We start from the raw sequence: 115,343 nt of genomic DNA, 5'->3' as shown, positions 1-115,343 counted from the left end.
GCGTTCGGCGACCGCGACGAGCGGATCGTCCGGTCGGCGCCGCTGGCCGCCGACGACGCCCGGGCGCTGGCGCGGGCCGCCTACCTGGCGCGGGCCCGGCGGTTCGTGTGCGGGACGGGCACCACGGCGGGCAACCCCGCCCTGCGGGTCGGCGCGCGGGTGAGCCTTACCGGCCTCGGCGCCGCCTTCGACGGCGACTACGCGGTCTGCCGGGTCCGCCACAGCTACGACCTCGCGCTCGGCCACCGCACCGAGTTCGACGTCGAGCGCCCCGGACTGGGGGCCGCGCGATGACGCCGGACGGCGCGGCCTACTTCGGCGTGTATCCGGCCGTGGTCAGCGACAACCAGGACCCCGACGGGCAGGGCCGGGTCAAGGTGCGGCTGCCCTGGTCGCCGGATTCCGGGAGCGAGGAGTACGCGGTGTGGGCCCGGGTCGCCACGACCATGGCGGGGGGCGGCAGGGGCACCTGGTTCGTCCCGGAGGCCGGCGACGAGGTGCTGGTCGGCTTCGGCGGCGGCGACCCTGACTGGCCCTACGTGGTCGGTGCGCTGTGGAACGGCCAGGACGCCCCGCCCGAGTCGATGGACTCCGGCAACAACGTCAAGTCGATCGTGTCCCGGACCGGCATCCGGATCACGCTCGACGACACCGACGGTGCCGTGACGCTGTCGCTGACGACCCCGGGCGGCCAGACGGTGAGCCTGCAGGACGGCGGCAGCACGATCCGGCTCGCCGACGCCGGCGGCAACACCCTGGAGATGGCACCGGCCGGCATCACGCTCACCGCCGCCGGCAAGCTGTCCATCAGCGCCACCACCCTGGAGATCGACGCGGGCTCGGCGACGGTCAGTTCGGCGATGTGGGCCGACTCCGGGGCGATCCAGTGCGACACGATCATCGCCAACTCGGTGGTGTCCGCCATGTACACCTCCGGCACCGGGAACACCACGTGAGCGCCGCCGCGCGCGAGACGCCGCGCTGGCTCGCACCGGCCCCGCTGTGGACGGCCCGGACCGTCGCCGCCGCGAGCGAGGAGTTCCTGCGCCCGTGGATCGCCGAGCTGCGGACCGACTCCTTCCTCGCCGACTTCCTGTCCATCGTGGGCGGCACCGACGGACGATCCCCGGCCGACCTTCCCGCCACGCTGCCGGAGCGGTCCGACGAGGACGGCTCGTACCGGCTGTTCCCCTCGCACAGCCGCAGGTACTACCTCGTGCTGGCCTCGCTGGTCTGCCACCGCCCGGGAATCCCCGACCACACCGTCCAACCCGCCCTGGGCGAACGGGCGTTGTTCGTCCTGCGCCGGATCCGGCAGGGCGCGGAGAAGGGCTTCGTGCCCAGCGCCACCGACACCGGGACCTGGCAGCCCGCCACGGCCCACGCGCTGGTGCCCGGCGAGCGGGAACTGCCCCTGCACCGCGCGCCGGTGGCGGCGTTCGCGGCGCCGGGCACCGCGGCGGCCACCCTCGGCATGGCCGCGGGACAGCCGTCCGCCCGCACGGTCCGCTACGGCTACATCCCGGTGTCGGGCGGCGACACCGTCGCCGACGACGTCACCACGACCTACGTCATCCGCGCCGTCCTCGTACGCGACCCCTGCGCACCGGTGATCAGCGCGCCGACGCAGCCGTTCGAGCTCGCGGGCCCGCTCGACCCGGACGCCCCGCGGCGGCCGTCGGCGGCCACCACGAAAGGACCGACCTCGTGACCACACCGGCGGCGCTCTACGGACAGGGCGTCTCGTTCCCGCCCCGGGTCGGCCCGGACGGCGGCATGGTCTGGTCCGCGGGCGAGGCCAACGTACGGGAGTGCGTCGTCACGATCCTGCGCACCCGCCCCGGCGAACGGGTCGAGCGGCCCGGCTACGGGTGCGGGCTCGACCGGTACCTGTTCGAGCCCAACACGGTCGCGACGCTGCAGCTGATCGTCGACGACGTACGGCGCTCACTGACCCGCTGGGAGCCGCGCATCCGCCTCGACGACGTCGACGCCCAGGCCAACGCCGCCGACCCGCGCGACGTCGACCTCACCATCACCTACACCCTGATCGCGACCAGCGCCCGCGAGCGGCTCCAGATGACACTCAGCGCGGAAGGCCAGGACCAGCCGTGACGATTCAGATCCCGGTTCTCGACGACCGTTCCTTCGACCAGCTCGTCCGGGAGGCACTGGCCCGGGTCCCGGTGCACACACCGGAGTGGACCAACCTCAACGAGAGCGACCCCGGCGTCACCATCCTCGAACTGTTCGCCTTCCTCACCGAGAACCTGCTCTACCGCGGCAACCGGATCCCCGAGGCGAACCGGCTCAAGTTCCTCACCATGCTGGGGATCGCCCTCCAGCCGCCGAGCCCCGGGGTCGGCCTCGTCACGATCGGCAACGACAAGGGCCCGCTCACCCCGCCGCTGGCGGTGCCGACCGGCACCGAACTCAAGGCCGGGCAGGTCCCGTTCAGCACCGCCACCCCGATGGCCGTGCTGCCCGTCACGTCGGCGGTGTACTACAAGCAGCCGCAGCCCGCCCTCGACCAGGCCACGCGGGACCGCTACCAGCTCATCTACCAGACCTTCCTGGAAGCCGACACCGACGTCCTCACCTTCTACAAGCCCGTCTCGCTCGACCCGCCGGCCACCGGCAAACCGGACCCGGTCGTCGATCTGGCCGACCAGACGGGCGGCACCGTCGACCGCTCCCTGTGGGTGGCACTGCTGGGCCCCAAGGGCGCCGATCCGGACGCCGTCCGCCGGGCCGTCGCCGGCCAGAGCCTGTCCATCGGCGTCTACCCGGCGACGGCGACCCCCGGCCAGGTCCTGCCTCCCCAGCGGACCGGCACCCCGGCCGCCGACCCCGGCCTCGTCTTCGAGATCGCGGCGCCAGAACCCGACCCGTCCGGTCTGTCCGGCCCAGGCTTCGGCGTCGGCCCGGCCCGCTACACCCGGCTGCCCGTCACCTACGCCGAAGCGGTCCTCGACCGGCCCGGCCTGGTCCAGGTGACGCTGCCGCCGTACGAGCAGCTGCTGCTCTGGGCGTTCGACCCCGAGGCGGAGGGCACCGGCGACTTCCCGCCCCGCGTGGACGACGCCGCCGTGTCGGCCCGCCTCGTCAGCTGGATCCGGGTGCGCCTGCAATCCTCGGCCTCCGGCACCGGCACGGCCACCGGCACCGGCACCGGATGCGGCTGCCGGGGCGGGACCGGGACTCGGGACGGCATCGGCGACCCCACGACCCTGGCGTCGCTGTCGGCCGTGGACCACGGGCCCACCAGCCGGATCACCTGGCTGGGCGTCAACGCGACCCGGGCCGTGCAGTCCGAGGCCGTCCAGGCCGAAAGCGTCGGCATCGGCACGGGCACGCCGTTCCAGACCTTCACCCTGGCCAGGACCCCCGTCCTCGGCGACACCGCGCCCGGCGGCCGCACCGTGGAGGTCCAGGACGCCGACGGCACCTGGCACGCCTGGTCCGAGACCGACGACATCTATGCCGCGGGCCCCGACGACACCGCCTTCACCCTGGACCGCGCCACCGGCCTGCTCACCTTCGGCAACGGCCTGTCCGGGCTGCGCCCGCCGCGCGGAGCCGCGATCCGGGCCTCGTACTCCTCCGGCGGCGGACTCCAGGGGCGGGTGGCGATCGGGGGGATCACCAAGAGCGCCGTGCTGCCCGGCGGATTCAGCGTGACCAACCCCGTGCCGACCTGGGGCGCGGGCGACGGGGAGTCGGCCGCCGACGGCGAGAGCGCCGTCACCCGCTGGCTGCGCCACCGCGACCGGCTGGTCACCGCCGACGACTTCCGGGACCTCACCCGGCGGACCCCGGGGGTGGACCTCGGCAGGGTCGAGGTGCTGCCGCTGTTCAACCCCGACCGCGACGACCTGCCGCAGAACTGGCCGGGCATGGTGACCGTCCTCGTCATACCCCGCTCGGACCCGCTGCGGCCGCAGAGCCCCTCGCCCGACCGGCAGTTCCTCGACACGGTGTGCGGCTGGCTCGACCCCCGGCGGCTCGTCACCACCGAACTGCACGTCCGCGGACCGCGGTACCAGCCGATCTGGGTCTCCGTCGGCATCGCCACCCTCCCCGGCCAGGTGCCCTCGGCCGTCGAACAGGCGGTCACCAAGGCCGTTTCGGTGTTCCTGTCCCCGCTGACCGGCGGGCTGCCCGCGATCGGGGCCGATGACGGCCTCGTCGCACCGGACGCCGCCGGCACCGGCTGGCCGCTGGGCGTCGACGTCCGCCCGCAGGACATCGAGGCGATCGCCACCCGCGTCCCGGGCGTGCGATACGTCGACTCCGTGCTGATCGCCATGACGGACGCCGACGGCTCCGTGGTCTCACCGGTCGACTCGGTGCCGATCAGCGGGCTGCGGCTGCCCGCCGCGACCGTCACCGTGACCTCCGGCACCGCGCCGGACCCGGCCGGCCTGACCGGCGGCAGCCGGCCGGCGCCGCCGACCCAGGTGCCGGTGCCGGTCGTGCCCGACACCTGCTGACCGCCCGTCGGTACCGCCCGTACGCCCGAAACCGTGAACAGGACAGGAGTGCCATGGACGTCCAGGGTTCCCAGTACCACGTCGTCAACGGGATCGACGACTGGGGCCGCTGCATCGACACGGCCTCGGGACGCACCCTCACCGAGGCGTGGGCGGACACCGCGCCGACGGCGGTGAGCACCGCCTGGGAGTACGACCCCGGCCTCGGGGTGCTGCGGCTGCGCCGGGACACCCCGCTGTTCCGGCGTGCGGGCCGCACCCCACCGATCGATCCCGCCGCCCGGCGCGGCGCGGGCCGGGACGGCTACGGCAACTGGTACTGGATCGACACCGACCGACGCACCATCCGCGGACGGGCCGCGTCCGCGCACGCCGCCTCCATCTGGTGGACCGTCGACGACCTGGCGGCGAGCTGCGCCTGCCGGACCGGTGACCCCGCGGCGTTCGGCCACGCCGGCCCCTGCCCGCCGGTGGACATCCTGCTGCAAGGGCTCACGGTCACCACCCGCCACTACCTGCTCGTCGGCTACCGCACCCAGGGCACCCCCTGCGAAGCCGGGCTGCTCGCCTTCGACCTCCGCGGCGGCGGAGCGCCCCTGCGGCTGCTGTGGCCCGACCCCGCCTCGTTCACCCCGTGGGACCTCGCCGACACCGCCGACGGCGGCGCCCTCGTACTCGACGCCGAACACGCCTGCTACTGGCGGCTCGACGAGCACCTGCGGCTGTGCGGCCCGAAGCCCGCCGCGCTGCTCGACGCCGACTCGGCACCCCTGCACGCCGTTGCCATCGAACCCGGCCCCGACGACAGCGTGCTGGTCCTGGACGCCGACCCCGGCCGCGGCTACTCCACGCTGTACCGCTTCGACGGCGAGCAGTTGCGCTGGACGACGCCCATGCGCGATGCCGTCGAGGTGATCGACCCGCGGGACCCGACGAACACCCCGACGCTGTACTCGCTGCTCGGCCACGACTTCTGCTACCTGGCGGGCCCTCCCGCCACCGGCCCGCTGCCGCCGCCCGTGCTCTACGTGGGCGACGCCGAGGGCGAGCAGGTGATCGCGTTCACCCTCGACCCCGACACCGGCGAACTGCGGGCCCGCGACGAATTCCTGCCGATGCGCCGGTGGGCCGGACGGGCGCTGGTCCGCTCCGGACCGGGCGCCTGGTACGACTTCGGGGAACGCTGGATCTCCCTGGAGGTCTTCACCGAGTGCCGCTTCGCCTCGACCGCCACGCTGGTGACACCGGCCCCCGTCGCCGACGCGATCCCCGGCGAGACGTTCGACAGCCGGCTGCCCGGCTGCGTCTGGCACCGGCTCCTGCTGGACGCCCAGCTCCCCACCGGCACCGGCGTGAGCCTGCGCGCCCGCGGCGGCGACGACCCGGCCCTGCTGACCCAGCAGCCGTGGCTCGCCCAACCGGTGCCCTACCAGCGCTCCGACGGCCCGGAACTGCCCTGGCTCGACGTCTGGGCCGACCGGCGGCAGGCCGACGGCACGCTGCCCGACGGCACCGGCACCTGGGAACTGCTCTTCCAGGGGGTGACCGGACGCTACCTCCAGCTGGAGGTCACCCTCACCGGCACCGGCCGCTCCTCGCCGCTGATCCGTTCGCTGCGCGCCTGGTACCCCCGGTTCTCCTACCCCGAGCACTATCTGCCGGCGGTCTACACCGACAGCGCGGACCCCGGCCGGTTCCTGGAGCGGTTCCTCGCCAACCCCGAGGGCCTGTACACCGCGCTGGAGGAGCGCATCGAGCACTCCCACCTGCTCCTGGACGCCCGCACCGCGCCCACCGCCGACCTGCCGTGGCTCGCCGCCTGGTTCGGGCTCGCCCTCGACCCGCTGTGGGACACCGCGCGGCGCCGCTTCCTGATCCGGCACGTCGACGCCTTCTACCGCCGCCGCGGCACCGTCCCGGGGCTGCTGGCCACCCTGCGGGTGTACCTCGACCCGGTCGTGGACGAGCGCGTCTTCGACCCGGTCGGCGCGGCGAGCGGATCCGGCGTCGGAGTGGTCGAACGGTTCCTGACCCGCGACGCCGCCCCGCCGCCCGGCCAGGCGGCCCCCGATCCGCTGACCCGGGTCCGCGGCGCCGCCCACCGGTTCGACGTGCTCGTGCCCGCCGGGCTGTCGGCCGACGCCGAGGCCATGGTGAACCGTATCGTGGCGGCCGCCAAGCCCGCCCACACCGGATTCGGACTGCGCCGCCTCGACGAGCTGTTCGCCGTCGGACGAGCCCGCCTCGGCCTCGACACCACGATCGGCCGCAGCCCCTTGTTCACGCCGGTGGTGACCGGCGGCGGCACGCTCGCCGGGGGTTACCTCGGCTACGCCTACCCCTTCGACATCACCGACCGGCTCGTGAGCGATCGCGACCGCGTCGGCGCCCTTCCCGCTCTGTAGCCCAGGAGAAGCCTGCGATGACCGTCACCGAACCCTGCGTCTCCCTGTCCACCGGAACGCTGAGCCCCGACAAGCGGGTCAACTACTCCTACGGGATGGTGCTCGGCCTCGACGAGTTCCTCCAGGAGCAGCTGTACCGGCAGGAGAAGGACTACCGGCACCGCCGCCTGCTGCACGGCTCCGGCATCAGTTACGGGCTGAACGTGACCGCCGCACCGACCGCCGACGGCAACGACCAGATCGTCACCGTCAGCCCTGGCGCGGGCATCGACCAGTGGGGACGGGAGTTCGTCGTCCCGGACGCCCAGTGCGTCCGGATCGGCAGCTGGCTGGTGGCCCAGGAACAGGCGAGCCCCGGCATCGTCGCGGAGCACACCGACGGCTCCGGTGGTGTGCACATGTACGTCGCCGCGAGCTACGCGAGCTGCCTGGACGATCTGGTCCCCGTGCCCGGTCAGCCGTGCGGCACCAGTGGGCAGGCGCAGGTGGCCTCCCGTATCCGCGACTCCTGGGACATTCAACTGCGCTGGGACCGCCCGGCGATGCCGCGCTGGGACTCCGACCGCCGGCTCGGGCGGCTCCTCGCGTCGGTCGAGGTCGTCGCCAACCAGCCCGACGGCCATCTGCCGGGCTACAGCGAGCTGTTCGACGCGGTGCGGGCCCTGGCCGACCAGGCGCCGAACGGCCCGGGCGACCTCGACTCGTCGTTCAGCGGGATGCCGGTGGCCTATCAGATCCCCGCGTACAACGCTTTCGAGGTATGGGAGCAGGTCTTCGACATCTGGGTCACCGAGGTCCGGCCGAGGCTCACGCCGGATCTGATCGCGCCCCCGGAGTCGTCGGACCCGGCGATCGCGCTCGGGGACCTGCTGATGGATCTGGGCAACGGGCCGTTCGACCCCGCCAACCCCACGGTCGGCGGCACCTGGGTCACTCTCACCGGCCGCCCGCACGTGCTGAACACCCAGCTGATCCAGCAGCTGAGCGTGCCGAAGAAGAAGGTCACCGATCCGGTCGAACTGGTGACGCTGGTTCCCTCCCTGTCCACGGCGGGGGTCCTGACCGTCGTCGCGCAGTTCTCCCAGCAGGTCAGGCTGACCACTCCGATCCAGGTCACCACGTCATCCGGTGCCGAGGCGCCGTTCGCCGTGTCCGCGAAGGACAGTTTCGGCAATCCCACGTTCTTGGCCTCCGTATGGACGCTGACCCCTCCGCCGAGCTCGAAGTTCACCAGCGGCCAGAAACTGACGGCGACGTTCGACTCCGACTCGGTCCTCATCAACGGCAACATCACCCTGAACCAGGCCCGTGAGGACGAGGGCGTCCTCTTCCTCAACCCGGGGCCGTACAACGGATCGGTCCTCGCCTCCGCGACGATCCCCGCACCGGGGACCACCGCGACGCCGGCCGCCTCCGCCCTGGCCGAAAGCCCGCCATCCGGCACACCGGCGACCAATGCCGAATTCGTCACGATCACCGACACCGGTGCGACGGACCAGCAGTTGAGCTTCGAGCTGTGGTTCCACCCCGAACCCCGGGGCGCCCGGAACGACATGATCGCGCAGACCCCGCAGGTGCGGGCGTACGACGAGCTGACCGGCAACCCGCTGGCGGTCACCGGCCTCACCCAGGACCCGCTCTACGGCAACGCCTGGACGGTGACGACGGACGTGCCGCACAACAACCGCCCGTTCCCGGCGTACGTACGGTTCGTCTTCCCGGCGGAGGGCTTCGGCCTCGCCGGCCCGACCTCGGGCAGCACCGAGCTGGCCGCCTGGATCGCCGCCGAGGGCGTGGAGTTCACCGGCTGGGACCCGGGCGAGTCGAGCATCGTGGCGTTCCACCGGGCCGCGGCGCCGGACGCGGCGGCCCCGGCGGTCGCGGCGTCCGCCGCCGCGGCGAAGCGGGCCACCCCGGCCAAGGCGGCGGCACCGCGGACGACCGGCGGGCGGAGCCAGAAGCGATGAGCAGCCAGACGATCGGATCGGACTTCACCGGCGGCGACCTGCTGCCGAACTACGTCAACGGGCGGCTCCTGGCCGCCGAGGACCTGGCGACCGGCCAGGCGAGTCTGCTCGCCCGGGACAACCGGATCGGACAGGCGGCCGGTGCCGGGATCGTGCGGGGGCTCTGGGTGACCTCCGGCGCCACCACCCTCACGGTGGCCGCGGGGACGGGGATCAGCCGCTCCGGGCAGCCGGTGGCCGCGCCGCGGACGATCACGCTGCCGCTGACCCTGACGGCCGCCGCGACCACCGTCAACACGGCGCTGTTCTCCCGCTGTTCGGGCCTGGGCACCGGCACGAGCAGCGGGGTCGCCCAGGGCACGTACCTGCTCACGGCCCGGCCGGCCCAGCAGCCGCAGGGGCGGACGCCGCTGGCCGCGGCCCCCGACAGCGGCATGTCGCCCGGCTGCGCGGCCCGTTGGACGGCGGAGGGGGTGGAGATCCGGGCGGTCACCCTGCCCGCCCTCACCACCGTCGCCGGGTTCGCCACCACGCCGGACAACCTGCGCAATCTGACGGCCCATTGGTGTTTCGGCAGCGAACAACTGGCGGCCCTGCCCCAGAACCCGTTCTCCTTCGACCCGGCGTACTCCGGGTTCGACCGCCTCGACCCGGCGGACCTCACCGACCTCGACCTGCCGCTGGCGGTCTTCCGCTGGGACGGCCGGCAGGTCGTCGACCTCGACAACTGGTCGGCCCGGCGCAGGATCACGACCCCCGATCCGGTCCCCTCGTCGTGGTCGGGGGTCACGGCCGACCGGCGCGACGCCGACGGACAGGCCCGGTTCCTGCAGTTCCAGGACCAGATCGACCAGATCGCGGCCGGCGGCACGGCCCGTTCCCTGGACGCCGCGACGGTCTTCGCCCTGCTGCCGCCGGTGGGGTTCCTGCCCGCCGTCGACGACAACAGCGAGTTCGCGCCGCCCGCCCTCGTGGCCAAGCAGACGGCGGCCGCGTTCGCCGGCTCGCTCTTCGACCCCTGGAGCTTCTTCGGTCAACTGGCGTCGTTCGGCGGTGTCATCACCTGGGCGGTCGCCGACTGCGCACTGCGCCAGTCCTGGCAACTGCCCGCTGTGCGCACCGACTACGGCAACGAGGGACCGCGTCCGCTGACGTTCTTCTACGTCCAGGAGAACCTCGACGCCTCCGACCAGCCGGCCTACGTGGTGTTCATGGCCGGCCCGCCCTGGCAGGCAGGCAACGGCGGGACAATCGCCAAGGCTGCGGATCCGTCGAAGAGCACCGCCGCATGAGCGACACCGTGCGCATCGCGCGCATGCGCCTGCACCGGGCTCGCGACCGATCGCCCGACGGGCACGCCGCCGTCCGAGCGCTCGACCTCGCGCCCTCGGCGCCGGACCGGTCCGTGCTGGTGATCCGGCGGCTGAGCGTGCTCGCCGCCGACGCTCGTACGGCCCGCGAGCGCGTCACGGCACTGCGCAGGGGAGCGGCCCGGCCCGCGCTCGGCCCGGTGCCGCCGGACTGCCCGGCGGTGGTCTTCAACGACGAGGCCGAGGCGCTGTCCTGTCTGACGGCCGACCTGGTCGCGGACCGTGCCGCCGACCGGTGGTACTGGCCAGCGGACATCCGGACCGGAGCGGCCGCGGCCGGCATCGGCACGACCCTGGCCCGGCTCTGGCTGGCCCGGCCGGGTTTTCTCCCCGCGACGCTGGCCCTGACGGCCCGGCGTTCGCCGTCGGACGCCGTACGGGCCGTCGGCCTGCTGTCCGACGCCGAGGCCCGCGCGGTGGCCGCCGCGATGCTGGCCGCCTTCCGCGCGACGGCTGTGCCGCCCGGGTCCGGGCCGACGGCAGTGCCGGACCGTCTGCTCCCCCCGGTGCCCGGCCGACCGGGGAGCGGCGCCACGCTCCGCCCGGCCGGGCAGGCGCTGCTGGCTCTCGGGCTGACCCTCGCGGCCACGCCGTCGGCCGCACGGGATGTCCGCCTCCTGCGCGAGATCGACGGTCTCCTGCGGTCCGCGGACGCCTCCAGCCCGGAACCCGCCGGGCGGGACACCTCACCGGAAAGCGCCGCGGCACGGTCGGCGGCCGACGGCGCCGGGCAGACGCCGGACGCGCCCGCCGGCCTCGGCAGCACCGCGGCCGATGGGACCGCGGCCGCGCCCGCGGCCGATCCCGCCCGGCGGCCGGCGCACCCACCCGCCGGCGAGCGGCCCCCGGTGAGGCCCGGAACCCGGTCGCCTAGGGGCGCGGGCCGTGCGCCGGACGACGCCGCGGACGGCACGCCCGCCCCGGAGCGGGCGGGAATCCGAAGCCCTCTCTCCGCGGACGAGGCCGCGCGACGGCCGACCACCACCTCGGAACAGGCCCCGGTCGGCCCCGTCCGCCGGTCCGCCACCGTTCCGGGCGGCGCACGCCCGCCTGCGGGGCAGGCCGCCCGAGGCACGGTGGACGCGGCCCCCCGCCCCGAAGGCCCGTGGCGGCATGGCCGGTGGCCGGGAGGGGATCCGGGCCGGGGCGAGGCCGTCGAGAGCCGGTTCGCCACGCTGTTCTACGCGGTCAACCTGATGACCTGGCTGGATCTGCCGAGCCTGGACGCCCCGGAGTCCGAGCCCGACTCCGGCTGGGGGACCCTCGAAGCGCTCGGCAGGTCACTGCTGGGCGTGCCGCCCGCAGGGCCCGGCACCGCGTCGCAGGACCCGGTCTGGCGGGTCCTCGCCGAACTCGACGGCCGCGACCCGTCCACACCCACGCCCGTCCGGCCCGAGGTGTTCACCGACCGGCTGCACGACCTGCTCGACCGCCGCGGTCTCGCACCGGAGGCCTTCGCCCAGCCCGGCACCCTCGTGATCGGCCGCACCCACGTCGACGTGCTCCTCGGGCTGGAGCAGATCGACCTCACCGCCCGGTCCAGCGGGCTGGACCAGGATCCGGGCTGGGTGCCCGCGCTCGGCCGGATCATCGCCTTCCACTTCGACGGGGGCAGTTGAGATGCTCACGACCCACCCGGCCCGTCCGACCGCCGATCCGGTGGAACGTCCACCAACGAACGCCGACGATGCCGTCCCCCTGAGCCGCGACCTGCTCGACCGGATACTGCGGCGGCTCGCCGAATCCCCGCACACCGCGTCGGACCCCGCGGCGAACCCGCCCTGGCTCGACGACTACCGCGGGCACCGCACGGTTCCGGCCGACCACAAGCCTGCACAAATCCCCTTCGGTACACACCGGTTGGCGCTCGACCCCGCCGACGCGCTCCTCCTCACGGCGGCCGGGCTGATCGAGGAGGACGTCCGCTTCGGCGCGCTCTTCGCCCACCTCCAGGATCCCCTGCCGTCGCGCCGGCCCTGTGTCGGCCTGCTCGGCTGGCTGCTCGCCGACGACTCCCGGACTGCGGCCGAACTCACCGACCGCGTACAGGACGTGGCCGCCCGCGGCCTGCTGCACGTGGACAACCCCGGCGACCCGCGCTCGGAGTGGGTCGTGCGCGTTCCGGTGCCGGTGTGGGACCTGCTGCGCACCGGCCGGATCCGGCCCGGCTCGCTCCCGGCGGGGCTGACCCACCGGCCGCGGACCGGATTCCCCGCGCTGGACGCGGTGGTGCTCGCCCCCGAGGCCGCGGCCGTCGTCCCGAGGCTGCCCGCGCTGATGCGGGACGGCTCCCTGGCCGCGGTGGTCGTCCGCGGGATGGCGGGGTCCGGGCGGACCACGCTGCTCGGCTCGCTGGCCGCCACGCTCGACCGCGACCTGCTCGTCTACGACGGACAACCCGGCGACGACGCCTGGCGGTTGTTCGGCGCCCTCGCCTCCATCGGCAACGTGCTCCCGGTCGTCCGCTGCGCGCCCGCGCCCGGTGAGACCGTCACCCTGCCCCCGCTGCCCGGCGTCGAGCAGCCCGTCGGCGTCGTACTCGGCCGTACCGGCGGAGTGACCGGCGACGTCCTCGAACCGGCGCTGACCGTGGCCCTCGGCGCCTGCGGCGCGGCGGACCGCCGCGGCCTGTGGCAGAGCCTCGCAGCGGTCGGTGACGCGGCGGCCCAGGACGCCATCGTGGACCGCTTCCTGCTCACGCCCGGCGACATCCACCGCGCCGCTCCCGTCGCGCTCGCCGCGGCACGCGCCGCCGGCCGGACCGCGCTCACCCCCGCGGACGTCGCCGCCGCGACCCGCACCCTCAACCGGCAGAGCCTGGAACTGCTGTCCCGTCCCCTGGACCCGTTGCCGACCACCGACCCGCCGGTCCTGAGCGGGGCGGCGGAGGCCGAACTGCACACCCTCGTCCTGCGCTGCCGCCACCGCGAACGCCTCACGACGCTCGCCCGCGGCGGCCTCAACCGGGGCGTACGCGCCCTGTTCAGCGGGCCCAGCGGCACCGGCAAGACCCTGGCGGCGCGCCACCTTGCCGCCACGCTCGGACTGGACGTCTTCCGGGTGGACCTCGCGGCGGTCGTCAACAAGTACATCGGCGAGACCGAACGCAACCTCGACCGACTGCTCGGCCGGGCCGAGGAACTGGACGTCCTGCTGCTCCTGGACGAGGGCGACGCGCTGATGGCCCGCCGCACGGACGTCGGCAGCGCCAACGACCGGTACGCGAACCTGGAGACCAACTTCCTGCTGCAACGGCTGGAGACCTTCGAGGGCGTCGTCGTGGTCACCACGAACGCCGGCAACCGCATCGACCCGGCGTTCCTGCGCCGCATGGACGTCACCGTCGACTTCGTACCGCCCGACGCCGGGCTGCGCCACAAGCTGTGGTCGGCCCACCTGCCCGTCGACCACCGGGTCGGTCCGGCGGTGCTGGCCGACACGGCCCGCCGGTGCGACCTGACCGGCGGCCAGATCCGCAACGCCGCCCTGCACGCGATCCTCCGGTCCCTCGGCAACGGCACGCCCGTCGGCGACGAGGACCTCACCGAGGCGGTACGGCGCGAGTACCGGCGCACCGGCGCCACCTGCCCGCTGCCGGACCGCACCCGGGCCGGCGCGTGATAGCGCCGCCACTCGTGAGCTGCATCATGCCGACCCGCGACAGGCGCCGGTTCGTCCCCCGGGCCATCGCCTACTTCCTCCGCCAGGACCACCCCCGCAAGGAACTGGTGATCGTCGACAACGGAACGGACCCCGTCGACGACCTGCTGTCGACGCTGCCGACCGTCCGATACCACCGGGTCACCCCGGGCATCACCGTGGGCGCGGCCCGCAACCTGGCGTGCGAGCTCGCCTCGGGCAGCGTCATCGCGCACTGGGACGACGACGACTGGCAGGCCCCCGACCGGCTGACCCGCCAGGTGGGCCAACTGGAGGCGGCGCGGGCCGACCTGTGCGGCACGACGAGCGTGCTCTACTACGACCCCGCCGCCGAGCGGGCCTGGCGCTTCACGTGGCCGTCCGGGCTGCCACGCTGGCTCGCGGGACAGAGCCTCTGCTACCGCCGCGACCTCTGGCTCCGCTCACCCTTCCCCGACCGGTCCGCCGCCGAGGACTCGGTGTTCGTGCGGCGCCTGGCCGACCGCTCGCACATCCTGACCACTCCCGGCGACCCGCTGGTCGCCCTGGTCCACCCCCGTAACACCGTCCCGAAGACGAGCCGCAACGTGTACTGCTCACCCGCGCCCATGGCCGAGGTCCGGGCGCTGCTCGGCCCGGACCTCGGCTTCTACCTGACCGGCACCCCGCAAGGGTGCGGCCGACAGGGGCCGCGGTGACGCGGACGTGACGCTGAGGTCATGGGGCGAGTGGCACGGTCAGGGGCGACCCGTGGAGACCGTTGGGAGGAAACAGGCATGCGGAGCTTCGAACGGCGGCCGGACGCGTCCCACAAGCCGGTGGTGGAGCCCGGCCCCGTGGGGCCGCACCACCTCCTGCCGCAAACGACGGGCAGCCGGCCGGCCGACCGGACGATGCGGTTCCTGCGCGAGCCCGAGGACGTGGACTCATCCGCCGAGCTCGAACGGCAGGCCGACCAGGAGGCCGACCGGGTCCTGGCGGACGGGCCCGCCGACACCCCCGGGGCGTCCTGGCGCGATTTCTTCGAGCCGCGGTTCGGCGCCGACTTCAGCCGGGTACGCCTCCACAGCGACGCCGAGGCCGCCTCCTCCGCGCGCGCCGAGCAGGCGCGGGCCTACACCCTGGGCGAGGACGTGGTGTTCGGCGCCGGACAGTACGCACCCGAGACGACGGCGGGCCGGCGATTGCTGGCGCATGAGCTGGCCCATGTGCTCCAGCAGCGCCAGGACCCGGCCCTGGGCATCCAGCGTGCCCCCGACGACGCCGCGCACGCCGCCATTCCCACACCGGACGAGTTCGTGGCGGGCTACGTGAGCCGGTACTTCCTGAACCAGGGCCTGATGGTCAAGGAGCTGTCGAAGCGCCTGTTCTGGGTGATGTGGCAGGGCGAGGACCACTACCCCTTCGTGGCCCAGGTGCTGGAGAGGCTGCGCGACTTCGACCTCGACGACGACGTCGCCCGGGCGATGGTGCTGGGCGGCAAGGACAAGGATCTGGACGACCTGTCCGCCACCGCGGCCGGCCGGAGCCTGCTGGACAGCATGTACGAGCACATCATCACGGGCAGCCTGGGCGCCGAGGACGAACAGGCCGCCCGGCTCATCCTGCAGTCCAAGGTGCGGCAGATTCCGCTGGAGACCTTCATCGAAGGCGCCGAGCGCGCGCAGATCTTCCCCGTGCTGCAGATGGGCGTCACCCGCCTCGTCGACTCTCCCGTCGAAGCGGAACTGCTGCCCAACGGCAACATCAGGGTCAGGCTCATGAGCCGGGTGCAGCACGAGGAGAAGTTCGCCGAGGAGGTCAGGACGCTGCCCGGGGACGTGTTCCTGCGCGACGGCGAGGAACTGCGCCCCGACCAGATCGTCGGCGTACGCGACTACGACCTGGGCGGCGAAGTCGAGTTCTTCCCGGCCGTCGCCCTGCTGATGCTGTCGAACAAGACCGAGACGAGCACCTTGGCCACGATCCGCAGCGTGTCCTTCACGGCGGCGACCTTCGGGCTGTTCGGCGGCGCCGCGGCCGCGGAGAACGGGTTGGAGCAGGCGCTTCGCTGGGTCGATCTCGTGGCGCAGGGCATCAGCGCCGTCGCCACCGTCTTCCACGAACATCGCGAGTGGGCGACGCGGACCTTCGGCGCGGGGTTCGTACGGGCGGTGGACGTCGCCAACAGCGTCGTGGCCGTCTACGGCGTGGCACGCCTCGCCCAGGCCGCCGTCCTGAGCGGAGTCGACATCACCGCGGGTATCCGCGCCCGCTGGCGGGCCATCAAGGCCGACAAGAACTTCGCCCGGCTCGAAGCACAGGCCGCGAACAAGCAGTTGATCGGCGAACTGGACCGTGCCATCGAGAGCCTGCCCGTGCCGCCGGAGACCCTGCGCCGACGCGTGACCAGGGCCATGGACGAGTGGGCCGAGCAGCCCGCCGGGGGTCTGGGCTCGTTCGGCGCGAAGGAGATGGACGAACTCCTGAAGGCCGCGTGGCGCAAGGCGCGCAACATCAAGCCCAAGTCGGCGGCGAAATCCGGGTCCCGCGCGGCCGGCGCGTCCTCGTCGGCCGCGAAGACGCCCGCACGGACGTCTCCGAGTACGCCCGCGAAGGCGCCCGCCTCCGCCAAGCCCAGCGCTCCGAAGAGACTGAAGGGCCGCGAGGAGGCGGCGCGGGTCGTGACGGGCCGTGGTGCCGACGTCGAGCCGCGAGCGCTGGCCGACCGCGGCATGCACGTGGAGGACGTCCCGAGAAGGACCCCCGGCCGTCGGCCGGCCCCGACGGCGCCGGGAACCGTGCCGATCGCGGACCGGGTCCTCATAGGCGACCTGGAGAACGGCCTGCCGACCGGCGTCGTGGGTGAGCTCATCCCGACCGACCTCGGCACAGGCACGGACTCGGCGCACGACGTCAGCCCCGGCGGCCGGCAGTTCGACGGTGCCGCCGACGTCGGCGCCCGCAAAGGGCATCTCCTCGCCAACGTGCTGGGCGGCTCCGGACGCGACCTCGGCAACCTCGCCTGGATGCACCAGTGGATCAACAACTCGACATTCAAGTTGGAGTTCGAGAACGAGGTCATCCGCGCGCTCAAGTCGGGGGAGAGCGTCAGGTTCAGCGTGCGTCCGAAGTTCCGTCCGGGCGAGTCGGCCCCGTACGAGATCGAGGTCTGGGCCGCGACGGCCAGATCAGACATCGTCCCACGCCACGACATCCGCACCCCCGGCATGGGCGATCTCACGCCTGCCGCAGCCGAGTGACCGCGGGGCCCATGCGGGCCTGGGCCGATCCCCGATGCTCCGACACATCTGCCGGCGATCACGGACCGGATCGGCGCCGGCTGCGGTGAAGTGAGGCGCAAGTTCATCAACTCCGCCGAGACCGTCCTCGAAGGCGACGGCTGATGGCCGGGCCCACCGGCCGCGGCAACTCCCTGGGCGCCGCCGCGAACGACCTCCTGCGCTCCCAGGTCCCCACGCACCGCGGCTACCAGGCACGGCACCGTGAGGACCGGCGACGACGAACGCGACCGCGGCACACGCGACGCCGCGCCGCTGCGGATCGACGGCCGCCACGGCCGCCGGGAGGACATCGAACGGCTGCGGCCGGCCGTCGAACTCACCCACGACGAGTTCGAGGACCACTTCCTCGACGACGTCATCGTCGAGGACAACGGCGAAGGCACCGACGCGGGGGTTCTTCAGCCCTACAGCCTGGTAACAGCTGTTACCATCAGGGTATGGCGAAGACACAGCTGGGTGCGCGCGTCGACAGTGAGATCAAGGAACTGGCGGAAGCCCGCGCCAGAGACCGGGGCCTGAGCCTCGGCGACTACATCGCCGTCCTCGTGCACGAAGACACCGAAGGACTGCGACAGCGGGGTCTGGACGCCGCAGAGCGGTTCCTCGCCGAGCACCAGGACGTCTTCGACGAAGCCGAAGACGCCGACTGCCACACCCCCGGAGCACACGCCGCGTAATGGACCTGCACATCGACGTTCCCTGGATCCTGCGGGTCGCGGAGATCGCGGGGGCAGGTGATCCCGCCCCCGAGGACTACGGAGTGCCGGTGGCCGCGGTCGCCGCTCACCGGGCCGAGCTGCTGGACCAGCGCGTCTACAACGGCCCCTACGCCCGCGCCGCCGCCCTGGTGCACATCCTCGGCCGCTGCCGATGGCTGGAGCGCTCCAACATGGCCGTGGCCGCCGCGACGGGCGTGATGTATCTCGAGGCCTCCGGGATCCCGGTCAAGCCCGCCAGAGAGGATGCCATCGCTCTGCGCGATCTGCTGCGGGATCCCGCCTGCACCGCTGCGAGGATCGCCGCCCTGCTGCGCGACTGGCCCAGGGCCACCTGAATACCCCGTCGGCCACGAAAGGTGGGGGCTTACAGGAACTCGGCGGAGTTCCGAGCTGACGCGGTGGCGTTGGCTCGTTCGTAGGGTCGGCCCGCTCGTGCGTCGCCGCCGCGGTGGCTGGGAATCACGAGACGCTGCGGCAGTGGATCAAAGGGGCGACGGAGAAGGACGCGGAGATCGAAGGGACGCGGAGATCGAAGCCCGGCGCAAGCGGGGCTTCAGGCCGAGTCGTTCTTCGCCTCGCTGGAGCGCGAAAATCCTGCCCGGCCGGCGTGGTCGGCCGACCCAACGAGCCGCACAGCACGTGGTGTTTCGGTGGCTCGGCTTCTGCAACCATCGGCGCAGGCACTCCGCGCTCGGCCACCTCGTGCCGGTCGTCTTCGAACAGGGATCAACCACGCTGGCCACCGCTGGTGGAAGCCCCAGCGGCGTCAAGGTCCTGCTCCCCGCACCCGCGGGGAGCAGGACCTGTCGGGGTCGATCGCGTGGACCCGGCCGGGATCAGGCGTTCAGTCGCGTGTCGGGGGTGTGAAGAAGTCGCCGACCGAGGTCCAGACGCCGTTCTTCACCTCTACCTTCTGCACGCTGCGTGTGCCCAGGTGGTTGGCGGCGCTGAAGTTCATGACCGGCGACACGCCCGGGTCCACCTTGGTGGCCTTCTGGTACGCGGCGGTGAGGGACTGGGCCGTGACGGGGCCCTTGACCGTCTTTGCGATCTCGGCGAAGACCTTGGCGTTGCTCCAGCCCCACAGGGCGAGGAATCCCGCGGTCTGGCCGGGTTCGTACGTGGCCATCGCGGTCCGGAACTCCTTCACCGCGGGGTCGTCGTCCGAGGGCGCCTTGACCAGCTGGACGGCCTTGAGACCCTCGGCGGCGTCCTTGGCCAGGGCGATCGTCGACTCCGCGGCCACCGGGGCGTAGGCGTAGGTGGGCAGGGAGAGGCCCTGCAGCTTGGCCTCCTTGAGGAAGGCGGCTGCTTCGGGTGAGGTGAGGATCAGGATGACCGCCTGCGGCTTCGCCGACTTCACCTTGCTGATCACCGGGGTGTAGTCGGTGGTCTGGTACTTGACCGGCAGCCGGTCGACCTCGACCGAGGGGTCCAGCTTCTTCGCGACCGGTTCCACCTGCTGGGCCACGTTCACGAACGCGGCCGGGTCGCTGTGTACGACGAGGATCCTCTTCGCGCGGTCCTGTACCGCCCACGCGGCGACCGCCGCGGCCTGGTCCTCGTAGAGGGTCTGGGTGCCGAACAGGCCGGCGCGCGGCGGCTTGTACCAGTTCTCGGCGCCGCCCACCTCGTTGAGGATCGGCACCTTGGACTGGTTGAGGACGAACGGGAAGGCGGCCTCCGCCTGAGAGGTGCCGTTCGCGTTGACGATGGCCACGATCTTGTCCTGGCCGACGAGTTGACGTGCGATCTGCACGGTCTGCTGTGGATCGGCCGCGTTGTCCTTGACGGTCCACTCGACCTTGCGGCCGTTGATGCCCCCTCGGGCATTGATCATCTTGAAGTACGCGTCCGCGCCCGCCTTCTCGGCCACGCCGTACGTGGCGGTGGAGCCCGTGAGGGGCAGCCACGCGCCGATGTGGATCTCGGAGGAGTTGCTACCCGCCGACGCCGAGTCCTGACCGGCGCACGCGCTTGCGGTCAGTGTCATCGCGGCGAGAACGGCCGTCGTTGCCGCCACGCGGCGGGATCTGCTGATTGTCCGGAACACGGTCCACCTCGTTCACAATGTTCACAACGGGATTCACTTCACTTGCGATGTCGGGGCGGTGGCCGTCGCGGTCGTGGCGGCCACCGGGCCGCCGCTGAAGTACGCCGATTCCGCCAGGGTCGCGAACTCCGGGTCGCCCGGCCGTCCTTGAGCGGCGACGATGCCTTCGTGCAGGACGGCGACCTCGTGGCAGACAGCCATGGCCCGGCTGAGGGACTGCTCCAGCAGCACCACCGTCAGGCCGTCGTGGGTCAGCCCGACCAGCCGGTCGTAGACCTCGTCCACCAGGGCGGGCGCCAGCCCGAGGGCCGGTTCGTCGACGATCAGGACGTCCGGCCGGACGATCAGCGCGCGGGCGATGGCGAGCATCTGCTGTTCGCCGCCCGACAACCCGGCGGCCGGGGCGGACATCCGGTCACGCAGCCGTGCCGGCAGCCACTGGACGGTCTCCTCCAGCCGTTCGCGCAGCGCCGGGCCGGTGATGCCGGCCGCGTACGCCGCGACCTCGAGGTTCTCGCGCAGCGACAGCGTCTTGAACAGGCCGCGGCCTTCGGGAGCCAGACTGGTGCGGACGGCGCCGCCCGACTCCCGGGCACCGTGGGCGGGTCGGAGCGAGCCGTGCAGGATGCCGGCGAGGGTGCTCTTGCCTGCGCCGTTGGCCCCCGCGATGCCGAGCACACTTCCTTCGCGGACGTCGAGGTCGATGTCCCGCAGGGCGGCCACACCGCCGTAGGAATGACCTGTCCCGCGCAGGCGGATCAGGCTCTGTTCGCCTACGGTGTCCGGCAGTTGGGCCCGGTTGCCGACCGTGCCCAGGTAGGACGACCGCACCTTCGGGTCCTGGAGCACGGTCTCCGGGGTGCCGTCGCCGATGGTGCGGCCGAAGTCGAAGGCGAGCACGCGGTGGGCGACGGAGAAGAGGTCGTCGAGGACGTGGTCGATGACGACCACGGCGGTGCCGTCGGCGTTGAGACGGCGGATGTGGTGGGCCAGCAGCGCCCGTTCACCGGTGTCGAGGCCGCCGAAGGGCTCGTCCAGGATCAGCAGCCGCGGCCTCTCGGCCATGGCCCGCGCAAGGTCGAGGCGCTTCTGCAGGCCGAAGGGCAGCTCCGTGGGGCGACGGTCGGCCACGTCCGAGAGGCCCACGGAGTGCAGCAACTGCGCCACGGCGTCCCGGTCGCGGGCCCTGACGCGGCGGCGGGTGCACAACACGTTCTCGGCGACGGTGAGTTCGGAGAACACCTCCGCGTGCTGGAAGGTACGGCCGATTCCCAGCCGGCGGCGCGCGGTCGCCCGGGCCCTGAGCAGCGGCCGTCCCGCGAAGTCGACCGTACCGCTCGAGCGTCCGTCGCCGGTCAGCCCGGACAGGACATTCAACAGGGTGGTCTTTCCTGCCCCGTTGGGCCCGATGACGGCCAGGATCTCGTCCTGCCGCACGGACAGGGAGGCGTCCTCGAGGGCCTTGAGTCCGCCGTACGCGACGGACACGTGTTCCAGGTGGAGGAGGGTGGGAGCTTCGCCGCCCGTCCCCGACGGGCGACCGGTGGGCGGGAGTGGCGCGGAGGACTCGGAGGACGGCGCCGGCCCGGTCTCCGGCCGTCGCGCGGAAGGCTCGGGGGACGGCGGTCGCCCGGTTTCCGGTCGTCGCCGTACGCGCCGCAGGATGCCTCGCGCGGGCGTGGCGAGGGACGGTACGACTCCCGCGGGCAGGAAGAGGAGGATCGCGATGAGGACGAGGCCCTGCACCACCGGCTGGGGCATCCCCACGGTGGACGAGAGCGAGGGGCTCCAGGTCAGGTAGATGCCGCCGGCCACGGCGCCGAGGGCCGAGCCGACCCCGCCGAGGACGCACGCCGCGATCAGTGAGATGCCGAAGGCGAGCGAGAACGGGTCCGGGCTGACGAACCCGGTGATCAGACCCAGCAGCACGCCCGCGAAGCTCGTGCACGCGCCGCTCGCTGCGAACGACAGCGACGACTGGGCCTCCGGCGCGATACCGACCGTACGGGCGGCCATCGGATGGGACTTGGCGGCCACCAGGCGCATCCGCAGGGCCGAGGCGCGGGCGGGTACGGCCAGGGCGAGGACCACGGCCGCCGCGCCCACCGCGAGGTACTGGGCCTCCGTGCCACCGCCCGGAAACGTGCCGAGGCCCAGGGCGCTGCGCAACTGGAGCACCGGTACGCCCTGGTCGCCTCCCGTCACGCTGCTCCACCTGTTGACCAGTTCCAGGGTCACCGTGGTGAAGGCGAGGGTCAGCAGGGCGATGTAGAGCACCGAGAACCGGGCGCCCGCGTATCCGAGAAAGGCGCCCAGGGCGGCACCGACGGCGACCGCCCCCAGGACCACCGCCTCCAGCGCCCAGCCGTGCGCGCTGCCGTACGCGGCGAAGTAGGCGCCGACGGCGAAGAACGCGGGGTGACCAACCGACCAGATGCCGGACCAGCCGGCGAGCAGGCCGACCGACAGGACGACGATCGTGTACACGGCCGCGAGTGCCACCGAGTACATCTGGTACGCCGGGATCGCGCCGGCTGCCATGAACACCATGAGCACCGCCGCGGCGGCCGGTCCCAGGGCGGCCCTCGCCAGGACCGAACGGTTGAAGACCATGGATGCGACCCCTCAGACGCGCTGGAAGGTGCGGGTGCCGAACAAGCCCTGGGGGCGGATCAGCAGCACCAGCACGGTGAACGAGAACACGAACGTGTCGCGGAAACTGGCGGAGACGTAGTTCGCCGCCAGGTTGTCCAGGACACCGATGGCCAGCCCGCCGACGACGGCGCCGTACATGCTGGTCAGACCGCCCAGGAAGATCCCGGCGAAGGCCCGGAACAGCGGTGCGGTGAGCGCCGTGGTGGCAAGGCCCGACCGCGGCGCGTACAGGCAGGCTGCCAGCGCGGCGAGCCCGAGGCCGAGGGCCCAGGAGATCCTGGCGAGGCGCTGGGCGCCGAGGCCGACGACCCGGGCGGTCTCGGCCGACTCGGCCACGGCACGCATGGCCGAGCCGAGCGTGGTGCGGGCGAACAGATAGCCCACCAGAGCCATCGCGACCGCGGCGACACCGATCGTCACCAGGCTCTGCACCGGCAGTGCCGCGCCCGACCAGCGCACGGTGCCGTCCACCAGGCTGGGGAAGTCCCGGGGCTGTTCGCCCCAGACCGATCCGGCCAGGTTCTCGGCGATCAGCGAGACTCCCATGGTCACGACGAGCGCGGAGAACAGCTGTCCCTGACCCAGTGGCCGGATCACGGTCTCGCGCACCAGCAGGCCCGCCGCGACGGTGACCGCGACGGCGGCGAGGAGACCCAGCACCGTCGCCACGCCGCGGTCGTGGAGCGAGACCGCCACGTACAGGCCCAGGGTCGCGAGCGACGCCATCGCGAAGTTCACGACGTCCGTGGCCCGGTAGATGATGACCAGCCCGAGGCCCATGAGGCCGTACACGGCTCCACTCGCCACACCGCTGACCAGGACAAGCAGGAACTGACTCACAGTCCCTCCCTCGGGGAAGAGCGCGTTTCGCGCCACGCGTACGGGACGTACGGGCACCGTGGCCAGCGCTAAATCAAAGTGAACTCACTTCAGTAAGCTAGGCAGTGCGGTGCCGGGCAGGCAATACTCGTGCACGGGATTTGTGCGTGCCGCCGCGGGGTGGTCTCAGCGGTCGTCGGCCGGAGGTCTCGCGGCGAGCGCGGTACGGGCCGCCGCCAGCCCGAAGACCAGGGCGGGGGCGAGGCCGCCCGCGTAGGCGCGCCGGTACAGCCCGCCCGCGTCCGCTCCGGCCGCGAGCAGCCCGGGGACCGGCCGGCACCCGTCGGCGCCCGCGTCCCCGGACCCGGACAGGACGCGGGCCGCCGAGTCGATCAGCAGGCCGCCGAAGGTGAACGTGACCGCCGGGGCGGCCTCGATGACATAGAAGGGCGGTTCGTCCAGCGGCCGGGAGTCCAGCAGGCGCCCGGGTGCCGGGGTGCCGCCCGATGCCGCGCAGGCGTTGAACTCCTCGATGCGGTCGCGGATCACGGCGCCGGGATAGCCCCACTCCTCGGGCATCGACACGAAGTCCTCCAGATCCTCCGCCACCGCGCAGCGGGCCCCGGCGCGATGGCACAGCTGGAACTTGTCGACGCCCGGGATGCCCTTGACGTACGAGGCGCTGATCCACTCCCGGTGCACGCGCGCGTCGGCCACCAGCAGACCGCGGGCCCGCGGCCGGTCCAGCAGGGCCATGGCGGTGAGATGGTCGCCGGCCGTCTCGTCGACGAAGCGCTCACCCGTGGTGTCGAAGAGGAGGGCGTGCTCGCTGTAGTAGAGCGCGAGGTCGACGAAGCGAGCGGGGTCGGAAAGGGAGACGCCGGCCGGCATCAGGTGGCCGTAGAAGCCGGCGTCCTTCGCGCCGAACTCCGCTCCCGCGGCACGGCCGAGCGCCAGCCCGTCGCCGCGGCTGTGCGGGTTGGCCCGCAGGGCGACGTCCGCGGCCTGTGGATGAAGGTGCCGGGTGCGCAGCTCGGGATCGCCCTGGAAGCCGCCGGTCGCGAGCAGGGTCCAGGTGGCCTCGATGCGGCGTGCCGAGCCGTCCGGCATGAGGCACTCGGCCCCCGTCACCCGGCCGTTCTCCGTCAGGAGGGTGCGGGTCCAGGTGCCGGTCAGTACCTCCTGGCCCCGGTCCCGGACGAGCCGTTCGCAGGTGTCGAGGTAGTGGTTGGTGTCGACCTGGTGCCCGCGGCCGAAGCCGAGCACGGGCACCGGCGGCCTGCACTCCACCCCGAGCGACCGGACCCAGGCCACCCCGTCGGCGAAGCTGTCGACCAGAGCGGCCGCCAGCTCCGGATCGCCGTCCGGATTGACCCGGCGCAACTCCCCGACCGTCGGGGCGGTCCAGATGAAGCCGGCGAAGCGCGCGGAACCACCCACGCGTTCCGCCTTCTCCACCAGCACCACCGAGCCGCCCCCCGCCGCCACCCGGGCCGCGGCAGAAAGCCCCGCCATGCCGCCCCCGATCACCAGCAGATCCACCGTGTCCGCGCCCATGGGCAGTCCTCCGCCTCTGTGTCATCGAGTGAGACATGACGCTAATTGAACTCACTTCTGTAGTCGAGTGGTCGGTGCGGACGCACTGCGGCGGTGCGGTTTCGGCCGGGTCGGTGCCCAGCCCGGGAACTCGCCCAGCAGTTGGCGGTCCGCTCAGTCGGGAACGACGACGGCGCGCCCTCGCACCGTGCCCGCGCGCAGCCGCTCGAACGCTTCCGGGGCGCTCGACAGGGCGTACCGCTCGACCTCCACGCGCAGGGCGCCCTCGCGGGCCAGCGCGAGTACCCGTTCGAGCTCGGGCAGGGTTCCCCAGAAGGGCAGCGAGATCCGCGTCCCGGGAGGGAGCGCGCCGGGTTTGCGGACCGTCAGTTCGCCGCCCCCGCTGCCGACGACGACCAGTTCCCCGCCGGCCCGCAGTACGGCGACGGCGAGCTCCAGGCTGGAGCGGCTGCCCGCGAAGTCGAGTACGGCCACCGCTCCGGTCCCGCCCGTCCGGGCCCGCAGGACCCGGACGGTGTCGGTGCGCAGCAGCGTCGCGAAGTGCGCGCCGCAGGCGTCGGCCAGGGCCAGCGCCTCCTCCCGTACGTCCACGGCCAGCACCTGCGCGGTGGTCGTGGCCCGCAGGATCTGCACCGCCAGGTGGCCCAGCCCGCCGACGCCGAGAACCACCACGCTCGCGCCGTCGGCCAGGGGGCGCCCCGCGGCGGTGACGGCGTGGTACGCGGTGAGCCCGGCGTCCGTCAGCGGCGCCGCCTGGGCCGCGTCCAGGTCGCCGACCGGGACCAGTAGCCGCCCGGACGGCACGAGCACCGTGTCGGCCATGCCGCCGTCGCGGCCCAGCCCCGCCCCGGTGCCGGCCAGCTCCCGGTCGAGGTCCGGTCGGCGGTCGCAGTAGTTCTCCGCGCCCGCAGCGCAGTTGGCGCACCGCCCGCAGCCCCACGGCCCGTACACGGCGACGCGCTCGCCGACGGCCGGACCCACGGCCCGCGGGCCCCGCTCCAGCACCCGGCCGGCGATCTCGTGGCCGAGGGTGAACGGAATGCGGTAGGGGAGGCCGCCCGGAGCCGCGTCGGCGACGTGGAGGTCCGACCGGCACAGCCCGGCGGCCTCGACCCGCACCAGCACTTGCTCGCCCGTGGGCGTCGGCTGCGGCAGTTCGGTGAGGACGGGCCGCCCGCCCCAGCGCGTCAGCCGGACCGCTCTTGTTCTGGCTGTTGACATGGCCGAGACGGTAACAAAAATGAAGTCAGTTCAATAGAGTGGAAGAGGACGGACGGAGAGGTGACCGCTATGGGTGACGAACGCGCTGACAGGAGGGCGGGCCGGTTCGGCGGACGCATCGCACTGGTCACCGGTGCGGGTTCCGGTATCGGAGCCGCGGTCGCCCGGCGACTCGCGGACCAGGGCGCGGAGGTCTTCGCCGCCGACCTCGACGGCACCGCCGTCGCGGCCGTGGCCGAGGAACTGCCCGGCGCCCACGGGCTGACCGTGGATGTCGCGGACCCCGCACAGGTCGGCCGGGCGTTCGCGGAAGCGGCCTCGGCGCACGGGCGCCTGGACGTCGTGGTGCACGCGGCCGGTGTGGACGACCCCGCCACCAAGGAGTGGATCGCCGAGGCGCTGCTCGAGGACCGGCCGACCGAGGTGACCACGAGACTCGGCGACGACGCGTGGCGGCGCGTGCTGCGGGTCAACCTCGACGGCACCTTCCACGTGCTGCGCGCCGCACTGCGCGTCATGGTGCCCCACGGAGCCGGAGCGGTCGTCACCGTCGGCTCCTCCTCGGCCTTCGACACCTTGGCCGGCTACCCGCACTACGCGGCGTCGAAGGCCGGCGCGCACGCGCTGAGCCAGGCCGTTGCCAAGGAGGCGATCGCCTTCGGGGTCCGCGTCAACACGGTGGCGCCGGGGCCGACGGAGACGGGCATGGCGGCGCGCACGCCCGCGGCGCTGCGGCGAGGCTTCGCCGGCCCGCGGGTCCGGCCCTATGCCACGCCGGAGGAGATCGCCGACATCGCCCTGTTCCTGGCGAGCGAGGACGCGGCGAATCTCGTGGGCGCGGTCCTGCTGGCCAACGGCGGACGGTTCACGGTGTGAGGGAGGTTCGGATGATCCGGCTCGATGTCGATCCCGCGCTGCTGCTGGAGAGCGAGGAGCGGCGCCAACTGCGAGCGGTGCTGAGGGATGTGTTCACCGAATCCTGCGGGCCCGGTCAGGTGCGCGAACAGGCCGCGAGCCCGCGCGGATTCGACCGGGCGTTGTGGGACAGGCTCGCCGGCGAGATCGGCGTGCACGGCCTCGCCGTTCCCGAGGAGTACGGCGGCGCCGGCTACACCTACGCCGAACTCGCCGTCGCCCTGGAGGAGACGGGGCGCGTGCTGTGCCCCGCGCCGCTGCTGCCGACGGTCGTGCTGGCCGGGGAGGCCCTGCTGGCCTGCGGGGACCAGCGCTCCTGCGAACGGTGGCTGCCGGGCATCGCCTCAGGAGCCGGCACGGCCACCGTGGCCGGACTGCTGCACCCGGCCCAGGTCACGGCCGAGCGTGGCCCCGACGGCTGGGTGCTGCGCGGCGAGGCGGACTTCGTACCCGACGGCGAGGGCGCCGATCTGCTGCTGACCACCGCTCGCGCCCCGGACGGGGAACGGCTGTTCGCCTGCGTACCCGACGCCGCGACCTGCCGTCGTACGGCGCGCCGTGTCCTCGACCCCACCCGGCGCCAGGCGCAGATCCGCTTCACGGGAGCCGCCGCCGATCCGGTCGGCGAGCCGGGGCAGGTTCCGGTGATCGCCGCCGCGGTGCTGGACGCCGGACGGGTGGCACTGGCCGCCGAGCATGTGGGAGGCAGCGCCCACGCGCTGGCCGCGACCCTGGACTTCGTGTCCCACCGAACTCAGTTCGGTCGGGTCGTCGGATCCTTCCAGGCGATCAAGCACCGGCTGGCCGACCTCCTCGTCGCGGTCGAGGGTGCCCGCTCCGTGTCGTCGTACGCGAGTGCCTGCCTGGCCGCGCGGCGGCCGGACCTGCCCGTGGCCGCGACCGCCGCGGCGGTCGCCTGCTCCCGTGCCTATCGCCTGGCCACCGCCGAATACGTCCAGCTCCACGGTGGAATCGGCTTCACCTGGGAGCATCCGGCCCACCTCTACGTGCGCCGCGCCAGAGCTGACGAGGCGCTGTTCGGTACAGGTGACGACCACGGCCTGCGCCTGGCCGGGCTGCTCGGCCTCGCCGGCCGGGGCGACTGACCACTCGTCGGCCGCCGCCCCCCCGGACCATTGACAGGGGCATCTACCGCGCCCAGAATCGAACTCAATTCAGTTCAGTTTGGAGGAACTCATGGCAGTCGAAGACGAGATCCAGTTCGAGCGGGACGGGCAGGTGGCGCGGGTCTGGCTGAACCGCCCGCACAAGAAGAACTGCGTGACCGTGCCGATCCTCAACCGCCTCGACGAGATCATCACCGAGGTCGACGCGGACCCCGAACTGCGCGTGCTGGTGCTGCGCGGGCGCGGCAACACCTTCTGCTCCGGGTTCGACCTGGACAGCCTCAAGGCCGACTTCGTCGGCAGGTCCAACGCGATCGACGTCGCCGTGCTGTCGGCCAAGGTCTGCGACCGGCTGTACTCGATGAAGACCCCGTCGATCGCCGTCCTCGAAGGGCATGTCACCGCCGGCGGCTTCGAGCTGATGATCTCCTGCGACTTCGCGATCGCCGCGGACGACGCCCTGATCGGCGACTTCCACATCCGCCGCGCCCTGTTCGGCGGAGCGGGGCCGATCTACCGGGTACCCCGCATGATCGGCGTCCGCAAGACCAAGGAGCTCATGCTCACCGGCAAGCTGCTCACCGGGGTCGAGGCCGCCGGGTTCGGGCTCATCAATTCCTCGGCGCCCGCCGACAAGCTCGACGCCACCGTCGAGGAGTTCGCCGACCAACTCGTCGACAAGAGCCCCTTCACCATGTGGATCACCAAGATGACCATCGACCGGAGTCTCGACGCGGACATCCAGTCCCTGATGGTCATGGAACACCTCGCCGTCGGCGTGATGCTCAACTCCGAGGACGCGGCGGAGGGCGTGGCGGCCTTCCTGGAGAAGCGGGAACCGCAGTGGAAGGGCCGCTGAGCGCCGCGGCGGAGACCGGGAGCCGACTGCGCGGCTCCCGCTGCGCCGACTGCGCGGTGGCCGCCTACCCGGCCCGCCCCGGGTGCCCCCGCTGCGGGGGACCGGCCGAGCCGGTCGCGCTCTCCGCGACGGGCACGCTGTGGACCTGGACCGTGCAGTGGTACGCGCCCAAGTCGCCGCCGTACGTCCCGCCCGCCGCCGGGTTCACGCCGTTCACCGTCGGATACGTCGAACTCCCGGAAGGCGTCAGGGTGCTGGCCGCCCTGGACATCCGGCCCGAAGACGCGGAGATCGGCATGCCGGTCACCGTCACCGCCGGGGACGGCGTGCCGAGGGCCACGGGAGCCGTCCTGTGAGCGGCGAGGACGTGCTCGTCTGCGGTACCGGGATCACCTCCTTCGCCCGGACGGAGGCGAGCGGCCGGGAACTGGCCGTGCAGGCCGTACGCGCTGCGCTCCAGGACGCCGGACTGCCGTGGTCGCGGGTGCAGGCCGCCTACGGCGGCAGCGACGCGGCCGGCAACGCCGACACCCTGGTCGCCGAACTGGGCCTGACCGGCGTGCCGTTCACCAACGTCCGCAACGGCTGCGCCACCGGCGCCAGCGCACTGGTGGCGGCCGTCCACGCGATCCGGTCGGGGGCGGCGGACACGGCGCTCGCCGTCGGCTTCGACAAACACCCGCGCGGCGCCTTCGCCCCACGGCCCGCCGACTGGGGGCTCGACGAGGCCTACGGCCGCGACGGGCTGATGGTCACCACACAGTTCTTCGCGATGAAGATCCAGCGGTACATGCACGACCACGGCATCAGCCGCCGCACCCTCGCCCTGGTCGCCGAGAAGGCGTACGCGAACGGCGCGCTCAACCCGCTTGCCTGGCGGCGCAAGCCGCTCGACGCCGACGAGATCCTCGCGTCCGGCATGGTCAACGACCCGCTGACCCGGTACATGTTCTGCTCGCCCGGCCAGGGCGCGGTCGCCCTGGTCCTGTGCAGCCGTGCCGTGGCCAGTGAACTCGGCGGTACCCCGGTCACGCTGCGGGCGGCCGTCGTACGGACCCGCCGGTTCGGCTCCTTCGAGGTGTTCAGCCCCTGGGCGCCGCCCGGGACCCCGGCCAGCGTGAGCGCGGACGCCGCGCGACACGCCTTCGAGGAAGCCGGGCTGGGCCCGGGAGACATCGACGTGTGCCAGCTCCAGGACACCGAGAGCGGCGCCGAGGTGATGCACCTGGCCGAGTGCGGCTTCTGCGCACACGGCGAACAGGAGTCGCTCATCCCCTTCGGGGCGACCGGCATCGGCGGCTCGCTGCCGGTCAACACCGACGGCGGCTGCATCGCCAACGGAGAACCTGTCGGCGCCTCGGGGCTGCGCCAGGTCCACGAGGTCGTACAGCAGTTGCGGGGCCGGGCCGGCGAACGCCAGGTGCCGGGTGATCCGGCGGCCGGCTTCACCCATGTGTACGGGGCGCCGGGCGTCAGCGCCTGCACCGTGCTGACCCGCTGAGCGCATCGAGACGCATCGAGACGCATCGAGACATCGAGGAGAAGAAGGGAGGTCGGACGACCATGAGCGGCATTCCCGAGCCGGCGGAGTTCCGTGCCGAGGCCCGGAACTGGCTGACCGGCGTGGCGAAGGAGCGCGCCGTGCACCAGGGCTGGGGCCGCGGCGACGACTCGGTGGCGGTCTTCGAGAACTGGACCGAAGCGGAAGAGCGCGCGCAGACCGAGCTGATACGGCGGTGGGAGCGCACCCGGTACGACCAGGGCTGGGGTGCACTCGACTGGCCACCGGACTACGGAGGCCGTGAACTCCCCTCGTTCTACGAACAGTTGTACCGGGCCGAGGAAGCGGCCTTCGACGTGCCGCGGCGCACCGAGGTCTTCCCGGTCACCCGTCAACTCGTCGCGCCGGCCATCCGTATCTGGGGCACGGACGAACAGCAGCGGCGCTGGCTGCGCCCCATGCTCCGCACCGACGAACTCGCCTGCCAGCTCTTCTCGGAGACCGAGGCCGGTTCCGACCTGGCCGGCGTCCGTACCCGGGCCGTACGGGAGGGCGACGGCTGGGTGGTGCGCGGACACAAGATCTGGACGTCCGGTGCCCGGGTCGCCACCTGGGGCGTCACCGTGTGCCGCACCGACCCCGACGCCCCCAAACACGCGGGCATCACGGTCCTCCTGGTCAGGATGGACGCGCCGGGCGTGACCGTACGGCCCATCCGGCAGATGACCGGCGGCTCCAGCTTCAACGAGGTCTACCTGGACGACGTCTTCGTACCCGACACCGACCGGCTCGGCCCGGTCGGCGAGGGCTGGCGGGTCACCCTCACCGTGCTCGCCGCCGAGCGCCTCGACTCCGGCGGCCTCGGCCTGGACAACGCCGAGCGCGCCCTGGACCTCGCCCGGCGTCTGCCCCGCCCGCTCACCGCCGGAGAACAGCTGCAGGCGGCCGACCTCTACGTCCGCACGCTGGTCCAGAGGCTCACCGGACTGCGGGTGACGGCGGCTCTGGCGGCCGGCCGGGAACCGGGCGCCGAGGCATCGGTCGGCAAGCTGCACGCCACCGCGACCATGCGCGCCACCACCGACCTCGCCCAGCAGCTCCTCGGACCACAGCTGGCGGCCGACACGGGGGAGTGGGGCACCTTCGCCTGGACCGAGCACCTGCTCGGCGCCCCTGGCTACCGCATCGCCGGCGGCAGCGACGAGATCCAGCGCAACATCCTGGCCGAGCGCGTGCTAGGGCTGCCCAAAGAGCCGAAGGGGACAGGAAGTTGAGTACGACGACCGAGACGGCCGAACTCGGACGGCGGGTCCGTGAACGGCTCGCGGTCCGGCACCCGCACGACCTGCCGGGCGACCTGCACACCCTGCCCGGCGGCCACTCGGGCCTCACCTACTCCGTCACGGCGGGCGAGGTGTCGTACGTGGTGAAGGCGGTGCCACCGGGACAGCGCGCCGTGGGCCGCAACGACGTGCTGCGGCAGGCCCGGATCCTGCGCGCACTCGCCTGGTCGCCGGTTCCCGTCCCGGCCGTCATGGCCGTGGACGAGACCGAACCGGCCTGGTTCGCCATGGAGTTCGTGGAAGGCGAGGCGGTCGAGCCGGTCCTCGACGAGCACCGTGTGGATCCCGGACTGTGCCGGACCCGCATGCTCGCCCTGGCCGACGTGCTCAGGGACCTGCACGGGACGCCGGGTCCCGAGGCGGCCGAACCTCTCGACGCGGCAGGGGAGCTGGAGCGGTGGAGCCGCACCATGCGAGCCGTTCCGGACGGACTCCGCCCCGGCTCCGAGGAAGTCCTGCGCACACTGGCCGCGGGCATCCCCGACAGCACGGCCCCCACTCTCACCCACGGCGACTTCCGTCTCGGCAACGTCCTGTGCCGGGGCGAGCGGCCGGCGGCCGTCGTCGACTGGGAGATCTGGGGGTACGGCGATCCGCGCATCGACCTCGCGTGGTTCCTCCTCTTCGCCGACCACCGCAACTTCCCCCGCCTCGGCCGTGTCGTCCCCGGCCTGCCCACCGAGGCAGAGCTGCTCACCGCCTACCTCGACGGCCGTCCCGAACCGCCCGCCCTCGACTGGTTCCGTGCCCTGGCCCGCACCAAGATGGCCGCGATCATGGGGCACAACCTGCGCAGGCACCGCGAGGGCAAGCACCACGACCCCGACCAGGAGCGGCTGCCCCCGACCATCGCGGCCATGATCCGCACGGCCGGCGACATCCTCGCCCAACGGTCCCGACGGTCCTGAAGGAGACGCACCATGGATTTCGGACTCTCGCCGAGGGCCGAGGAACTCCGTTCGCGCATGGCCGCGTTCATGGCGGAGTACGTCCTGCCCGCCGAGCCCGTCCACGACCGCCAGCTCGCCGAAGCCGAAGACCCGCACGAACTCCCCCCGATCATGCGGGAGCTGAAGGAGAAGGCGCGCGCCGAGGGGCTGTGGAACCTCTTCCTCGCCCACGGTGACCGGGGCGCGGGCCTCACCAACCTCGAGTACGCGCCACTCGCCGAGCTGGCGGGACGCTCCATCATCGGGCCCGAGGTCTTCAACTGCTCGGCACCGGACACCGGCAACATGGAACTCCTCGCCCTCTTCGGCACACCGGAACAGCAGGACCGCTGGCTGCGACCACTCCTGGCCGCCGAGATCCGCTCCTGCTTCGCCATGACCGAACCCGAGGTGGCGAGCTCCGACGCGCGCAACATCCGCACCCGCATCACCCGGGAGGGCGACGAGTACGTCGTCAACGGGCACAAGTGGTACACCTCCGGGATCCTCGACCCGGACTGCCGGCTGATCATCCTGATGGGGGTCTCCGACCCGGACGCCCCCACCTACCGGCAGCAGAGCATGCTGCTGATCCCGCGCGACACCCCCGGCATCACGGTCCTGCGTGATCTGCCGATGTTCGGCTACACCGACCGCTGCGGACACGGCGACGTGCTCTTCGAGGACGTACGCGTGCCCGCGTCCGCGCTGCTCGGCGGCGAGGGCGAGGGATTCGCCCTGGCACAAGGGCGGCTGGGCCCCGGCCGTATGCACTACGCCATGCGCGCGGTCGGATTCGCCGAACGCGCCCTGGAGCTGATGTGCCGCCGGGCCCTGACCCGGAGCGCCTTCGGAGGGCCACTCGCCGAACAGGGCGTCGTACGCGAGTGGATCGCCCGCAGCCGCATCGAGATCGAGCAACTGCGCCTGCTGGTCCTGAAGTCGGCCTGGCTGATGGACACCTCGGGCAACGCGGCCGCCCGTACCGAAGTCGCCGCGATCAAGGTGGCCGCGCTGGAGGTGGCCCACCGGGTGGTCGACCGTGCGGTCCAGGCGCACGGGGCGGCCGGGGTCAGCGACGACACCGTGCTGGCGCGCCTGTACGCCATCACCCGCGCGCTGCGGATCGCGGACGGGCCGGACGAGGTGCATCTGCGCACCGTCGCACGGCGCGAACTGGCCAGGTATCCGGAGGAGTCGGCATGAACGCACAGGCACGTGACGCACACGCACTGGACGGGCGGGTGGCCGTGATCACCGGCGGCTCGCGGGGGATCGGTCTCGGCATCGCGAAGGCGTACCGGGAGGCGGGCGCCCACGTGGTGATCGCCGCCCGCAAACCGGACGGACTGGCCGCCGCCCGCGAGGAGTTGTTGCGGGTCAAGGGCGACGGCGAGGTGCACGAGGTGGTCGCCCACGCGGGCCGGCCGGAGGACGCCGAGCGGTGTGCCCAGGAGACCATGGACCGCTTCGGCCGACTCGACGTGCTCGTCAACAACGCGGCCACCAACCCGTACATGGGCCCCCTCCTCGACCTCGATCCGTCGCGCGCCCAGAAGACCGTCGAGGTCAACCAGTACGGCACGGTCGTCTGGACCCGGTACGCCTGGCGGGCATGGATGCGGGAGCACGGGGGAGCCGTCGTCAACATCGCCTCCGTCGGCGGGCTGGTCGTCGATCCGCACATCGGCTGGTACAACGCCACCAAGGCGGCGATCCTCCATCTGACCCGGCAACTCGCCTACGAACTCGGGCCCCACGCCCGGGTGAACGCGATCGCACCCGGCCTGATCAAGACCGAACTGGCGCGGGCCGTCTGGGAGCCGAGGGAGCCGATCCTGACCGCGAAGCTGCCCCTGCGCAGGCTGGGAACGGTCGAGGACGTGGCGAACGCGGCCGTGTTCCTCGCGTCCGAGGCCTCCTCCTGGATGACGGGCCAGACACTGGTCCTGGACGGTGGGGCGACCGCCCTGCCGATCGGGGTGGACGGGTGAGCGGCGCGGCCGTGGGACTGTTCTCGCTGGAGGGCCGGACGGCTGTGGTCACCGGGGCGTCGTCGGGGCTGGGCGCTCGTTTCGCCACGGTGCTCGCGGCAGCCGGGGCCACCGTGTTCGCGGCGGCCAGACGACCGGACCGGCTGAAGGAACTGGCCGACGGCGACCCGCGCATCCACCCCGTCGTCTGCGATGTGGCGAGAGAAGCGGACCGTGTCCGGCTGACCGGGACCGCCCTCGAGCACACCGGCAGGCTCGACGTGCTGGTCAACAACGCGGGGGCGTCCGGTGCCGTACGGGCCCAGGACGAGAGCCCCGGTGACTTCGCGGACGTCCTGGCCGTCAACCTCGTGGCACCGTTCCACCTGGCCCGGCTGCTCGCCGAGGCAGGGCGCGATCATGACCGTACGAGGTCCGTCGTCAATGTCTCGTCCGTCCTCGGGCTCGTCTCCGGTGCCCCGCTCGGTGGCGCCGCCTACGCCGCCTCCAAGGCCGGGCTCCTCGGGCTGACACGCGAGCTGGCCGGGCAGTGGGGAGGGTCGGGGATACGCGTGAACGCCCTCGCCCCCGGCTGGTTCCGCTCCGAGATGACCGACGAGCTGTTCGCCGACGAACGCTCCCGGCGCTGGGTGGAGCGCGGCACGATGCTCGGGCGCGGAGGCGCACCGGGCGAACTCGACGGCGCGCTGCTCTACCTGGCCTCGGACGCGTCCTCGTACTGCACCGGCCAGGTGCTCATCGTGGACGGCGGGTGGACGGCGCGATGAGGGTCACGGTCGAGACCGACGACGACGGGGTGGCCCACGTCGAGATGTGCCGGGGCTCGGGCAACGCGATCGACCTCGCGATGGCCAGGGGGCTGCTGGCGGCGGCGCGGGAGTGCGAGGCGGCCCGGGTGCGGGCGGTGCTGCTCACCGGGCGGGGGCGCTCCTTCTGCGTGGGCGGCGACCTGAAGGAGTTCGGTGCCCTGCCCCGGGAACGGCTGGCCGGGCATCTCACCGACGTCACCGACGCACTGCACGGGGCGCTGCGGGTCTTCTCCGGGCTCGACGCCCCGCTGGTCGTGGCCGTACAGGGGGCCGTGGCCGGGGCCGGACTCGGGCTCGCCATGGCCGCCGACCTCGGTTTCGCCGCCACGGACGCCGGCTTCACGGCCGCGTACACCGCGATCGGCTACTCGCCGGACGCCGGGGTGAGCTGGCTGCTGCCCCGGCTCGTCGGCCCCAAGCGGGCGCTGGACCTGCTGCTGACCAACCGCCGGGTGCCCGCCGGGGAAGCGCTGGAGATCGGGCTCGTGAGCAGGGTCGTCGCACCGGAGCGGCTCCGGGAGGAGGCCGTGGCCGCCGCGAGGACGCTTGCGCGGGGGGCCACCGAGACGTACGGCGTGACCCGGCGCCTGGTCGCCGGCGCGTTCTCGGCCGGACTGGACGAACAGCTCGACACGGAGGCCCGCCGACTGGCCGCTGCCGCGGTGTCCGTGGAGGGGCGGGAGGGCATGGCCGCGTTCCTCGGCCGGCGGAGGCCGGACTTCGCGCGTGCGGAAGACCGGTGACCGAGCGGGGTCGCCCGCAGGCTTGCGTCCCGTCGATTCGAAGCCAACCTGAACTTGGGTCTACTCTCGGACGACCGGACGGCGATCGGAACCGGCCGTGGAGCAGAGGGAGAGACGATGGCAAGGGCACGGATCGTGGATCCGGAGGAGGGGCCCAGGTCGAAGCGGGCGGCCATCCTGGTGGCCGCGGTGGAGCGGTTCGGGGAGGACGGCTACGAGAGCACCAAGTGGTCCGAGGTGGCCGACCGGGTCGGCATCGGGCAGACCGCGCTCTACCACTACTTCGAGTCGAAGGCCCACTGCCTGCTCACCATCATGCGCCTGGAGCTCCAGCGCTCCCACGACCAGTTCGTCGAGGCCACCAAGGACCTGACGGAGCCGGTCGAGGAGGTGCGCGCCGCGGTACGCTCCGCCTTCGCGGTCAGCGAGCAGGAGATCCGCCAGATGCGCATCCTCCAGGCCAACATGTCCCTGCTGGCCAACCCCCGCAAGTCCAAGCGGGAGGAGACCGAGCGGGTCGCCGCACGGCAGCTGGTGCAGATGGTCGAGCGGGACTGGACGAACCTGCTGATGCGGGGCATGTCCAAGGGGGCGTTCCCGCTGCGCGACGCCCACACCCTCGGCCTGTCCGTGCTCGGCATGATCGTCAGCGTCTGGCGCTGGTACCGCCCGACCGGAGCGATCCCCCTCGCCGAGATCAGCGAGATGATCGAGGGATGCGTGGTGCGCATGGTCGCCGAATAGTCTCCGGCTCCGTCCCGCCTCTTGTCGGGGCCGGGGCGGCCGTCCTACAGTCAAACTGAACTGAACTCAGGTTGCTTCAAGGGGTGCGAGGGAGAGGGATCGGCAATGGTGCTGCGCGCATACATGGCCCGTATGGACGGCCAGGATCCGGAGAAGGCCCTGGAGTTGGTGGAGCCCGGCTTCCGTTTCCTCATCGCCCTGCCGGGCGGCGACCGGAGCGGGACCTCCCGCGAGGAGTTCGCCGCGTACATAGCGGGGCGCCAGGCCGTGGACCGTACCCATGACATCAGGAGGTTCGCGATCGACGGCGATGTGGAGACGGCGTACGGCTTCGTCGTCGAGAAGGGCGTCACCACGGGGGCGTTCCTCTCCGCCGCGCAGATCTCGCCCGCCGGGCTGATGGCCCGCTACCAGTCCTTCTTCACCACCGACTTCGACCTCGTGGACCGGCCGTGACCGCCCCGGCGGCGCAGTCCACCGCGGCGTTCCTGACCCGGTGGTTCGCCCTCCTCGACAGCGAGGACGCCGACCACGTCCTGGACCTGATCAGTGACGACTTCTCCTTCTCCCTCCTCTTCTCGACCGGTGGCGGTGGCGCGACCGACTTCCACGGCGGCCGGGCCGAGCTGGCGGGCTACCTCGCCCAGCGCGAGGTGGGCGTCCGCACGCACCACCTGCTCACCGCGAGCACCGCGGGCCTGGACGAACTGTTCCTTGGGGAGGTTCGGCGCTCCGGGGTACCGGAGGCCACCTTCGTGGCAGGCGCCCGCCTCGACGGCACCGGCCGGCTGCGCCGCCTGATGATCGGACGCTCGCCCGAGGTGCTGTTCACCTGAGAAGCCCGAGGAGGGCGCCATGTACAACCTGATCCTGCTGGCCGCCCGGCCGCCCGAGTGGACGCACGAACGGTTCATCGGCTGGTGGCGCGGCGAACACGCCGAACTCACCCGCGTCCTGCCCGGGCTGCGCTCCTGGCGGCACACCGACATCGACACGGCCCTCGAACCGCGCTCCGAGGGCTGGGACGGGGTCTCCGTCCTGGGCTTCGACACCGCCGAGGACCTGCGCACGGCACTCGCCAGCCCCGAGTGGGCGGCCGCGGTCGCCCAGGTCGGGGACATGCGGGGCCGGCGGATCGCCGTCCTGGGCGGCGAGACGGAGCTGTACCCGGGCTGAGCACGCCCGTCCGGGACGGACCTTCATCAACACCCTTCGCGCGAAGAGGCGAGGAAGCAGCGGATGCGACAGACAGTGCGGGAGTTCCAGGAACGCGCGGAGAACACCGACTTCACAGCCGTCGTCGACGACTTCGGCCGGCACGGCGCGCGTGACCTGCTGGCGCACGCGGCCGAACTGGCCCACGCCATGGCACCGGACGGAGCGCCCGGCGGGACCGTACTGCTCCAGGCCGACAACTCCTGGCGCACCGTCGCCGCGACCCTCGCCGTGGGGCTGACCGGCGGGGTCCTGGCACTGGTCAACCGGCACACGACCGAGGCCGAGTTCACGGCGGTGCTGGAGGACATCCGCCCCGACGCAGTCGTCGCCGAACCGTCCGCGGCCGAGACATGGCAGGCCCGGGACGGCGTCGCGGCCACCGGGAAAGGTGTCGCGGATGTGCGGACGGCCGACGCCCTCGACGGCTGGGAGGTGCTCGCCGGCCACGGCCCGCACGATGTCTCCCGCTGGTCCGGCGGCACGCTCATCGGCCTCACCTCCGGCTCCACCGGGCGGCCCAAAGGGGTGGTCCAGTCCGAGGGCGCCCTGCGCTACGCATGCGCCCGCACCGCGGAGATCAACAGGCTGCGCGACGGCGACGCGGTGGCCGCGATCGTGCCCCTCTCCTCGACCGCCGCCTACTGCTTCGGCGTGGGCATGGCACTGATGCTGGGCGGCCCGCTCGTCCTCAGCGGCCGGTGGGACCGCGAGGAGGCACTGGCGCGGATGTCCGCGAACGACGTCCGATGGACCATGTGCGTGCCGACCATGGCACTTCAGATGGGCTCCGCGGCCGCCGGATCACGGGTCCTCGAAGGCGTTCGCTCGATCACCGTCGGCGGCGGTCCCATGGACCGCGGCGCCCTCGGCCGTGCCGAACGCTCGCTCGGGACCCGGATCCTGCGCGTCTTCGGCATGTCCGAATGCCTCGGGCACACCTCCCCGAGCCCCGACGACCCCGAGGAGATCCGGCTGGGCCGGGACGGACGCCCGTTCCCCGGCACCGAGTTGCGCGCGGTCGGCGCCGACGGCACCGTCCTGGGCCCCGGCCTGACCGGCCGGGCCGAGGTCCGCGGCCCCTCCCTGTTCCTCGGTTACGCCCGCGACGGCAAGGTCGAACCGCCCGCCCTCACCCCGGACGGCTTCTTCCCCACCGGGGACCTGCTGGTGACCGGCGACGACGGGACGGTCACCGTCATGGGCCGGGAGAAGGACGTCATCATCCGGGGCGGCCGCAACCTCGACATCACGGAGATCGAACGCGCCGTCGCCGCCCACCCGGGTGTCGCCCGCGCCTGTGTGGTGCCCGTACCGGACCCGCTGCTCGGCGAACGGGCGGCCGTGCTCGTGGTCACGGAGGACGACCGCGACGGCATCGGCCTCGACGACATCACCGCACACCTCGACCGCACCGGCCTCTCCAAGGCCAAGTGGCCCGAATTCGCCTTCACCGTGACCGAGTTGCCCCAGACCACGGTGGGCAAGCTCGACCGCTCAGGAGCCCGCAGACTCGCACACGAGCTGCACACCCGGCTCACCCCGGAGCCGGCCCCGCAACCGCACCGGCAAGGAGACGCATGACCACCCCCACGACCCGCACCTCCCGCTTCGACCGCGGCCGGTGGGCGGAGGCGGGAGCCGAGACCGTACGGCCCGGCGTCCACCGCATCCCGCTCCCGCTGCCGGACGACGGACTGCGGGCGGTCAACGTGTACGCGCTGGAAGGCCTCGCGGACGGGCTGGTCCTGATCGACGGGGGCTGGTCGATCCCCGAGTCCCGCACGGCACTGGAGGAGGCGCTCGCCGAGATCGGCCACGACCTCGGCGAGATCAGCCACATCCTGGTCACCCACATCCACCGCGACCACTACACCCAGGCCGTGACGCTGCGCAGGCTGCTCGGCTCCCGGGTCTACCTGGGCTCCGGCGAACGCCGCGGCCTGGAACTGCTCGGATCACTGCGCACGACGCAGCCGGCCGGTTCGCTGGAGACACTGACGCGGTCCGGTGCGGGCGAACTCGCCGAGCGGGTGGCCGCGATGGACCACGGTGACTTCGACCCGAGGGTGTGGGAGGCCCCGGATCGCTGGCTGGAGGCGGAGGAAATCCGGTTCGGCGACGCGACGTTGCAGGTCGTCCCGACCCCGGGCCACACCCGGGGACACGTCGTCTATCTGGACCGGGCCCGGGGCCTGCTGTTCTCCGGGGACCACGTCCTGCCCCACATCACCCCGTCCATCGGCTTCGAACTCGGCCCTGCCGAACTGCCGTTGGGCGACTATCTCGACTCGCTCCGGATGCTGACGACGCTCTCGGACGCCCGGCTGCTGCCCGCGCACGGCCCGGTGGGCGACAGCGTGCACAGCAGGGTCGGAGAGCTGCTGGCCCATCACGACGACCGGCTCGCCCAGACCCTGGCGGTCCTCGGCGACCGCACCCTGAACGCCCACGACGTGGCCGGTGAACTGGGATGGACGCGGCGCAAGGTGCCCTTCGCCGACCTGAACGCCTTCAACCAGATGCTCGCGGTCAACGAGACCGCGGCCCACCTCGACGTACTGGCGGCCCGCGGTCACGTCCGGCGCACCCGGTCGGGCGACGGTGTCGACCGCTACACCGCGCCCTCTGGGACCGCCGCGGGTTAACGTGCCGTCCAGCCTCCGTCGACATACAGCTCCGAGCCGGTCATGAAGCTCGCGTCGTCGGAGGCCAGGAACGCCACGGCCGCCGCGACCTCCTCGGGAGTACCGAGCCGGCCGAGCGGTGTGCCGTCGAGCATCGCCGCCAACCGCGGTGTGTCCCGCCACAGTTCACGGGACCGCGGTGTCTCGATGAAGCCGGGATGCAGGGAGTTGACCCGGACGCCGCGCCTGGCCCAGTGCAATGCGGCGTTCTTCGTCATGAGACGCACGGCGCCCTTGGCCGCGTGGTACGAGAACTGGGAGCCGAAGCCGCCGACCGTACCGAAGATCGACGCGACGTTGACGACCGAGCCGCCCCCCGAACGCTCGATGGCCGCGCCGGCGTGCTTCATACCGAGCCAGACACCGGTCTGGGTCACCCCGATCACCTGGTCCCAGGAGTCCCGGGTCTCCGTCTCGACGGTGCGCATCGCGGCGATCCCGGCGTTGTTCACGAGCACCGACAGGGAGCCGAGCCGGCCGGTCACCCGGTCCACGACCGCCTCCCAGGCCGACTCGTCACTCACGTCCAGCGCCAGCCCGACGGCCCCGCCCCCGACCTCGTCGGCGAGCTTCTCGCAGCCCCCGGCGTCGACGTCCGTCACCACTACCGTGGCGCCCTCGGCCGCGAGCCGTCGTACGACGGCGTCGCCGATGCCTCCGGTCGCGCCGGTCACCAGGGCCACCCGGCCGCCCAGCCTCGTCTCCATCACACCCGTCCCTCCCTCAGTCCTTGACGCCGCGCCAGGCCAGCGCGCCGCCGTCGATCACATAGGCGGCGCCCGTGATGAACGCCGCGCTGTCCGAGGCCAGGAAGCAGGCGAGCCGCGCCACCTCCTCCGGCCGCCCCAGCCGGTCCACCAGCTGCGGGGCCACCAGTTCCCGTGTCATCGCGTCGCGGTCCGCGGCCGCGGCGAAGTACTCCTGCGTGAGCTGGGTGTCGATGACGCCGGGACAGAAACAGTTGCAGCGCACCGGGGCCAGGTCGACCGCGGTGACCTTGGTCAGATGGATGACACCGGCTTTGGTGACGCCGTAGGCGGGGCAGTCGGGGAAGCCGACCAGGCCGGAGACGGAGGCGGCGTTGACGATGGCCGGACCGCGGGTGGAGCGGCGCAGGTACGGTGCCGCGAACTTGGTCGTCAGCCATACCGCCTTGAGATTGACCTCGTAGACGGCGTCCCAGACCTCCTCGGGGAGCGAACCGACACCGTGGTCCGGGCCGGTCGTGAACGCGGTGTCGATGACTCCGGCGTTGTTGACCAGCGCATCGAGGCCGCCGAAGCGTTCGGCGCACCTCGCCACCATGGCCTCGATGTCGTCGCGCAGCCGCAGATCGCACACGACCGCCTCGGCGTTCGCCCCCTCGGCACGCACCAACTCGGCGGTCTCGCCGACGGCCGCTCCGTTCAGGTCCGCGACGGTCACGGCCGCAGCGCCCTGCCGGGCCAGCTCCACCGCGATGGCCCGGCCGATGCCCCGGCCCGCGCCGGTGACGAGAGCGACCTTGCCCTTGAGGGAACCGTCCACGGTCCGCTCCCTTCCACCGAGGATCATCCTGAACTGAACTAACTTCAGCTCATGGTCGAGAGTCTAGGTTCCCGCGGTGAGGGCGACAAGAAGTGCGCACCGGTGACTCTCGGCAGAGTGCCCTGCCGCGGCCGGCTACTTGAACATGACGTGTCCGGCCGCGGCGGCCCCGGTCGTCAACGCCTCGCACGCCTCCTGCCAGGAGCGGTCGCCCGGCGAGAGCCGAGTGCGCAGGTAGGCGGAGGTGAGCCGCCCGAGGGCGGCGACCCGCTGGGGGTTCTCGTCGGTGGTTTCTTCGGCGTCGTATCCGGAGATGCCGCCGAGCAGGTGCTCGGCGCCGAACAGGGTGAGCAGGGTCTTGGGGGCGGGGGCGAGATGGTAGGGGTCGGCGTGCCAGTCGGGGCCGATGTCGGTGAAGTGCGCGGAGTCGTCCTTGTCGCCGGCGACGACCAGGGTGGGCGTGGTCATCGTGGAGAAGTCGGTGGCGTCGAAGAACGACACGATCTCGGCCATCGGTCCCTTGAGGACGTCGCCGCCCCTGCCGGGTGCGGCCAGCAGCACGCCCACCTTGATCCGGGGCTCGCGCAGGTCCAGTTCCGTTCCGGTGGCGGGGTCGGTGGTCCGGGCGCCCAGCAGAAGGCTCGCGGTGTGGCCGCCGAGGGAGTGTCCGGCGACCGCGATCCTGTCGTGGTCGAGGCGTCCGGCGAGTTGGGGCACGGTCCTCTCCAACTCGTCGAGCCTGTCCAGGACATGGCTCATGTCCTCGGCGCGGGAGCGCCAGAAGAAGGGGGCTCCCGGGGCGTCGGCGAGCCGGTGGCTCAAGGTCCGGGAGCTGAGGTGCGTGGGCTGGACGACGGCGAATCCGGCGGCGGCCCAGAGGTCGGCGAGGGGTGCGTACCCGTTCAGCGAGGAGAGGTGTTGTTGGAGCCGCCGTGACCGTGGGAGAGCAGGACGACGGGCAGCCCGGTGCCGGTCGCGGGAGCCGAGACGCGGACCTGGAGGTCGACGGGGCGTCCGGGCACGGTCAGCACCACTGGGCTGTACGACAGGACAGGGACGGGCGAACCGGACTCGGCGGAGGTGCCGGTGAACGAACTCATGGGAGGGGTTCCCTTCTGGGGCCTGCCCGGCTGCCGGCCTCGGGCCGGACCGAAACGGGACAGTGCTCCGCTTATATTCGGGACGGTGTCCCGTTTTGTCAAACGGGCGCGGGAAGGCGGCACTTCCCGGCCCGGACGGATCCCGTCACCACCGCCCCGGCCCGCCCGCCGCTGACGGAACCGCGGGGTCCGGCTCCCGTCTGCCGGACCCCGCGGTGCGCTCAGGCGGTGAACTCGTGGGTGCCGGAACCCACGCGGTACACCACGCAACCGTCCTCCCGGCGCAGGAACGTGCCGTGGGCGTGGCTGACCGCCGTCGGGTCGGACGCCGGGATCCAGACCTCGGCGGTCGTGTTGGGCGGCACCTCGCAGGTCAGGGTGAACCGCCCGGACCGCAGCCGCCAGCGGGTGGAGACGGGCCCGTACACCGAGGTGAACGTGGCGCGGGCGGAGGTGACCGCGCCGCCCGGACGCGGGCGGACGACGATCTCCCGGTAGCCGGGCCGCCCCGCCGCGATGCCGGCGATGTTCGTGTACATCCACTCGCCCACCGAGCCGTAGGCGTAGTGGTTGAAGGAGTTCATGCCCGGGTCCTGGAAACTGCCGTCGGGCCGGATCGAGTCCCAGCGCTCCCACATCGTGGTGGAGCCCCGGTCGATCTGGTACCCCCAACTGGGGTACGAGCGCTGCTGCAGCAGTCGGTAGGCGACGTCCGTGTGCCCGGTGTCGGTGAGGACGGGCAGCAGCCGGGGCGTGCCGAGGAAACCGGTGGACAGGTGCCAGTCCCGGCCCTCGATCAGCGCCACCAGCCGGTCGCCGGCCGCCTTGCGGGACGCTTCCGGCAGCAGGTCCATCGACAGCGCGAGGACGTACGCCGTCTGCGTGTCACCCCGCACCCGGCCGTCGGAGCCGACGTAGGCGTTCTGGAAGGCCGCCCGGATCCGCGCGAAGAGGTCGCTGTACGGCGCCGGGTCCGCGCCGAGTTCCCCGGCCATCCGGGCCGCCAGGTCGGCGCTGTGCGCGAAGCAGGCGGTGGCGATGACGTCCTTGGGGGTGTCGTCGCCGACGTTCAGCCAGTCGCCGTAGCCCTCGGCCGGGCGCAGCAGCCCGTCGCTGTGCTGCTCCAGGTACGTGAGCCAGGCCTGCACCGACGGCCAGGCGTCGGCCAGCACCTGCCGGTCGCCGTAGGCCTGGTAGAGGGCCCAGGGGACGGTGACACCGGCGTCGCCCCAGCCCGCCGTACCGCTGCCGAGGGCACCGACCGCCGGTGCCACGTCCGTGAAGGCGCCCGCCGGGGTCCGTGAGTCCCGCAGGTCGACGAGCCACTTGGACAGGAACCGTGCCGACTCCATGGTGTAGGCGGCAGTCGGTGAGAAGACGTTGATGTCGCCGGTCCAGCCCAGCCGCTCGTCGCGCGCGGGGGTGTCGGTGGGCACGGAGAGGAAGTTGCCGCGTTGTCCCCAGGTGATGTTGTGGTGCAGCTGGTTCAGCATCGGCACGTCGGTCTCGAAGTCGAGGGTGAAGGGGGCGTCCGTGTGCATGACCCGCCCGGTGACCGCCCTTGCGGTGGGCGTGCCGGGGAACCCGGTCACCTCGACGTACCGGAACCCGTGGGAGGTGAAGCGGGGTTCGTAGACCTCCTCGCCCTGGCCTTTGAGGGTGTACGTGTCCGTCGCCGCCGCACTGCGCAGGTTGGCGGTGTAGAGAGTGCCGTCCGGGTTGAGCACCTCGGCGTGCCGCAGCCGGACGGTCGTCCCGGCGTCGCCGGAGACCCGCAGCCGCACCGAGCCGACCATGTTCTGCCCCAGGTCGAACACATACACTCCGGGCTTGGGCCGGGTCACCGCCTTCGGCGTCAACTCCCGTTCCACTCGCACCGGTCCGTCCACCTGGGCGACGATCAGCCCCGGCCCGATGTCGCCCTCGCCCCGTACGCCGAGCCAACTCCCGTCGTCGAAGCCGGGCGAGGTCCAGCCGGGGGTCTCCTTGCGCGCGTCGTAGGTCTCGCCGTTCAGCAGGTCGGCGGCGACGATCGGCCCGGCGGCGGCCCGCCAGTCGGTGCCCGAGGTGAGGCGCTCACCGGTCCCGTCCGCGTACACGACCTCCAACTGGGCGAGGAACGCCGGGTGCGGGCCGTACTGACCGGGCCCGAACATGCCCACGTTGCCCGCGTACCAGCCGGGAGCGAGGTAGGCGCCCAGCGCGTTGGCGCCCGGTCTCAGCAGGTCGGTGACGTCGTAGGTCTGGTACTGCACCCGGGTGCGGTAGTCGGTCCAGCCCGGGGCGAGCTGGTCGGTGCCCACCCGGCTGCCGTTGAGATGGGCCTCGTACAGGCCGAGCGCGGTGGCGTACAGCCGGGCACGGACCACCTTCTTGCGCGGCAGCCGGAACTCGCCGCGCAGTTGGGTGACGGCGTACGACACCGGAACGACCCGCCCCCAGGGACCGCCGCCCCAGGCCGCCGCCACCCTGACCGCCGGCCAGTCGCTGTCGTCGAAGCCCAACTCGGCCCAGCCGTCAGCGGGTTGCCGGTCGACGGCCTTCCAGGAGGCGTCCGTGAACACCTTCCGCTCACCGGTGGCGGTACGGACCACGAGAACGGCCAGGAGCCCGGCCGGGCCCACGGTCGCGTTGGTGGCGGAGACCGCGACAACGTTGTCCCCCGCGTGCACCTGGTCCAGTACGTCGACGACGGCAGGGCGGCGCCAGTCCTCGTTGTCGGTGTCGAGGTCGGTGCGGGCCACCTCGACGCCGTTCACGGAGACGGTGTAGACGTTGTCGGCGGTGATGGCGAGCGTCGCCGCCGTGATCCCGGCGGGCAGTTCGGTTCTGCCGCGGAACCAGCGGGTGGCGGCCGGCACGCTGCTCGTCGGGTCGCCCTCGGGGAACCAGATCCACGAACCGCCCTCGAAGGACGGCGCGTCGGTGAGAGTTGCCGGGGCGGAGATCCAGTGGGCGGTCCACTGTCCGGTGTCCATGAGTCCGGTCTCCCACCACGAGGGCTCGCTCCAGCCGGAGACCCGGCCGTCGCCGTCCCACACCCGCACGGACCAGTGGTACCGGGTACGGGGCTTCAGGGCGGGCCCGGCGTACGGCACGAGCGCGGACTCGGCGGACGTGACCTTTCCGCTGTCCCAGACGTCCGGACGCGCCAGCCCGGACGCGCTGGTGGCGACGCGGACCTGGTAGGCGCTCTGCCGCACCCCCGTCCCGTCGCCGGCCAAGGGCCAGCTGAGTCGCGGGCGTCGGGCGTCGAGGCCGAGAGGGTGCCGGACGTACTCCACGCTGGTGCCGGCGACGCGCGGTCCGGCGCCGAGGTCCTGGCCCCGCCCCGGTCCGGACCCGGGCGCGGCCACCGCCGCCCCACCGTCGACCGCCGCTGCCACGACCGCGGCGGCGGTCCCCGCCAGAATGTTCCTCCTGCTGATCACTACGGCTCCTCACGCACAGGGAGAGTGAATCGATTCAGAACGAAGAGGCGTGGAAAACGTAGAGCGGGGTGAGGTGGGGGTCAATCGTCGTGCACGGGATTTTCTCACGTGGTCAGTTCGTGGCGTCGAGAGACGCGGGAGGCCCGGCGGGGTCGGCGGGCCGATTGAACGGTTTCAATCCGCCGCGGACGCGGGCCCGGTCGCCGCGGACAGCGGACAGACCGGGCGCCGCATCCGGACCCCGTCGGACAACGGCGGGGCGGGGTCTGCGTCGGACAACGGCGCGGCGCTGTCCCCGCATGAGGTGTCCTGGACCCGCCGAGCCCGGGAACGCACTTTCAGGAGCCGTGTGTGAGCGGCACGGAGTCCCAGAACGAGCACTGGTGTTCCGCGGAGAACCGGGCGTCGTCGATCAGGACACTCCTGCCCCCCGCCCGCAGTGACAGCGTCACCCCCTTGCCGCCGTGGTAGGCGGGCCAGGCGACCTGCCGGGCGACGTGCGGCCGGCCGGTCTTCGTGAAGGCGCCCCAGTACCGCGTCATCTCGCGGGCGAGCCGGCGCTCGTCGGCGTTGAACAGCGGGGCGATCGGCGCGCCGTTGTCGAAGCTGGGCCAGATGTAGGCGAGTTCCGCCGCGTGGCCGGCTCCCCAGACGTAGCCGGGTATCTGGGTGAGGCCGGGACCGGTCCGGTGGTCGAACTCGTACGAGTAGGTGGGGGTGTACCGCTCGAAGGTCCGGACGAGCGAGCGTTGCCCGCACCCGCCGATCCCGGCGATCAACCCCGCATCCGTCATGATCGCGCCGACGAGGTACGCCGCGGTGTACGGGTCGGACGTCTCGGGCCACGGGTAGTGGGCGAGGACCTCGTCGGCACGGTCCCCGGCGACGCCCTGGACGAAGCCCAGGTAGGCCTCCTTGCCCGCCCCTATGTAGCCCTGGGCGAAGGTGCGGCCCTCGTCACGGTTGGCGCCGACGAGCACGGGCACACGGGCGAACCGCCCGCTGTCCACCGCCTCGCGCACATCGACCGGGAACGTCGGGGTCCCCTCGACGAAACCGGCCGAGAAGGTCCGGCCCGCGTCCAGGAGCGCACCCGCCGAAGCCGACCGCAGACAGCCGAGTACGGCCGCCTGGTCGGTGCCGTCGCAGCCCGCCTGCCGGGCGAACGCCGTGCCGGTCGTCTCGGCCTGGTCCTGCGGCTCGCTGGGGCAGGAGCCGCTCTGGATCACGGCGCGGGCGAACAGACCGCGTGAACCGGGCGACACCAGATGTCCGCAGACGGACCAGCCGCCCGCGGACTCACCGTCGATGGTGACCGCGGCGGGGTTCCCGCCGAAGGCCGCGATGTTGCGCTGCACCCAGCGCAGCGCCGCCTGCTGGTCCATGAAGCCGTAGTTCCCGGACTCGCCGCCCTCCTTGGTGAGGGCCGGCAGTCCGAGGAAGCCGAAGACGCCGAGCCGGTAGTTGAGCGAGACGCCGATCACGCCCGTCTGCCGTACGAGCTGCGACTCGTCGTTCTGCGCGCCGCTGCCGTTGGTCAGCCCACCGCCGTGGATGAACACGTGCACGGGAAGACGGGCACCGGCCCGCACGCCCGCCGGCCGCCACACGTTGACGTCGAGACAGTCCTCGGTCTCGCTGCGCGGGCCGTTGCCGCTGGGCAGGACGGGACAGGGGTTGCCGAAGGCGGTGGCCTCCCGGACACCGGTCCAGCGCGTCGCGGGCCGTGGTGGCTTCCAGCGCAGGGCGCCGGTGGGGGCCGCCGCGTAGGGGATGCCGACGAACCGCTCGACGCCCTGGGAGACGGCGCCGCGCACGGCGCCCTTGTCGGTGGGCACCACGGTCGGCGCACTCGCGGACGCAGCCACGGACGTTGTCGTGGACCCGGTCACGGACACAGCCGCGGACGTGGTCGCGGACGCCGTAGCGGGCAGCAGCCCGACAGCGGTCATCGACAGGATCAGCGCGCCGCCCAGGGCAGTACGGATTCTGCTGGCAGTCATGGGGACCTCTCTGGCGGGATGCCGGCCGCGGCGGCGCGGCCGGCATCCGTGGTGGGGGGGTGGGGGAGGAACCGGGCGGTCAGCGGGTGACGCCGACGCTGCCGTGCAGGGGGAGCGTCCGCGACGAGGAGCCCACCCACACGTCCCGTATCCCGGTGCCGAGCACCCAGGCGTGGGAGGACGTGTCCCAGTACTTCAGCTGCTGGGCGTCGACCCGGATGCGCACGGTCTTCGACTGACCCGCGCGCAGCCGCACCTTCTGGTAGCCGCTGAGCGAGCGCACCGCCTGCGGCGCCGTGGTCCCCGGGCTCGCGCCGACGTAGACCTGGGCGACCTCGGCACCGGCGCGGGTGCCGGTGTTCTTCAGGGTGAACGAGACGGTCAACGCGCCGTGACTCTGCCGTACTGCGAGGTCGCGGTAGGCGAAGGAGGTGTACGACAGCCCGTAGCCGAAGGGGAAGAGCGGGACGGCCCCCTCCTTGTCGTACCAGCGGTAGCCCACGTAGACGCCCTCGGAGTAGTTCTCCTGGCTGCCCACTCCCGGGTACCTGAGTGGGTCGCCGGCCACCGGTGTGGCGGACTCGCTCGCGGGGAACGTCTGGGTGAGCTTGCCCGAGGGGTTCACGTCGCCGTAGAGCAGGGCGGCGGTGGCCTCGGCCCCGTTCTCCCCGGGGTAGTACATGTCGAGTACCGCCTTGACCTTGGACAGCCACGGCATGGTGATCGACGACCCGGTGTTGAGGACGACGATCGTGTTCGGGTTGGCGTCGGCGACGGCGGAGATGAGCCCGTCCTGGTCGGCCGGCAGGGAGAGGTCCTTCCGGTCGAAGCCTTCGGTGCCGTCGTCGTAGGCGAAGACGACGGGGGTCTTCACCTGGCGGGCCAGGGCCACCGCCTGCTCCCGCGCGGCCTGCGCGGCCTGCGGGGTGATCCAGCTCAGCCGGACCTTCGTCGGTCCGCCCTGGATCGCGAGGGCACCGGCCTCAAGGCTGTGCGTGCCCGCCGTGAGGTGCACCGTGGCACTGCTGGAGCCCAGGAAACCGGTGATGACACTGTTCCCGTCGATCTTCAGCACGCCGTACGCCGCGGGAAGGTCGAAGACGAAGGAGTAGTCGCCGTCTGCCGGCACGGTGAGGGTGCCGCTGTAGTAGAAGGAGGCGTCCGGTGTGACGGGGATCGAGCCGTCCGCGTCGACCGGCAGGGCGGGGCTGAGGGCCGAGGCGGGGATGAGGACGCCGGTGTTGTCACCGCCGGCCGCGTAGCGCACCGTGGTGTGCCGGCCGGCCCGCGCGGTGATGGTGTCCAGCGGTGAGGCCGCGGAGTCCGGGACGACGTTGGAGCTGCCGCCGCCGGTGACCTTCGGTGTCTTCGCGGTCGGGCCGATGAGCCCGATGCTGGTGTCCTTGCCGGTCAGCGGAAGCGCGTCGCCGGTGTTCTTCAGCAGGACCGCGCCGGATTCGGCCACCTTCTGGGCGACTTTCGCGCCGCCTTCCGGATCGCGTGCGGGCCGCCGGGCAGCCGCACCGTCGAGAAGACCGAATTTCGCCATCTGCTGCAAAATGCGCGCGACCGAATCATTCAGGGCCGAGACCGGAATGGTGCCGTCGGATATCGCGGTCTTCAGTTCGTCGCCCAGGAAGACGCCGCTCGGCATCTCCTGGTCGAGGCCGTTCACGATGTCGGTCGTCGCGTGAGCCGCGCCCCAGTCCGACATGACCCAGCCCGCGAACCCCCACTGCTCCTTGAGGATCGAGTTCAGCAGTTCGTCGCTGCCGCAGCCGTGGCTGCCGTTCACCGAGTTGTACGAGCACATCACCGCCCCGGCGCCGGCCTTGACGGCGGCCTCGAAGGCGGGCAGTTCGATCTGCCGCAGGGTCTGCTCGTCGACGTTGACGTTCACCCCCATGCGGTTGTCCTCCTGGTTGTTCTCGGCGTAGTGCTTGACGGTGGCGATCAGGCCCTGGCTCTGGACGCCCTCGACCTCACCGGCCACCATGCGGGAGCTGAGCAGCGGGTCCTCGCTGAAGGTCTCGAAGTTCCGCCCCGCGTACGGCACCCGGATGGAGTTCGTCATGGGTGCGAGCAGGACGTCCTGGCCGAGCGCACGGCCGTCGCGTCCGATGGTCCGGCCGAACTCCCGGGCCAGTTGGTCGTCGAAGGACGAGGCCAGGGCGACCGGTGCCGGCATCGCGGTGGCGTGCTCGTTGACGCGGACGCCCGCCGGGCCGTCGGTGAGCCGCAGTTCGGGGATACCGAGACGGGGCACACCAGGGATGTACCCGGCCTGCCCGAGCGCTTGGGGATCGGTGCCGCCATGGACGAAGGACAGCTTCTCGTCGAGCGTCATCCGGGCGACGAGGGCGGCGACGCGGGAGGACACCTTGACGGTCACGCCCGTGCTGTCCGCGCCCGTGGCGCCGGGAGCCACGGCCGTGCCCCCGGCGAGAAGCGCCGCGCTCACTCCCGCGATCAGCGCCGTACGACGTAAACGGCTGCCGTGGCGTCGTACCGATCTTCGATCGAGCTCCATGCGAACTCCTCACCACTGAAGTGCCCGACGATTTATGTCTCCCATGGACAGAATTCGAGTCGAAGCAGGTGGTTCTATAAAAGATCGAACGCTCATGGAGGGTAAATTCGCACATTCGATGCGTCAACCCTCTGGAATTCCGCACTTGTCAGACATAAATTGACGCCCTCACAGGGGAGGTGACACGTGTCGGCCCGTGACGAGATCCTGTCCCATGTCCGGCGGCACGGGAGCGCGTCGCGTCCCGAACTCCAGACGGCGCTCGGCATGAGCCGTCCGGTCGTCGCGGCCGTCGTCCGCGGCCTCCTCACCGAGGAGCTGCTGACCGAGCACCGGGGGGAGAACAGGGGCGGCCGTGGGCGCCCCGGCCGCCGCCTTCGGCCGCGCTATCCGGCGGGCGCGGTCGTCGGGGCGGACGTCGGCCACCGGCATCTCACCGTCGCCGCGGCCACCCTCGACCTGACCATCCGGGCGGAGCGGCGGGTGGCGATCGACGTGGACACCCGGCCGACCGCGGCCCTGGACATCACGGCCGACATGATCCGGCAGACGGTCGAAGAGGTCCGGCTCACCGTCGACGGGCCCGTCAGCGCGTGCGTCGTCGGCATACCGGGGCCGCTGGACATGAGCAAACGGGCGATCGCCTCGCCCACCATCCTGTCCAGCTGGTCCGGGCTCGATCTGGCGGCCGAACTGGGCTCCCGGACCGGACTGACGGTCTCCCTCGACAACGACGCGAATCTCGGAGCCCTGGCCGAACACCGGCACGGCGCCACCGGCCACCGCGGCAACCTCATCTACGTCAAGGCGTCCGACGGCATCGGGGCGGGCCTCATCGTCCACGGGATCCCGGTCAACGGAAGCTTCGGGGCCGCGGGCGAGATCGGGCACACCCAGGTGATCCCGGACGGCGACTGGTGCCGGTGCGGCAACCGCGGCTGCCTGGAGACCATCGTCTCGGTCCGCCAGGTGCTCCACCAGCTCCAGCACTTCTACCCGGGCGACACCGACCTGCGGTCCCGGCTGCCGGAGATCGCCCACCACCCGGTGGCCCGGAAGATCTTCGCCGAATCCGGCCGTACCCTCGGCCGCGTCCTGGCCAATCTGTGCGCGCTGCTCGACCCCGCGGCCGTCGTCATCGGCGGCGAGATGAGCCAGGCGGGCGAGGCGTTCGTCGACGGCGTCCGCGACTCGATCGAACGGCTCGCCCAGCCGGGCTTCGACAACCGCGTCCTGGTCGTCGCGTCCGCCCTCGGCACCCGCGCCGAGCTGATCGGGAGCCTTACGCTCGCCCGGGACATCGCCCTGCGGGACGGATTCCGGCGGGCCGGGGACCGAGCGGAGGCGGACGGGCCACCGGGCCGTTCGCCGCTGTGACGACCGAGGTCCTACCGGCGGACCTGAGGCATCATCCCCACCGGCCACTGGCGGTCGCACGACATCTTCGCCCCCGCCCCCGCCCCCGCCAGCCGCCAGCCGTACGAGCGCTGAGCGCGTCCTGGGACGAGCGGCCGGCCCACGAAGTCGTCATCGGGGTCGGCCACGAGCCGGCCGTCCCCCCCCCCACGGGTCCCCCTGAGCAGTTCCGTGTGCCGGATCGGCGTCGGTGGTCGTTGCCGACCAGGTCAGTGGCTCCGCCTGAGGACAGGAGGGGAGCCCGCCGTACTATCGAAGAGTGATCGACAGGTCTCGCGGCATGGTCTCGCACCCGCGCCTCGTCCGTCGGACGCGATCGGCGGGGCGGTCATTGGCGGAGGCGGCCTGGGCCGGGAGCTGATACCAGGGACAGGCAAGGATGAACGAGCGGAGCGATCCCACCGTCACGACAGGTATGACGGCCGAGACGTTCTCACCGGACAGCCCGATGGTGCGTCGCCGCCACCGGCGGGCGGTGGGGCAACTTTCCCTGTGCGTGTTCGTGCTCGTCCCTTGGACCGTCTACCTGGCCGTTTCGTTGCCCGATCGCTTTGAGGCCCGGTACTGGCCCATGGTGTGGGTGGGCTTCGACGTCATGCTGTTCGTGTCGCTGGCCGCCGCCGGGGTGGCAGTCTGGCTGAGACGGCAGGCCCTGGTTCCGGTGTCCTTCGTGGCAGCCACACTCCTCGTCTGCGATGCCTGGTTCGACGTTTCCCTGAGCTGGGGACGAGACGACGTGTGGGGGAGCATAGCCTCGGCCGTGCTCGTGGAACTGCCGCTCGCCTTCTTGCTCGTCATGCGCGCACGCCGGGTGCTGAAGATCTCGGCTCGGCTGGCTTGGCAGCGACTCGGACTGGCGGGCGAACCTCCACCACTGTGCAAATTGCCGCTGTTTGCCGCTCTGGCGTCCTCCGACAACAACTGCGGGGTCAGGAACGACGATGCCGGCTGTCTCCACCGCGCGGCCGTCGCCCGCGTAGTACGTCCGCTCGATCGCCGGCACCAGGTCGCCGACGTTGAGACCGAGTAGCGCGGCCCGGTCCGGGATGGCCCGGGCAGGCCGCGGCAGCTCCACCCACGTTTCGATCTCGATGCGGATGACGAGCGGGGACGAGACGGTCCGTGCCCGCGCGCCCGGGCCGTCGGGGCCCGTTCGACTCCGCTGATCGCCGCTCACCGTATCGCCGACGGAACAGCCGGACGCGCCCCGGCGCCGGCCTCGAACAGCACGAGGCAAAGGCGTTCAGCGGCGGACGTGGATGCGAACCTGGGCCGACATACTTCTTCGGCAACGTGCTCGCCGGTGCCCGGTGCATCGTCGATGACGTACTCGATCTGCCGCAGCCGCCCGACCGGCCCGACCTCGGCTCGCCGCCGAAGCGCTGTTCGGCCCCGATCGGTATATCCGGCAGCGCATCGAACTGGTCAGCGACGCGCCCGCGCCCGCGTTCGGTGCTGCGCTGGGTCGAAAGTTCCGCTATGTGTACATGCCGTTCGCGGCCATCGGCCATCCGGAACGCGCGCAACGTGGACGTCCCTCCAGCGTTGAGGTCGCCCGACGCGGTCAGGGTGGTCAGGGATTTCCAGCCGCCTGTGACGGCGGCGGCCACGCCACGGACCGGTTATTGGTCCGATGTTTCCTCGTCGCGGCATTGACGTCTCGCATTCGCGCTCCTACTTTGCCTGCATGTTTTCAACAAGACAGCAAGCGCCCTTCGCGAAGCCCGTCAGAGTGTTCCGCTTATTCATCGGGCCTTATCGGGTTGCCGCGGCCGTACTCTGCACGCTCCTGTCCCTTGGAGCGCTCGTTCTGCCCGCACACGCGGCGACCGCGGTCACCTATTTCGTCTCGCCCAGCGGCAGTGACAGCAACCCGGGGACCAGCGCCGATGCTCCCTTCCGCACGCTGGCCAAGGCGCAGACGGCTGTCCGGGCGATCGACAAGTCGACGTCGGGACCGGTCACCGTGACATTGGCCGGGGGCGTCTACAGGCTGACCAGGACGCTCACCTTCACTGCCGCGGACTCGGGCGGCGGTACGGCCGGCACCGTCTGGTGGAAGGCGGCGCCCGGACAGTCCCCGGTCATCAGCGGCGGTGTCCAGATCACCGGCTGGGCGCGGACCAGCGCGGGCAGCAGCGTCTGGTCCGCCCCGGCCCCCACCGGCCTGGACACCCGGCAACTGTACGTGGACGGCGTGCGCGCCCAGCGTGCGACCGGTGCCCTGCCGGTGTCGGTGACGCAGACGGCGACCGGATACACCACGGCGTCCGGTGACCCGATGGCCGGCTGGCGCAATCCGTCGTCGATCGAGTTCGTCTACCGGGGCGGACTCGGGCTGTGGACCGAGCCGCGCTGTCCGGTCGCCTCGGTCACGAGTACCGCCATCGCCATGGCCCAGCCCTGCTGGAACAACTCCACCCAGCGTGTCATGCGTACCGACGACTCGGGCCGCACCTACAACCTGGTCGGCCGCAAGTCGATCACCGAGGCGCCGACGGCGGTGGAGAACGCCTACGAACTCCTCGACAAGCCGGGCGAGTTCTACCTGGACAAGAACGAGCACCGGTTCTACTACATCCCGCGTTCCGGGGAAGACCTGACCACCGCGGACGTCGAGGCACCCTCGCTCGACACTCTGGTGGCGACGTCCGGCAGTGCCTCGGACGAGCCCAGTCACGTCGGCTTCCAGGGCATCCAGTTCAGCTACGCCAACTACACGACCTCCAACACCGGCACGGGCTTCTCCGAAATCCAGGCGACCTACCAGATCACCGGTACCACGGGCTACGCCACCCAGGGACTGTGCCAGTTCGTGTCAGGCGGCACCTGCCCCTACGGCAACTGGACGAAGATGCCCGGCGCGGTGCGGTTCACCTATGACAAGAACATTCACTTCGACCACGACTACTTCGTCCACCTCGGTGCGGCCGGGCTGGACCTCGGCAACGGCTCGCAGGGCGACACGGTGACCGCCTGCGTGTTCACCGACATCTCCGGCAACGGTCTCGACCTGGGAGGTGTGGACATCCCACAGCCGAGCGGTTCGGCTCAGCACACCAGCGGGATCACCGTGAAAGACAGCCACTTCTACGACACCGCCGCCGAATACCACGGCGGGGTCGCCATCGACGCCGGATACATCGAGACATCGACCATCACCCACAACCAGATCGACCACGTGCCCTACACGGCCATCTCCATCGGCTGGGGCGGCTGGCCCGACAAGGTCAGCCTGCCCGCGCAGCCGAACTACTCGAACAACAACACGGTCTCGGACAACCTGATCTACGATCACATGTCGTTGCTCGGGGACGGCGGTGCCGTCTACACCAACGGAATCACCGGCACCTCGATGGCGAGCGGTGAGAAGGTCACCGGCAACGTGGTCCACGACCAGCTCAACACATCCGGCGGCCACGTCCTGTACACCGACAACGGCGCCACCTATGTGTCGATCCTCGGCAACGCGGTGTGGAACATCAACGTCTCACCGTGGGGCAGTAAACACGTGAACTACACGGCCGGAGACGGAACTTACGACCCCACGGACATCGAGGGCAACTACTGGCCGAACGGCCCGTCCGACTACGACAACAAGAACGTCCTGATCCAGAACAACCACGCCATCACCGGAGCGTCCGAGGTTCCGTCGGGCATCATCGCGGCCGGCGGCATCGAGTCGCAGTACCAGGCGATTCTCTCCTGGCAGCCGGCCTGACACGAGGGACTCCGGTCCTGCGTCACTGCGGATACGCCGCGGCGAGGCCACGTCGGCGGCCGCTCGCCCGCCTCCGATGCCGGTCCGCACAATTCGGCGCGACGCGGGCGGGCGATACGCAACCGGCTTCAGGAGAGGGAGCGGGCTGGCCCTGCCCAGCGACGAGCCCGCAGCACAGGGACAAGCTCACCCTGTCTCCCCGGCCGGGCTCCACCTCGTCGTCATCCTCATCGGGGCCCGCCGCCCGGCACCGCGCAGCGGTTCCTCTTCGAGCAGGGAAGCCTGCCTGTTGACGCACAAGAATGCGCCGCTGTCCGTCGGAGCTCGCCGCCGGCTTGTCGAACGGTGCCGGACGCGACCCATCGCACTCGTGGCAGCCGAGATGGGCATCTCTCTATCGCACGCGTCCCAAGTGGGTCAACCGCTACCGGGGCCACGGTGGCCTCGGTCTGCTCGATCGTACTTCGGCGCCGCATCGTCAGCCGACGACCGCCGTTCCCGAAAAACCCTCGCCCTTATCGAGGAACTCCCACGCGCTCACAAGTGGTCTGCAGCCAGGATCGCCTTGGAGCCCGATCAGGCCGACATCTCCATGAGCCATAGAACAGTGAGTAGGCACCTCGCTGCTTGAGCCTGAGCACGATGGGTGTCGTATTTGCAGGGCATCTGTCGCCAGTTGTGCCTGCCCCTGCCACAGGAGCGCTCTCGGGTCGTCGCCCTGCGGTTGCCAGATCCGGGACATGTGCACGATCCACGCCTGGCCGACCCGCGCAGGGAAAGTGGTGCAACGCACCTACGAATGAGAGGTTTTCATGGTTGAACTGAGCGGGATCCTCGGCGTGACGGTGGTGGCAATCGGCGCCGGTCACGCTCCTCCCGTACGACTGCGCGCACGCTCGGCCTCCTCCGTGTGACGCCGACCGAGTGACAAATGTCAGTGAAAGCGGTGACGAATCGCAGCAGTTCACCGGCGCTGCGGTTCATAGCCTTTCGAAAGGTACCCACGTGCCTGCGCACCACGCATACGACCCGCGAAAGAGATCGCCATGCCGCATCCGGCCTCATCCCCGGCGAGCAGTACCCGCAGCACCAGCAGGACCACCGGAATCAGCAGGAGACGTATAGCGACGACGGGCATCGTGCTCGCCGCAGGACTCGCCCTGACCGCTGTCCCCGGCACCTCCGCCGTTGCCGCGTCGCCCCGCAGAGCGCCAGGTGATGCCCAGCCGCCCGTACGGCTCGTCCTTCCGCCGCCGAGCGGTCACCATGCCCTCGGCACCATGGCGCTGCATCTCATCGACCGCAGCCGTCGGGATCCCTGGGTCGCCGCACGGCCGGTACGAGAGCTGATGGTTCAGCTCTGGTACCCCGCACGCGCAGCCGCCGGGCTGCCCAGGGCTCCATGGATGACAGGACAGGCCGCGAAGGTCTTCCAGCAGACGGGGTATCTCCTTCCCGAGTACGCCACGCTGCCGGACACGCACGCCCGTATCGGTGCGGCGGCGAACACGCGCGGGGGCCGACGCCCAGTGATCCTCTACTCCCACGGACACGGTCAGCATCGCGGCTCCAGCACGGCGCTGGTCGAGGAACTCGTGAGCCACGGATACATCGTGGTCACCATCGACCACACATATGACGCCGGTCAGGTCGAGTTCCCCGGTGGCCGGGTCGAGAAGTACGCGATGCCTCCGCTCACGGGGGAGGACGACGACCCGGTGGTCCTTAAGGCAGTCGACGTTCGGGTGGCCGACACCCGTTTCGTACTGGAGGAGCTGTCGCGGCGGGCACGGGGCCGCCGGAATCCGCTTCCGCACGGACTCGGTGACGTCCTCGACCTGTCCAGGACCGCCATGTTCGGCCACTCCCTGGGTGGTGCGACCACGGCCTCGGCGATGGTGGCCGGGGCGCCGATCGCGGCAGGCGCGAATCTCGACGGCAGCCTCTTCGGCCCGGTGGTGACCGAGGGACTGCGCAAGCCGTTCCTCCTGATGAGCGAGGACACGGACGGCAACCAGGGCTGGTCCGAGATCTGGCCCCGGCTGCGAGGCTGGCGCCGCTGGCTCCGGCTGACCGGTACCCGGCACTTCTCGTACACGGACTACGAGACGTTCATGCCGCAGGTCGCCGCGCGACTCGGAGCGACCGAAGAACAGCTGGCCGAGTTCATAGGCCCGCTCGACGGTACACGCGGCATCGACGTCCAGCGGCGCTTCCTGCTCGCCAACTTCGACCTCCACCTGCGCGGTCGTCGCTCCCCGATCTTCGAAGGACCGTCGCCCCGATATCCGGAGGTGCGCTTCATCGGTGGTGTCGGATGACCAGGCACGGATCGCCGGACGCGGCTTGTTCCTTGTTTCGCGGGTACTTCTGAGGTCTGTGGCCGGCGGGGTGTGTTGGTTCCAGGCCGAGGGATCGAGCGGGTGGAACCGGATGCAGCGGGTGATGGCGCTGACGGGTGGGCCGCGCGACCTGGGGGCTGCCGAGTAGCGCCATTCCTCCCTCACCTACGCGGTGCGCAGGGTGCTTCCCTGCTGATGCTGACGACGAAGTCCTGGACGAGAAGCCGGGTGATACCAGGCGTCCGCCCGTGAACGAGGCCGACACGGCGGTCGCCCCGAGGTCGTCGACGACACGGCCGCCTATGCCCGTAGCCTGGGTCTTGTCCGGCTGATCGCGTATGGAGTCAGGCGGCGTCACGGGGCCGCAGGCTACGCTCGCTGAGGCGGAGCATCACCGTGCGTGGCATGATCCTCGGCAGCGAGGCCAGCGCCGCGTTCGCGTGCCCGCTGACCGTCGACGGGCGGCTGTGGGCGAGCGCCCGCAGGGCGGCGGAGACCACCTGCTCGGGAGTCTGGCGCCGCCCCACCGAGGCCGCGTCGGTACCGACGACGTCGAAGAACCGTGTCTGCGTTGCTCCTGGGCACAGGGCGAGGACGTCGACGCCGGTGCCGCGGGTCTCGGCCCACAGCGCCTCCGTCCAGGACAGGACGAACGCCTTGGTCGCGCCGTAGACCGCCATGTGCGGCAGCGGCTGGAACGCGGCGGTGGAGGCGACGTTCACGACGGTGCCGCGTCCACGTTCGATCATGCCGGGAAGCAGCAGCCCGGTCAGTTCCACCGGGGCGGCGACGTTCAGCGCGACCTGCTCGTTCACCCGCGCCTGGTCGGCCTCGGCGAACGGTCCGTGCATGGCGAAGCCCGCGTTGTTGACCAGTACGTCGATCTCCCGGCCCCGCTCGCGGAGGTCGGCCGCCAGTCGCCGGGCCGTACCCGGAGTGGCGAGATCGGCGGGGAGGACGGCCGCCCGCACGCCATGGGCCTCCCGCAGCCGTGCCGCGAGCTCCTCAAGGCGTGCCCCGGAGCGGGCGACGAGGACGAGGTCCGCGCCCAGGGCGGCGAGTTGCTCGGCGAAGGCCGCCCCGATGCCCGAGGAGGCGCCGGTCACGAGAGCGCACTGACCGCTGAAGTCGTTCATGTCTGGTCCTTATGAGAGGAAGGGTGAGTGGTCGCGGCTGCCGGAGGGCGGCGGCTGCGACCACCACATTACTTCAAAGTCTGAATCAATCAAATTATGAATGATTCAGTCCTGGTAGTCTCGCCGCCATGGACCTGCCCGACTTCCCGCCATCGACCGCCTCGGCGCCACCCCGGGCGGTGACCGGAAGGCTCGCACTGCTGCTCGCCCGCGCGGACAAGGAGATCCAGGCCAGGGCGGCCCCGCAGCTAGCGGAACTGGAACTGACCGGTCGCCAATACCACGCCCTGGCCGTCCTCGCGGAGGACCGTCCCGGCTCCCAGCTCGAACTGGCCACCGCGCTCGGCGTGCTGCCCGCCATCGTCGTAACCCTCGTCGACGACCTCGAAGGACGCGGACTGCTGCGCCGCCAGCGGGACCCCCGCGACCGCCGGCGCCAGAGCCTCACCCTCACCGACCAGGGCCACGCGCTGCTCCGCCGGGCCGACGCCCTGGCCGCCGCGGTCGAGGACGATGTCCTCGCGGGCATCGGCGCCGCCGCCCGTGCAGATCTGCGTGTGGCCCTGGCTGAGGCCCTCGCACCCCCGACAGCCTGAGCGGATCCCGCCGCGAAGCCCGGCACCGCCCCGTGGGCCGACGCCGGCAAGACCGGAGACGTTCGCGTCACCGGGCGGACGCCCTTACTCAGCCCAGGACGTCCAAGGACGCCGCTCGTACACGGCCACCGCTTGAGGAGTTCGACCACTCTGCGATGAGGCATGTCGATACACGGCTCGATGGCGGTCGGCAGATCCGGCTCCAGCCACTTCGACGCGCCGTCGTGCACCGCCGCCGATGTCAACCTGCGTGCTCCGCCTCGCCCGCCAACGCATCAGCGTCCTGTCTGGCATGCTCCGCGACGGCACCTTCTACCAACCCCGGAGCCCGACACCACCACCCCCGCCGCCGCATGAACCCCACACCGACGCATCACCTCAACCCGGCATTACAGGATTGACGAAGCCCTTACGACCTTGGGAGCAATTGGGTTCGAGGGTGTGGCCTGGCGGGTCGGCTGGTGGGAGATCAGCAGGCCGTCGGCCGGGCGAGGACCAGTTCGGTGCTCTGCTTGTGCCGGGTCGCCCGGCGGGCGACCCGGTCGGAGACGAGGAAGGCGATGGCGAGATGGGTCTCGGGGTAGGTTTCGCGTCGGCCGGTGAACCGCTGTAGGGGCGCCACTGCTTGAGTTCGGCGTTGGCGTGCTCGACGTCGATCCGCCGGAGGACCGGCGGCGGCGCTGCTCGCGCCAGGCGTGATGCTCGCCCAGCGGTGCGTTGTCCTTGGGTTTCTTCGGCGGGGCGACGACCTGGTCGGGGAACTCGCCTGCCAGGCCGCGGCAGCCTTCGTCGACCTTGGCCTTGACGGTGGGTGCTGTCGGAGTTGTTCGGCGGTGCCCTCGGTGCGCACGGCGGTCTGGTCGTGCATGCGCCCGGGCCGGACCACGCCGCTGAATGGAGTGCGGCCCCGGCCGTCGCTGAAGGTGGTGGTCTTGATGGTGTTCTGTCTCTTCTCACCGGAGATGAACGCCTTGCGGCCGGGTCTGCCCGCCTTCGGGCGGCGGACCTGGACCTCGGTGCCGTCGATCCGCGTCTCCACGCCTTCGGCGTCGGCGTAGGCGAACAGGTCTTCCAGGGTGCGGATCCGCACACCGGGGCGGTCGGGGACGGCGAAGCCGCGGGCCGCCAGCAAGGGCCGGACTTGCCGTACCGCTACGGAAACGGCGGAGCGGTCCACTCTGTACAGTTCAGCGAGTGCCGCGTGCGGCGGCCCGAGCCGTGGGTGCGCCAGCGTGACCAGCAGTCGGTCTTCGTTCAAATCGCCGAGATGTGCACCGGAGATGCCGGACAGGGCAGGGCGGGAACAAGCCGCACGGGCCCAGGCTTGCGTCACAACTCACCCGTGCGGCCCTTCGCATGTCACGGCTGATCGCGAATACCGCTACGCACCGAGGTTCGACGCTCGTGTCGGCCGGACCAGCGCTTGGGCGACGATGACGCTCTCACCGTTGAAGGTGACGGCGGGGCCTTCGTACAGTTCGTAGCCAAGATCCATCGCTTCGCTCACCCGCCAGCAGAACCTGGAGTCATCCAGCCCGGTCAAGACTCGGTAGATCGGCAATCCGGCAGGTGGTGTGCTCGTGAGAAGAAGGATCCCAGACGCACCCGCTCGCCGAGGCTTCGGGCCACTTCGACCCGAAGCCAATTGCTCCCCAGCTCGTCAGAGGCACCCCCCTCTGGAGGCCATCGTCGACTCACCAGCCTGCCCGTCCTCGGAGACAGTGAGCACTGATGGGAGAAGCCGGGCTGGGGAACGGCGACCTCGCGCCGGCCCATCGCGCACCGGGTGTGGATGGTTCTGCTGTGCGTTCACGTCCGTGAGGCCACCCGGTCGCGGACCCCGCTGATGTGCTGAGCTGCGCGATCGGATCGACGCGTTGGTCCGCCCTGCCGGGCTGGGGGCGCACGTGTCGCCCTTGTTCAGCCCTGCGGCGGGGTGAGCGCCTTGAGGCTGGGGCGGATCGCTGCCGCGGCCGCGGCAGCCGCCGCGGCTTCGTCTCCGGCCTCGATCGCCGCCAGCAGTTCGTCGTGGGGCTCGGCACCGCTCTCCTGGATCATGTCCTGGCTGCGCAGCGCGTGCAGGCTGTCGTGGAGCCGACCGACGAAAAAGCGGTAGCACTCCAGGAGCACACTGTTGCCTGCCGCCTCCACCACGGCCAGGTGGAAGTCGGCGTCAGCGCGGGCGAACTCCTCCGGCGCGATGGCGCGATGCCGGGCAGCCAGCAAGACGCGCAGCCGCCGCAGGTCGGCTTCGGTGCGGCGGGTGGCAGCGAGCCGGGCCGCCTGAACGTCGAAGCCGAGCTGGACCTCGAACACCTCGCGTACGTCGGCGGTTCCGAACCGGCGCAGCATGGGGGCGGGGTCAGCGGTGGAGACCACGTAGGTACCGGCACCCTGCCGGGTCTCCAGTACGCCCAGGTGCACCAGGGCCCGTACCGCCTCCCGGATCACGGTGCGGCTCACCCCCAGCTCCTCGGTGAGCCGCTGCTCGGTCGGCAGCCGGTCCCCGATCGCCCAAGTGCCCTCTGTCAGAGCCTCGACGAGCTGACCAACGACCTCGTCGACCGATGACCTGCGGCCGATCATGCGCATGGGGGGCTCCCTTTCCCGCCGGTTGCAATCTTCCGGCCCCACAGTATCCTGGTCACCTGCCATCATTCATCAGTCATCATACAAATCTGGAGACACGGTGAAGCAGTTCATCACACCCGAGTCCTTGGTCTGGGCCGCGCAGTTGCGCGAAGACACCGGGGCAGACGCGATGCCGTTCGCCCCGGCGGTCGTCACGCGCGGCGACACCGTATGGCTCTCGGGCGCCACCGCTTACCCGCTCATACACCAGCACCCCCATGAGGAGGACGAGCTGACAGTGCCCGACGGCATCGCGGAACAGACCCGGGCCTGCCTGGAGAACCTGCTCATCGCGCTGAAGGCGGCCGGCGGCGATGTCCAGGACATTGTCAAGGTCACCATTTTCAACACCGACATGGACGCCCAGGACGAGGTCAACCGGGTCTACGCGGAATTCTTCGGCGAGCACCGGCCGGCACGCAGCCATATAGGTGTCAACCGGCTGGTCGGCCCTGAGCTGAAGATTGAGATAGAGGCCGTGGCGGTACTTGGCTGACAGTGCGCGACCCCTGGCAATGGCGCGTCGCCGGATAAAGGCGCGCCATTCGCCCGTCGATGCCAGTGCGGGCAGTCGGCAAGCGATCTCCGCCGCCCCGGCTGACTGCGCGGTACCCGAAACTGGCCGTCTCAGCGCGATTAATATTGCAGGAGCAAGTAATGTCTCTTTTCATCCCCGACTTCGACGGAACCGTCGTCGTACGTTCTGCTGACGCCGAATTGATAGGAAAGGACGGCCCGGTAACCAACCAGTTGCTCGTCGACAGTTCCGCCACGGGCGGTGCCCTTTCAAGCATGCGTGTCACCCTCGGCAAGGGTGCGGACGGCGCCCGTCCGCACCACCACGGCAGGTCTGCCGAGATGTTCTACGTCCTCGACGGCACCGCCCAGCTACTGTCCGGCGATCAAGTGGTCACCGCGGAGCGCGGGGATGTTGTCGTCGTACCGCCCGGTACACAGCATGCCTTCGCCGCCGCACCCGGCGAGATCGCGGAAATGCTGGTCATCATCACGCCCGGGGTGGAGCGCTTCGAGTACTTCCGTCACCTTGAGCGCATCCGCGACGGAAAGATACCGCCGGAGAGCCTCCTCGACGTTCAGGAACTCTACGACTCCTATTTCGGAACGAGTCCTGTCTGGAACGCCGCACGCGAATAGCAATGCTCAGCGCAACAATGGGTCGGCGGTTGTGTTGTCCGCCCGCTCATCGCGGCACTAGGACCTGTCCGGCGGATCATGGCGTCGACGGGTGTGGGCCGTGATCGTTCATCTGGCTCTCATGGAGCAATGTTACCCATGGCAATACTTCTTGATATCGCGCAGAGGTTCCGTTCCTTGCATGTACCAGGCACGCCGCTGGTCCTGCCCAACGCGTGGGACGGTGCTTCCGCCCGTGTGGCGGCGGACGCGGGTGCTGCTGCGATCGCGACCACCAGTGCCGGGGTCGCCTGGTCACTCGGCTACGGCGACGGCGATCACATGACCCGCGACCAGGCGCTCGGCGCGATCGCCCGGATCACGGCCGCTGTTGACGTACCGGTCACCGCCGACATCGAACGCGGCTACGCGACCGACCCTGACGGCGTGGCCGAGACCGTCCGAGGCGTCCTCGCGGCCGGAGCCGTGGGGATCAACCTGGAAGACACTTTGCGCCCCGTCGCCGAGCAGGCAGAACGGATCGCAGCTGCCCGCGAGGCCGCAGACGAGACCGGCATCCCGCTGTTCATCAACGCCCGCATCGACACCCACCGCCTGTCGCTCGGCGACCGGACGACCTGGCTGGACGAAACGCTCACCCGCGCCCACGCCTATGCGGCGGCCGGCGCGGACGGCATCTTCGTCCTCGGCACACCGGACGCCGAGACGGTCAGGACACTCGTGGGCTCCCAACCCCTACCAGTGAACGTCCTGGCCGGCCCCGGCACACTCCCGGTGTCCGAGCTCGCCGAGGCGGGAGCCGCCCGCATCAGCGCGGGGTCCTCCATCGCCGAGGCAGCGTACGGGCTGGTCCGCCGGGCCACCCGCGAACTGCTGGAGAAGGGCACGACGACCACGCTGGAGGACGGATTCGACTACGCCACCCTCAACGCGCTGCTCCTGGCCGAGCCCACACGCTGAGACACGGTCAAGAGCGCAGCCACAGCCTGATCGCCGCCACGGTGACGGTACCGTGGCCGTCGGCGCCGCGGCCTTTTCGCCCCCGAGGTGGTCGGGCCGCGTATGCGGATGGCCACCGCCGGGGCGCTTGACCCGGATGCGCTCCACGACGGGGATCGGCTGCGGGCTGTCGCCCCACTGGCCCGGCGTGATCAGCAGGGCCAGTGGGCGAAGACCGCCCTCCCCGGCAAGGTGGATCTTGCAGGTCAAACCGCCCCTGGAGCGTCCGAGTCCTTCGTCGGGACGGTGCTGCCGGGGCGTTGATCTCCGCTTGGGGATCCGTGGCGGCCTGCGCGGTGCTCCGGCAGCGTGCAGGTGAGCCCGACACGAGGTGGAGTCCGCGCTGACCATGCTCCAGTCGATTCGCCCCTGATCGTCGGCGTCGGTCAGAACGGCTTGGTGGATGCCTTGCCACGTGCCGTCCGCTGACCAACGGCGGTGACGCTCATAGACGGTTTTCCAGTTCCCGAACCGCGAGGGCAGGTCCCGCCACGGGACACCTGTGCGTATTCGGAACAGGATCCCGTTGATCACCTTGCGGTGATCATTCCAACGTCCTCCCCGGCGACCGGACTTCGGTAGCTGCGGCGCCAGTCGCGCCCACTCACCGTTCGTCAGATCGCCCCACCCCACGAGCAAAAATAATCATCCAGGAACGATGCGGTCACATGATCCGCCGGACAGGTCCTAAGGCCGCCTCCGGCGCCCACCCGGATCGCGTCCACTTCCCGGGGACCACTTGCTCATAGGACGCGAAGCTTCCGGCAACACCTGTCCGGCAGTTGCCGGGATCAAGTCCCGGTCGGTGACCGGGCCCGGGAGCATGCGGCAGAGGAATTTCGGCAAGCCGTCGGGCGGGTGTCAGCGCTGGCCGACGGGTCGGGTCTTCCGCCCTTTTCCTATCCGCACCCGCAGTGTGGGGGTGCGTGGAACCAGCCATGGGGACGGAGAGCGATGTCGAAGTAGGTCTGTGGGATGCCGAGTCGGAGTCGTTGCTGCAGCGGGTGGGCGGGCGCTTCGGCCGCGTTGAGCCCCGGCGGCGGATGCGGGACTACGTGCGCGGCCTGCTGGGCCCGGTGGGCAGGAAGAACAGCTGGCAGATAGCCGAGTACGCGGGCCACGGCACCCCGCATGGACTACAGCGGCTGCTGTCATGGTGCCAGTGGGATCCGGAGCAGATCCGCGACAACCTGCAGGACTACGTGGCTGAGAGACTCGGGCAGCCAGGCGGCGTGCTGATCGTCGACGACACGCGCTTCCTGAAGAAGGGCACCGTCTCCCGCCGGGGTGCAGCGGCAATATTCCGGCACCGCGGGCCGTACGGAGAATTGCCAGATCGGGGTGTTCGCCGCCTACGCTTCTGCCAGGGGCCGGGCGCTGGTGGACCGCGAGCTCTACCTACCCAAGTCCTGGACTGAGGATCCCGATCGGTGCCGCGCGGCCCGGATCCCCGAGGAGAAGTCCTTCGCCACCAGGCCGGAGCTGGCACGTGTCATGGTTCAGCGGGCGCTGGGCTCTGCTCTGCCGATTGCCTGGGTGACCGCGGATGCGGCCTACGGGCAGGAGTGGCACTTCAGGCGGATGCCGGAGGAAGCCCGTGTCGGCTATGTGCTCGCAGTGCCCAAGTCGCAGCAGGTCAAGTCGCCTGCGGGGAGCTGGCGTATCGACCATGTCCTGACCGGCGCTCCGCCCGATGCCTGGGAGTGAATCTCCTGCGGGGACGGCGCGAAGGGGCCGCGGGTCTACGACTGGGCCGCAGCCGAACTGCCCACCGTCGAGGGCTCAGTCCCTGCCCACTACCGCTGGGTGCTGGCCCGCCGCAGCCTGGCCCGTCCCGAGGAGGTCGCCTACTGCCTCGCGTTCGCCCCGGCTGGCACCGTCGTCACGGAGTTGGTCCGGGTGGCCGGCGCCCGGTGGGTCATCGAGGAGTGTTTCCAGGCCGCCAAGAACGAATGCGGCCTGGACCAGTACGAAGTCCGCCGCTATGTCGGCTGGTACCGCCACATCACCCTTGCCATGCTCGCGCACGCCTTCCTGGCGGCCCATGCCCTCGAAAGGGGGGCCGAAGAAACGGTTCGAGCGGCCTCGTTCCCCTCTCCGTGGCAGAAGTCCGGAAGCTCCTGGACCTTGCCCGTCCCTCCGCGGCCCGGCATCGGTCACCCGCGCACCGGCTCCACCGGTCCCACGGGCGCCGACGCCATCAGGCCATCGCCCGCCACGGCCACTGCAGCGCCGCACGCACCCCGATCGGGTGAGTCACGAACCATCACCCTCCTGACGGAGCGTCAGCTCACTAGACTCACAAAAGACCCTGTGACCAGGACAAATAAAGAAGTGTAACTGGAGTACCAGCACGGCAGTCGCAGTTCTTAACCGTTGACGCTTTCGCGCTGGTCAGACCGCTCCCGAGGTGCCTGCGGGCAGAGGTGCGGCCACCGTGATCATGAACGTTTGTGACGACGATCAAGGACCAGGTGGCCGTGGAGGTCACGACAGTCAAGCAGACATGGACAGCGGCGCTCAGGGCGGGGATGGGCGAGATCGCGGGGACTGCTTCCCTCGCCGGGAACCGCGGCTGGCGGCGCGGGAGGTGACCGAGGCAACGCTGATGGAGCTGGACACCCGCAACTGCTGAACGCTCGCCGAGGCTCTCGGCCACTCTGGCCCGCACCGCCTGCAGCACTTCCTCTCGCGCTCCGGCTTCGGTCACGACCTGGCCCGTGACCGGCTCGCGCCTGGGTTGCGGGTGAACTCGCCTACGACACCGCGGTGTTGAGTGGATAAGGCCGGCGACGCGAAGTCCTCCACCGACTGCGCCGGGGCGGCCCGCGAGTACTCCCGGGCACTCGGCGGGGTGGGATTGTGCCAGGTGGCCGTCCACCTCACCTATGCCGGCGAGCGCGGCCACGCGATGATCGGCCGGGCCCTGCATCTGCCCGCAGCCTGGGCCGAAGACGAAGAGCGCCGTCTGCTTACCCATGTCCCCGACGAGGTGGAGTTCGCCATCGGGCCGCAGCTCGCCGCCGCCATGATGGAGCGTGTCCGCCGCCTGAGCATCGCGGCGCGCTGGCTGGCCGGCGACGAGGTGTACGGCGGACGCGACCTGAGCCGTGAGGCCCGTCGGCTCGGCTTCGACCACGCGCTCGCCATCCGCGCGGACCACCGCGCCACGATCGGCGCCGGCTCCTTCACCGCCGCCCAACTCGCTGACCGGGTCCCGAAGGAGACATGGGCCAGGATGCGCACCGGCCACGGCCTGAAGGGCGACCGGCACTATGACTGGGCGCTCCCCGAGGTCCATGTCGACGATGCCCCCGACGGCCACGAGGACGGACACGCGTACCTGGTCGTCCGCCGCCACCGCTACACCGGCGAACCTTCCTTCTACCGCTGCCACTCCACTACGCCCTTCGCTCTGGCGGCCCTGATCGACGTGATCACTCGCCGCTGGAGGATCGAAGAGGACTTCCCACTCGCAATCAGCATGCTCGCCGCCGTCCTCGCCGTTACCAGCGCCTGCACCACCGCCCCACCAGCCCGGCCCGTCTCGTCGCGGTCAGCGCCCGCGAGCTGCTCCATTTGCTGCGGGCCGCCGAGTCCCACCGCCGCTGGAACAACGTCAGCGCAGCCGCAACGGCCTGACTCCCCGATGAAGATCGTGAACTACAGCTGATCCGCCGTCAGACCTTTGAGGCCCGGCAGGAGCAATTCCAGCCGTGGCGGGAGGCGTCAGCGAGACGCTGGCGCCTCCCGCCGGGAGTGGCCGCTGCCGGTTTGCGGGCCCGTCGCACGCCCAAGGCGCTTTCCCTGCCGCGAACTGCAGGCCGAGGACCGGTCTGCCGGCGCCCGGGCGGATGCCGAGCAGCTGCGGCAGCGGCGGTTCAGTTCATCAGAACGGGGCGGCCGGGAAGGTTCCCTGTCCGCTGGTAACGGTCGGGCCGTCCTGGTCGTAGCCCGCGTAGTTGTGCAGGGTGCCCCAGGAGATCCACTGGCAGTCGTTCACCTCGGCGCCCACGCGCCAGGCATCCGGGCTGTAGACGTTCCACTTCGGTCCCCAGAGGTAGACGTTTTTCTCCGAGGAGTAGGCGCGGCCGACGTTGTCCGCCCAGAGCGTACCGCCGTAGGGGTCGCCGACCGCCAGGGAGACGGGTGTCCCGAAATAGCCGGAGTTGATGAACCCGCTCGCGAACTGCCAGTGCGCGACCACCCGACCCGAGCAGGTGTCCCACATCTGCTCGACCTGGCCCGCGTAGGTGTCCTCGTAGCTGAAGCTGCCGGGGGCGCCGATGTTTTCCAGGCCGCAGGACGCTGCGGCGTTGGTGTGCATGCCCTTGATGCCCGAGCGCAGGATCGCCCGCCCGGCGGCGTTGTAGGTGACGCTTGCGTGGCTGGTGGTGTGCCTGGTGGGCGAGTGGTGGCTTGCCGCGTTGGCCGCCTGGGAGGTGCCGGCGGCGGCCAACGCGAGGGCGGAAGCGGCCGCGGTGGCGGCGGCGATGGCGCGAAGACGCATGGTGATTCCTGACTGTGAAGTGGATCTGAGTCGAGCCGCGGCTTGGGCCGGCCCCGCTGAGCGGCACCACCAGGCTGCCTGCGACAGCGGGGCAAGGCCACGGATCCCGTACGAACCCGTACACCTCGATCCTGGGTTCTGGTTGTCAGGAGCACAGCTGTCGGGGTCGGCGTGGGTGAGCAGCGTGGCGGACGGCGCGGCCGGTCTCGTGCCGCTCCTGCAGGTCGGGGATGTGGTTGTCGAGAGCGCCGGGGCTGACGCCGAGGAGTTTGGCGATCGAGGTGATCGACTGCTCGGGGTCGGGCAGCAGGGTGCGGGCGGCCTGGATGATCTCGGGGGTGGCGGCGACGGGCCGGCCGCCGACGTTGCCGCGGGCACGGGCACGGGCAAGGCCGGGCCCTCACGGGTGTCGGAGACGATCAGCTCTCTGATGAACTCGGCAAGCCTGGGAAGCATGGTGACCATCACCCGGCTCTCTGTCGTGCCGCGACCGTGGCTACTGGTCAGGCTCATGTCTTTTCATCGGGGTGGTTCGAGGCCGGCCGATTCGAAGCAGTCCGGTCGTTGGCTACGGCTCCGGGGGACTGCACCGAGGGCCATGGCGCGTTGGTAGGAGGTCTCGGCGGATGCGAGCTCGCCGGACAGGTAGTGCACGTCGCCGACGGCGGACCACGCCAGGGAAAGCATGCAACTGTCGCTTTTTGCCTGTGCTGAGACCCGGGTGAGCAGCTTCCTGGCCGCCGCTGGTCGGTGCGCGGTGATGTCCTGCATCCGCGTGGTGTACCAGTCCAGTACGCTCCGTAACGCCGCCCGCCGTTGTGGGTCGGAAATCTCCTGTCCGGCTGTTCGCGCCGCATAGCCCCGCAAGAGGCCGTGCAGCTCGAACCGGCCCGCTGTCCTGCTCAACACCAGCCCTTCGTCGCCGAGAGCTTCCAGCAGTTTCCGTGCCTGTGCCGGGGTGGTGCCGGCCAGTGCGGCGGCGCTTTCAGCGCCGACGTCTTTGCCGGGACACAGACCGAGCAGGAGGAACATCCGCCGTGACTGGGGCGGAAGTCCCTTCAGTGAGAGGTCGAACAACGGAGTCACCGACCGTCGGCCAACTGCCATCGCGTCCAGACCCGAGGCCTGAAGTTCGGTCAGCAGATCTGCCACAGACCAGGCCGGTCGGCTCTTCAGCCTGGCTCCGGCCAAGCTGACCGCCAACGGCAGGTGGCCGCAGGCCTCGCCCACGGCCTCGGCCGCGCCCGGTTCCCGGGCGACCCTGGCCCCGCCGACCGTGCGCGAGAGCAGCACGTGCGACTCGGTAGAAGACAGCACGTCCAACGGCACCGTCACTACGCCGTCGATCCCGGCCAATGTCCGGCGCGAGGTCAGGAGAACCAGTGCGCCGGGCACACCGGGGATGAGGTGTTTGACCTGGTTTTCCTCGGCAACGTTGTCCAGCACGATCAACGCCGCCCGGCCGGCCAGGGCTGAGCGGAACGCTGCCGCGCGGTCCTCCAGGCTCTCAGGGATCTGGTTGCCGGGAGTACCGAGCGCGCGGAGAAAGCCGTCAAGAACCGAAGCCGGGTCGACGGGCCGGCTGTCGGCATCGAAGCCACGTAGGTCGACATACAGTTGTACGTCGGAGAAGCGGCTGCTCCTGACGAGAGTGTGGGCGGCGTGCAGAGCCAACCGGCTCTTGCCCACTCCCGGCATGCCTTCAATGCCGATGATCGTCACCGCGTCGGCGGCATGATCGGCCGCTTCCGCGATCGTCTCCATCTCGCCGTGGCGCCCCGTGAAATCCTTCAGGTCGGCCGGGAGTTGTCGTAGCACACCGACCGGGCCGCCGGTCTTGGTCTGTGCGTGGACCTTGATGCAGGCCTGGCGCCAGCAATCGACTGCGGGCTCGTCCAGGCCGAGCGCACGAACGATCGCGATCACGAGGTCCAGATCCAGGCGGCGCCGCCTGGTCTTGAACGCGTCCGCAACCGTCATCGTCGGCAGGGCCCGCGGCGGCCGTATGAGCGGCCCGGCCCGCTTCGCCAGCACCCGGTACGAGGGCATCCCTGCCCACGCGCGTAATTCACCCAGCAGACCGACGAACTCGGCCAGATCAACCGCCCGGCCCGGATCTGGCAGTGCCCCCCGCTGTTCAGCCACGATGCCCCCCGCGTCGTGAAGCTGTGCCCCTGACAAGAACATTCTAGGCGCGGGGCAACTGCTCACCGGTCTGTTCGACCACCAGGGGTCCCGTACTGGTACGTACCCGGGCCCGGTAGCGGGCCTCGTTCGCCGCGGCCTCCGTCGCCAGAGCCTTCAGCGTGGACTCCTCGGCCACCGGATAGACCACCTTGCGGACCGTGCCGCCCGGCTCGGCGCCCGCCGCCTCCGCCAGCCGCAGCAGGATGCCCTCCTTGCCGCGGACCCGCTTGAGCTCCTTGTTGAACTCGCCCTCGACCTTCTTCTCCGCCCGCGTGTTGATCTTCTGCACGAGCCGGATGAACAGCTCCACCGGCGAGTCGGTGATGTCCGTCTCCCGTACGTGCCACAGCGTCGACAGCAGCGTGTGCGACCTCGGGACACTGGTGATGCTGCTGGTCAATTCGCCCCGTCGGGCCAGATTGATTGCGGCTGCGGTGAGTTGGCGCTGGAGGCGGTCCTGGCGAGCCCGTGGCAGCGGCGGGCTACCGACGGAATTCGGTGACCTGCGGAAACGCGGCAGCTGGCCTGTGGGGATCCCGCGCCGGTCTCTGCAGATTCCCGGTGAACTTCTGCCCGTCGGCTTCCGTTCAGCTGACGGCCGCTCGGGCACAACCTTCCAGTGTTCTGGCGTGTCCACGTAGTGTGCTGACGATACGCAGAACATGGCGGACAGCGGCGGCCGCCGCTTTCGCGACCGCCGCCATGGCGGCCGCGACCCCGGCCGCGCACGCCACCGGAACGACGCTCGTCCTGAACGCCCAGGAGAACTACTACCTCCCCACCGAGGGCGAGGGCCCGAACCTGGACCTCGGCATCACCGCCTCGGGCGGGGACGCCCATGACGTCTCGGTCGCGGTCGACGCGTCGTCCCTCACGGGGAAGGCGACGATGGTGGTCACGGGGGACTGCGTGAGCACCGGCACCCTGAAGGTGAGGTGCGACGTGGGCCCGCTGTCGGGCAGGGAGTTGATCGCCCCGTTCTTCCTGAAGCCCACCGCGGCCGCCAAGGCGGGCGACACCGGTGCCATCACCTACACCGCCACCGCCTCCGACGCGGCCACCGTGACGGGGAAGACGGACGTCCTGGTCGGCGGGCCGAAGCTCGTCCGCCGGCCCTACCCGGCGCTGAAGGGCATCGCGCCCGGCGCCGTCTTCGAGCGCACCCCGGCCTTCGTCAACACCAGCACAGCCCCCGCGGACAACGGCGTCATGCTGCTGGTGCAGGACTCAGAAGGCGTCTCTCTCGCCCGTGACCACTCCAACTGCCACTACTCGGACCAGCCCGACACCGGCGCCTGGTGCCGGTTCGACACCCCGGCCGCGCCCGGCACGGCCTACGAGACGGACGCGCCGCTGCGCTACACCGCCTCCAAGGACACGATGTACGGCTACAACACCTACGTCGTGTGGCCGGTCGGCGGCACCGCGCCCGATTCCTTCGACCCGTCCGACTTCCCCGAGACCGGCGCCGGCGCACCGCTCGGCCTGAAGTCCGTCGCCTCCGGCTCCGGATTCACCGGCTCCGGGTACGGCACCTTCGCCACCACCCAGTACGCCGACTACCAGGCGCTCGGTGACACGGTCGAGGGCAAGGCCGGCGAGACGGTGAGCATCACCGTGGGCGTGCGGAACAACGGGCCGGGCCGGATGGACTTCCAGTGGATGGACGCCGACAGCTCCGGCACGTTCGTGGTGACCCCGCCCGTCGGCACCACCATCACCGGCGCCCCCGGCCCCGGCGAGCAGGGCGACCCCGGGCCGCTGTGGAACTGCACACCGGGCAAGGCCGGCGCGAAGAGCTACACCTGCGACATCGGCAGCACCGACTTCCGGCCGGGCGACTTTGTGACCCAGGAGTTCACGGTGCGGATCGACCGGGTCGTCCCCGGCGCGCGGGGCAGCGTGCGGGCGGTGGAGAACCCGGAGTACCCCAATCGTGAGGACGACGCGGCGAACGACACCGCGGCGATCACGGTGAAGGCCACCGGTTCGGCGACGTCCAGCCCGTCGCCCAGTGCCTCCGCGTCGGCCACGGCCACCGCGAGCCCGTCCGGCTCCGGGGCGGGAACCACGAGCGGGACGACGACGGGCGGCGGGCTCGCCGCCACCGGCGCGGACGGAGTCCTGCTGCGGGCGGGCACCGTCGTCCTGCTGGTGGCGGGCGGCGCGCTGGTGTTCCTGGCGGCGCGGAGGTCGCGGCCGCAGGGCGGCCGCTGACGCCACCGCCCCGGCATGGCAAGGCGTCAGCAGCCGATGAGTCCCAGACCGGCAACCCGTCACCTCGCGAACCGCATTTCGTCGGTAGCCCCCAGGCCGGAGAGGACTGGAGCGGAGACACGGCTTCCTGGAAACGGGACTGGACCATCTCCCATCCACAACTCGCCGGCAGCGCCACCTGGTGGGGCCTGGTCCCCCAGCCGATGCTCGCCCTGCGTAAGCGGAACGACTTCCGCCCCGCCGGCGCCCACGCCACACGGCCTGGCCGCTGCTGCCGGTCGGCCTTGCGCTAGTCGCGGTTCGGGCCGGCCGCGGAGCCGTGGCCCGGGCGGTTGTCGTCGCGGTGCCGATCGCCGCCCTGGCCGTGGTGCCCGCCGCGCCGGCGAACCCCGGCGCGTTCCTTGAGCACGTGGTGCTGTTTCCGCTCGGGCAGGGGCTCGCTCAGCCGCCCGCGACCAGCCCGTCTGCCCGGCCATCTGTTGGCCGCCTACGTCCCCGGCGGACACACACTCGCCGTCATCGCGCTCGCTGTGGCCACCCTGGCGATCTGCGTGTCGCTGGTGGTCCGCGCGGTGCCGACACAGCATGTGGCCTCCCCGGAAGCGAGGTGACGGTGGTTGTGCGCATCGACAGGCATCTCAGACGCGTGGCCGCGCTGATCGCCGCCCTCTACCTGCCGTCGGTGCATGGCGATAGGGACACCGGCCCAAGCGCCGGGCGCAAGCAGCGCGGCGACGTGATCGGCCAGGACCGTGACCGGCCTTAGTTCATCGGTGGACCCGAGCCGTGCAGGGCGGTCAGCCGGGCCCGGTGCCAGGCTGGCATGCGCCGCCGCACTGCTGCTTGAGGAGTACTTGCACCGGGAGTTCTCTGCCGTCCACACCGAGCCTCAGCAGAGAGCCGCACGGCCACCCACCTGCCACCACGTCGTTGACCGGGATGCGGTTACCGGTCAGGCGACGGTCCGTGGAGTGGACCGGCCGCCGCCCTTGAGGACCGGCATCGCGACCGCCGCCGCCACCGTGCCGACGCGGAATTCGCCGAACCGGTCCATCACATGTTCGCCGCTCGTGATCTCCGGCCTGCCGAGTAGATCCTGGATTCCGGTTACGCCTTCGCCGAGTTGATCGTGGGTGTGAAACAGAACCTCGGTGTCACCCTGGTCACCCCGGTCCTGATGAACAGCTCACTCCAGGCACGTATCAGCGCCGGCTTCGGCCGCACCGCTCTCACCATCGACTGGGACAAGCGGAAGGCCACCTGCCCACGCGGGGAACTGGCTTGCGCCTGGCGCAGCCTGGCGCGGAGGTCAGTGGACGTTCTCGTGCCCGGCGTGCGCCGGTGCCGGGCTGCCGGCCGCGGTCGTGGTCCGCGCTGCGGCGCGGGCCGCGGCGTCCGGCAGGGTGAAGGCGAAGACCGCGGTGGAGGCGGCGATCGCGGCGAGGGCCAGGTAGGCGTCCTGGTAGGCGCCGGTGGGCGGATGGGCGGAGGCTGCAGTGGGGGTGCCGAGCACCAGGGCCGTGGTGACCGCCGCGGGCGCGAGCGCGCCGCCGGTCTGGCGTACGACGGTGTTGAGGGTGGAGGCCTGTGCCAGGTCGGGCTTGGCGATGTTGGCGAGCGACGCCACCGTCGTCGGCATGAAGACGCCGCCCATGGCGATACCGAGGAGCAGCATGTAGGCGCGGAAGGTCCACAGACCGGTGTTCTCGTCGCAGGTGGAGAAGAGCAACAGCACCGCGGCGACTCCGGCCATGCCGCATCCGACGATCACCCGGGGTCCGACGCGGGCGTAGAGCACGCCGGCGAGCTGCACGGTGAGCAGGACGCCGAACGCTTCGGGGAAGGTGCTGGTGCCGGACTCCAGGGCGGTGCGCCCCTGGGCCTCCTGGAGGAAGAGCGGGCCGAGGTACATCGCGCCCAGGATCGGGATCAGGCCGACGAGGTTGATCAGGTTGGTGTCGCGGAAGAGCCGGTCCGTGAAGAGCCGGAGCTTCAGCAGGGGCTCGGTGGTGCGCAGTTCGAAGACGACGGCGGCGGTCAGCAGGACCGCGCCGAGGGCCAGCCCGGCGATCACGGGAGCCGAGGACCAGCCCTGGTTGGGTCCCTCGCAGATCCCGAACATCGCGGCCCCCAGCCCGGTGGCGCTCAGCAGCAGTCCGGTCAGGTCGAAGCGGCCGGGTGGCCGGCCGCGCTGCTCGGCGAGGAACAGCATGCCGAACACCACGACGGGGATGCCCACCGGCAGGTTGACGTAGAAGACCCAGCGCCAGGACAGATGGTCCACGAGCAGCCCGCCGAGGATCGGTGCGGCGGCCGGGGCGATCTGCTGGGGAACGATCATGTACCGGGATATCCGAACCTGGTCGGCGGTATCGAAGGTGGCGAAGAGCAGCGCGGTGGAGGCCGGGAAGAGCACCCCGGCGGAGAGTCCCTGGACGGCGCGGTAGCCGACCAGTTCGGCGAGCGCGGGGGCCGTGCCGCACAGCAGTGACGAGGCGAGGAAGGCCCCGAGCGCCCGGAGCAGGACGCGTTTCGCCCCGAACCGCTCGACGAGCCAGGCGGAGGCGGGGATGGTCATGGCGAGGCAGACCGGATAGACCACGACCACCCCGTCCAGGGCGGCCGTCGTGAGGTCGAACTGGCGGGCGATCGAGGGCAGCGCGACGGTGGTGATGGCGCCGTCGACGATGGCGATGAACGTCACGCTGGCGCAGATGACGGGGACGACCAGACGCTGGCCGGGACGGCGGAGACGGGGTGACAGCCGGAGGCGGCGAGGGGACGACAGCACATGCTGAGCATACTCAGTATGTGACTGCTCATAGAATCGGGTTTTCAGCCGGACCGGACGACGATCTTCCCGGGCCGGGGAACGGTTCGACGGGGAGCGGTCATGGCGGTGCAGGGCAGCAGCGACATCCTGGTGGACGAGCTGTATGAGACGACACACCAACTGCGTCGGTTCGTGGAGGCGCGGCTGCGCACCGGGGGCGCGTCGGTCGCCCGGCTGCGCGCGATGCGGATGCTGGCGCACGCCGAGGAGCCGCTGCGGATGCGCGACCTGAGCGACCTGACCGGTGTCTCGGCACGGACCACGACCAGCATCGTCGACAGCCTGGAGCGCGACGGCCTGGTCGAGCGCGTCCGCCATCCGCATGACCGCCGCGCCTTCCTGCTCCGGCTCACGGACCGGGGCGTGGAGTGCCACCGCGAGGCGGAGGCGGTGGACCGCGACGCCCTCGCCGAGGCGACGGCCGGCCTGGATGCCGAGGACCGTGACCGGTTGCGCGCCCTGCTGGCCCGGATCCGCAAGGCCACGGACTGACCGACATCCCGTCCGGAAGTCCTTCGAGACATCCGAAGGAATCGGCGTCCACAGCCCTTGCGAAAACCTCTCGATTCAACGTCGCGGCGCATGACAGGACATGCACGGGCACCGCGTACGCCGACACGGTGATCGCCACCAACCACGCCCAGGGCACGGTGCCCATGGCCCTGGGCTCGGGCGGCGGGGCTGCAGCACCTCGTGGCGCGGGTTTGTCAATTCAACGGCCCTGTCTCACTTTCGGCGGTGACGGAGTGTCGTGACGCGTCGTGGGAGAGCAGGACGTCGGCGTGGTGAGCTACCACCTGGGCGGTGGAGGGCTGGCGGGTGGCTTCCAGGGGTTCCGTGACGACGGGTTCCGCGGCGGTGTGCTCATGGCGCTGGCCGCGGGCGGCGGCCAGGTCGTCGGTGGCCTGCTGTTCGAGCTCGGCGCGCTCACCCCGCTCGCGTCCGTGACAGGGATCGGTGTGATGACGGTGGCGGTGACCGCGAAGTGGGGTAACTGGCTGTGGTCGCAGCGCAACGGCTACGAGTTCCCCGGCCATCTCGTGATCGCCTCGGCGACCCTCGCCCTCACCGGGCCCGGAGCATGGTCGGTGGACCGTGTGCTCGGCCATCGGACGTGGCTGATGGCGGTCGCGGTGGGCGCGATCGCCATCGGGGCGGCGTCCGGGTACTGTTCGGCGACGACCGCCACGGAGGAGCCTGGCCGAGCCGTGCGACCCGACTGAGTCGGGCGGAGCACGTCGGCCGGCGCGTCCCGCCGTCAATCGCCGCAAGCGGTGTCGCTCAGCCTGTTCCCGATCTGTTTGCGCGAGGTGATGCCGAGCTTGCGGAACACTCTGCTCAGATGGAACTCGATGGTCGAGGTGGTGACGAACAACTGGGTGGCGATGTCCGGGTTGGTCAGCCCCGACGCGGCCAGTGTCGCCACATGACGTTCCTGCGGGGTGAGGTCGAACTGGGTGTCGACCGTTCGTTTGCGTGCCGTCTCTCCGGTGGCCAGCAGCTCCACCCTCGCCCGCTCGGCGAACGGCGCGGCTCCCCAGGACGCGAAGGACTCGTACGCGGCCCGCAGCTGGACCCTGGCGTCGGCACGCCGCCTGCGCCTGCGCAGCCACTCGCCGAACAGCAGGCGCGACCAGGCCAGTTCCACGGCCACCGGGACCTTTTCGAGCTGCGCGACCGATTCCTGGTACAGCTGCTCGGCTCCGTCGTCGTCGGTCATCAGGGCCCGGCAGCGGGCGAGCAGCCCCAACGCCCATGGGGTTCCGGCCACAGGAGCGCGCTCCTCCATGCGCTCCATGGCGATGGCGGCGGCCTTCCGGTCGCCGGCCCGAAGCCCGGCCTCGACCATTCCGGCGAGGTTGACGTCGCCGAGGACCAACGGGTGGTCCGTGAACACGGCGAGCAGGGCGTCCAGCGCCTCCCGATAACGCCCGCGACCGATCTCGAAGACGCTCAGGGCCTGGCCGATCCACGGGTACGTCAGTCCGGCGCCCAGGTTCTCGGCCAGCGCGTTCATCGTCGCGACCGCGGCCCGCAGCTCGGCTTCCTGACCGGTCCAGGCATACAGCAGTGCCTTGTTGAAGTCTCCCGACGCACGGAATCCGGTCGCGGTCATGTAGTCGTCCGACTCGCTGTAGCAGCTCTCGGCGGCGGCGAACCGGCCGTCCCAGATCTCCACGGTGGCGAGGGCGTTCAACGCGATGCTGAGCCCGTGGAGCGCTCCCCGACGGCGGTCCGCCGTCACCAGCTTCCCGAGGATCTCCCGCTTGGCTTCGATGTCCCACAACTCGTCGGCCGCGATGCTGACCATGACGCTGAACGCATTCTGCTCCTGGAGGTCGTCGGCGGTGCGCAGCCGGGCCAGGGACGCGGCCAGGGCCGGGGCTCCCACGGCGTAGCCGTAGGCGAGCGAGCGCGCCAGCGCCGCCATGAGCGGATCGGGGCTCCAGGCCGGCGATGCCGTTTCGCGCCAGGCGTGGATGGTGGCCTTGGCGACCTCGCGGGGTGTCGTCCCCGTGATCATCCGGCCGCCGACGATCGCGGCGTACGTCGCCTCGCGCAGCAGGTCCCAGCTCGCCACGGGATCGGTGGTGCCGAGGTCGGCCACCGCGTCCAGCAGCATCGCGGGCAGCTCGCGGGGGCGACCGCAGAATATCTCGACGCTCGCCCGTAACCGTATCGCGCGGGCCCGGGCGACCGGCCCGGTCAGGTCGGGAGTGGCGAGTTCGAGCAGCGCTTGGACCGTCGGCAGATTGCCGGAGGTGAGGTGTGCCGCCGCCGCGGCGAGATACCGCTCGGCCCGCTTGCCCGGATGCGTGGTCATCTCCGCCGCCCGGGTGAGGACGAGGGCCTGTTCGGAGTATCCGCCCCGCGCCTGGGCCAGTTCGGAGGCGGCTTCGAGTTCAGCGGCCACGCCGTCGTCCGGACCGTCGGTCGCCTCGGCCAGATGCCAGGCCCGGCGCTCGGGGGCGCACGTGGCGGCGAGTGCCGCCTGGACAGTGCGTCGCTTCTCGGCGGACGCCGCCGAGTGGACCGCCGACCGGATCAGCGGATGGCGGAACTCGACGACGGTCCCACGCTTCAGTATCCCCGCGGCGACCGCGGGCGTGGCAGACCGGACGGACAGCCCCAGGGCGCCGGCGGCGCGCCACAGCGCGGCCTGGTCGTCCGTCGGTGTCGTGGCCATGAGCAGCAGCAGGGTCTGGGTGTCGGCGGGCAGCAGCGCCGCGGCCTGCCGGAAATGCTCTTCCAGCTGCCGGTTCACCGGCAGCGGCTCGGGCAGCGGGGTGACCCCGGCCAGCTGTTCCGGGTCCAGGTTCACCGCCAGTTCCAGGAGCGCGAGCGGGTTGCCCCCGGTGCCGGCCACGAGCTGCCCGGCGACCGCCTGGTCCAGGTGTCCCGTCACGCCGGCGGTCAGCAGGGCCCTGGCCTCCACGTCCGCGAGTCCCTCCAGCCGCAGCCCGGGCAGGGCGCCGAAGACGTCGTGGTCGCCGGTCCCGTCACGGCCGGCGAACAGCAGCCCGAGGCAGTCCGCGTACAGGCGCCGGCCCACGAACGCCAGGGTCTCCGCCGACTCGCGGTCCAGCCACTGCACGTCGTCGACCAGGCAGAGCATCGGCGAAGCCGCGGCCGTGTCCGAGAGCAGTGTCAGCGCGGCCAGCCCGACCAGATGACGGTCGGACGGCGAGGCATCGGTCAGCCCGAACGCGGCGCTCAGGGCGTCACGCTGGCCCTGCGGCAGAGCCGGCAGCCGGCCGAGGTGGGGCCGCAGGAGCCGGTGCAGGGCGCCGTAGCCGAGCCGTGTCTCGGCCTCCACGCCGACCAGCCTGACGACTGTCAGATCCTGGGCGGACTGGGCGGCGTATTCCAGAAGCCGGGATTTGCCGACTCCCGCGTCGCCGGTGAGCACCAGGACCCCGCCGAAGCCGTCACGGACCGATCCGAGCAGCCTTCCGATCGCCTCACGCTCCGCGCGCCGGCCGACCATCGGCGGCCCGGCCGCACGGTGAGCGCCGGACCATGACATGAGATCCTCCTTTCCCGATGCTCGACTCAGTTCAGAGGCAGGCGCCGTAACAGGCCGAGCGAGCGTCACAAGACGTGGTCAGCGCACATCGCTGACCACCGAGGCGATGCGATGCGGCTGGTCGGTGTCCCTCATGGCGAATCTCCGGCCCGGGTGGCCGGTCTGCGCACAAGCGCGGTGCGCTCCGTGTTCGGACAGTGCCGAACACCTATTCCTGGGCTGACCGTGTCGCCCCGGATGGCCCGACTTGCCCCGGCTGCCAGACACTTCGACCGTGCAGCGGATGCCCGGCAAGGCGCCGCGATCTCCGTGCTCCTGGCTGGGGCGCCACTCGACGCGGGAAGGGAATGGACGGGCGCCACGTCGAGAACAGCAACGAAGCCGTCCTCGACGACCGACGACCGACGACCCCGCCACGGCGGACGACTCTCCTGAACCTCCGAAGTGCCGTCCAGCGAGCCGGATCCCGAGGCCGCCTCCCGTCTGCGAGGCGGCCTCCGCCCGGTCGCTCGCTGGCTGACCCGATCCGCCCACATGGCCTCGGTACGGCTCCCACGAAGCGCTGGGCGCGCCGACGGCGTCCTGACCCCTGTCCGCGTACCCTGCCCGTCGGTCAGCCGGCGGTGTGGGAGCCGATGACGGACTCGGCATAGACCGCGCCGAGGCCATAAGTGCCGGCGTGCTCCTTCACCACCTCGATGACGGCACCGTAGGTCTCGGTACGGAGCCAGTCACGCTGGAGCTCCAGCAGGACCTGGAGTCAGGTCATCGGAACGGCTCCGCCCTGGACCATGCGCTGCATGCCGTGTTCGTGGGCCTGCGGGCTCACTCCGCCCGACGCGTCGGCGACGACGTACACCTCGTATCCCTGGGACAGCGCGGACAGCACGGGCAGCACGAGGCACACCTCCGTCCACAGTCCCGCGATGACGAGCTTGGTACGCCCCGTGGCCTTGATGGCTTCCACGAACGCGGGGTCCTCCCAGGCGTTCATCGTGCTGCGGTCGATGATCTGCTGATCCGGGAAAACGGCCTTGAGCTGCGGGATCATCGCGCCCGAGAACTGCTTTTCGGCCACGGTGCTCAGCACCACCGGCACATCGAACACCTTGGCCGACTGCGCGAGACCGACGGTCGCGTTGATGATCTCGCCCCGCTCGCCGCTGGACGCGGCGAAGAACATCTGCGGCTGGTGGTCCACGAACAACACCGCGCAGTTGTCCGGGGTGAGCAGGCCGGGGCTGGGCAGGGCGGCGACCGCGGAGATGTCGAACATGGTGGAGTCCTGTCTGCCGTGAGGGAGTGTCGTGTTCCCGAGCCGCCGGGCCGCGCATCGAGGAGGCGGGAAGCGGGCGGCACGCTGTCGACAGTAGAGAGAACCTTGTGGACATTCGCTGCCAGAAAGGTGACCGACGTCGACTACGCGCTCGCGGAGTGCCGTCCGGGAGCCCGTCCGTCGTCGGCCCGGATCCAGTTCCGCAGCGTCTCGGTGCTGAACTTGCTGTCCTCGGCGACCGGCTTGATCATCGCTCCCGGTCTCGACGGCACAAAGCGACCGTGTCCTCCTTGGGACTCTTTCAACAGGTGGCCGCGACGGTGCCCACCCACAGTGCCTGCCCACGGCGCCTTTCCGGCCGACCATGGGATCGATCCCGACAGCGTGCGTTCACCTGACGCGTTCCGCAGTCTCCCGCCGCTCGACAGGAAGTCGTACCACCAGCGATGCCCGCTGCCGCACCTCGTGTGACCCCGATCCGTCGTCGACGAACGCGTCCCGTTCGGCACGTGGGTCGGATGCAGGTTCACAACCGCCTGCGTGGGGCACCTCGCGGCCAGGGGCTGTCCGATCACGCGGTGGTGCCGGGCAGCAAACCGGAGCGCCGAAAAGGCCGTCGATCACTCGGTCATGGCAGCCGATGTGCCGCCGACCCTCAGCACGTCACCGGAGTGCGACGTCACACCCGGTACGCCGTTGTCGGAGAAGGCCGAGGTCTGAAGCTTCGCCCTCACCTCGGCCGCCCACGGGGGGTCGATCTCCGCGAGGATGTCCGCCGCCTGCGCCCACACCGCACGAGCGGCCGCGTCGTCGCCGGTCGCCGCGTAGGTGTCACCGAGCCGGGCGAGACTGCCGGCCTCGTTGTAACGGTCGCCGTTCTTGCGGAGCATGCCGATGGCTCGCAGGTAACAGGCCTGCGCCCGCCTGAAGTTGCCCAGATGGTGGTGGGCGTAGGCAAGGGTGTCCCAGGCGTTGGCCTCGTGCGGGCCGCCTTGGTCACTCATCTGTCGGTACAGGGAAAGCGACCGCAGGGCATTGGTCATGGCCTTGCCGTAGTCGCCGAGTACCGCTTCGTACCAGGCGATCGCGTTCATCGCGTCCGCCTGCCCGCTCAGGTGTCCGGCGATGCGGTACAGGTCCAGGGCGTGCCGGGTTTGCCGTATCGCCTCGACGTGCCTCTCGGTGCGGGTCATCACCCAGCCGAGAGCGCGTCGTGTGTGCGCTTGGCCGAGATCGTCGCCCAAGGCCTCGAACAGGGACAGGGCGTGGTGCAGGTGGTCTTCGGCCTCGGGGTAGCGGCGGAGCAGTGAACAGGCGCGTCCGAGGCCACCGTGGGCATGCGCGACTCCGACGGGGTCGGCGAGCTGCTGGGCCGCGGCGAGAGCGATGCGCTGGAGGTCCGCCCAGTCGTGCCAGTGCCCGAATCGTTCGTGCACCGGGTCCAGCAGCCGCGCCAGTTGCCAGGCGTGGCCGCCGAGCCCGTCGTCCACCGACTGCCGCGCCACTTCCAGCAGGACGAGCCGCTCCCTGCTGAACCAGCTGAGGGCGGACTCGGCGTCCTCCAGGGCCACCGGGATCCCCGTTGCCTCCGGCGACGGCGTCGGCGAGGGGAAGACACCCGCCGGATCGAGAAGGGATGCGCTGGCATGCGCGGTGAGCAGATAGTGATCCAGCACGCGGCACATCGCGCCGCGCCGTTCCTCCTCGTGGTCCCCGTCGCCGTCCTCGGCACGGGAGAGTTCGTTCGCATACGCGCGCAGGAGGTCATGGAAGCGGTATCGGCCCGGGTCCTCCTCGGTGAGGAGGTGCGTGCGCGTCAGTTCGGCCAGCAGGGAACGGATCCGGGCGGGTGGGCGGTCCGCGAGTGCGCCGGCCGCGTGTGTCCCGATGTCCGGCCCGGGATGCAGGGACAGGAGCCGGAACAGCCGGGCCGCTTCGCCGGTCAGAGTGTGGTACGACCAGCCGAACACCGTCCGTACATCTGTCGTCGCGTCGAGGCCGTCGAAGGCGTCGAGGCTTCCGTTCGCCTCCATGAGTTCCGCCGCGATGCCGGACAGGGGGAACGTCGGGTTCATCAGCGCGCGGGCCGCGATGATGGACAGCGCCAGTGGCAGCCCGCCGCAGAGGGAGATGATCGTGTCGACGGCAGCAGGTTCGGCGGCCACCCGGTCGGCCCCGAGGCGTCCTACGAGTGACTGCCTGGCGTCCTTCGCGGAGAGCAGGTCCAGAGTGAGGGGGTGCGCGCCACCGGCGACCACCAGGCTCGTCAGTTGATTGCGACTGGTGATCAGGACCAGGCAGCCGGCGGCGCCGGGCAGCAGCGGACGTACTTGGCCGGCGTCGCGCGCGTTGTCCAGCAGGACCAGGACGCGTCGGTCCGCGAGGAGGCTTCGATACAGAGCTGCCTGGGCCTCCAGGCCGTCGGGCATCTGCTTGCGACCGACCCCCAGGGCCTCAAGGAAACCGCGTACGGCTTCAGCCGGGTCCATGGCCGCGCCGTGGAGATCGAATCCCCGCAGATTGACGTAGAGCTGGCCGTCCGGGAACCGGTCCGTCACGCGATGGGCCACTTGCACGGCCAAGGTGGTCTTGCCCACTCCGGCCATGCCGCCGATCGCGTTGATCACCATCGTGGTCCCGGGTCCATCGTGGTCAGGGGCGACCGGAAGGCGGCGCAGCATGTGGTCGATCTCGGCCTCGCGGCCCACGAAGTGTTCGTAGGCGGCCGGCAGTTGGGCAGGCCGGGGCAGCGGCACGAGCAGGTCGTCACGAGCCGGGGAGGCCGTCCCGGGAGCAGCGGCCCGGCCGGTTGAGCCATCACTGTCCAAGGCCGCGAGGGGCGCCGGGGGAGTGGGTGCGGACCGCGCACTCAGCACTTCGCGGTGGGCGGCCAGCAACTCGGAGGAGGGCTCGACACCCAGCTCCTCGGCCAATAGCACCCGGATTTTCTGATATGTCTCCAGAGCTTGGGCCTGCTGACCCGTCAGCGCCAGCGCCCGGATCAGCCGGCTGTGCAGCGGTTCGTCAAGAGGATGGCCGTCCGCCAGGCCCTGCAGTTGAGCCAGCACCGGTTCCGCGCGGCCGCAGCGCAGGGCCGCGTCGGCAGCCTCCTTGACCGTGGCCAGACGCTCGCCGTCGAGTCCCGCGAACACGGGGTGGCTACGGGCCTGAACCGGTATCCCGGCCGCCGCGTGACCTCGCCACAGCGCCAGGGCCTGCGCATACAACTCGAGGGCATACGCGGGATCGTCCGCCTGGTCGGCCGCACGCGCCTGGGTGCGCAGGTCACGGAAGCGCAGCAGGTCAAGTGCGGAGACGTCAACGTCCAGCCGGTATCCGCCGCCCTCTCGGAGCAGCCATCTCCCGGCCGCCATCCGGGGCAGCCCAGGCTCCAGCACGCGGCGCAGGGCCCCCGCATAGCGGCGTACGACATTGACCGCGCTCGGCGGCGGATCCTGCCCCCACAGCGTGTCGACGACTTCCGCGATGGTGACGGGCCGGTCGGCGCTCGCCAGCAGCAACGCCGCGAACGCCTGCTGCTGCGGGGGCCCCAGACGCAGCTCGACATCGGCCCGCCAGGCGCGTACCGGACCCAGCACGGCGAAGTGCACCGTCTCCCCCGGGCGCCGGCGCTCCCGCGTGCCCGAAAGACCGGTCGTGGCTCTGGCTGACAGTCTCTGCGTGTCGGCCGCGTGCGTCATATGGCCGTCGGCCGAGCACGATGCCCGGCGAAGCGCGAGCCGGAGGCCGGACACGCCCTTGCCCGGCTGAACGCGTGGCGCACCATGGTCATGAATCTCCCCATCCCGAGGCCCCGACCCACCCTCACCGCCTGCGGCCGATGCGCGTTCCGGCTGTGTCGTCAGGGACCTTTCCCCAGCTCACAGTACCCCGGCCCGCAGGGCAACGGCAGCTCGTGCGATGTCGAGGCCGGGGGGCGCGGGCGGTTTGGGCGCGCGTATACGGCTGCGCGGGCACGCCGCCAGTGCGTCGACATCGCGTCGAAGCCGTACCGGGCACCGATGCTCGATTCCGCTCGGTGCGGCGGAGGGGTCCGGCGACAGGATCGCAGGGCGGGGAATGACCAAGGCCGGAAATGATCAAGGTCGGTCCGTGTCAATGGTCGGCGTCATAGAATCCGAGCCGTGCGTTTCAGAGTTCTGGGGCCAGTCAGAGCCTGGCGAGGCGAAACGGAGCTGAATCCGGGGCCGCCCAAGCGACGAGCCCTGCTGGCTCTGCTCCTGGCGCGGGCGGGGGAGCCCGTCCCGGTCCACGAGATCGTCGATGTGCTCTGGGGCGAGAACGCACCGGTCGGCTCGGTCAATGTGGTGCACCGTCATGTCGGGGCTCTGCGAAGGCTGTTGGACACGGATCCGTCGGGACAGACCAGGTCGAGCCGACTCGTACGTGGCTCCGGCGGCTACCGCCTGGTGCTCGGTGCGGGGGAGCTCGACCTCCAGCGGTTCCGTGCCCTGCGCGACGAGGCGCGTGCGGCCCGGGATCTGGGCGACCCTGCCCGAGCCGCAGCATCACTGATCGAGGCACTCGCCCTGTGGCACGGCCCCACGGCGTCAGGGATCGCGCCGGAAGTGCGCGCGCACCCCGCTTTCGCGTCGGTGGACCGGGAGTATCCGGCTGCGGTGAAGGAAGCCGCCGCGGTGGCCCTCGAAGCCGGACCGGCACTCGCCGGGCAGATGCTGCCTGTCCTCAGGCAGACGGCCGTAGCCCACCCCTTGGACGAGGTGCTCCACGCGAGTCTCGTCACAGCGCTCGCGGTGACCGGACACCGGGCCGAGGCGCGGAACGCCTACCGGGACGTCAGTACGCGACTCGTCGATGAGCTGGGTCTGGACCCGGGCCCGGAACTCCGGGCCGCCGAACAGCAGTTGCCGCGCAGCGTTGCCTCCGCGCCAGCGGGCCGACCGGAGACCGGGAGCAGTGCTCAGAGCGGTGCCGAGCACAGCACCCCTCAACTGCCGTACATCGGCGTCTCCGTGCCGGAGGCTTCCGCCGGGAGGGCGGGTCCGGCGGACGGTGCGACACGGGTCCGCCCCGCGCAACTGCCTCCCGATCTGGGCATGTTCACCGGCCGCCGCGCCGAACTGGGGCGGGTGCACGCACTCTTGTCGCCGTCGGACGATCGGCCGAACACTGTGGTGATCAGTGCCATCGGCGGTATGGCGGGGGTTGGCAAGACCAGCCTGGCGGTGCACTGGGCCCACCAGGTCGCCGACCGTTTTCCCGACGGCCAGCTGTATGCCGACCTGCGCGGCTTCGACCCGTCGGGTTCGATCGCGGATCCCGTGGAGGTGATCCGCGGCTTTCTCGATGCCCTGGGCGTCCCCGCGCACCGCATACCGGCCGGCCTTGATGCCCAGGCCGCCCTCTACCGGACTCTGCTGGCCGGTCACCGCGTCCTGGTGCTGTTGGACAATGCGCGCGACACGGAACAGGTCCGCCCGCTCCTGCCGGGCTCCGCCGGATGCCTGATCGTCGTCACGAGCCGCAACCACCTGCACGGACTGGTCGTCACGGACGGCGCCCATCCCCTCTCGCTCGACCTGCTGACGGCCGCGGAGTCCAGGGAGTTCCTCATGAGGCGACTCGGCACGAAGCGGGTCACCGAGGAGCCGACGGCCGCTGACGAGATCGTCGCACTGTGTGGCTCCCTGCCGTTGACACTGGCCATCGTCAGTGCCCGTGCCGCGGTCCTTCCGGGCCGGAGCCTCTCGTCCATCGCCGAGGACCTGCGAGAGACCCGCGGCAGCCTCACCGCCTTCACCCACGATGATCCCGTCACCGACCCCCGTACGGCGTTCTCGTGGTCCTACGACGCTCTCGCACCAGGTGCGGCGAGACTGTTCCGCCTCCTGGCGCTCCATCCCGGCCCCGACGCGTCCACCGCGACCGCGGCCGTTCTGCTGTGCCTGCCTCCCAGGGACGTACGCCCTCTGCTCGCCGAACTGGTCGGCGCGCATCTGCTCACCCAGCGGTCCCCGGGCCGCTACGGTTCACATGAACTGCTGCGGATCTACGCCGCGGAACTGGCGGAGTCACACGACACTCCCGAGGAGCGGGACGCCGCACGGCACCGGCTGCTCGACCACCTCCTGCACACCGCTCACCGGGCCGACAGCCTGCTCGCACCCCACCGGGAACGGATCACCCTGTCACCGCAGGTCGCCACCGCGGCCGCTCCGGTAGCGTTCAAAAGCGAGGAAAAGGCGTCAAGTTGGCTGAACGCGGAGCGTCCGGTCCTCCTCGCAGCCGTGCAGGAGGCGGCCCGGTCCGGCTTGGGTGCCCACTGCTGGCAGCTCGCCGCGACACTGGAACTCTTCCTCGACCGGCACGGCCGGTGGCAGGACCAACTAGTCGTTCAGGAAGCGGCGTTGCACGCGGCCGAGGAACTGGACGACCCCTCGGGACGCGCACACGCGCACCGGGCCCTGGGCTTCGTGAACGGGCGCCTGGAGCGCCCCGCCGAGGCACACGAGCACCTGTCCACCGCGCTGCGACTGTTCGCCGCCATCGGCGACGCGTCCGGCCAGGGGCGCGTCCACCGCTACCTGGCCTTCCAGGCCAACCGCCAAGGCCGGCACCGCGAGGCACTCGACCACTACCGCGAGGCGCACGCGCTGTACGACGCGGCCGGTCATCGCAGCGGACAGGCAGGCATCTTCAACGAGGTCGGGTGGACCCGCATTCTGCTCGGCGCGTACGAGGAAGCCCTGGCCGACTGCCAACGGGCGATCACCATGAACCAGCAACTCGGCGACCGCAACGGGGAGGCCGCCGCCTGGGACAGCCTCGGCTACGCCCACCACCACCTCGGCCGGTATCAGCGGGCCCTCACCTGCTACGAACACGCGTTGACGGCATACCGCGAGATCCACGACGACTACCTCGAAGCGGACACTCTCGTCCACATCGGTGACGCGTGGGAGGCCGACGGCTCCCAGGAACGGGCGGCGGGTGCCTGGCGGCAGGCGCTGGAGATCCTTGAGACCATCGAGCACCCGGATGCCGAACACGTACGCGACAAGCTCCGGCGCCCCGACGGCACCCGAAACGCTCCGTAGCGACGGCTGACCCCCTCCCGTATTGATCGCGTCCGACGTTGAGCGGTCGTTTCCTACTTGGTCCCGTTGTACCTGTCGGGAGTCACGAGGGCGCCTCTGCCGTGGAGCTGTCCGAGGCCGTGGGCATCATGCGGCGCACCATCCGCGCCGGCCAGGGCAGCAGGGAGGCGTCGCAGCACAGCTGCGCCGACGCCCGTACCGCGCCCGCGGCTGCCCGCTGGAGCAGGCCGCGCCGGTCTGCGGGCCCGAGGGCCCGCACCGTATCGCGGTCCGGGCCCTCGGTGGTCGCGGAGCCGGGCGGCTACTTGGCCAGGAAGGCCAGCAACGCGGCGTTCACCTCCTCGGCGTGCGTCCACAGCAGACCGTGCGGGGCGCCCTCGATCTCGACGTACTCGGCCGAGGGCAGCAGCGCGTGGAAGGGCCGCCCGGTGGCGTCGACGGGCAGGATCCGGTCGGCCGTGCCGTGCAGGATCAGCGTCGGTACGTCGATCCTGGCGACGTCCGCGCGGAAGTCGGTGATCCAGGTGGGCACGCAGGCCACCGACGCGTACGCCGACGCGCCCGCCGCCACGTTCCAGCTCGCGCGCACGGCCTCTTCGCTGATCCGGCTGCCGAGCGTCTCGTCGAGGTTGTAGAAGGACTCGTAGAAGCCGGTGAAGTAGGCGTAGCGGTCCTTCGTGACCGCCTCCAGGATGGCGTCGAACACGGACTGGTCGACGCCGCCCGGGTTGTCGTCGGTCTTGACCAGGAAGGGTTCGAGGGAAGCCAGGAAGGCGGCCTTGGCGACGCGCTGCGAGCCGTACGTGCCCAGGTAGCGGCCGACTTCCCCGGTGCCCATGGAGAACCCGACGAGTACCGCGTCGGTGAGGTCCAGCTCGGTCAGCACCGCGTCGAGGTCGGCTGCGAAGGTGTCGTAGTCGTAGCCCGTGGTCGGCTGCGACGACCGGCCGAAGCCGCGCCGGTCGTAGGTGATGACCCGGTGGCCTGCGTCGAGCAGGGCCGGGAGCTGCTTCTCCCAGGAGTGGCCGTCCAGCGGGTAGCCGTGGATCAGCACGACGGGCTGCCCGCTCCCGTGGTCCTCGTAGTACAGCTCGATGTCGGCGGAGTTCTCCTGGCCGACGGTGATGTGCGGCATGTCGGTTTCCCTTCGTGAACTTGGTGGATCGGTGCGCGGTGACGGGGCCCGGGCGGGTGAGGCGGGCCCGGCAGTGGGAGAAAGCGGTCGCAGCCCGGTCAGGCCCAGCTCTCGGCGGTATCGCGCCGTCGCATCCGGTCGGCGGTCACCGCGCACACCGCGTGAACGGCTGCGGCGGCCCACAACGGAGCCGCCATCTGGCCATGGCGCAGCAGCAGACCGCCGGCCAGCGCCCCCGTCACCATCGACAGGATCGACGCGCCGCAGCCGCACCCCGTTCGAGGTTCGGTCCGCGAACAGTCCCGCGGCCGTCAGGGTGAGAACCGTCGTGGTCAGGTCGGGGACCGCCAGTCGGCGGACCACGGCGTTCTGCGCGCCCATCGCGACGGCCAGCAGTGCGACCATGGCCAGCTGTGTGCCGCGCCGCGCCGGATCGGCGAATGAGGCCAGACCGGCCGTCACGGCGACCGGCACGCACTGGGCCCCGCACGTGGCGGCCAGCAGCCGGCCGCCAGTGGGGTCCTGTTCCAGGAGACGTCGCCGGCTCCGACGACCGCGAATCCGAAGAAGACGGCGTTGCTCGTCATGTTCGCGACGAAGACGTGGCTCAGCGTCAGATAGCTGACGGTGTCTACCAGGCCGGTCCCGACGGTCAGGGTGAGGAGCAGGTCCGGCAGCGGGCCGTGGCCGCGGGAGCCGGTCATCTCGGTCGCTGCCGCTCGGTGGAGTGCCGGGTGCGGGGATCCGCACGGACCGGGTCGGGCAGGGCTGGCATGCTCGTTCCTTTCGCAGACCGGTTGCACGGTGTGGGCGAAGTGGCCCCGCGGGGGCATCGCGGACAGGGGTGAGCCGCCACGGGTGATGCTCGGGCCTTCTGCCGGTGGGTCTTCGGCCGACTCGGTCTGAGGGGGCCCAGGTCACGGCTGTTCGCCCTGGTCGAGGGCATCGGTCAGCTGAGGCCACACCTGCTGGCGGATGGCGCCGGGTCAGGAGGTGGCGCGGGCGGCGGCTTCGATGACGTGCGTGGTGGCGTCGGGATGGGACACGAGGACCGCGTGCGAGGCGTCGTCGAGCACCTTGGTGTGAGAGCCGGCACGGAGCGCCATGGCCTCCTCGGCAGCCGGCGGGATGGCGTGGTCGGCGCCGGCGACCAGGAACCAGGAGGGGATGGTCTTCCAGGCCGGGGTGCTGCTGGGTTCCGCGAGCGCGGCCAGCGCCACTGGCCGTTGCCCGGCCGCCATGAGGCGCGCCTTGCCGGCCGGCACGTCGGCGGCGAAGACCTGCCGGAAATCGGCGGGGTCGACGTAGGCGTCCTGCCCGCCGGGGAACGCCCGGACCGTCAGCGCCGGCGGAAGTTGGCTGCCGGGGTAGCGCCCGAGGATCGACAGGCCGGTCTCTCCCTGGTCGGGGGCGAACGCGGCGATGTAGACCAGGGCCTTGACGTTGGCGTGGCCCGTGGCGGCGTCGGTGATGACGGCGCCGCCGTAGGAATGGCCGGCGAGGATGACCGGCCCGGGGATGGTGTCCAGGACACTGGACACGTAGGCCGAGTCGCCGGCCAGGCCGCGGAGCGGGTTCGCGACGCCGATCACGGGGTATCCCTGGCGCTCGAGCCGCGATATCACCGCGTCCCAGCTCGACGAGTCCGCGAACGCGCCGTGGACCAGCACCACGGTCGGCTTCGGTGTGCTCGGTGTGGCGGACGCCGGCGCGGCGTCTGCGGTGTTCGCGGCGGGGGTGGCGGCGGACAGCGCCGGGACGGCGAGTAGTGTCCCGGCTACCATCGCCGAGAGCATGAGCTTTCTGCGGTGTCGTCCGCCTTCGCGGAACCGGGCGGGTTCGGTGCCTGCCATGACTGCTCTCCTCGTCTTTTCTGCTCTTTCGGGGCGGGTCCGGCTCACAGGGACGGCGGCGGTCCGGTGACACGCAGATGGAATGCCTCGGCGGAGGCCACGACCGCCGCGAGATCGAATTCCGGTGGCAGGTCCCCGGTCTCGGCCACCGGGGTGCCGTTGGCCCTGAAGTACTCCTCGATGCAGGCCGGGCTGAACAGCACCGCGATCCGCGCGCCCTCGGGGGAGCGCACCAGATAGCTGTGCGGCACCCCGCGTGGCCCGTATGCGACCTGTCCGGGTGTCAGGTCGTGGCGCTGGTCGCCGACGAAGAAGGTCACCTCGCCGTCGAGGACGAACCAGACCTCCTCCTCGTCCTCGTGGACGTGGTGCGGGGGCGCGTGGCCGGCCGGGTCGGTGAACTCCATCAGGCTGAGCCGGTTGTCGGTCGCCGTGCCGGGAAGCAGAATCCGGGCCTGGCCGCCGAGGAACCAGAAGGGTTCGCGTTCTGCCGTCGGGCCGAAGGTCGGGAAGAACCGGGTCATTTCCGCTCCTGATGTCATCGGTGGCTGCCCAGGAAGTGCAGCAGTATGTCGGTCATCTCTTTCGGGTGTTCCTCGTAGATCCAGTGGCCGGAGTCGGGGACGACTGCCGGGGTGACGTGGGTGGCATAGCGGCGTACCTGCGTCGCGACCGACGAGCCGAGGCTGGCGGAGGCGCCGATCGCGAGCACCGGCATGGTCAGGGGCTTCTTTTGGAACCGCGCGTTGTCGGCGATGTCCTGCGGGAACGTCCGGAACCACGCGAGGCTCGCCTCCAGGCGGGCGCGGTCGCGCAGGTAGGTGGCGAAGACCTGGAGGTCCTGCGGGGTCAGGGCGTCCTTGTGCACGGCGATGCCCCGCATGAAGCCGGTCGTCCAGGTCAGCTCGCGGCCCTGGATCAGGCTCTCGGGGAGGCCGGTCTGCAGGGAGAAGAAGCCGAAGTGCCATGCCCCGGGGCCCTGGGCCGTCAGCGACGGGAACTCGTAGATGCCGGGGTCGGGGATCGGGGCCTCGCTGAGGACGAGCTTGCTGACGGTGTGCGGGTACTGCGCGGCGTAGGCGTAGGCGACCATCGTGCCGATGTCGTGGCCGACGACATTGACGTCCTGGGCCTTGCCGAGCGAGACCAGCAGCGCGTGGAGGGTGGCGGCCATGGTCTTCTTGTCGTAGCCGGACGCCGGGGCGTCGCTGCGGCCCGCACCGGGCAGGTCCGGCGCGATGACGGTGTAGTGCTCGGCGAGTGCGGGCATGATGCCGTGCCACTCGTACCAGGTCTGGGGATAGCCGTGGATCAGGACCAGGGTCGGGCCGTGGCCGCCGATGACGTAGTCGATGCCGGTCCCGGCGACCCGGGTCTTGTGTTCGCTGAAGCCGGCGGGCACCCGTTCGCCGGCCGGCGGTGCCGGCTTGTCGGAGGCCGTGGCCGTGAGGGTGGTCGAGCCGAGGCCGACGGCCAGGGCGAAGACCGCGGCCACCAGGCGGCGGGATCTGGGCAGGCGGAATCTCACTGGTCTCTCCAGGGGGGTGTGTGGGGACGCGGGGCGGGCCGTGCTCGGCGCCCGCCGTGCCGTGACGGCCGGTCAGGGAGATTCGGCGAGGCCGCCGTCGGTGACGAAGTCGACCCCGGTGACGGAGCCGGCGCCGGTCGGCCTGCGCAGGGCCATCACAGGAGGGAGTCCTCGCGGGGGCGGGTCGGATCTGGCGCAGCGCGCCGCCGTCGACGACCCACTCGGCACCGGTGATCTGGCGTGCGAGGAGGGAGAGCAGGTAGGCGACGACCCGTGCGACGTCGTCGGGGCTGCCGAGCCGGGCGGTCGGCAGGCGCCGCACCTCGCGGACGAAGTGGTCGATCGCCGCCTCCGGTTCCAGGTGGAACTGAGCGGCGAGCTGCTCGGCGAAGCCGCCGGGGCATCCCACAGCCGGGTCCGGGTCGGTCCCGGTGCGACCACGTTGGAACGTACCCCGCGCGGGCCGGACTCGGCCGCCAGTGTCTTCGACCGTGACAGCAGCGCGGTTTTGGCGGCCGCGTAGTCCACCATCAACACGTCCGGCATCCTGGCCGCCTCGCCGGTGAGGTGGACCAGGGAGCCGCCCCGCAGGAGCAGGGAGGGCAGCGCGGCCCGGGTCATCCGCACCGCGCAGTGGAAGTTGAGCTCGAACGGGGCCTGCCACTGCTCGTCGCTCACGCCCAGGAATCCTGTGCGGGAGTCCGGTGCGCCGACGTTGTTGACGAGCCCGTCCAGCCGCCCGTGCCGGGCGAGTGCCTCCGCCGCCACACGCCGTGCCGCGCCGGGCTCGGTGAGGCCGGCCGCCAGGGGGCCGACCCGCGGGCCGAGGGCTTCGACGCCCTTGGAGTGGCGGGCCACGGCGACGACGGTGGCGCCCTCGGCCGCCGGCACGCCCACCGTGGCCTCGCCGATCCCGGCGGACGCGCCGGTCACCACCACGACCGCGTCGTCGAGTCGAAGATCCATCAGCCGGCCTCCTTCCGGGCGAGCCGGTCGCCGTCGTCGACGTGCGGCGCGGCGCCGGTGACGTACGGGGTGCCGATGGCGGCCGGGCCCGCGTCGGCACGGGACGCTCCGGCGGTCCGGCACGCTTCGGCGGTCCGGGACGCGCGGGGGTTCATCGTCCGGTCTCCGGACCCTGCTGCCCCAGCCAGGTGAGAACGGTGTCCGCGACCTCGCGCCAGCCGCCGTCGATGGTCAGGGAGTGCCCGCGGTCGGGAAAGCTGATGATGTCGGTGACGGCCTGGGAGTGCCGGTACTGCTTGAGGGTGGCCCGGGTGACGGCCTCGGGCACCGTGTGGTCCTTGCCGCCGGAGACGAGCAGCAGGGGGCCGCGTCCGCTGTTGTCCGTGTCGACCTTCGCCGGCGAGTGGGGATTGAAGGTGGCGGAGGCGGCCTCGTACAGCGGCCTGCCCGGCGCGGGGACGGTCCAGCGCTCGTACAGGGCTGCCGATTCCTCCTCCGCAAGGGCGTTGCCGAAGGCGAACCGGAACTGCTGCGCGGTCAGGGAGACCGGCCGGTGTTTGTTGGCCGGGTTCCTGAAGACCGGGAACGTCGCCTTCAGCACGGACAGCGGCAGGGGCAGTACGCCCTTGATCTGTGCGGCGTCGATCGCGACCGCCGCGGCGGCGCGGTCCTGGCCGAGCAGCTTCTGCGCGATCATCCCGCCGAACGAGTGGCCGATCACGACGGGCCGCACGGGCAGGGCCGCGATGAGGGCCGCGTAGTGCTCGACGACGTCGTCGATGCCGTAGCCGGCGACGCTCTCGGGGTTCTGGCGCGCCTCCTGGACGGTGTCGGGGTCGCCGGGCCAGCCGGGCGCGGACGGGTCGTAGCCCTCCTCGCGGAACAGGTCGGTCCACGGCTGCCAGGAGGTGCTGTGCAGCCAGAGCCCGTGGATGAAGACCATGGGAAGCGGGACGGTCATGGCTGGGCCTCTCTTGTGCGGGTGTCCTGGCCCGGTGTGTGCACACGAAACCGGGAACCCCGGTGCTCTCGCACCGGGGAGGCACCCCAGTGGTTGCGGGGTGTCAGGGGTGGACGCCGAACGGCCCGAGGACACCCGCGTCGATCCGCAGGGACTCCAGCAGCGTCCACGCGTTGTCCCGCGTGAAGACGTCGGCGGCGGCGAGGACTCCGGTGTACTTCGCGGCCACGGGAGCGGCGGCGGCGTCAGCGACCGCGTCGAGGAAGGTCTTGAAGACCGCCCACGAGTTTCCCTGCGCACCGTACTTGGCGAAGTACGGGGCCGGGTCGACGGAGGCGATCGCGGACCGGGTGCTCGCGTCCAGGTCGTCCATGTACTGGATCTGCAGCGCGCCGTCCGCGCGGACTCCGAGCCGCCCGAGATGGCCGCCGACGAACGTCTGCCACGGGTAGTCCATCGCGATGCCCTGGGCCCTGATCCAGTCGGGGATGTCCTGGGAGACCGCGAGGTTCTTGAACGGCACCCAGCCCGGGTACAGGACGTCGACCAGCATCAGGGTGGCGTATTCGGGCGCGTGGATGAAGATGTTGTCGGGGGTGTGGTTGGGGCCGTGGTACGCCAGGCGCAGGGTTTCACCGCCGACCTTGAGCTGGTACTTGTCCTGGAACGTGACCGTCGGCAGCGGACGGTTGGGGTCCGCCGCGCGGGCCAGCAGGCCGGCCGTCGCGGCATGCGAGATCCGCACGACATCTGTTCCGAACAGGGCGGCGGCGCCGATGTGGTCGGCATGCGAGTGCGAGTAGACCAGGTGGGTGACCTTGCCCGGCCGGCCGTTGACCCGGGTGACGTCGTCGATCGCGCGGAGCAGGTTGTGCCCGATGGTCGGCGGTGCGTCGACGAGGACGACGCCCCGTGTGGTCGTCAGGAACATGGACTGGTAGTAGGAGTCCGTGACCCAGTAGAGGTTTCCGGCGATCCGGCCCACGTAGTAGCCGTCGGCGTTCGGCGTGGGCCCGACCGAGGCGGCCGGGATCGGCGCGAAGTCGGGCAGCCCGCCCTCTTCGGCGTGGGCGGGCCCGGAGAGCGCGCCGACGAGGGCGGCGGCGGCCGGGACCGCGAGGGAGCCGGCAGCGCCTTTGAGGAATCGGCGACGGCCGGTCGGAGGCGGGAGTTGGGAAGGCATGGGAATCTGGTCGCCCTTCGGTTCGGGGAAAAACGCGGGGTCGGATTCGGGGGACGAGGTGTTCAGCTGAAACAGGGATCGAAGGTGTCGAGCGGCCGGTGGCCGTCGGCGGCCCGGCCGGTGCGCTGCCGCCACCGCAGTTGTTCGAAGGACTCGGCGGCGGCGTCCCGGACGCCCTCGGCCTGGCGCAGCCCGCAACGGTCGCGGCCGTGGCCGGCCTGGTAGCCGCCGAAGTGCGCGATCGGACTCCAGTGCGGCTGGACGGGGGGCGCGGCCGGCGCCAGGCCTTCGAAGAAGCCGGCGGCCTGCACGACCCGGCCGCCCACGGCCGTCAGCAGCGCCTCGATCTCGGGGATCCGCTCTTCGGGGATCTCGAAGAAGTCGTCGCTCAGTACCGCGAAGTCCGCGTAGTAGCCGGGACCGAGGATGCCCTTGACGTCCTGCTCGTCCGTGAGCCGGGCACCGCCGACGGTGTACGAGGCGAGGGCTTCGGCCCGGTCCATGCGGTTCTGCCGCGACCTGAGCGGCACTCCGGCGACGTTGTGCCCGGACACCAGCCAGTGCAGGGCGACCCAGGGGTTGTGCGTCGAGACCCGGGTGGCGTCCGTTCCCGCGGCGGCGTTCAGGCCACGGCTGCGCATCGCGCCCAGCGGCGGCGCGACCGCCGCGGCCGCGTAGCCGTAGCGGTCATGGAAGGTGGTGCCCTGATAGGCGAGGCGGTGCTGGACGCCGGTCGCCCCGCCGAGCGCCGCGATCCGGTCCAGGCTCTCCTCGGACACCGGCTCGACGTGGTCGAACAGCCGGCGGTTCCCGCCGGGGAAGAGCCCTTCGGCGGCCGGCTTCTCGAAGACGGGGAGGTCGCGGCGGACGGTCTCGTCGTAGGTGGCGTGCAGCCGGAATCCCCAGCCGCTCTCCGTCAGGAGCCGGACGGCGCTCTCGAACTCCGTTTCGTACGGGCCCAGTTCCGGACGGGGCTGGGCGAAGTTCTCGAAGTCCGCCGCGGCCCATGTCAGGTTCTCTCCCGCGCCGTTGAGGCGCAGCCACTCGTCGCCGTCGTCGGGTCTCACCGTGCCGGTCCGGCGGCGCAGGTCCTCGACTGCCTGGCCGGGGGTCTGCGGGAACAGGTGGTAGGCGATCCTGACGGTCGGTTCGCCGGCGGCACGGAGGTCGGTGTGGGCGCGGTAGCCCGACGGGAAGTCCTGGAATCCGCCGGCGGCGTCGATCAGCGACGTCAGCCCGAACCGGTTCCGCTCCAGGAGGAACTGTCTGGTGGAGCCCTTCTGGCCCTCAGGGTCCGGCACAGGGGCCTTGGCCAGGGTCGAGTACAGCAGCGGGGCGCCCGGCGCGGCGATGAGTATTCCGGTGGGTTCGCCGTCATGGCCGCGGACGATCTGGCCGCCCGCGGGGTCGGGGGTGTCACGGCTGGTCCCGGCGGCGTGCAGCGCGGCGCGGTTCAGGATCGCGGCCTGATGGAGGTGGGTGATGACGACCGGGGTGTCGGGGGCGGCGGCGTCGAGTTCCGCCGGCGCCGGCATCCGGTGCTCCGCCACCGGCTCGGCGCTCCAGCCGCCCGCGACCCGGAGCCACTGGCCGGGCGGAGTCCGCGCGGCCTGCTCCCGCACCGTCGCCGGCCCCTGCCGCAGGGTCCGCACGCCGTCCCAGCGGAGTTCGAGGACGAAATGCAGGCCGCCGCGGACGACGTGGTTGTGCGAGTCGTTCAGGCCCGGCACGACGCGGTGCCCCAGGGCGTCGATCACCCGAGTCCCCGGACCCGCCAGCGCGGCGGCCTCCCGATCCCCGCCGACGAAGGTCACCGAACCGCCCCGCACGGCGAGCGCGGTCGCGGCCGGCCGCTTCCGGTCGCCGGTGAAGATCTTCGCATTGCGCAGGACAAGATCCGCGGGCTGCGTCGGGGCACCTGCGCGGATGCCGGCCACAGGCATGGACGTCATGGTCCCTCCCTCGGGATGCCGGGATGGCTGCCGGCGGCTCCAGCGCTCCTGGTTGCGAACCGTGATCGCCGGCCACGTCAGGACAGCACCGCGCGAGCGGCGTTCGCACCGGGGCCCCACCCCAGCAGGACGCACCCACCCACGGCCGCCACGACTGGGGTGGCCCCCGGCGCGCGCCGCGTCGGAACACCGGTCACCTGTGAAAACGCGCGCCGCAGAGGGGGAGCACGGAAACGGACGGGACCGCAGCACCACGTCCTCCCGCAGGGGCGGACGGCCGCATCCCCACAGTCCCGCGGCCAGCCCGAGGACGGGCAGAGATGCTGCCCGCCCTCCTCACTTCCGGCTCTTTGCCCGGCTCCTGGCTCGCGCTGCTCGTGGAAGGTGTCATCGGAAAGGTCCGGATCAGGACGGCCGGTCGCGTCAGCCGACGAGTGGCATCGCATACCCGTAAGGACTCGGAACACCGATGAAGCCCCTGTTCACGTCGCGCATTCGCGCGGCCGCGTTCGTCAGCACACTCGCAAGCGCCGCCACCCTGGGTCTCGCCGGGGCGGCGTCCGTGTCCAACGTCGGCGGCAAAATGCTCGGGGATGTCGATGCCGGGGATCTTTGCTGCCAGGTTGCGGGCCATGCCGGCGCCGGCCGGCACGATCACCCCCGCATACACCGGCACGTTCGGCGAGACGCTGTCACGCCGGCGCAGCAGACTCTCCAACGAGTAGCTGACCTGACGGACACGAAGTCGGCGGCGTTCTTCCACCCCGGGAGCAGAGGCAGCCCGGAGATGACCCCGGCCCGGAAAGGGCCGCAGTCACCGAATGCCGGGTCCTCCTCCGTTGCCCGCGCCTGTTCGGTCATGGCGCGGACGGTGAGCTCGCTGGTCCGGCCTCCCGCGTCGGGCTTGTCGCCAGGGACGAACAGGAACCGTTCCACCCCATTGGCGGCGGCCGTCAGTAAGACCGTGTCCTACGTGGTGAGGCGGCCGTTGGGCTGTGTATGGGGCGGGGTACGTGGAGTTGGATTGTTCCGGACCGGCTGTGGGAGATCGCGGAGCCGCTGATTCCTCCGTCGAGGGTTCGGCCGCAGGGCGGTGGGATGCACGAAACGCCTGATGAGACGCTGTTCGCGGCGATCATCTACGTGCTGGTCAGTGGCTGTGCCTGGCGGGCGCTGCCGCCGTGTTTCGGCATATCCAAGTCGACTGCTCACCGCCGGTTCCTGATCTGGTCCAGAGCCGGTAGCTGGGACCGCCTGCACCAGGCCGTGCTGCATCGCCTGGGTGATGCCGGCCTCATCGATGTCACCCGCGTCGTCCTGGACACTGCGCATGTCCGCGCTAAAAAAAAGGGGGCGAACATACAGGTCCGAGCGCCGTGGACCGGGGCAAGCCGGGTTCCAAGATGCACATCTTGTCGGACGCGAACGGACTGCCCCTCCTCGTCGGCGTCTCGGCCGCCAACGTCCACGACAGCGAGGGACTGAAGCCCATGGTGGAGGGTCACCAAACGCAACACGACCCTTCCCTCCGCCGATACTTCAGGCCTCAGGGGTCTGTAGAACGATCGGTGTAACTCCCGATCATGGAAGATGCATCGATGACCAGTGAGAACGTATCCGAGGCTGAGGCCTTCGAGCTTACGAAGGCGGTTCTGTCGACGATCTTGTGATCCGGACGGCTGAGTACGTTGCTCCGCCTGTTCGCGATCATGCATCGCGTGCTCTCGTGATGTGCTCCTGGAGCTGTTTCCGTACCTGACCGCATTGATGATCGAAGAGGTTAAGAGACGACCGGACCAGGTGGTGCTGAGAACGCGGGTGCGGGCGACGACTGGCTCCTGTCGGTGCGGTCAGAGCTCGGCTCGAGTGCACGGCCAGTACGTACGCAGGCTGCGTGATGTCGCCGTGGGCAGGCTCGGTGTCGTGATCGAGTTATGCGTGCGCCGCTTCCGCTGCGAAAACCCTGCCTGCACGGTGGTGACGTTCGCCGAACAGATCTCAGGACTGACCACCCCGCACAGCCGGCATACCCCGCTGCTGCGCGAGGTGTTGACGCAGATCGGGCTGGCCCTGGCAGGCCGGGCAGGAGCGCGACTGGCGTCCGCGGTCGGCCTCACCATAGGTAAGGACACGCTCTTGCGGCTGGTCAGGGCCCTGCCCGAGCCGGACATCGGCAAGGTGGAGATCCTCGGCGTCGACTTCGCCTTCCGCAAAGGCCGCCACTACGGCACGGTATTGATCGACATGGCCACCCACCGGCCGCTGCACCTCTACGACGGCCGCGAAGGCGAGGATCTGGCCGCCTGGCTCCGCGAGCACCCCGAGGTGAAGGTCATTTGCCGGGACCGTTCCAGCGGTTACGGAGAGGGCGCCGCAGGCCGAGCAGGTCGCGGACCGCTACCACCTGTGGGCCAACCTCGGCCAGGCGGTCGAGAAGACGGTCAACGCCCATCGTTCCCGCTTGACCGAACCGTCTCCCACCTCAGGCTCCACCTCCGACCAGGTGGAGGTGGAGCCTGAGGTGGTCCAGCCGGCGAAAGACCTGAAGATCGTGATCCGGCTGCGTGAGCAGCACACTGCGGCCCATGAGCTGTGGCAGCAGGGGATGTCGAAGGCGGTGATCGGCCGGAAGCTCGGGCTGCACCAGGCCACGGTCCGTAAACTGGTCAACGCCCGTTCCGTCGACGATGTCGTGGCCAAGAGCCTCCAGCGAGCGCATGTCGTCGACCCGTACGTCGGCTACTTGCACCGGCGCTGGAACGAGGGCGTCAGGAACGCCGCCCAGCTCTACCGTGAGATCAGGCAACTTGGCTATCCAGGTGGCGAGTTGGCTGTTCAGCGGCATCTGCGGCGCTACCGGACCGGGCGCGGACACGCACCCGATCCGGGACCGAAGCCTCCATCGGTCCGCGAGGTCGCCTCCTGGATGATGACCCACCCCGAGCACCTGCGGGACGAGGACGCCGACAAGCTGCACCGGCTGCGTGAGCGCGATCCCGAACTCGACCGGCTCACTCTTCACATCAGGAAGTTCGCCGCGATGATGACCGGCCGCCACGGCGACCACCTCGAAGAGTGGATCACCGACATTGAACGGGACAGTCTGGCTCCGCTTGCAAGCTTCGCCCGCAACCTCCGCCGCGACTTCGATGCGGTCCGCAACGGGCTGTCCCTTCCGCACAGTTCCGGCGCCGTCGAGGGCAACATCAACCGGCTCAAGATGCTGAAACGCCAGATGTTCGGCAGGGCCAGCCTCGATCTCCTTCGCAAACGGGTCCTGCTCACACGGTGAGCCTCGACCATCCGGATCACAAGATCGTCGACAGAACCCTGATCCGCGATGGTGCGGTGGCCAACCGGCCGATCTACGTGGCGTTGGCCGTCACCACCGATGGCCGGCGGGAGATCCTGGGGCAGTGGGCCGACGACGGCGGCGAGGGAGCCAAGCACTGGCTGCACATCCTCACTGAGATCAAGAACCGCGGCGTGAGCGACGTTCTCATGCTGGTCTGCGACGGCCTCAAGGGCCTGCCTGAGGCGGTGGAGACGGTATGGCCGCGGACGATCGTGCAGACCTGCGTGGTGCATCTGCTACGGAACTCCTTCCGCTATGCCGCCCGCCAGGACTGGGACAAGATCGCCAAACTCCTCAAGCCGGTCTACACCGCCCCCACCGAAGAGGCCGCCCTGGACCGGTTCGCCGAGTTCGCCGAGGCCTGGGGCCGGAAGTATCCGGCGATCGTGAAGCTATGGGAGAACGCCTGGGAGGACTTCACCCCGTTCCTGCAATTCGACACCGAGATCCGCCGCATCGTCTGCACGACGAACGGGATTGAGTCGGTGGACGCGCGGATCCGCCGGGCGGTCAAGGCTCGCGGTCACTTCCCGAACGAGCAGGCCGCGCTGAAGTGCGTCTACATGGCGATCATGTCCCTCGACCCCACCGGCAAGGGACAGGCCCGCTGGACCATGCGCTGGAAAACAGCGCTGAACGCTTTCGACATCACCTTCGACGGCCGCCTGTCAGCGGCCCGCCAATAACCTCAACTGCCCCAAGTACACCACTCGTTTGACAGTCCCGGGCCAGGCCATGGTGCCGGGATGCTCTCGCCACAGTTCGTCCAAGATGATCCACGGTCGAGAGTTCCTCTTCCCCGCAACCAGGCCAGAGGGCAACCAGGCCGAAAGTCGCGTGATCAACGACTTCTGTCAGGACCTGTAGGTGAACGTTGGGCTCGTGTGTCGTCCCGTCGTCCGCGTTCGTACGCCGGTCTGTCGGCGCGACGGGCGGAGGCCTGACGGCCGTTTGTCGTACGGCCGTTGGCGTGCCAGGACGTGGCGCGGCCTGTCCCCGTGCTGTCGGCGGGGGAGGTCGTACAGCGGGGTGGTTTCTGGCGAACGGTTGGGAAATGGCTGGCAGATGGAAGGTTTGAACCCTTGATCTTGCTGTGTCTACGCGCGTATCTTTCCGGCGACTTCCGGGTTGTCCTACTCCTTCCGCACGTCAGCCAGCCCATTACCACAGTTCTGTAAGAGAGAGCTCCACGTGTCTTCACGCATACCCCCGGCCCTGCGTGGCAGAAGTGCCAAGGCCGTCCTCGTCGCGCTTCCCGTCGGCCTCGCCGGTTCGCTCATCGCCCTCCCCCTCACCGCCGAGGCGGCCCCGTCCTCCGACGCCGTGATCTCCGAGGTCTACGGCGGGGGCGGCAACTCCGGTGCGTCCCTCACCCACGACTTCATCGAACTGGGCAACGCCGGGAACGCGTCGTTCGACCTCGGCGGCTGGTCGGTGCAGTACCTCAGCGGCTCGCCCACCTCCACCTCCAAGTGGCAGGTCACCGCGCTCTCCGGCGCCGTCCCCGCCGGTGGCAGGTACCTGATCCAGGAGGCCAAGGGCTCCGGCGGCGACACCGCCCTGCCGACCCCCGACGCCACCGGCACCATCGCCATGGCGGCGACCAGCGGCACCGTGGCGCTGGTCCACTCGACCACCGCGCTCACCTGCCTGACCGCCGCCGACTGCGCGGCCGACGGCACCGTCAAGGACGTGCTCGGTTTCGGTACCGCCGTGGTCCGCGAGGGCAGCCCCGCCACCGGCGCCGGAAACACCACCTCCGTTTCCCGCGACGCCAAGTTGACGGACACCGACGACAACTCGGCGGACTTCACCGGTTCCGCTCCGAGCCCCAGCAACAGCACGAGCGAGAGCGGCGGCGGCGACCCGTCGCCCACGCCCACCCCGACGCCCACCGACACCACCCCGGGCCCGCTGCGCATCCACGACATCCAGGGCACGACCCGGCTCTCCCCGGAGAGCGGCCGGACCGTCACCAACGTGCCCGGCGTGGTGACCGCCGTACGCAGCACCGGCTCGAAGGGCTACTGGATCCAGGACCCCGACGCCGACGACAACCCGGCCACCAGCGAGGCCGTCTTCGTCTTCACCGGCTCCGCCACCCCGTTGGTCAAGGTCGGCGACTCGGTGGTCGTCTCCGGCAAGATCAGCGAGTACTACCCCGGCGGCAAGAGCAGCGGCACGCAGTCCGTCACCGAGCTGACCGCTCCGAAGGCGAGCGTGCTGTCCTCCGGCAACAAGCTGCCGGCGGCCGAGGTGATCGACGCGGCCACGATCCCCGACGCCTACGCGCCGAAGGTCGAGGGCGGCAACATCGAGTCCGAGCAGCTGGAGCCCGGCAAGTACGCGCTGGACTGGCTGGAGGCCCACGAGGGCATGCTGGTGGAGGTCCGTGACACCCGCGTGGTCGGCGCGTCCAACCAGTACAACGAGACCTGGATCACCACCAAGCCCCAGCAGGACCCGACGCCGCGCGGCGGCACGGTCATGACCGGCTACGACAACCCCAACTCGGGCCGCCTGCTGATCGCCTCACTCACCGGCGACCAGCTCAAGGCCAACGTCGGCGACACCCTCACCGGTACCACCGCGGGCCCGCTGGACTACGCCACCTACGGCGGCTACAATGTCCAGGCGACCACGCTCGGCACGGTCAAGTCCGGTGGGCTCGAGCCGGAGGTGGCGCAGAAGGGCAAGGCGAACGAGCTCTCCGTCGCCACGTACAACGTCGAGAACCTCGACCCGACGGACCCGCAGAGCAAGTTCGACCGACTGGCCGAGGGCGTGGTCAAGAACCTGGCCTCGCCGGACATCATCAGCCTGGAGGAGATCCAGGACAACAACGGCGCCAAGGACGACGGCACGGTCGCGGCCGACCAGACGATGGCCCAGTTCATCGACGCCGTCAAGGCGGCCGGCGGCCCGGCGTACGACTGGCGTTCCATCGACCCGGTCAACGACCAGGACGGTGGCGAGCCCGGCGGCAACATCCGCAACGTCTTCCTCTTCAACCCCCAGCGCGTCAGCTTCGTCGACCGGCCGGGCGGTGACTCCACCACCGCCGTGCAGGTCGTCAGCGACGGCAAGAAGGGCGTGAAGCTCTCGGTCTCGCCGGGCAGGATCGATCCCACCTCCGACGCCTGGAAGAGCAGCCGCAAGCCCCTCGTCGGTGAGTTCGACTTCCGTGGCGAGCAGGTCTTCGTGATCGGCAACCACTTCAACTCCAAGGGTGGCGACCAGCCGCAGCACGGCGCCGTCCAGCCGCCGGTGCTCGGCTCCGAGACCCAGCGCCTGGCCCAGGCCCAGGAGGTCAACTCCTTCGTCTCCGGCCTCCTGGCCAAGGACAAGAAGGCCAAGGTGGTCGTCCTCGGAGACATGAACGACTACCAGTTCTCCAAGCCGCTGGAGACGCTGACCGCCGGCGGTGTCCTCACCGACCTCATCAACACCCTGCCGGTGGGGGAGCGGTACAGCTACGTGTACGACGGCAACTCGCAGACGCTGGACCACATCCTGGTCTCGCCCGCCATCAAGAAGCCGGTGTACGACGTCGTCCACATCAACTCGGAGTTCTCCGACCAGACGAGCGACCACGATCCGCAGGTCGTCCGCATCAAGTGAGCACACCCGCTCACTGATCGCCGCGTCGGCGTGCACGTGACCACGTGCACGCCGACGCGGTATTCCGGCGTGCAGGTTCCGCCCCGTCCTTGCCCTCCGCCTCTCCTGCCCGTCGGCTCGTGTCGGACTAAAGCGGAAGTAAGAATTCCGTATGTTCATTGCGCGTTTGGGTGCAGACGGGGTGAAAGGTCTGCCGGTGTCAGGATGACGCGCGTAGAAATCTGGTCATGCACAAGCTCAGCCCCAAGCACAAGCAGAAGCGCGTCGCGGCCGTGGCCGCGACCGGTATCGCCGTCGCCGTCGCGGGTGCCGCCCTGTACGGCACCGGCGTGGCCAGCGCTGGACAGACCTCCGCGAACTCCACGACGGAGCCCCAGAACATAGGACTCCTGGTCCAGCAGATCGACACGTACTACGGTGCGAAGCCGGACGCCAACGGTGTGTACCAGGCATCCCCGGACAGCCCCTATGCCAAGGACCTGGCCCGCATCGAGGCCGACGCCAAGAAGTACATCGACAACACCGTGCACACGGCAAAGCAGAAGCACGCCAAGCCCGCCGTCGTCTTCGACATCGACGACACGCTGCTGCTCAGCTTCGACTACGAGCGCAGGACCAACTACACGTACAACTCCACGACCTGGGCGCAGTACGTCGCGCAGGCCGACCGTCCGGCCGTCTTCGGCACCCCCGAACTGGTCAAGTACGCCAAGAGCAAGGGTGTCGAGGTCTTCTACAACTCGGGTCTGACGGAGGCACAGCGCTCCGCCGCCGTCGAGAACCTGAAGAAGATCGGTGTGGACATCAACCTCGACGCCGACCACATGTTCCTCAAGGACACGGCCAACCCGCCGTCCTACCTGAAGGACTGCGCCGTCTCCGGCTCTTGGAAGTGCACGACCGTGCAGTACAAGTCCGGCACCCGCAAGCACATCGAGTCCCTCGGATACGACATCATCGCCAACTTCGGCGACCAGTACTCCGACCTCGACGGAGGCTACGCGGACAAGACGTACAAGCTCCCGAACCCGACCTACTTCGTCGGCTAGAGAGTGTCTCCTTGATCGGTGGTCAGTTGATCGGATGCGCCCGTCCGATTAGTGATCACTGATGCGATGTGGGGCCGGATCGAGCCGCTGATGCTGGCCGATCCGGTCTGCGGTTGGCGATGGGCCGATCGCCGCCGAACCTTGGAGGCCCCCGCGTGGAAGTACCGACTCCGCTAGCCTTGGCGGGACCTGCCCGACGAGCTCGGCTCGTTCCAAAGTTCGGGAACTCGGTGCCTGTGTACGGTCTGTCGCTGGGCTCCAAGGCCGGCTACGACAGCAATCACAGGCAGAAGATCACCGCCGGGAGCAAGCCGGGCAAGCACTGGGTCTGGGGGAGAGATGGCTCGTTCGCAGCCGCGCGCTGGCGTCATGTACTCCAAGTAACGCTACTCTCCTGCGCCTGGTCATCTGCCTTGTACTGGTGGTGACGGCGATCGCCTCCCTGGCGTCGTGCGACCGTGCGCCCTCAGGACCGGGTGACGCCCAGGGCACTGCTCTGGACGGAGGTATGCAGTCCGAAGTCGATGGCAGTTACGATGCTGCCGAGCTGGGCCACGAGTACTGGGTGGCCCTGCCGGCGCCGGCCAACACATCCGGACAACCGCTCAGCGTCCTCGGCGCGACCCTCAGATCCGCACCCAAGGGTGTGCGGATCCTCGGATACCGAGCCGTCAGCGCACATGACACGGAGGGTCAGCTGATGGGCGTCGCCCTCATCGGCGCCGAGAAAGGCATCCTGGAGCGGTCACACAACTACGCGGGGCAGCCGGTTGTGGTGAAGCCCCACCAGAGGTCGGACGTCTACTACCTGGCACGTATCAAGGTGACCGGCCCTGTCCACGGCAAGCTGACAACCTGCCGGTTCCGCTACCGACAGGGAGCCAGAACCTTCCGCCAGGACCTGCGCTGCGTCAACGAGATCAAGATCGGCACGCCGTAGGGCACAGGCTGAGACACCCGCGACAGCCGGCCTGAAGCCGCAACGCGTGGCCGCGTCCGGCCACGCGAAAACCGATGCAGCACGCCCGGTCGCGTTGTCCCCGGCCGGGCGTGCTGCATTGGCGGCCACCGCATTGGCCCGCTGGGACACCCAGGCGGGCATGCGTTCGGCTTATCTCGGCGAGTCCGCCCCGGACCATGAATGCTCCTGGTCGCGAGCCTGCGCACCGGCAGCCGCCTTGTCTTCGCGATCAATCCGCTCGCCGCTGCCCGCTACCGCGACCGCCACGGCGTCAGCCGCAAGAAGTCCGATCCGGGCTACGCCCTGGTCCTGGCGAACATCCTGCGCACCGACATGCACGCCTACCGGCCCCTGCCGGCCGACTCCGAACTCGCCCAGGCCATCACTGCCCTGGCCCGGGCCCAGCAGGACGCCGTCTGGGCTCGCCAGCAGGTCGTCAACCAGGTCCGCTCGCTCCTGCGCGAGTACTACCCTGCTGCTCTGCTGGCCTTCCAGGGCAAGCAAGGCGGTTTGACCAGGGCTGACGCCCGTGTCATCCTCACTCTGGCCCCCACACCGGCCAAGGCCGCGAAGCTCCCCTCGCCCAGCTGCGGGCCGCCCTCAAACGCAGTGGTCGCCTGCGCCGCTGTGACGCGGAAGCCGAGCGGCTACGGGACATCTTCCGCGCCGAGTACGCCCGCCAGCTTCCCGCGGTCGAGGACGCCTTTGGCCACCAGCTCCTGGCTCTGCTCAAGCAGCTGGACGCGGCCTGCCAAGCCGCGGACGATCTCGCGGAGGCGGCCACCGCCGCCTTTCACCAGCACGCCGACAGCGAGATCCTGCTCAGTTTCCCGGGCCTGGGGCCCATGCTCGGCGCCCGCGTGCTCGCCGAGCTGGGCGACGACCGGGCACGGTTCACCGACGCCCGGGCTCTGAAGTCGTACGCCGGATCCGCGCCCATCACCCGGGCCTCCGGCAAGAAGCGCTTCGTCGGCCGTCGCTTCGTCAAGAACAACCGCCTCATCAACGCCGGCGCGAGCACGGAGACTGGCACGCTGCCGGCGCCACGCCGTCACTCCGGGGCAGCCCACGGTCTCCGCCGAAACGTCCCGCCAGGCGACACCGGTCCGCAGCACGAACAGGATGGCTCTGACGTCGTTCAGCGGGTCCTGGCGCGCATTCCGTGAAGGCGATCATGCTGCTCGCGTGTATGGCACGGGGTGTGAGCGGCGGGAGGCAGCGACGAGCAGGACGCGTTTTCTGAGCAGCGGGAGTCCGGCGCGGTTGAACATCTGTCGCTTCAGCATCTTGAGATCGCTGACGCGGCCTTCGACGACGCCGGAGCTCCAGTCGGTGGTGAAACCGGCGGTGACCGCGTCCAGGTCACTGGCCAGTCCCTTGGCGAAGCCGGCAAGGCCGGGCAGCTCGCTGGTGCTGACTTCCTCGATCCAGGTCGGCAGCTCGGCGGCCTGGCGTTTCTGGAGCATCTGGCCCAGGGCGCGGATGCGTTCGTGTGCGGTGGCCAGTTCGGGACAGGCGGCAAGCGTGAGCTTGAGCTGGGCGGTCTCCTCCTCGCTCAGCGTGTCCGGATGGCGGGTGAGCCAGCCGGTCACCTGACGGGCGGTCGGTGGTCGCGGCGGAGGCTCGGCAGGTGCCTGGCGGGGCGGGAGAGTGCGGGTGATCCAGTCGCGCAGGGTGGTGTAGCTGATGCCGATTCCCTGCTCGTGGAGCTCGCACTGGAGGTCTTTGATCATTACGTTGCCGGTCTGCCACCGTTGCCGCAGGTAGTCGGCGTGCGGGTCGAGGATGCTGGAGCGGCGTGGTCGGAGGGTGACCTGGTCTTGCCAGCGGGCGGCGCGGGCATACCACTGCACGGTGTGTCGCCCCCAGCCCAGCCAGTGCGCGATCGCCCTGATGCCCATCCCCGCATCGAGCAGGTCGTGGACCTGGTGCCAGCGGATGCGGGCGAGTTCCGCGGTGCGCCGGTGCGAAGCGGGAAACGTCTCTTCCTCCTCGTTGACGTCGGCCTGCTGCGGCCCCACCTCCGGTGCCCAGGGCGGCAGGCAGCGGCGGTGGACGGTCACGCACCGCTCGGCGGCCTTGCCGAGGTTGTTCCAGATATGCCACTTGTCTGCGACCTGGATCGCGTCCGGAGCGGCGGTGCGGGCTGCGTCGCTGTAAGACCCGGACCGGTCCCGGCAGATGATCTCGACGCCGGGGTGCGCGGTCAGCCAGCGGGCCAGGGGCCCGGCTTCGCGGCCTTGGAGCATGCCGATCGGTGCGTGCGTCTCGGCGTCGACCAGGAGCGTTCCATAGACGTGCCCTTTCCGGATTGCGAAGTCGTCCACGCCTAGAACCCTCGGCGTAGCCGTCGGCGGGTCGGGCAGCGCCATCACCAGCCGCAGCAGCACCGACCGGTCGACCGGGACCGACAACAGGGCCGCGAGTCTGCCGCCGGCCCGTCCCGCGAGCGCCACCCCGACCGCCTCCAGCAGGCCCCGCAGTAGCGGCGTCCGGCGGCCGTAGAAGAAGGTGAGCCCCTCGACCTGCTCGGCGAACGTCGCTCTGGTGCAGGCTGAGTTGTCGCAGAACAGCCGCCGAACCGACAGTTCGATCACGCTCCGGCGGCCGCCCACCGGGATGTCAGCAAGCCGGCGCTCGTACCGGCTGTGTACTCGCCGTGACGGCGTCCCGCATCCCGGGCAGCCGGCCTTCCGCTCGTCGCGCGTTCGCGCGACGACGTGCAACACGGCCTCTTTCAGCACCAATTGCTGCACGAGCACTTCCTGAAGATGCGGGAGCAACGTCCCGACCAGGTCCTCACACGACAGGCAGAATGCCCGCAGCATGACGTTGCGTCACCGGCGCACGGAAGCATCCCGTTGAAGCTGTGCGGCGCGCGCTGCGAGGAGCGCATCCAAACTGGCGTACAGGCGTGGTCAGTTGGCACGCGGCGATACAGCCTCGCCGGGCAATGCCTCGAACGCGATGGCCAGGCGGATGGCCAGGTGGTGCGCGCCCGCCACGGCGAGCCAGCCGGCGCACCAGCGGAACGGATGGGCCGTGTCCGGCTGATCGAGGTGGCAACCTACGAGAGGGGCATCGAGCGACGCCTCCGCGCCTGGCCCGCCGTTGGCTCGCCGCAGCATGTCCATGTCCTGCTCGGAGAACGCCGTCAGATCGGCATCCACACGCCACGGGCAGCGGGCGCAGGGCCGCTCACGGTACTCATGCTCGACGCCCGGCTGAAGGCGGTACACCGAAGCGGCAGGAGCTTCCCCGCCGGCGTCCCCTCGACCGGTCTCCTGCACAGATGCTTCCTTCCACGACCTGCTCACCTTGATCTCCAAGTGTCGCAGGACGGCGGTGCGCGTGACGCAGAGATCGCAGATGATCGCCTTCACGGAATGCGCGCCAGGACCCAGTTCAGACCGATAATGCCACCTGTTCAACCGAATGCTCGGCCAGCTCTAGCACTGCCTGCAGAAGCACGAGTTGTTCGACGAACGCACCGCGTTCCCCATCGAAATCGCGGCTGCTGCTTGACGCGTTGGCAACGTGAGGTGTCTGGCGGACCCTCACCAAACTCCGCACCGACCCCGCGCGCGCCCCCGGCTCCTGCGCGCTCTGCTCGTACTGACGAACGTCGAAGTCAACCGCTGACGAATGCGAGGCCGCTCTGTCTGGATGCTGAAAGTCAGGCGATGGTGAGTGAACGAAGGTCAGAGTCCAGCATGCGGATCAACTCACCAACGCGTCCGCCGCCGCTCGGCGCCGCCGGGAAGCGTTTCAGCACGTCAACGACGACTGGTGTGGCACGATGCACCGTCTGCTCAAGATGTTCGGCACCAACGCTCCGATCGTCGCCGACGACGAGTTCGGCCGCCCTGGCCGCGTAAGCGCCCGCTCCGAGGATGTGCTTGATCTGGGTGGCCTTGGCCAGCGGATGCAGGTAGGCGGCGCCTGCGGCAGACATCGCCGCCCACGCTGCCTCTCGGGCAGCCGCAGTGTCTGCGTCCTTGGCCGCTCTGAGGGCCGCTGATGCTGTGTCGCGCAGAGATTTCCCGCGTTCACCGCCTCGTGCGAACTCCCACGCGGCACGGATAGCGTCTCGAGGCCGCGAGTCGTCCGGCTGATCGGCCTCGAATATCTCAAGCGCCGTCTCCGCGCATGCCGCTGCGAACGCGGCGATCTCACGAAGGTCCTGCTTGCTCAGAACGATCTCGCCCGCGCCCCCTGTCATGGGTTCCATCATCCACGATTGCGCTGGACCGCCAGTCGGTAGGGGCGGCTCCGGGCCGCCCATGCCGACTGGCTCCCAAACCGACCGGATCGCCGAACCGCTGAACCAGATCGGCACCCAACAGGCACCGATCGCAGAAGGCTGCCCGGCCACAGCGAGCAGAGAACCGCCATCGACCGCTGACGGACGATCTACTCCTCAGACAGCCGACCACGATCTGCGCGAGTACCCCAAGAACCGGTCACACCAGCACTTTGACCGGCAACTTCAAGTTGGCGGAGGCTCAGTGCGGTGCGGCGATGCCGATGGAACGCACCGCGATGGGCGATGCGGTGGCGCGCGCGCCTGCCGGTGCAGGGTGTGCATCGAGGGCCTGGCCCACACCGACGGCCTCCAGCTGGCGCAGAGTGTCGGCGACGTCCTCGTGGTCCTCGGTGAGGAACTGCAAGGCGAAGTCGACGACGGAGCGGGCGATGCCTTCCGCCGTGTCCGGCCCGGCCTGCGCCCAGGTCCGCAGCGAGGTCACGAAGACGCGTCCGAGGGCCTCCAGGGCGAAGGTGTCCGCGCACGGCTCGCCCGCCTCCGAGCCGGGCAGCGTGGTGACGGGGACGACGATCCGTTCGACGACGTCGACGAGCAGCTCGGGCATCCGCGGCTCGCCGCTGGCGAACTCGCGGGCGGCTTCGGCGTCGTCGGCCTGGACGGCGCGGAGGTAGCTGAACGCGCTGATGGCCGCGTCCGGGGTCATCCCAAGTCCGGCAGCACATCGACTACCGGTCCAGGCGCCTTCGCTTCTCCGACTGGACCCTCAGCTCAAGCACCTGGGCACAGCTCACCCGCATACTCTCCCCATCCCCACCCGGAGGATTCGACCTGCGCCCCGGCGGCCTCCTGCACGACGGCGCTTCGAAGTTCATGTGGACACGCCTCACCGGCAGTGAATGGAACCTGGCACCCAGCATCAGGCCGTGCACCGACACCGAAGACGACGAACGCCACGAGGACCAAGTCCGCGGCCTCTTCGTCACAGGCAAGAGCGCCCGGCCCTGCTACCGGGCGCTTCGCACCATCCTGATCGACCGCGTCGACGAGCTGATCGACGACAGCCTCCCGTAACCCTGCCCGATGCCCCGTCGCTGCCTTGTGGCCGGCCGTCTGGCGGCGATGCTGAAGGGGCACGGCTTCGAACCGCGGCCGCAGGCGCGGGCTCAGACCTGGGCGGGTAGGTCCCGCCCGTTGTCGGCCTCGTGGGTCACGGACATGTGGCCGGACGAGGAGACTCCCGGTCGACCCAGTCGGTGACATCGCGGTCCGAGCCGTCGTCGGACACGAACCACCTGCCCATCTCCACATTCTCGCCGCACCCGCAAAAACAGCCCCGTTCCGTCTTCTCCGTCACGACCCGGGACCCTAACGGCTTCAGCAGCCCCGGACCGGTCAAGCCACGCCAACTCGCTCCTGGCCTGTTCGCAATGTTGAGCGAGCCGTTCGCCGTTCGTGAGATCTCCCCGCCCCACGGGCACGTCAACGGAGTTAAAAGTCCGCGAAGTTGCATGATCCGCCGGACACGCCTTAGACACCTCTCTCAACGGCACGGGAGCCCTGTCCGTTGCCTACGGTCCCGCCGTCACCCGTCCGGGGGCCACGCTGAAAACCCTCAGTGAGCTGGAGCCGCTTCGACGCCGCGTCGTGCCACACAAGACGCGGCAGCGCCAGACCCGCCGGACGCTGGTGATCGACGAGAACAAGCGGCCGGGCGGCGTGATCAACGAGGCCCGACGTGGCCAAAGGGCATTCCACGGGCGACGGCCCGACGGGCACCCAGGCCGCCGGGCCATGGACGGCATCCACGCGAAGCGCTGAGCCAACCGGCCACGCGCGGCCAGGAGTGCGGCGCTCCCCCCGTGTCCCTGGTTTGTTCCGGCAGATCTTCCGGTAGTCCGTCCGCTACTTCTTCCTGGCACCCGCGCCCGTCCCGATGGTGTGCTGTACAGGGTCAAGCAGTCGCCTCTCCTCATCGAAGTCCTGGCGCTCACGTCGATCCACTGGCGTGTCCGGCTGGGAGTTCGCTCGCGCAAGCTTGGCGTGTGCATGACCTATCAGCTCTCCAAGGACAACGTTTCCGGAAAGGAAGAGAGCCCATGCGTTCCAGCATCAAGACAGGGCGACGCGCCATGGTCGTCCTGGCCGTCGCGGCGTCGGCAGTGTCCGCAATCGCCGTCCTGCCGTCAGCCCCGGCCTTCGCGGACACCGTCACCCGCACCACCGGCTCACCCGTGCACACCCTGAGCCAGGCAATAGCCGAATTACAGTCCCACGGCACCCCGCTGACCCGTAGCGCCGAGGCCGCAGACGACAACAATGGGTTCGTCTGCGACACGGCCAACACGCCCATCCGCTCCGTGGCCAACGGCGACTACGTGACGGCTCAGATCGACTACACCGGCGACCAGTACGGCATGCTCCGCGCCGGACACGCCACCGCCGTCGGCCCCTGGGAACAGTTCAACCTCTGCCGCAACGACACCACCAACACCTATGCCATCCGCTCCGTGGCCAACGGCGAGTACGTGACGGCTCAGATCGACTACACCGGCGACCAGTACGGCATGCTCCGCGCCCGAACCGCCGCAGCCCCCGGCCCCTGGGAACAGTTCACCTTCGAGCCGACCGGTAACGGCTACGCCATCCGCGCGCTGGCCAACGGCGAGTACGTGACGGCTCAGATCGACTACACCGGCGACCAGTACGGCATGCTCCGCGCCCGAACCGCCGCAGCCCCCGGCCCCTGGG

Annotated in this window: 88 protein-coding genes and 14 pseudogenes (1 of these 102 running past the window's edge); 59 read left to right on the top strand and 43 right to left on the bottom strand. The window is 70.8% G+C overall.

The features are described 5' to 3' along the window. The 15 genes from AB0D85_RS41270 to AB0D85_RS41200 form a co-directional block, all read left to right on the top strand. Positions 1-294 carry the 3' end of a contractile injection system protein, VgrG/Pvc8 family gene (locus AB0D85_RS41270; RefSeq protein WP_362332567.1) on the top strand. 789 nt of this gene lie to the left of the window's left edge, so only the last 294 of its 1,083 coding nucleotides appear in the window; its start codon lies beyond the left edge, outside the window; its stop codon occupies positions 292-294. Next, positions 291-956, top strand: a complete 666-nt coding sequence (locus AB0D85_RS41265) for a phage baseplate assembly protein V (RefSeq protein ID WP_362332564.1) — start codon at positions 291-293, stop codon at positions 954-956. Before AB0D85_RS41270 ends, AB0D85_RS41265 begins: the two co-directional genes overlap by 4 nt. Beyond that, a complete protein-coding gene (locus AB0D85_RS41260; RefSeq protein WP_362332561.1) occupies positions 953-1,711 on the top strand; it encodes a hypothetical protein in 759 nt (252 codons plus the stop codon). The genes AB0D85_RS41265 and AB0D85_RS41260 overlap by 4 nt, the downstream gene beginning before the upstream one ends. Beyond that, positions 1,708-2,115 carry a GPW/gp25 family protein gene (locus tag AB0D85_RS41255; RefSeq protein WP_362332559.1) on the top strand — a complete coding sequence of 136 codons (408 nt, stop codon included), beginning with the start codon at positions 1,708-1,710 and terminating at the stop codon, positions 2,113-2,115. Before AB0D85_RS41260 ends, AB0D85_RS41255 begins: the two co-directional genes overlap by 4 nt. Further along, complete coding sequence (locus AB0D85_RS41250; protein ID WP_362332556.1) at positions 2,112-4,493, top strand: putative baseplate assembly protein; 2,382 nt, start codon at positions 2,112-2,114, stop codon at positions 4,491-4,493. Before AB0D85_RS41255 ends, AB0D85_RS41250 begins: the two co-directional genes overlap by 4 nt. A gap of 53 nt (positions 4,494-4,546) precedes the next feature. Continuing rightward, on the top strand, positions 4,547-6,898 hold the full coding sequence (locus AB0D85_RS41245) for a phage tail protein (RefSeq protein ID WP_362332553.1): 2,352 nt from the start codon (positions 4,547-4,549) through the stop codon (positions 6,896-6,898). A 17-nt stretch (positions 6,899-6,915) separates the two neighbouring features. Next, the gene (locus AB0D85_RS41240) at positions 6,916-8,865 is read left to right on the top strand and encodes a hypothetical protein (RefSeq protein ID WP_362332550.1); all 1,950 of its coding nucleotides are present in this window, start codon (positions 6,916-6,918) and stop codon (positions 8,863-8,865) included. Next, a complete protein-coding gene (locus AB0D85_RS41235; RefSeq protein ID WP_362332547.1) occupies positions 8,862-10,157 on the top strand; it encodes a hypothetical protein in 1,296 nt (431 codons plus the stop codon). Before AB0D85_RS41240 ends, AB0D85_RS41235 begins: the two co-directional genes overlap by 4 nt. Then, entirely contained in the window at positions 10,154-11,854 is a 1,701-nt protein-coding gene (locus tag AB0D85_RS41230; protein ID WP_362332544.1) for a hypothetical protein, read from the top strand. The genes AB0D85_RS41235 and AB0D85_RS41230 overlap by 4 nt, the downstream gene beginning before the upstream one ends. A 1-nt stretch (position 11,855) precedes the next feature. Further along, complete coding sequence (locus AB0D85_RS41225) at positions 11,856-13,856, top strand: ATP-binding protein (protein ID WP_362332541.1); 2,001 nt, start codon at positions 11,856-11,858, stop codon at positions 13,854-13,856. 26 nt (positions 13,857-13,882) lie between these two features. Next, positions 13,883-14,572: a glycosyltransferase family A protein gene (locus AB0D85_RS41220; protein ID WP_362332538.1), complete on the top strand. Its 690-nt coding sequence runs from the start codon at positions 13,883-13,885 to the stop codon at positions 14,570-14,572. 78 nt (positions 14,573-14,650) lie between these two features. Next, complete coding sequence (locus AB0D85_RS41215; RefSeq protein ID WP_362332534.1) at positions 14,651-17,116, top strand: DUF4157 domain-containing protein; 2,466 nt, start codon at positions 14,651-14,653, stop codon at positions 17,114-17,116. Between the two features lie 243 nt (positions 17,117-17,359). Then, the gene (locus tag AB0D85_RS41210) at positions 17,360-17,677 is read left to right on the top strand and encodes a hypothetical protein (protein WP_362332531.1); all 318 of its coding nucleotides are present in this window, start codon (positions 17,360-17,362) and stop codon (positions 17,675-17,677) included. 26 nt (positions 17,678-17,703) lie between these two features. Continuing rightward, positions 17,704-17,835 (top strand): hypothetical protein, encoded by a 132-nt coding sequence (locus AB0D85_RS41205; protein WP_362332528.1) that lies wholly within the window; start codon positions 17,704-17,706, stop codon positions 17,833-17,835. Beyond that, positions 17,835-18,212 carry a fic family toxin-antitoxin system, toxin component gene (locus tag AB0D85_RS41200; RefSeq protein WP_362332525.1) on the top strand — a complete coding sequence of 126 codons (378 nt, stop codon included), beginning with the start codon at positions 17,835-17,837 and terminating at the stop codon, positions 18,210-18,212. The genes AB0D85_RS41205 and AB0D85_RS41200 overlap by 1 nt, the downstream gene beginning before the upstream one ends. 509 nt (positions 18,213-18,721) lie before the next feature. Here the strand turns inward: AB0D85_RS41200 and AB0D85_RS41195 are convergent. The 5 genes from AB0D85_RS41195 to AB0D85_RS41175 form a co-directional block, all read right to left on the bottom strand. Next, positions 18,722-19,870 carry an ABC transporter substrate-binding protein gene (locus AB0D85_RS41195; protein WP_362332522.1) on the bottom strand — a complete coding sequence of 383 codons (1,149 nt, stop codon included), beginning with the start codon at positions 19,868-19,870 and terminating at the stop codon, positions 18,722-18,724. 93 nt (positions 19,871-19,963) lie between these two features. Continuing rightward, positions 19,964-22,543, bottom strand: a complete 2,580-nt coding sequence (locus AB0D85_RS41190; RefSeq protein ID WP_362332519.1) for an ATP-binding cassette domain-containing protein — start codon at positions 22,541-22,543, stop codon at positions 19,964-19,966. Positions 22,544-22,555: 12 nt separating this feature from the next. Next, a complete protein-coding gene (locus AB0D85_RS41185; protein WP_362332516.1) occupies positions 22,556-23,425 on the bottom strand; it encodes a branched-chain amino acid ABC transporter permease in 870 nt (289 codons plus the stop codon). Between the two features lie 165 nt (positions 23,426-23,590). Continuing rightward, positions 23,591-24,961: an FAD-dependent oxidoreductase gene (locus AB0D85_RS41180; protein ID WP_362332513.1), complete on the bottom strand. Its 1,371-nt coding sequence runs from the start codon at positions 24,959-24,961 to the stop codon at positions 23,591-23,593. A 153-nt stretch (positions 24,962-25,114) separates the two neighbouring features. Then, positions 25,115-26,182: an NAD(P)-dependent alcohol dehydrogenase gene (locus AB0D85_RS41175; protein WP_362332510.1), complete on the bottom strand. Its 1,068-nt coding sequence runs from the start codon at positions 26,180-26,182 to the stop codon at positions 25,115-25,117. 69 nt (positions 26,183-26,251) lie between these two features. On the opposite strand from AB0D85_RS41175, the gene AB0D85_RS41170 reads away from it, so the two are divergent. From AB0D85_RS41170 to AB0D85_RS41090, 17 genes are all read left to right on the top strand, one after another. Beyond that, positions 26,252-27,058 carry an SDR family NAD(P)-dependent oxidoreductase gene (locus tag AB0D85_RS41170; protein ID WP_362332507.1) on the top strand — a complete coding sequence of 269 codons (807 nt, stop codon included), beginning with the start codon at positions 26,252-26,254 and terminating at the stop codon, positions 27,056-27,058. Between the two features lie 11 nt (positions 27,059-27,069). Continuing rightward, positions 27,070-28,203 (top strand): acyl-CoA dehydrogenase family protein, encoded by a 1,134-nt coding sequence (locus AB0D85_RS41165; RefSeq protein ID WP_362332504.1) that lies wholly within the window; start codon positions 27,070-27,072, stop codon positions 28,201-28,203. 91 nt (positions 28,204-28,294) lie between these two features. After that, complete coding sequence (locus AB0D85_RS41160) at positions 28,295-29,083, top strand: enoyl-CoA hydratase/isomerase family protein (RefSeq protein ID WP_362332501.1); 789 nt, start codon at positions 28,295-28,297, stop codon at positions 29,081-29,083. Continuing rightward, positions 29,068-29,439, top strand: coding sequence for an OB-fold domain-containing protein (locus AB0D85_RS41155; RefSeq protein ID WP_362332498.1), 372 nt, complete (start codon positions 29,068-29,070; stop codon positions 29,437-29,439). Before AB0D85_RS41160 ends, AB0D85_RS41155 begins: the two co-directional genes overlap by 16 nt. Beyond that, positions 29,436-30,584 (top strand): thiolase family protein, encoded by a 1,149-nt coding sequence (locus AB0D85_RS41150; RefSeq protein WP_362332495.1) that lies wholly within the window; start codon positions 29,436-29,438, stop codon positions 30,582-30,584. The genes AB0D85_RS41155 and AB0D85_RS41150 overlap by 4 nt, the downstream gene beginning before the upstream one ends. Positions 30,585-30,646: 62 nt before the next feature. Further along, positions 30,647-31,858, top strand: coding sequence for an acyl-CoA dehydrogenase family protein (locus tag AB0D85_RS41145; RefSeq protein WP_362332492.1), 1,212 nt, complete (start codon positions 30,647-30,649; stop codon positions 31,856-31,858). Continuing rightward, a complete protein-coding gene (locus tag AB0D85_RS41140; protein WP_362332489.1) occupies positions 31,855-32,835 on the top strand; it encodes a phosphotransferase family protein in 981 nt (326 codons plus the stop codon). Before AB0D85_RS41145 ends, AB0D85_RS41140 begins: the two co-directional genes overlap by 4 nt. A 12-nt stretch (positions 32,836-32,847) precedes the next feature. After that, the gene (locus tag AB0D85_RS41135; RefSeq protein WP_362332486.1) at positions 32,848-34,062 is read left to right on the top strand and encodes an acyl-CoA dehydrogenase family protein; all 1,215 of its coding nucleotides are present in this window, start codon (positions 32,848-32,850) and stop codon (positions 34,060-34,062) included. After that, the gene (locus tag AB0D85_RS41130; protein WP_362332483.1) at positions 34,059-34,850 is read left to right on the top strand and encodes an SDR family oxidoreductase; all 792 of its coding nucleotides are present in this window, start codon (positions 34,059-34,061) and stop codon (positions 34,848-34,850) included. The genes AB0D85_RS41135 and AB0D85_RS41130 overlap by 4 nt, the downstream gene beginning before the upstream one ends. Beyond that, positions 34,847-35,617 carry an SDR family oxidoreductase gene (locus AB0D85_RS41125; RefSeq protein ID WP_362332480.1) on the top strand — a complete coding sequence of 257 codons (771 nt, stop codon included), beginning with the start codon at positions 34,847-34,849 and terminating at the stop codon, positions 35,615-35,617. Before AB0D85_RS41130 ends, AB0D85_RS41125 begins: the two co-directional genes overlap by 4 nt. Next, positions 35,614-36,402 carry an enoyl-CoA hydratase-related protein gene (locus AB0D85_RS41120; protein WP_362332477.1) on the top strand — a complete coding sequence of 263 codons (789 nt, stop codon included), beginning with the start codon at positions 35,614-35,616 and terminating at the stop codon, positions 36,400-36,402. Before AB0D85_RS41125 ends, AB0D85_RS41120 begins: the two co-directional genes overlap by 4 nt. 117 nt (positions 36,403-36,519) lie before the next feature. Further along, complete coding sequence (locus AB0D85_RS41115) at positions 36,520-37,146, top strand: TetR/AcrR family transcriptional regulator (RefSeq protein ID WP_362332474.1); 627 nt, start codon at positions 36,520-36,522, stop codon at positions 37,144-37,146. A gap of 105 nt (positions 37,147-37,251) precedes the next feature. Next, on the top strand, positions 37,252-37,602 hold the full coding sequence (locus AB0D85_RS41110) for a nuclear transport factor 2 family protein (RefSeq protein ID WP_362332471.1): 351 nt from the start codon (positions 37,252-37,254) through the stop codon (positions 37,600-37,602). Then, positions 37,599-37,982, top strand: coding sequence for a nuclear transport factor 2 family protein (locus AB0D85_RS41105; protein ID WP_362332468.1), 384 nt, complete (start codon positions 37,599-37,601; stop codon positions 37,980-37,982). The genes AB0D85_RS41110 and AB0D85_RS41105 overlap by 4 nt, the downstream gene beginning before the upstream one ends. A gap of 19 nt (positions 37,983-38,001) precedes the next feature. Beyond that, the gene (locus tag AB0D85_RS41100) at positions 38,002-38,322 is read left to right on the top strand and encodes an EthD family reductase (protein ID WP_362332465.1); all 321 of its coding nucleotides are present in this window, start codon (positions 38,002-38,004) and stop codon (positions 38,320-38,322) included. A 63-nt stretch (positions 38,323-38,385) separates the two neighbouring features. Next, positions 38,386-39,945: a class I adenylate-forming enzyme family protein gene (locus tag AB0D85_RS41095; RefSeq protein ID WP_362332462.1), complete on the top strand. Its 1,560-nt coding sequence runs from the start codon at positions 38,386-38,388 to the stop codon at positions 39,943-39,945. Further along, the gene (locus AB0D85_RS41090; RefSeq protein WP_362332459.1) at positions 39,942-41,009 is read left to right on the top strand and encodes an MBL fold metallo-hydrolase; all 1,068 of its coding nucleotides are present in this window, start codon (positions 39,942-39,944) and stop codon (positions 41,007-41,009) included. Before AB0D85_RS41095 ends, AB0D85_RS41090 begins: the two co-directional genes overlap by 4 nt. On the opposite strand, the gene AB0D85_RS41085 is transcribed toward AB0D85_RS41090, so the two are convergent. The 6 genes and pseudogenes from AB0D85_RS41085 to AB0D85_RS41060 form a co-directional block, all read right to left on the bottom strand. Further along, entirely contained in the window at positions 41,006-41,755 is a 750-nt protein-coding gene (locus tag AB0D85_RS41085) for a glucose 1-dehydrogenase (protein WP_362332457.1), read from the bottom strand. The two genes, AB0D85_RS41090 and AB0D85_RS41085, sit on opposite strands and share 4 nt — an antisense overlap. 16 nt (positions 41,756-41,771) lie before the next feature. Continuing rightward, complete coding sequence (locus tag AB0D85_RS41080; RefSeq protein WP_362332454.1) at positions 41,772-42,575, bottom strand: glucose 1-dehydrogenase; 804 nt, start codon at positions 42,573-42,575, stop codon at positions 41,772-41,774. A 135-nt stretch (positions 42,576-42,710) separates the two neighbouring features. After that, positions 42,711-43,675: pseudogene (locus AB0D85_RS41075) on the bottom strand (chlorophyllase). 221 nt (positions 43,676-43,896) lie between these two features. After that, the gene (locus AB0D85_RS41070) at positions 43,897-47,106 is read right to left on the bottom strand and encodes an alpha-L-rhamnosidase (RefSeq protein WP_362332451.1); all 3,210 of its coding nucleotides are present in this window, start codon (positions 47,104-47,106) and stop codon (positions 43,897-43,899) included. Between the two features lie 338 nt (positions 47,107-47,444). Beyond that, positions 47,445-49,109 carry a carboxylesterase family protein gene (locus AB0D85_RS41065; protein WP_362332449.1) on the bottom strand — a complete coding sequence of 555 codons (1,665 nt, stop codon included), beginning with the start codon at positions 49,107-49,109 and terminating at the stop codon, positions 47,445-47,447. 79 nt (positions 49,110-49,188) lie between these two features. Next, a complete protein-coding gene (locus AB0D85_RS41060) occupies positions 49,189-51,639 on the bottom strand; it encodes a glycoside hydrolase family 3 C-terminal domain-containing protein (protein ID WP_362332446.1) in 2,451 nt (816 codons plus the stop codon). A 186-nt stretch (positions 51,640-51,825) separates the two neighbouring features. Between AB0D85_RS41060 and AB0D85_RS41055 the strand changes: the two genes are divergently transcribed. The 5 genes and pseudogenes from AB0D85_RS41055 to AB0D85_RS41035 all read left to right on the top strand — a co-directional run bounded on the left by AB0D85_RS41055 (position 51,826) and on the right by AB0D85_RS41035 (position 59,097). After that, positions 51,826-53,016 (top strand): ROK family protein, encoded by a 1,191-nt coding sequence (locus AB0D85_RS41055; protein ID WP_362332443.1) that lies wholly within the window; start codon positions 51,826-51,828, stop codon positions 53,014-53,016. 418 nt (positions 53,017-53,434) lie between these two features. Beyond that, the gene (locus tag AB0D85_RS41050; protein WP_362332440.1) at positions 53,435-54,085 is read left to right on the top strand and encodes a hypothetical protein; all 651 of its coding nucleotides are present in this window, start codon (positions 53,435-53,437) and stop codon (positions 54,083-54,085) included. A 702-nt stretch (positions 54,086-54,787) separates the two neighbouring features. After that, positions 54,788-56,776 carry a fibronectin type III domain-containing protein gene (locus AB0D85_RS41045; RefSeq protein ID WP_362332438.1) on the top strand — a complete coding sequence of 663 codons (1,989 nt, stop codon included), beginning with the start codon at positions 54,788-54,790 and terminating at the stop codon, positions 56,774-56,776. Between the two features lie 289 nt (positions 56,777-57,065). Continuing rightward, positions 57,066-57,401, top strand: a pseudogene (locus AB0D85_RS41040) (leucine zipper domain-containing protein); the annotation flags it as partial. A gap of 655 nt (positions 57,402-58,056) precedes the next feature. After that, positions 58,057-59,097 carry a hypothetical protein gene (locus AB0D85_RS41035; RefSeq protein ID WP_362332435.1) on the top strand — a complete coding sequence of 347 codons (1,041 nt, stop codon included), beginning with the start codon at positions 58,057-58,059 and terminating at the stop codon, positions 59,095-59,097. 365 nt (positions 59,098-59,462) lie between these two features. Here the strand turns inward: AB0D85_RS41035 and AB0D85_RS41030 are convergent, their stop codons facing one another. Continuing rightward, positions 59,463-60,254, bottom strand: coding sequence for an SDR family oxidoreductase (locus tag AB0D85_RS41030; RefSeq protein ID WP_362332432.1), 792 nt, complete (start codon positions 60,252-60,254; stop codon positions 59,463-59,465). Positions 60,255-60,382: 128 nt separating this feature from the next. Between AB0D85_RS41030 and AB0D85_RS41025 the strand changes: the two genes are divergently transcribed. Continuing rightward, on the top strand, positions 60,383-60,850 hold the full coding sequence (locus AB0D85_RS41025) for a MarR family winged helix-turn-helix transcriptional regulator (RefSeq protein WP_362332429.1): 468 nt from the start codon (positions 60,383-60,385) through the stop codon (positions 60,848-60,850). A gap of 469 nt (positions 60,851-61,319) precedes the next feature. Here AB0D85_RS41025 and AB0D85_RS41020 read toward each other — a convergent pair whose 3' ends face one another. The 3 genes from AB0D85_RS41020 to AB0D85_RS41010 all read right to left on the bottom strand — a co-directional run bounded on the left by AB0D85_RS41020 (position 61,320) and on the right by AB0D85_RS41010 (position 63,442). Further along, positions 61,320-62,183, bottom strand: a complete 864-nt coding sequence (locus tag AB0D85_RS41020; protein ID WP_362332426.1) for a transposase family protein — start codon at positions 62,181-62,183, stop codon at positions 61,320-61,322. A gap of 48 nt (positions 62,184-62,231) precedes the next feature. After that, positions 62,232-62,444 carry a DUF1737 domain-containing protein gene (locus AB0D85_RS41015; protein WP_362332711.1) on the bottom strand — a complete coding sequence of 71 codons (213 nt, stop codon included), beginning with the start codon at positions 62,442-62,444 and terminating at the stop codon, positions 62,232-62,234. Between the two features lie 326 nt (positions 62,445-62,770). After that, entirely contained in the window at positions 62,771-63,442 is a 672-nt protein-coding gene (locus AB0D85_RS41010) for a FadR/GntR family transcriptional regulator (protein WP_362332423.1), read from the bottom strand. A gap of 97 nt (positions 63,443-63,539) precedes the next feature. Between AB0D85_RS41010 and AB0D85_RS41005 the strand changes: the two genes are divergently transcribed. The 3 genes from AB0D85_RS41005 (at position 63,540) to AB0D85_RS40995 (ending at position 65,596) form a co-directional block, all read left to right on the top strand. Then, entirely contained in the window at positions 63,540-63,977 is a 438-nt protein-coding gene (locus AB0D85_RS41005; protein ID WP_362332420.1) for a RidA family protein, read from the top strand. 161 nt (positions 63,978-64,138) lie between these two features. Continuing rightward, complete coding sequence (locus AB0D85_RS41000; RefSeq protein WP_362332417.1) at positions 64,139-64,636, top strand: cupin domain-containing protein; 498 nt, start codon at positions 64,139-64,141, stop codon at positions 64,634-64,636. Positions 64,637-64,765: 129 nt separating this feature from the next. Further along, the gene (locus AB0D85_RS40995; protein ID WP_362332414.1) at positions 64,766-65,596 is read left to right on the top strand and encodes an isocitrate lyase/phosphoenolpyruvate mutase family protein; all 831 of its coding nucleotides are present in this window, start codon (positions 64,766-64,768) and stop codon (positions 65,594-65,596) included. Between the two features lie 69 nt (positions 65,597-65,665). Here the strand turns inward: AB0D85_RS40995 and AB0D85_RS40990 are convergent. After that, a pseudogene (locus AB0D85_RS40990) lies at positions 65,666-66,268 on the bottom strand (IS5 family transposase); the annotation flags it as partial. 305 nt (positions 66,269-66,573) lie between these two features. On the opposite strand from AB0D85_RS40990, the pseudogene AB0D85_RS40985 reads away from it, so the two are divergent. Then, positions 66,574-67,675: pseudogene (locus tag AB0D85_RS40985) on the top strand (IS701 family transposase); the annotation flags it as partial. Between the two features lie 736 nt (positions 67,676-68,411). Continuing rightward, positions 68,412-69,308: a transposase gene (locus AB0D85_RS40980; protein WP_362332411.1), complete on the top strand. Its 897-nt coding sequence runs from the start codon at positions 68,412-68,414 to the stop codon at positions 69,306-69,308. 216 nt (positions 69,309-69,524) lie between these two features. Here the strand turns inward: AB0D85_RS40980 and AB0D85_RS40975 are convergent, their stop codons facing one another. The 4 genes and pseudogenes from AB0D85_RS40975 to AB0D85_RS40960 all read right to left on the bottom strand — a co-directional run bounded on the left by AB0D85_RS40975 (position 69,525) and on the right by AB0D85_RS40960 (position 72,732). Beyond that, positions 69,525-70,145, bottom strand: coding sequence for a hypothetical protein (locus tag AB0D85_RS40975; protein WP_362332408.1), 621 nt, complete (start codon positions 70,143-70,145; stop codon positions 69,525-69,527). Between the two features lie 145 nt (positions 70,146-70,290). Further along, positions 70,291-70,589 (bottom strand): annotated as a pseudogene (locus tag AB0D85_RS40970) (recombinase family protein); the annotation flags it as partial. Positions 70,590-70,664: 75 nt separating this feature from the next. Then, positions 70,665-72,290: an NB-ARC domain-containing protein gene (locus AB0D85_RS40965; protein ID WP_362332405.1), complete on the bottom strand. Its 1,626-nt coding sequence runs from the start codon at positions 72,288-72,290 to the stop codon at positions 70,665-70,667. 43 nt (positions 72,291-72,333) lie between these two features. Then, the gene (locus AB0D85_RS40960) at positions 72,334-72,732 is read right to left on the bottom strand and encodes a hypothetical protein (RefSeq protein ID WP_362332403.1); all 399 of its coding nucleotides are present in this window, start codon (positions 72,730-72,732) and stop codon (positions 72,334-72,336) included. 242 nt (positions 72,733-72,974) lie between these two features. Here AB0D85_RS40960 and AB0D85_RS40955 point away from each other — a divergent pair, with 242 nt between their 5' ends. Next, the gene (locus AB0D85_RS40955) at positions 72,975-74,549 is read left to right on the top strand and encodes a hypothetical protein (RefSeq protein WP_362332400.1); all 1,575 of its coding nucleotides are present in this window, start codon (positions 72,975-72,977) and stop codon (positions 74,547-74,549) included. A 607-nt stretch (positions 74,550-75,156) separates the two neighbouring features. Beyond that, a complete protein-coding gene (locus tag AB0D85_RS40950) occupies positions 75,157-75,315 on the top strand; it encodes a hypothetical protein (protein WP_362332397.1) in 159 nt (52 codons plus the stop codon). A gap of 543 nt (positions 75,316-75,858) precedes the next feature. On the opposite strand, the gene AB0D85_RS40945 is transcribed toward AB0D85_RS40950, so the two are convergent. Then, positions 75,859-77,253, bottom strand: a complete 1,395-nt coding sequence (locus AB0D85_RS40945) for a DHA2 family efflux MFS transporter permease subunit (protein ID WP_362332708.1) — start codon at positions 77,251-77,253, stop codon at positions 75,859-75,861. 189 nt (positions 77,254-77,442) lie between these two features. Between AB0D85_RS40945 and AB0D85_RS40940 the strand changes: the two genes are divergently transcribed. Both AB0D85_RS40940 and AB0D85_RS40935 read left to right on the top strand, forming a co-directional pair. Next, positions 77,443-77,874: a MarR family transcriptional regulator gene (locus AB0D85_RS40940; RefSeq protein WP_362332394.1), complete on the top strand. Its 432-nt coding sequence runs from the start codon at positions 77,443-77,445 to the stop codon at positions 77,872-77,874. A gap of 269 nt (positions 77,875-78,143) precedes the next feature. Continuing rightward, positions 78,144-78,605 (top strand): DoxX family protein, encoded by a 462-nt coding sequence (locus AB0D85_RS40935; RefSeq protein ID WP_362332390.1) that lies wholly within the window; start codon positions 78,144-78,146, stop codon positions 78,603-78,605. 35 nt (positions 78,606-78,640) lie between these two features. Here the strand turns inward: AB0D85_RS40935 and AB0D85_RS40930 are convergent, their stop codons facing one another. The 3 genes and pseudogenes from AB0D85_RS40930 to AB0D85_RS40920 all read right to left on the bottom strand — a co-directional run bounded on the left by AB0D85_RS40930 (position 78,641) and on the right by AB0D85_RS40920 (position 86,296). Then, positions 78,641-81,409, bottom strand: coding sequence for an AAA family ATPase (locus tag AB0D85_RS40930; RefSeq protein ID WP_362332387.1), 2,769 nt, complete (start codon positions 81,407-81,409; stop codon positions 78,641-78,643). A gap of 613 nt (positions 81,410-82,022) precedes the next feature. Continuing rightward, a pseudogene (locus AB0D85_RS40925) lies at positions 82,023-82,685 on the bottom strand (hydrolase). A gap of 620 nt (positions 82,686-83,305) precedes the next feature. Then, a complete protein-coding gene (locus tag AB0D85_RS40920; RefSeq protein WP_362332384.1) occupies positions 83,306-86,296 on the bottom strand; it encodes a BTAD domain-containing putative transcriptional regulator in 2,991 nt (996 codons plus the stop codon). A 534-nt stretch (positions 86,297-86,830) separates the two neighbouring features. On the opposite strand from AB0D85_RS40920, the gene AB0D85_RS40915 reads away from it, so the two are divergent. Next, the gene (locus AB0D85_RS40915; protein ID WP_362332381.1) at positions 86,831-89,764 is read left to right on the top strand and encodes a BTAD domain-containing putative transcriptional regulator; all 2,934 of its coding nucleotides are present in this window, start codon (positions 86,831-86,833) and stop codon (positions 89,762-89,764) included. Between the two features lie 82 nt (positions 89,765-89,846). Here the strand turns inward: AB0D85_RS40915 and AB0D85_RS40910 are convergent, their stop codons facing one another. The 14 genes and pseudogenes from AB0D85_RS40910 to AB0D85_RS40845 form a co-directional block, all read right to left on the bottom strand. Then, positions 89,847-90,023, bottom strand: coding sequence for a hypothetical protein (locus AB0D85_RS40910; RefSeq protein ID WP_362332378.1), 177 nt, complete (start codon positions 90,021-90,023; stop codon positions 89,847-89,849). Between the two features lie 42 nt (positions 90,024-90,065). Next, positions 90,066-90,899, bottom strand: coding sequence for an alpha/beta hydrolase (locus AB0D85_RS40905; RefSeq protein WP_362332705.1), 834 nt, complete (start codon positions 90,897-90,899; stop codon positions 90,066-90,068). Positions 90,900-90,997: 98 nt separating this feature from the next. Next, positions 90,998-91,144, bottom strand: a complete 147-nt coding sequence (locus AB0D85_RS40900; RefSeq protein ID WP_362332714.1) for a hypothetical protein — start codon at positions 91,142-91,144, stop codon at positions 90,998-91,000. A gap of 103 nt (positions 91,145-91,247) precedes the next feature. Then, positions 91,248-91,361, bottom strand: a pseudogene (locus AB0D85_RS40895) (hypothetical protein); the annotation flags it as partial. Beyond that, positions 91,358-91,603: a DUF1275 family protein gene (locus AB0D85_RS40890; protein WP_362332375.1), complete on the bottom strand. Its 246-nt coding sequence runs from the start codon at positions 91,601-91,603 to the stop codon at positions 91,358-91,360. The pseudogene AB0D85_RS40895 and the gene AB0D85_RS40890, both read right to left, overlap by 4 nt. A gap of 282 nt (positions 91,604-91,885) precedes the next feature. Next, entirely contained in the window at positions 91,886-92,752 is an 867-nt protein-coding gene (locus AB0D85_RS40885) for an alpha/beta hydrolase (RefSeq protein ID WP_362332372.1), read from the bottom strand. A gap of 44 nt (positions 92,753-92,796) precedes the next feature. Further along, positions 92,797-93,276, bottom strand: a complete 480-nt coding sequence (locus AB0D85_RS40880) for a cupin domain-containing protein (protein ID WP_362332702.1) — start codon at positions 93,274-93,276, stop codon at positions 92,797-92,799. A gap of 14 nt (positions 93,277-93,290) precedes the next feature. Beyond that, positions 93,291-94,280, bottom strand: coding sequence for an alpha/beta hydrolase (locus tag AB0D85_RS40875; RefSeq protein WP_362332369.1), 990 nt, complete (start codon positions 94,278-94,280; stop codon positions 93,291-93,293). 256 nt (positions 94,281-94,536) lie between these two features. Further along, positions 94,537-94,602 (bottom strand): annotated as a pseudogene (locus AB0D85_RS40870) (hypothetical protein); the annotation flags it as partial. Between the two features lie 128 nt (positions 94,603-94,730). Next, positions 94,731-95,246: pseudogene (locus AB0D85_RS40865) on the bottom strand (SDR family NAD(P)-dependent oxidoreductase); the annotation flags it as partial. Next, positions 95,246-95,401, bottom strand: coding sequence for a hypothetical protein (locus tag AB0D85_RS40860; RefSeq protein ID WP_362332366.1), 156 nt, complete (start codon positions 95,399-95,401; stop codon positions 95,246-95,248). The pseudogene AB0D85_RS40865 and the gene AB0D85_RS40860, both read right to left, overlap by 1 nt. After that, on the bottom strand, positions 95,398-96,207 hold the full coding sequence (locus AB0D85_RS40855; RefSeq protein WP_362332363.1) for an alpha/beta hydrolase: 810 nt from the start codon (positions 96,205-96,207) through the stop codon (positions 95,398-95,400). Before AB0D85_RS40855 ends, AB0D85_RS40860 begins: the two co-directional genes overlap by 4 nt. 103 nt (positions 96,208-96,310) lie before the next feature. Next, positions 96,311-97,390, bottom strand: a complete 1,080-nt coding sequence (locus AB0D85_RS40850) for an MBL fold metallo-hydrolase (protein ID WP_362332360.1) — start codon at positions 97,388-97,390, stop codon at positions 96,311-96,313. Positions 97,391-97,452: 62 nt separating this feature from the next. Beyond that, entirely contained in the window at positions 97,453-99,342 is a 1,890-nt protein-coding gene (locus AB0D85_RS40845; protein ID WP_362332357.1) for an amidohydrolase, read from the bottom strand. Between the two features lie 999 nt (positions 99,343-100,341). Here AB0D85_RS40845 and AB0D85_RS40840 point away from each other — a divergent pair. The 9 genes and pseudogenes from AB0D85_RS40840 to AB0D85_RS40800 all read left to right on the top strand — a co-directional run. Then, positions 100,342-100,892 (top strand): annotated as a pseudogene (locus AB0D85_RS40840) (IS5 family transposase); the annotation flags it as partial. Positions 100,893-101,073: 181 nt separating this feature from the next. Continuing rightward, entirely contained in the window at positions 101,074-101,862 is a 789-nt protein-coding gene (locus tag AB0D85_RS40835) for a transposase family protein (RefSeq protein ID WP_362332354.1), read from the top strand. Further along, positions 101,804-102,634 carry a transposase gene (locus AB0D85_RS40830; protein ID WP_362332352.1) on the top strand — a complete coding sequence of 277 codons (831 nt, stop codon included), beginning with the start codon at positions 101,804-101,806 and terminating at the stop codon, positions 102,632-102,634. The genes AB0D85_RS40835 and AB0D85_RS40830 overlap by 59 nt, the downstream gene beginning before the upstream one ends. Before the next feature lie 23 nt (positions 102,635-102,657). Further along, positions 102,658-103,383, top strand: a pseudogene (locus AB0D85_RS40825) (IS256 family transposase); the annotation flags it as partial. Positions 103,384-103,912: 529 nt separating this feature from the next. Then, the gene (locus AB0D85_RS40820) at positions 103,913-106,318 is read left to right on the top strand and encodes an endonuclease/exonuclease/phosphatase family protein (protein ID WP_362332699.1); all 2,406 of its coding nucleotides are present in this window, start codon (positions 103,913-103,915) and stop codon (positions 106,316-106,318) included. 227 nt (positions 106,319-106,545) lie between these two features. Further along, on the top strand, positions 106,546-107,367 hold the full coding sequence (locus AB0D85_RS40815; protein ID WP_362332350.1) for an HAD family acid phosphatase: 822 nt from the start codon (positions 106,546-106,548) through the stop codon (positions 107,365-107,367). Positions 107,368-107,433: 66 nt separating this feature from the next. Continuing rightward, positions 107,434-107,541 (top strand): annotated as a pseudogene (locus AB0D85_RS40810) (IS5/IS1182 family transposase); the annotation flags it as partial. A 334-nt stretch (positions 107,542-107,875) separates the two neighbouring features. Then, on the top strand, positions 107,876-108,307 hold the full coding sequence (locus AB0D85_RS40805; RefSeq protein WP_362332347.1) for a hypothetical protein: 432 nt from the start codon (positions 107,876-107,878) through the stop codon (positions 108,305-108,307). A gap of 204 nt (positions 108,308-108,511) precedes the next feature. Further along, positions 108,512-109,341: pseudogene (locus AB0D85_RS40800) on the top strand (transposase); the annotation flags it as partial. Between the two features lie 18 nt (positions 109,342-109,359). On the opposite strand, the pseudogene AB0D85_RS40795 reads toward AB0D85_RS40800, so the two are convergent. From AB0D85_RS40795 to AB0D85_RS40775, 5 genes and pseudogenes are all read right to left on the bottom strand, one after another. Continuing rightward, a pseudogene (locus AB0D85_RS40795) lies at positions 109,360-109,452 on the bottom strand (IS5/IS1182 family transposase); the annotation flags it as partial. Between the two features lie 48 nt (positions 109,453-109,500). Further along, complete coding sequence (locus AB0D85_RS40790; RefSeq protein ID WP_362332344.1) at positions 109,501-111,156, bottom strand: ISL3 family transposase; 1,656 nt, start codon at positions 111,154-111,156, stop codon at positions 109,501-109,503. A gap of 90 nt (positions 111,157-111,246) precedes the next feature. After that, the gene (locus tag AB0D85_RS40785) at positions 111,247-111,711 is read right to left on the bottom strand and encodes a DUF6283 family protein (protein ID WP_362332341.1); all 465 of its coding nucleotides are present in this window, start codon (positions 111,709-111,711) and stop codon (positions 111,247-111,249) included. Positions 111,712-112,004: 293 nt separating this feature from the next. Then, entirely contained in the window at positions 112,005-112,550 is a 546-nt protein-coding gene (locus AB0D85_RS40780) for a putative immunity protein (protein WP_362332338.1), read from the bottom strand. Between the two features lie 283 nt (positions 112,551-112,833). Further along, entirely contained in the window at positions 112,834-113,298 is a 465-nt protein-coding gene (locus tag AB0D85_RS40775) for a hypothetical protein (RefSeq protein WP_362332335.1), read from the bottom strand. A gap of 167 nt (positions 113,299-113,465) precedes the next feature. Between AB0D85_RS40775 and AB0D85_RS40770 the strand changes: the two genes are divergently transcribed. Further along, the gene (locus AB0D85_RS40770) at positions 113,466-113,666 is read left to right on the top strand and encodes a hypothetical protein (protein WP_362332332.1); all 201 of its coding nucleotides are present in this window, start codon (positions 113,466-113,468) and stop codon (positions 113,664-113,666) included. Between the two features lie 1,025 nt (positions 113,667-114,691). Further along, positions 114,692-115,343 (top strand): hypothetical protein (locus AB0D85_RS40765; RefSeq protein ID WP_362332329.1); only part of this gene is annotated, 652 nt, incomplete at its 3' end.

The organism is Streptomyces sp. NPDC048277, from assembly GCF_040652235.1.
Taxonomy (GTDB): Bacteria; Actinomycetota; Actinomycetes; order Streptomycetales; family Streptomycetaceae; genus Streptomyces.
Note: the sequence above shows the minus strand (reverse complement) of the source record. Positions and strands in the feature narration are given on the sequence as shown.

What these genes read in the sequence shown, in the direction of transcription:
- AB0D85_RS41265 (WP_362332564.1), top strand. Translation starts at nt 291, where the DNA reads ATGACGCCGGACGGCGCGGCCTACTTCGGCGTGTATCCGGCCGTGGTC.
- AB0D85_RS41245 (WP_362332553.1), top strand. Translation starts at nt 4,547, where the DNA reads ATGGACGTCCAGGGTTCCCAGTACCACGTCGTCAACGGGATCGACGAC.
- AB0D85_RS41240 (WP_362332550.1), top strand. Translation starts at nt 6,916, where the DNA reads ATGACCGTCACCGAACCCTGCGTCTCCCTGTCCACCGGAACGCTGAGC.
- AB0D85_RS41235 (WP_362332547.1), top strand. Translation starts at nt 8,862, where the DNA reads ATGAGCAGCCAGACGATCGGATCGGACTTCACCGGCGGCGACCTGCTG.
- AB0D85_RS41230 (WP_362332544.1), top strand. Translation starts at nt 10,154, where the DNA reads ATGAGCGACACCGTGCGCATCGCGCGCATGCGCCTGCACCGGGCTCGC.
- AB0D85_RS41225 (WP_362332541.1), top strand. Translation starts at nt 11,856, where the DNA reads ATGCTCACGACCCACCCGGCCCGTCCGACCGCCGATCCGGTGGAACGT.
- AB0D85_RS41220 (WP_362332538.1), top strand. Translation starts at nt 13,883, where the DNA reads ATGCCGACCCGCGACAGGCGCCGGTTCGTCCCCCGGGCCATCGCCTAC.
- AB0D85_RS41215 (WP_362332534.1), top strand. Translation starts at nt 14,651, where the DNA reads ATGCGGAGCTTCGAACGGCGGCCGGACGCGTCCCACAAGCCGGTGGTG.
- AB0D85_RS41200 (WP_362332525.1), top strand. Translation starts at nt 17,835, where the DNA reads ATGGACCTGCACATCGACGTTCCCTGGATCCTGCGGGTCGCGGAGATC.
- AB0D85_RS41195 (WP_362332522.1), bottom strand. Translation starts at nt 19,870, where the DNA reads ATGACACTGACCGCAAGCGCGTGCGCCGGTCAGGACTCGGCGTCGGCG.
- AB0D85_RS41190 (WP_362332519.1), bottom strand. Translation starts at nt 22,543, where the DNA reads ATGGTCTTCAACCGTTCGGTCCTGGCGAGGGCCGCCCTGGGACCGGCC.
- AB0D85_RS41180 (WP_362332513.1), bottom strand. Translation starts at nt 24,961, where the DNA reads ATGGGCGCGGACACGGTGGATCTGCTGGTGATCGGGGGCGGCATGGCG.
- AB0D85_RS41175 (WP_362332510.1), bottom strand. Translation starts at nt 26,182, where the DNA reads ATGTCAACAGCCAGAACAAGAGCGGTCCGGCTGACGCGCTGGGGCGGG.
- AB0D85_RS41170 (WP_362332507.1), top strand. Translation starts at nt 26,252, where the DNA reads ATGGGTGACGAACGCGCTGACAGGAGGGCGGGCCGGTTCGGCGGACGC.
- AB0D85_RS41165 (WP_362332504.1), top strand. Translation starts at nt 27,070, where the DNA reads ATGATCCGGCTCGATGTCGATCCCGCGCTGCTGCTGGAGAGCGAGGAG.
- AB0D85_RS41160 (WP_362332501.1), top strand. Translation starts at nt 28,295, where the DNA reads ATGGCAGTCGAAGACGAGATCCAGTTCGAGCGGGACGGGCAGGTGGCG.
- AB0D85_RS41145 (WP_362332492.1), top strand. Translation starts at nt 30,647, where the DNA reads ATGAGCGGCATTCCCGAGCCGGCGGAGTTCCGTGCCGAGGCCCGGAAC.
- AB0D85_RS41135 (WP_362332486.1), top strand. Translation starts at nt 32,848, where the DNA reads ATGGATTTCGGACTCTCGCCGAGGGCCGAGGAACTCCGTTCGCGCATG.
- AB0D85_RS41130 (WP_362332483.1), top strand. Translation starts at nt 34,059, where the DNA reads ATGAACGCACAGGCACGTGACGCACACGCACTGGACGGGCGGGTGGCC.
- AB0D85_RS41120 (WP_362332477.1), top strand. Translation starts at nt 35,614, where the DNA reads ATGAGGGTCACGGTCGAGACCGACGACGACGGGGTGGCCCACGTCGAG.
- AB0D85_RS41115 (WP_362332474.1), top strand. Translation starts at nt 36,520, where the DNA reads ATGGCAAGGGCACGGATCGTGGATCCGGAGGAGGGGCCCAGGTCGAAG.
- AB0D85_RS41110 (WP_362332471.1), top strand. Translation starts at nt 37,252, where the DNA reads ATGGTGCTGCGCGCATACATGGCCCGTATGGACGGCCAGGATCCGGAG.
- AB0D85_RS41100 (WP_362332465.1), top strand. Translation starts at nt 38,002, where the DNA reads ATGTACAACCTGATCCTGCTGGCCGCCCGGCCGCCCGAGTGGACGCAC.
- AB0D85_RS41095 (WP_362332462.1), top strand. Translation starts at nt 38,386, where the DNA reads ATGCGACAGACAGTGCGGGAGTTCCAGGAACGCGCGGAGAACACCGAC.
- AB0D85_RS41090 (WP_362332459.1), top strand. Translation starts at nt 39,942, where the DNA reads ATGACCACCCCCACGACCCGCACCTCCCGCTTCGACCGCGGCCGGTGG.
- AB0D85_RS41085 (WP_362332457.1), bottom strand. Translation starts at nt 41,755, where the DNA reads ATGGAGACGAGGCTGGGCGGCCGGGTGGCCCTGGTGACCGGCGCGACC.
- AB0D85_RS41065 (WP_362332449.1), bottom strand. Translation starts at nt 49,109, where the DNA reads ATGACTGCCAGCAGAATCCGTACTGCCCTGGGCGGCGCGCTGATCCTG.
- AB0D85_RS41060 (WP_362332446.1), bottom strand. Translation starts at nt 51,639, where the DNA reads ATGGAGCTCGATCGAAGATCGGTACGACGCCACGGCAGCCGTTTACGT.
- AB0D85_RS41050 (WP_362332440.1), top strand. Translation starts at nt 53,435, where the DNA reads ATGAACGAGCGGAGCGATCCCACCGTCACGACAGGTATGACGGCCGAG.
- AB0D85_RS41035 (WP_362332435.1), top strand. Translation starts at nt 58,057, where the DNA reads ATGGCGCTGCATCTCATCGACCGCAGCCGTCGGGATCCCTGGGTCGCC.
- AB0D85_RS41030 (WP_362332432.1), bottom strand. Translation starts at nt 60,254, where the DNA reads ATGAACGACTTCAGCGGTCAGTGCGCTCTCGTGACCGGCGCCTCCTCG.
- AB0D85_RS41025 (WP_362332429.1), top strand. Translation starts at nt 60,383, where the DNA reads ATGGACCTGCCCGACTTCCCGCCATCGACCGCCTCGGCGCCACCCCGG.
- AB0D85_RS41010 (WP_362332423.1), bottom strand. Translation starts at nt 63,442, where the DNA reads ATGCGCATGATCGGCCGCAGGTCATCGGTCGACGAGGTCGTTGGTCAG.
- AB0D85_RS41000 (WP_362332417.1), top strand. Translation starts at nt 64,139, where the DNA reads ATGTCTCTTTTCATCCCCGACTTCGACGGAACCGTCGTCGTACGTTCT.
- AB0D85_RS40995 (WP_362332414.1), top strand. Translation starts at nt 64,766, where the DNA reads ATGTTACCCATGGCAATACTTCTTGATATCGCGCAGAGGTTCCGTTCC.
- AB0D85_RS40975 (WP_362332408.1), bottom strand. Translation starts at nt 70,145, where the DNA reads ATGCGTCTTCGCGCCATCGCCGCCGCCACCGCGGCCGCTTCCGCCCTC.
- AB0D85_RS40940 (WP_362332394.1), top strand. Translation starts at nt 77,443, where the DNA reads ATGGCGGTGCAGGGCAGCAGCGACATCCTGGTGGACGAGCTGTATGAG.
- AB0D85_RS40930 (WP_362332387.1), bottom strand. Translation starts at nt 81,409, where the DNA reads ATGTCATGGTCCGGCGCTCACCGTGCGGCCGGGCCGCCGATGGTCGGC.
- AB0D85_RS40905 (WP_362332705.1), bottom strand. Translation starts at nt 90,899, where the DNA reads ATGCCGCACATCACCGTCGGCCAGGAGAACTCCGCCGACATCGAGCTG.
- AB0D85_RS40900 (WP_362332714.1), bottom strand. Translation starts at nt 91,144, where the DNA reads ATGGTGACGGGGGCGCTGGCCGGCGGTCTGCTGCTGCGCCATGGCCAG.
- AB0D85_RS40890 (WP_362332375.1), bottom strand. Translation starts at nt 91,603, where the DNA reads ATGACCGGCTCCCGCGGCCACGGCCCGCTGCCGGACCTGCTCCTCACC.
- AB0D85_RS40885 (WP_362332372.1), bottom strand. Translation starts at nt 92,752, where the DNA reads ATGGCAGGCACCGAACCCGCCCGGTTCCGCGAAGGCGGACGACACCGC.
- AB0D85_RS40880 (WP_362332702.1), bottom strand. Translation starts at nt 93,276, where the DNA reads ATGACCCGGTTCTTCCCGACCTTCGGCCCGACGGCAGAACGCGAACCC.
- AB0D85_RS40860 (WP_362332366.1), bottom strand. Translation starts at nt 95,401, where the DNA reads ATGAACCCCCGCGCGTCCCGGACCGCCGAAGCGTGCCGGACCGCCGGA.
- AB0D85_RS40855 (WP_362332363.1), bottom strand. Translation starts at nt 96,207, where the DNA reads ATGACCGTCCCGCTTCCCATGGTCTTCATCCACGGGCTCTGGCTGCAC.
- AB0D85_RS40850 (WP_362332360.1), bottom strand. Translation starts at nt 97,390, where the DNA reads ATGCCTTCCCAACTCCCGCCTCCGACCGGCCGTCGCCGATTCCTCAAA.
- AB0D85_RS40845 (WP_362332357.1), bottom strand. Translation starts at nt 99,342, where the DNA reads ATGACGTCCATGCCTGTGGCCGGCATCCGCGCAGGTGCCCCGACGCAG.
- AB0D85_RS40815 (WP_362332350.1), top strand. Translation starts at nt 106,546, where the DNA reads ATGCACAAGCTCAGCCCCAAGCACAAGCAGAAGCGCGTCGCGGCCGTG.
- AB0D85_RS40805 (WP_362332347.1), top strand. Translation starts at nt 107,876, where the DNA reads ATGCAGTCCGAAGTCGATGGCAGTTACGATGCTGCCGAGCTGGGCCAC.
- AB0D85_RS40790 (WP_362332344.1), bottom strand. Translation starts at nt 111,156, where the DNA reads ATGCTGCGGGCATTCTGCCTGTCGTGTGAGGACCTGGTCGGGACGTTG.
- AB0D85_RS40780 (WP_362332338.1), bottom strand. Translation starts at nt 112,550, where the DNA reads ATGACAGGGGGCGCGGGCGAGATCGTTCTGAGCAAGCAGGACCTTCGT.
- AB0D85_RS40775 (WP_362332335.1), bottom strand. Translation starts at nt 113,298, where the DNA reads ATGACCCCGGACGCGGCCATCAGCGCGTTCAGCTACCTCCGCGCCGTC.
- AB0D85_RS40770 (WP_362332332.1), top strand. Translation starts at nt 113,466, where the DNA reads ATGTGGACACGCCTCACCGGCAGTGAATGGAACCTGGCACCCAGCATC.